General features: G+C 41.2%; 112 protein-coding genes, 1 pseudogene, 1 riboswitch and 4 other annotated features (1 of these 118 only partly in view). Of the genes and pseudogenes, 31 read left to right on the forward strand and 82 right to left on the reverse strand.

Features of this window, described 5'->3' with window-relative positions; all coding sequences use genetic code 11:
- Nucleotides 1-98: 98 nt before the first annotated feature.
- The 19 genes and pseudogenes from ACYP5M_RS11235 to ACYP5M_RS11325 all read right to left on the reverse strand — a co-directional run bounded on the left by ACYP5M_RS11235 (nt 99) and on the right by ACYP5M_RS11325 (nt 20,736).
- Nucleotides 99-863, reverse strand: a complete 765-nt coding sequence (locus tag ACYP5M_RS11235) for an ABC transporter ATP-binding protein (protein ID WP_434167635.1) — start codon at nt 861-863, stop codon at nt 99-101.
- Nucleotides 860-1,657, reverse strand: coding sequence for an ABC transporter ATP-binding protein (locus ACYP5M_RS11240; protein WP_434167636.1), 798 nt, complete (start codon nt 1,655-1,657; stop codon nt 860-862). Before ACYP5M_RS11240 ends, ACYP5M_RS11235 begins: the two co-directional genes overlap by 4 nt.
- Nucleotides 1,654-2,451 carry a nickel transporter permease gene (nikC, locus tag ACYP5M_RS11245; RefSeq protein WP_434169713.1) on the reverse strand — a complete coding sequence of 266 codons (798 nt, stop codon included), beginning with the start codon at nt 2,449-2,451 and terminating at the stop codon, nt 1,654-1,656. The genes ACYP5M_RS11240 and nikC overlap by 4 nt, the downstream gene beginning before the upstream one ends.
- A 32-nt stretch (nt 2,452-2,483) precedes the next feature.
- Nucleotides 2,484-3,437, reverse strand: a complete 954-nt coding sequence (nikB, locus tag ACYP5M_RS11250) for a nickel ABC transporter permease (protein ID WP_434167637.1) — start codon at nt 3,435-3,437, stop codon at nt 2,484-2,486.
- Nucleotides 3,438-4,964 (reverse strand): nickel ABC transporter substrate-binding protein, encoded by a 1,527-nt coding sequence (gene nikA, locus ACYP5M_RS11255; protein WP_434167638.1) that lies wholly within the window; start codon nt 4,962-4,964, stop codon nt 3,438-3,440. It lies immediately after the preceding gene.
- 587 nt (nt 4,965-5,551) lie between these two features.
- Nucleotides 5,552-5,998: an OsmC family protein gene (locus ACYP5M_RS11260; RefSeq protein WP_434167639.1), complete on the reverse strand. Its 447-nt coding sequence runs from the start codon at nt 5,996-5,998 to the stop codon at nt 5,552-5,554.
- A 29-nt stretch (nt 5,999-6,027) separates the two neighbouring features.
- Nucleotides 6,028-6,765 (reverse strand): amino acid ABC transporter ATP-binding protein, encoded by a 738-nt coding sequence (locus ACYP5M_RS11265; protein ID WP_452444520.1) that lies wholly within the window; start codon nt 6,763-6,765, stop codon nt 6,028-6,030.
- A 15-nt stretch (nt 6,766-6,780) separates the two neighbouring features.
- A complete protein-coding gene (locus tag ACYP5M_RS11270; protein WP_214770723.1) occupies nt 6,781-7,425 on the reverse strand; it encodes an amino acid ABC transporter permease in 645 nt (214 codons plus the stop codon).
- A 33-nt stretch (nt 7,426-7,458) separates the two neighbouring features.
- Complete coding sequence (locus tag ACYP5M_RS11275; RefSeq protein ID WP_459735048.1) at nt 7,459-8,289, reverse strand: transporter substrate-binding domain-containing protein; 831 nt, start codon at nt 8,287-8,289, stop codon at nt 7,459-7,461.
- 17 nt (nt 8,290-8,306) lie between these two features.
- The gene (locus ACYP5M_RS11280) at nt 8,307-8,669 is read right to left on the reverse strand and encodes a hypothetical protein (RefSeq protein ID WP_434167642.1); all 363 of its coding nucleotides are present in this window, start codon (nt 8,667-8,669) and stop codon (nt 8,307-8,309) included.
- 90 nt (nt 8,670-8,759) lie between these two features.
- Nucleotides 8,760-8,924 (reverse strand): annotated as a pseudogene (locus ACYP5M_RS11285) (TetR/AcrR family transcriptional regulator); the annotation flags it as partial.
- 221 nt (nt 8,925-9,145) lie between these two features.
- Complete coding sequence (locus ACYP5M_RS11290) at nt 9,146-10,291, reverse strand: mannitol-1-phosphate 5-dehydrogenase (RefSeq protein WP_434167643.1); 1,146 nt, start codon at nt 10,289-10,291, stop codon at nt 9,146-9,148.
- Between the two features lie 5 nt (nt 10,292-10,296).
- Nucleotides 10,297-12,387: a BglG family transcription antiterminator gene (locus ACYP5M_RS11295; RefSeq protein ID WP_452444518.1), complete on the reverse strand. Its 2,091-nt coding sequence runs from the start codon at nt 12,385-12,387 to the stop codon at nt 10,297-10,299.
- Between the two features lie 86 nt (nt 12,388-12,473).
- Nucleotides 12,474-14,417, reverse strand: coding sequence for a PTS mannitol transporter subunit IICBA (locus ACYP5M_RS11300; protein ID WP_434167645.1), 1,944 nt, complete (start codon nt 14,415-14,417; stop codon nt 12,474-12,476).
- A 200-nt stretch (nt 14,418-14,617) separates the two neighbouring features.
- A complete protein-coding gene (locus ACYP5M_RS11305) occupies nt 14,618-15,910 on the reverse strand; it encodes a CitMHS family transporter (RefSeq protein ID WP_063594521.1) in 1,293 nt (430 codons plus the stop codon).
- 351 nt (nt 15,911-16,261) lie between these two features.
- Nucleotides 16,262-16,951, reverse strand: coding sequence for a response regulator (locus ACYP5M_RS11310; protein ID WP_434167646.1), 690 nt, complete (start codon nt 16,949-16,951; stop codon nt 16,262-16,264).
- Nucleotides 16,945-18,549, reverse strand: a complete 1,605-nt coding sequence (locus ACYP5M_RS11315; protein ID WP_459735049.1) for an ATP-binding protein — start codon at nt 18,547-18,549, stop codon at nt 16,945-16,947. Before ACYP5M_RS11315 ends, ACYP5M_RS11310 begins: the two co-directional genes overlap by 7 nt.
- Nucleotides 18,550-19,026: 477 nt before the next feature.
- Nucleotides 19,027-19,410 carry a collagen-like protein gene (locus ACYP5M_RS11320; protein ID WP_434167648.1) on the reverse strand — a complete coding sequence of 128 codons (384 nt, stop codon included), beginning with the start codon at nt 19,408-19,410 and terminating at the stop codon, nt 19,027-19,029.
- A 399-nt stretch (nt 19,411-19,809) separates the two neighbouring features.
- The gene (locus tag ACYP5M_RS11325) at nt 19,810-20,736 is read right to left on the reverse strand and encodes a DNA-3-methyladenine glycosylase family protein (RefSeq protein WP_434167649.1); all 927 of its coding nucleotides are present in this window, start codon (nt 20,734-20,736) and stop codon (nt 19,810-19,812) included.
- 169 nt (nt 20,737-20,905) lie between these two features.
- On the opposite strand from ACYP5M_RS11325, the gene ACYP5M_RS11330 reads away from it, so the two are divergent.
- Complete coding sequence (locus tag ACYP5M_RS11330; RefSeq protein WP_397315445.1) at nt 20,906-21,508, forward strand: bifunctional transcriptional activator/DNA repair enzyme AdaA; 603 nt, start codon at nt 20,906-20,908, stop codon at nt 21,506-21,508.
- Nucleotides 21,498-22,022 (forward strand): methylated-DNA--[protein]-cysteine S-methyltransferase, encoded by a 525-nt coding sequence (locus tag ACYP5M_RS11335; RefSeq protein ID WP_101223110.1) that lies wholly within the window; start codon nt 21,498-21,500, stop codon nt 22,020-22,022. Before ACYP5M_RS11330 ends, ACYP5M_RS11335 begins: the two co-directional genes overlap by 11 nt.
- A 60-nt stretch (nt 22,023-22,082) precedes the next feature.
- Here ACYP5M_RS11335 and ACYP5M_RS11340 read toward each other — a convergent pair whose 3' ends face one another.
- From ACYP5M_RS11340 to ACYP5M_RS11350, 3 genes are all read right to left on the reverse strand, one after another.
- Nucleotides 22,083-22,526: a DUF2690 domain-containing protein gene (locus ACYP5M_RS11340; RefSeq protein ID WP_202190598.1), complete on the reverse strand. Its 444-nt coding sequence runs from the start codon at nt 22,524-22,526 to the stop codon at nt 22,083-22,085.
- 84 nt (nt 22,527-22,610) lie between these two features.
- Nucleotides 22,611-23,072 (reverse strand): YjfA family protein, encoded by a 462-nt coding sequence (locus tag ACYP5M_RS11345; protein WP_241589143.1) that lies wholly within the window; start codon nt 23,070-23,072, stop codon nt 22,611-22,613.
- A 573-nt stretch (nt 23,073-23,645) separates the two neighbouring features.
- On the reverse strand, nt 23,646-23,912 hold the full coding sequence (locus ACYP5M_RS11350; protein WP_230176643.1) for a transporter suffix domain-containing protein: 267 nt from the start codon (nt 23,910-23,912) through the stop codon (nt 23,646-23,648).
- 242 nt (nt 23,913-24,154) lie between these two features.
- Here ACYP5M_RS11350 and ACYP5M_RS11355 point away from each other — a divergent pair, with 242 nt between their 5' ends.
- Nucleotides 24,155-24,835, forward strand: a complete 681-nt coding sequence (locus ACYP5M_RS11355; protein WP_434167650.1) for a copper homeostasis protein CutC — start codon at nt 24,155-24,157, stop codon at nt 24,833-24,835.
- Between the two features lie 66 nt (nt 24,836-24,901).
- Here ACYP5M_RS11355 and ACYP5M_RS11360 read toward each other — a convergent pair whose 3' ends face one another.
- From ACYP5M_RS11360 to ACYP5M_RS11375, 4 genes are all read right to left on the reverse strand, one after another.
- Nucleotides 24,902-25,348: a UPF0715 family protein gene (locus ACYP5M_RS11360; protein ID WP_459735050.1), complete on the reverse strand. Its 447-nt coding sequence runs from the start codon at nt 25,346-25,348 to the stop codon at nt 24,902-24,904.
- Between the two features lie 251 nt (nt 25,349-25,599).
- Nucleotides 25,600-26,382, reverse strand: coding sequence for a putative protein N(5)-glutamine methyltransferase (locus ACYP5M_RS11365; RefSeq protein ID WP_434169714.1), 783 nt, complete (start codon nt 26,380-26,382; stop codon nt 25,600-25,602).
- 223 nt (nt 26,383-26,605) lie between these two features.
- Entirely contained in the window at nt 26,606-27,343 is a 738-nt protein-coding gene (locus ACYP5M_RS11370; protein ID WP_101223117.1) for a MerR family transcriptional regulator, read from the reverse strand.
- Between the two features lie 403 nt (nt 27,344-27,746).
- A complete protein-coding gene (locus ACYP5M_RS11375) occupies nt 27,747-28,595 on the reverse strand; it encodes a pentapeptide repeat-containing protein (protein ID WP_459735051.1) in 849 nt (282 codons plus the stop codon).
- A gap of 264 nt (nt 28,596-28,859) precedes the next feature.
- On the opposite strand from ACYP5M_RS11375, the gene yyaC reads away from it, so the two are divergent.
- The gene (gene yyaC, locus ACYP5M_RS11380; RefSeq protein WP_434167653.1) at nt 28,860-29,432 is read left to right on the forward strand and encodes a spore protease YyaC; all 573 of its coding nucleotides are present in this window, start codon (nt 28,860-28,862) and stop codon (nt 29,430-29,432) included.
- Nucleotides 29,433-29,602: 170 nt separating this feature from the next.
- On the opposite strand, the gene ACYP5M_RS11385 is transcribed toward yyaC, so the two are convergent.
- The 9 genes from ACYP5M_RS11385 to ACYP5M_RS11425 form a co-directional block, all read right to left on the reverse strand.
- Complete coding sequence (locus ACYP5M_RS11385) at nt 29,603-29,749, reverse strand: hypothetical protein (RefSeq protein ID WP_230176639.1); 147 nt, start codon at nt 29,747-29,749, stop codon at nt 29,603-29,605.
- Between the two features lie 57 nt (nt 29,750-29,806).
- Nucleotides 29,807-31,117 carry a CitMHS family transporter gene (locus tag ACYP5M_RS11390; protein ID WP_101223119.1) on the reverse strand — a complete coding sequence of 437 codons (1,311 nt, stop codon included), beginning with the start codon at nt 31,115-31,117 and terminating at the stop codon, nt 29,807-29,809.
- Between the two features lie 173 nt (nt 31,118-31,290).
- Nucleotides 31,291-31,995 carry a response regulator gene (locus tag ACYP5M_RS11395; protein WP_434167654.1) on the reverse strand — a complete coding sequence of 235 codons (705 nt, stop codon included), beginning with the start codon at nt 31,993-31,995 and terminating at the stop codon, nt 31,291-31,293.
- Between the two features lie 2 nt (nt 31,996-31,997).
- Nucleotides 31,998-33,602, reverse strand: a complete 1,605-nt coding sequence (locus ACYP5M_RS11400; RefSeq protein ID WP_459735052.1) for an ATP-binding protein — start codon at nt 33,600-33,602, stop codon at nt 31,998-32,000.
- Nucleotides 33,603-33,786: 184 nt separating this feature from the next.
- Complete coding sequence (locus ACYP5M_RS11405) at nt 33,787-34,245, reverse strand: VOC family protein (protein WP_260358449.1); 459 nt, start codon at nt 34,243-34,245, stop codon at nt 33,787-33,789.
- Nucleotides 34,246-34,420: 175 nt separating this feature from the next.
- On the reverse strand, nt 34,421-35,410 hold the full coding sequence (locus ACYP5M_RS11410; RefSeq protein WP_459735053.1) for an ABC transporter substrate-binding protein: 990 nt from the start codon (nt 35,408-35,410) through the stop codon (nt 34,421-34,423).
- Between the two features lie 28 nt (nt 35,411-35,438).
- Complete coding sequence (locus tag ACYP5M_RS11415; protein ID WP_434167658.1) at nt 35,439-36,206, reverse strand: heme ABC transporter ATP-binding protein; 768 nt, start codon at nt 36,204-36,206, stop codon at nt 35,439-35,441.
- A complete protein-coding gene (locus ACYP5M_RS11420; RefSeq protein ID WP_434169715.1) occupies nt 36,203-37,282 on the reverse strand; it encodes a FecCD family ABC transporter permease in 1,080 nt (359 codons plus the stop codon). The genes ACYP5M_RS11415 and ACYP5M_RS11420 overlap by 4 nt, the downstream gene beginning before the upstream one ends.
- Before the next feature lie 191 nt (nt 37,283-37,473).
- A riboswitch (cobalamin riboswitch) is annotated at nt 37,474-37,662 on the reverse strand.
- Nucleotides 37,663-37,799: 137 nt separating this feature from the next.
- Nucleotides 37,800-38,279 carry a GNAT family N-acetyltransferase gene (locus ACYP5M_RS11425; RefSeq protein ID WP_459735054.1) on the reverse strand — a complete coding sequence of 160 codons (480 nt, stop codon included), beginning with the start codon at nt 38,277-38,279 and terminating at the stop codon, nt 37,800-37,802.
- Nucleotides 38,280-38,562: 283 nt separating this feature from the next.
- On the opposite strand from ACYP5M_RS11425, the gene ACYP5M_RS11430 reads away from it, so the two are divergent.
- Complete coding sequence (locus ACYP5M_RS11430; RefSeq protein ID WP_048679479.1) at nt 38,563-39,951, forward strand: L-cystine transporter; 1,389 nt, start codon at nt 38,563-38,565, stop codon at nt 39,949-39,951.
- A gap of 52 nt (nt 39,952-40,003) precedes the next feature.
- On the opposite strand, the gene ACYP5M_RS11435 is transcribed toward ACYP5M_RS11430, so the two are convergent.
- The gene (locus ACYP5M_RS11435; RefSeq protein ID WP_434167661.1) at nt 40,004-40,660 is read right to left on the reverse strand and encodes a phosphatase PAP2 family protein; all 657 of its coding nucleotides are present in this window, start codon (nt 40,658-40,660) and stop codon (nt 40,004-40,006) included.
- 228 nt (nt 40,661-40,888) lie between these two features.
- The gene (locus ACYP5M_RS11440; protein WP_101223124.1) at nt 40,889-42,238 is read right to left on the reverse strand and encodes an amino acid permease; all 1,350 of its coding nucleotides are present in this window, start codon (nt 42,236-42,238) and stop codon (nt 40,889-40,891) included.
- A 59-nt stretch (nt 42,239-42,297) separates the two neighbouring features.
- Nucleotides 42,298-42,535 (reverse strand) — a binding site (T-box leader).
- Between the two features lie 385 nt (nt 42,536-42,920).
- On the opposite strand from ACYP5M_RS11440, the gene ACYP5M_RS11445 reads away from it, so the two are divergent.
- The gene (locus tag ACYP5M_RS11445; RefSeq protein ID WP_459735055.1) at nt 42,921-43,298 is read left to right on the forward strand and encodes a hypothetical protein; all 378 of its coding nucleotides are present in this window, start codon (nt 42,921-42,923) and stop codon (nt 43,296-43,298) included.
- 393 nt (nt 43,299-43,691) lie between these two features.
- Here ACYP5M_RS11445 and ACYP5M_RS11450 read toward each other — a convergent pair whose 3' ends face one another.
- Nucleotides 43,692-43,925 carry a hypothetical protein gene (locus ACYP5M_RS11450; protein WP_459735056.1) on the reverse strand — a complete coding sequence of 78 codons (234 nt, stop codon included), beginning with the start codon at nt 43,923-43,925 and terminating at the stop codon, nt 43,692-43,694.
- Between the two features lie 209 nt (nt 43,926-44,134).
- Between ACYP5M_RS11450 and ACYP5M_RS11455 the strand changes: the two genes are divergently transcribed.
- A complete protein-coding gene (locus ACYP5M_RS11455; protein WP_459735057.1) occupies nt 44,135-45,298 on the forward strand; it encodes an MFS transporter in 1,164 nt (387 codons plus the stop codon).
- 486 nt (nt 45,299-45,784) lie between these two features.
- Here the strand turns inward: ACYP5M_RS11455 and ACYP5M_RS11460 are convergent, their stop codons facing one another.
- The 6 genes from ACYP5M_RS11460 to ACYP5M_RS11485 form a co-directional block, all read right to left on the reverse strand.
- Nucleotides 45,785-46,426, reverse strand: coding sequence for a response regulator (locus ACYP5M_RS11460; protein WP_452444514.1), 642 nt, complete (start codon nt 46,424-46,426; stop codon nt 45,785-45,787).
- Nucleotides 46,419-47,465 (reverse strand): sensor histidine kinase, encoded by a 1,047-nt coding sequence (locus ACYP5M_RS11465; protein ID WP_434167664.1) that lies wholly within the window; start codon nt 47,463-47,465, stop codon nt 46,419-46,421. The genes ACYP5M_RS11460 and ACYP5M_RS11465 overlap by 8 nt, the downstream gene beginning before the upstream one ends.
- Entirely contained in the window at nt 47,462-48,208 is a 747-nt protein-coding gene (gene liaF / locus ACYP5M_RS11470) for a cell wall-active antibiotics response protein LiaF (protein ID WP_434167665.1), read from the reverse strand. Before liaF ends, ACYP5M_RS11465 begins: the two co-directional genes overlap by 4 nt.
- A 155-nt stretch (nt 48,209-48,363) precedes the next feature.
- Nucleotides 48,364-48,999, reverse strand: coding sequence for a PspA/IM30 family protein (locus ACYP5M_RS11475; RefSeq protein WP_434167666.1), 636 nt, complete (start codon nt 48,997-48,999; stop codon nt 48,364-48,366).
- 19 nt (nt 49,000-49,018) lie between these two features.
- On the reverse strand, nt 49,019-49,366 hold the full coding sequence (locus ACYP5M_RS11480) for a lmo0954 family membrane protein (RefSeq protein WP_101223131.1): 348 nt from the start codon (nt 49,364-49,366) through the stop codon (nt 49,019-49,021).
- 237 nt (nt 49,367-49,603) lie between these two features.
- Complete coding sequence (locus ACYP5M_RS11485) at nt 49,604-50,218, reverse strand: TetR/AcrR family transcriptional regulator (protein WP_434167667.1); 615 nt, start codon at nt 50,216-50,218, stop codon at nt 49,604-49,606.
- A 172-nt stretch (nt 50,219-50,390) separates the two neighbouring features.
- Here ACYP5M_RS11485 and kynU point away from each other — a divergent pair, with 172 nt between their 5' ends.
- The 5 genes from kynU (at nt 50,391) to ACYP5M_RS11510 (ending at nt 55,556) form a co-directional block, all read left to right on the forward strand.
- The gene (kynU, locus tag ACYP5M_RS11490) at nt 50,391-51,668 is read left to right on the forward strand and encodes a kynureninase (RefSeq protein ID WP_402939341.1); all 1,278 of its coding nucleotides are present in this window, start codon (nt 50,391-50,393) and stop codon (nt 51,666-51,668) included.
- Between the two features lie 89 nt (nt 51,669-51,757).
- Nucleotides 51,758-53,179 carry an amino acid permease gene (locus ACYP5M_RS11495; protein WP_434167668.1) on the forward strand — a complete coding sequence of 474 codons (1,422 nt, stop codon included), beginning with the start codon at nt 51,758-51,760 and terminating at the stop codon, nt 53,177-53,179.
- Between the two features lie 51 nt (nt 53,180-53,230).
- On the forward strand, nt 53,231-54,085 hold the full coding sequence (gene kynA, locus ACYP5M_RS11500; protein WP_459735058.1) for a tryptophan 2,3-dioxygenase: 855 nt from the start codon (nt 53,231-53,233) through the stop codon (nt 54,083-54,085).
- Between the two features lie 46 nt (nt 54,086-54,131).
- A complete protein-coding gene (gene kynB / locus ACYP5M_RS11505; RefSeq protein ID WP_434167669.1) occupies nt 54,132-54,758 on the forward strand; it encodes an arylformamidase in 627 nt (208 codons plus the stop codon).
- A 165-nt stretch (nt 54,759-54,923) separates the two neighbouring features.
- On the forward strand, nt 54,924-55,556 hold the full coding sequence (locus ACYP5M_RS11510) for a LysE family translocator (RefSeq protein WP_434167670.1): 633 nt from the start codon (nt 54,924-54,926) through the stop codon (nt 55,554-55,556).
- A 136-nt stretch (nt 55,557-55,692) separates the two neighbouring features.
- Here ACYP5M_RS11510 and ACYP5M_RS11515 read toward each other — a convergent pair whose 3' ends face one another.
- A complete protein-coding gene (locus ACYP5M_RS11515; protein WP_260358459.1) occupies nt 55,693-55,821 on the reverse strand; it encodes a hypothetical protein in 129 nt (42 codons plus the stop codon).
- Nucleotides 55,822-56,062: 241 nt separating this feature from the next.
- Here ACYP5M_RS11515 and ACYP5M_RS11520 point away from each other — a divergent pair, with 241 nt between their 5' ends.
- Nucleotides 56,063-56,704 carry a hypothetical protein gene (locus ACYP5M_RS11520; RefSeq protein ID WP_452444513.1) on the forward strand — a complete coding sequence of 214 codons (642 nt, stop codon included), beginning with the start codon at nt 56,063-56,065 and terminating at the stop codon, nt 56,702-56,704.
- Nucleotides 56,705-56,845: 141 nt separating this feature from the next.
- Nucleotides 56,846-57,190 (forward strand): hypothetical protein, encoded by a 345-nt coding sequence (locus ACYP5M_RS11525; RefSeq protein ID WP_452444512.1) that lies wholly within the window; start codon nt 56,846-56,848, stop codon nt 57,188-57,190.
- Between the two features lie 90 nt (nt 57,191-57,280).
- On the opposite strand, the gene ACYP5M_RS11530 is transcribed toward ACYP5M_RS11525, so the two are convergent.
- Nucleotides 57,281-58,132 (reverse strand): MBL fold metallo-hydrolase, encoded by an 852-nt coding sequence (locus tag ACYP5M_RS11530; protein ID WP_434167672.1) that lies wholly within the window; start codon nt 58,130-58,132, stop codon nt 57,281-57,283.
- A 133-nt stretch (nt 58,133-58,265) separates the two neighbouring features.
- Nucleotides 58,266-59,693 carry a phospholipase D-like domain-containing protein gene (locus tag ACYP5M_RS11535; RefSeq protein WP_459735059.1) on the reverse strand — a complete coding sequence of 476 codons (1,428 nt, stop codon included), beginning with the start codon at nt 59,691-59,693 and terminating at the stop codon, nt 58,266-58,268.
- Nucleotides 59,694-59,913: 220 nt separating this feature from the next.
- On the opposite strand from ACYP5M_RS11535, the gene ACYP5M_RS11540 reads away from it, so the two are divergent.
- The gene (locus ACYP5M_RS11540) at nt 59,914-60,360 is read left to right on the forward strand and encodes a hypothetical protein (protein ID WP_452444510.1); all 447 of its coding nucleotides are present in this window, start codon (nt 59,914-59,916) and stop codon (nt 60,358-60,360) included.
- 508 nt (nt 60,361-60,868) lie between these two features.
- Here ACYP5M_RS11540 and ACYP5M_RS11545 read toward each other — a convergent pair.
- From ACYP5M_RS11545 to ACYP5M_RS11565, 5 genes are all read right to left on the reverse strand, one after another.
- Complete coding sequence (locus tag ACYP5M_RS11545; RefSeq protein ID WP_452444509.1) at nt 60,869-61,429, reverse strand: peptidoglycan-binding domain-containing protein; 561 nt, start codon at nt 61,427-61,429, stop codon at nt 60,869-60,871.
- 271 nt (nt 61,430-61,700) lie between these two features.
- Nucleotides 61,701-63,212 carry a PH domain-containing protein gene (locus ACYP5M_RS11550; RefSeq protein WP_452444508.1) on the reverse strand — a complete coding sequence of 504 codons (1,512 nt, stop codon included), beginning with the start codon at nt 63,210-63,212 and terminating at the stop codon, nt 61,701-61,703.
- The gene (locus ACYP5M_RS11555; RefSeq protein WP_452444620.1) at nt 63,209-63,643 is read right to left on the reverse strand and encodes a PH domain-containing protein; all 435 of its coding nucleotides are present in this window, start codon (nt 63,641-63,643) and stop codon (nt 63,209-63,211) included. Before ACYP5M_RS11555 ends, ACYP5M_RS11550 begins: the two co-directional genes overlap by 4 nt.
- A 116-nt stretch (nt 63,644-63,759) precedes the next feature.
- Nucleotides 63,760-64,665: an ABC transporter ATP-binding protein gene (locus tag ACYP5M_RS11560; RefSeq protein WP_452444507.1), complete on the reverse strand. Its 906-nt coding sequence runs from the start codon at nt 64,663-64,665 to the stop codon at nt 63,760-63,762.
- Nucleotides 64,665-65,354 (reverse strand): ABC transporter permease, encoded by a 690-nt coding sequence (locus ACYP5M_RS11565; protein WP_452444506.1) that lies wholly within the window; start codon nt 65,352-65,354, stop codon nt 64,665-64,667. Before ACYP5M_RS11565 ends, ACYP5M_RS11560 begins: the two co-directional genes overlap by 1 nt.
- A 157-nt stretch (nt 65,355-65,511) precedes the next feature.
- Here ACYP5M_RS11565 and ACYP5M_RS11570 point away from each other — a divergent pair, with 157 nt between their 5' ends.
- From ACYP5M_RS11570 to ACYP5M_RS11580, 3 genes are all read left to right on the forward strand, one after another.
- Entirely contained in the window at nt 65,512-66,228 is a 717-nt protein-coding gene (locus ACYP5M_RS11570) for a response regulator transcription factor (RefSeq protein ID WP_452444505.1), read from the forward strand.
- Nucleotides 66,215-67,939 (forward strand): sensor histidine kinase, encoded by a 1,725-nt coding sequence (locus tag ACYP5M_RS11575; RefSeq protein ID WP_452444504.1) that lies wholly within the window; start codon nt 66,215-66,217, stop codon nt 67,937-67,939. Before ACYP5M_RS11570 ends, ACYP5M_RS11575 begins: the two co-directional genes overlap by 14 nt.
- Before the next feature lie 214 nt (nt 67,940-68,153).
- Complete coding sequence (locus tag ACYP5M_RS11580) at nt 68,154-68,288, forward strand: hypothetical protein (protein ID WP_452444503.1); 135 nt, start codon at nt 68,154-68,156, stop codon at nt 68,286-68,288.
- Between the two features lie 107 nt (nt 68,289-68,395).
- On the opposite strand, the gene ACYP5M_RS11585 is transcribed toward ACYP5M_RS11580, so the two are convergent.
- Nucleotides 68,396-68,566: a hypothetical protein gene (locus ACYP5M_RS11585; protein ID WP_225989034.1), complete on the reverse strand. Its 171-nt coding sequence runs from the start codon at nt 68,564-68,566 to the stop codon at nt 68,396-68,398.
- Nucleotides 68,567-68,852: 286 nt separating this feature from the next.
- On the opposite strand from ACYP5M_RS11585, the gene ACYP5M_RS11590 reads away from it, so the two are divergent.
- Together ACYP5M_RS11590 and ACYP5M_RS11595 are read left to right on the forward strand one after the other, a co-directional pair.
- The gene (locus ACYP5M_RS11590) at nt 68,853-69,626 is read left to right on the forward strand and encodes an alpha/beta fold hydrolase (protein WP_434167676.1); all 774 of its coding nucleotides are present in this window, start codon (nt 68,853-68,855) and stop codon (nt 69,624-69,626) included.
- 26 nt (nt 69,627-69,652) lie between these two features.
- Entirely contained in the window at nt 69,653-70,285 is a 633-nt protein-coding gene (locus ACYP5M_RS11595; protein ID WP_452444502.1) for a DUF2238 domain-containing protein, read from the forward strand.
- Between the two features lie 29 nt (nt 70,286-70,314).
- Here ACYP5M_RS11595 and ACYP5M_RS11600 read toward each other — a convergent pair whose 3' ends face one another.
- The 4 genes from ACYP5M_RS11600 to ACYP5M_RS11615 form a co-directional block, all read right to left on the reverse strand.
- Complete coding sequence (locus ACYP5M_RS11600) at nt 70,315-70,761, reverse strand: DinB family protein (RefSeq protein WP_459735060.1); 447 nt, start codon at nt 70,759-70,761, stop codon at nt 70,315-70,317.
- A gap of 443 nt (nt 70,762-71,204) precedes the next feature.
- Nucleotides 71,205-71,354: an FbpB family small basic protein gene (locus ACYP5M_RS11605; RefSeq protein ID WP_459735061.1), complete on the reverse strand. Its 150-nt coding sequence runs from the start codon at nt 71,352-71,354 to the stop codon at nt 71,205-71,207.
- Nucleotides 71,347-71,514, reverse strand: a complete 168-nt coding sequence (locus tag ACYP5M_RS11610) for a Fur-regulated basic protein FbpA (protein ID WP_084786080.1) — start codon at nt 71,512-71,514, stop codon at nt 71,347-71,349. Before ACYP5M_RS11610 ends, ACYP5M_RS11605 begins: the two co-directional genes overlap by 8 nt.
- The gene (locus ACYP5M_RS11615) at nt 71,435-72,046 is read right to left on the reverse strand and encodes a flavodoxin domain-containing protein (protein WP_459735062.1); all 612 of its coding nucleotides are present in this window, start codon (nt 72,044-72,046) and stop codon (nt 71,435-71,437) included. The genes ACYP5M_RS11610 and ACYP5M_RS11615 overlap by 80 nt, the downstream gene beginning before the upstream one ends.
- 292 nt (nt 72,047-72,338) lie before the next feature.
- On the opposite strand from ACYP5M_RS11615, the gene ACYP5M_RS11620 reads away from it, so the two are divergent.
- A complete protein-coding gene (locus tag ACYP5M_RS11620) occupies nt 72,339-72,974 on the forward strand; it encodes a hypothetical protein (RefSeq protein WP_459735063.1) in 636 nt (211 codons plus the stop codon).
- A 163-nt stretch (nt 72,975-73,137) separates the two neighbouring features.
- On the opposite strand, the gene ACYP5M_RS11625 is transcribed toward ACYP5M_RS11620, so the two are convergent.
- The 9 genes from ACYP5M_RS11625 to kdgD all read right to left on the reverse strand — a co-directional run bounded on the left by ACYP5M_RS11625 (nt 73,138) and on the right by kdgD (nt 84,189).
- Nucleotides 73,138-73,791: a DsbA family oxidoreductase gene (locus tag ACYP5M_RS11625; protein ID WP_459735064.1), complete on the reverse strand. Its 654-nt coding sequence runs from the start codon at nt 73,789-73,791 to the stop codon at nt 73,138-73,140.
- A gap of 242 nt (nt 73,792-74,033) precedes the next feature.
- A complete protein-coding gene (locus ACYP5M_RS11630) occupies nt 74,034-77,069 on the reverse strand; it encodes an efflux RND transporter permease subunit (RefSeq protein WP_459735065.1) in 3,036 nt (1,011 codons plus the stop codon).
- Between the two features lie 710 nt (nt 77,070-77,779).
- A complete protein-coding gene (locus ACYP5M_RS11635) occupies nt 77,780-78,478 on the reverse strand; it encodes a polysaccharide deacetylase family protein (RefSeq protein ID WP_459735066.1) in 699 nt (232 codons plus the stop codon).
- A gap of 90 nt (nt 78,479-78,568) precedes the next feature.
- Entirely contained in the window at nt 78,569-79,018 is a 450-nt protein-coding gene (locus ACYP5M_RS11640) for an ASCH domain-containing protein (RefSeq protein ID WP_459735067.1), read from the reverse strand.
- A gap of 112 nt (nt 79,019-79,130) precedes the next feature.
- Entirely contained in the window at nt 79,131-79,451 is a 321-nt protein-coding gene (locus tag ACYP5M_RS11645) for a hypothetical protein (RefSeq protein ID WP_101223154.1), read from the reverse strand.
- A 121-nt stretch (nt 79,452-79,572) separates the two neighbouring features.
- Complete coding sequence (locus tag ACYP5M_RS11650) at nt 79,573-80,025, reverse strand: GNAT family N-acetyltransferase (protein WP_101223155.1); 453 nt, start codon at nt 80,023-80,025, stop codon at nt 79,573-79,575.
- 152 nt (nt 80,026-80,177) lie between these two features.
- Nucleotides 80,178-81,713: a galactarate dehydratase gene (gene garD / locus ACYP5M_RS11655; protein WP_427571569.1), complete on the reverse strand. Its 1,536-nt coding sequence runs from the start codon at nt 81,711-81,713 to the stop codon at nt 80,178-80,180.
- A 61-nt stretch (nt 81,714-81,774) separates the two neighbouring features.
- Nucleotides 81,775-83,238 carry an alpha-ketoglutaric semialdehyde dehydrogenase GucD gene (gene gucD, locus ACYP5M_RS11660; RefSeq protein ID WP_101223157.1) on the reverse strand — a complete coding sequence of 488 codons (1,464 nt, stop codon included), beginning with the start codon at nt 83,236-83,238 and terminating at the stop codon, nt 81,775-81,777.
- Nucleotides 83,239-83,256: 18 nt separating this feature from the next.
- Nucleotides 83,257-84,189: a 5-dehydro-4-deoxyglucarate dehydratase gene (gene kdgD / locus ACYP5M_RS11665; protein ID WP_101223158.1), complete on the reverse strand. Its 933-nt coding sequence runs from the start codon at nt 84,187-84,189 to the stop codon at nt 83,257-83,259.
- A 319-nt stretch (nt 84,190-84,508) separates the two neighbouring features.
- Here kdgD and ACYP5M_RS11670 point away from each other — a divergent pair, with 319 nt between their 5' ends.
- The 3 genes from ACYP5M_RS11670 to ACYP5M_RS11680 all read left to right on the forward strand — a co-directional run bounded on the left by ACYP5M_RS11670 (nt 84,509) and on the right by ACYP5M_RS11680 (nt 88,123).
- The gene (locus ACYP5M_RS11670; RefSeq protein WP_101223159.1) at nt 84,509-85,870 is read left to right on the forward strand and encodes an MFS transporter; all 1,362 of its coding nucleotides are present in this window, start codon (nt 84,509-84,511) and stop codon (nt 85,868-85,870) included.
- 31 nt (nt 85,871-85,901) lie between these two features.
- Nucleotides 85,902-87,260 carry a glucarate dehydratase gene (gene gudD / locus ACYP5M_RS11675; RefSeq protein ID WP_452444497.1) on the forward strand — a complete coding sequence of 453 codons (1,359 nt, stop codon included), beginning with the start codon at nt 85,902-85,904 and terminating at the stop codon, nt 87,258-87,260.
- A gap of 161 nt (nt 87,261-87,421) precedes the next feature.
- On the forward strand, nt 87,422-88,123 hold the full coding sequence (locus ACYP5M_RS11680) for a FadR/GntR family transcriptional regulator (RefSeq protein WP_101223161.1): 702 nt from the start codon (nt 87,422-87,424) through the stop codon (nt 88,121-88,123).
- A gap of 392 nt (nt 88,124-88,515) precedes the next feature.
- Here ACYP5M_RS11680 and ACYP5M_RS11685 read toward each other — a convergent pair whose 3' ends face one another.
- A complete protein-coding gene (locus ACYP5M_RS11685; protein WP_434167687.1) occupies nt 88,516-89,274 on the reverse strand; it encodes an SDR family oxidoreductase in 759 nt (252 codons plus the stop codon).
- Between the two features lie 191 nt (nt 89,275-89,465).
- On the opposite strand from ACYP5M_RS11685, the gene ACYP5M_RS11690 reads away from it, so the two are divergent.
- The gene (locus ACYP5M_RS11690; RefSeq protein ID WP_434167688.1) at nt 89,466-90,074 is read left to right on the forward strand and encodes a TetR/AcrR family transcriptional regulator; all 609 of its coding nucleotides are present in this window, start codon (nt 89,466-89,468) and stop codon (nt 90,072-90,074) included.
- A 41-nt stretch (nt 90,075-90,115) separates the two neighbouring features.
- On the opposite strand, the gene ACYP5M_RS11695 is transcribed toward ACYP5M_RS11690, so the two are convergent.
- Both ACYP5M_RS11695 and ACYP5M_RS11700 read right to left on the reverse strand, forming a co-directional pair.
- Complete coding sequence (locus ACYP5M_RS11695) at nt 90,116-90,817, reverse strand: alpha/beta fold hydrolase (RefSeq protein WP_459735068.1); 702 nt, start codon at nt 90,815-90,817, stop codon at nt 90,116-90,118.
- A gap of 156 nt (nt 90,818-90,973) precedes the next feature.
- Nucleotides 90,974-91,876, reverse strand: a complete 903-nt coding sequence (locus ACYP5M_RS11700; protein ID WP_459735069.1) for a LysR family transcriptional regulator — start codon at nt 91,874-91,876, stop codon at nt 90,974-90,976.
- Nucleotides 91,877-91,996: 120 nt separating this feature from the next.
- Here ACYP5M_RS11700 and ACYP5M_RS11705 point away from each other — a divergent pair, with 120 nt between their 5' ends.
- Nucleotides 91,997-94,000: a YhgE/Pip family protein gene (locus tag ACYP5M_RS11705; RefSeq protein ID WP_459735070.1), complete on the forward strand. Its 2,004-nt coding sequence runs from the start codon at nt 91,997-91,999 to the stop codon at nt 93,998-94,000.
- Between the two features lie 548 nt (nt 94,001-94,548).
- On the opposite strand, the gene ACYP5M_RS11710 is transcribed toward ACYP5M_RS11705, so the two are convergent.
- Nucleotides 94,549-95,997 (reverse strand): DHA2 family efflux MFS transporter permease subunit, encoded by a 1,449-nt coding sequence (locus ACYP5M_RS11710; protein ID WP_452444619.1) that lies wholly within the window; start codon nt 95,995-95,997, stop codon nt 94,549-94,551.
- Nucleotides 95,998-96,254: 257 nt separating this feature from the next.
- Here ACYP5M_RS11710 and ACYP5M_RS11715 point away from each other — a divergent pair, with 257 nt between their 5' ends.
- On the forward strand, nt 96,255-97,151 hold the full coding sequence (locus ACYP5M_RS11715) for a TetR/AcrR family transcriptional regulator (protein ID WP_459735071.1): 897 nt from the start codon (nt 96,255-96,257) through the stop codon (nt 97,149-97,151).
- A gap of 144 nt (nt 97,152-97,295) precedes the next feature.
- Nucleotides 97,296-98,969, forward strand: coding sequence for a ribonuclease J (locus tag ACYP5M_RS11720; protein ID WP_434167692.1), 1,674 nt, complete (start codon nt 97,296-97,298; stop codon nt 98,967-98,969).
- A 57-nt stretch (nt 98,970-99,026) separates the two neighbouring features.
- Here ACYP5M_RS11720 and ACYP5M_RS11725 read toward each other — a convergent pair whose 3' ends face one another.
- The 4 genes from ACYP5M_RS11725 to asnA all read right to left on the reverse strand — a co-directional run bounded on the left by ACYP5M_RS11725 (nt 99,027) and on the right by asnA (nt 103,902).
- On the reverse strand, nt 99,027-100,364 hold the full coding sequence (locus ACYP5M_RS11725) for an amino acid permease (protein ID WP_434169718.1): 1,338 nt from the start codon (nt 100,362-100,364) through the stop codon (nt 99,027-99,029).
- A 191-nt stretch (nt 100,365-100,555) separates the two neighbouring features.
- Nucleotides 100,556-101,188 (reverse strand): LysE family transporter, encoded by a 633-nt coding sequence (locus ACYP5M_RS11730; RefSeq protein WP_434167693.1) that lies wholly within the window; start codon nt 101,186-101,188, stop codon nt 100,556-100,558.
- Nucleotides 101,189-101,340: 152 nt separating this feature from the next.
- On the reverse strand, nt 101,341-102,573 hold the full coding sequence (locus ACYP5M_RS11735) for an MFS transporter (RefSeq protein WP_230176604.1): 1,233 nt from the start codon (nt 102,571-102,573) through the stop codon (nt 101,341-101,343).
- 333 nt (nt 102,574-102,906) lie between these two features.
- Nucleotides 102,907-103,902, reverse strand: coding sequence for an aspartate--ammonia ligase (gene asnA, locus ACYP5M_RS11740; RefSeq protein ID WP_434169719.1), 996 nt, complete (start codon nt 103,900-103,902; stop codon nt 102,907-102,909).
- 268 nt (nt 103,903-104,170) lie between these two features.
- Between asnA and ACYP5M_RS11745 the strand changes: the two genes are divergently transcribed.
- On the forward strand, nt 104,171-104,797 hold the full coding sequence (locus ACYP5M_RS11745) for a LysE family transporter (RefSeq protein WP_434167694.1): 627 nt from the start codon (nt 104,171-104,173) through the stop codon (nt 104,795-104,797).
- A gap of 132 nt (nt 104,798-104,929) precedes the next feature.
- Complete coding sequence (locus tag ACYP5M_RS11750; protein WP_459735072.1) at nt 104,930-105,553, forward strand: hypothetical protein; 624 nt, start codon at nt 104,930-104,932, stop codon at nt 105,551-105,553.
- Nucleotides 105,554-105,641: 88 nt separating this feature from the next.
- Here ACYP5M_RS11750 and thrS read toward each other — a convergent pair whose 3' ends face one another.
- Nucleotides 105,642-107,549, reverse strand: coding sequence for a threonine--tRNA ligase (gene thrS, locus ACYP5M_RS11755; protein WP_459735137.1), 1,908 nt, complete (start codon nt 107,547-107,549; stop codon nt 105,642-105,644).
- A 60-nt stretch (nt 107,550-107,609) separates the two neighbouring features.
- Nucleotides 107,610-107,831, reverse strand: a binding site (T-box leader).
- Between the two features lie 31 nt (nt 107,832-107,862).
- Nucleotides 107,863-108,084, reverse strand: a binding site (T-box leader).
- Nucleotides 108,085-108,114: 30 nt separating this feature from the next.
- Nucleotides 108,115-108,335, reverse strand: a binding site (T-box leader).
- A gap of 122 nt (nt 108,336-108,457) precedes the next feature.
- Between thrS and ACYP5M_RS11760 the strand changes: the two genes are divergently transcribed.
- Nucleotides 108,458-108,733 (forward strand): hypothetical protein, encoded by a 276-nt coding sequence (locus ACYP5M_RS11760; RefSeq protein ID WP_452444491.1) that lies wholly within the window; start codon nt 108,458-108,460, stop codon nt 108,731-108,733.
- A 44-nt stretch (nt 108,734-108,777) separates the two neighbouring features.
- Here ACYP5M_RS11760 and ACYP5M_RS11765 read toward each other — a convergent pair whose 3' ends face one another.
- The 7 genes from ACYP5M_RS11765 to ACYP5M_RS11795 all read right to left on the reverse strand — a co-directional run.
- The gene (locus ACYP5M_RS11765) at nt 108,778-109,377 is read right to left on the reverse strand and encodes a DUF7010 family protein (RefSeq protein ID WP_452444490.1); all 600 of its coding nucleotides are present in this window, start codon (nt 109,375-109,377) and stop codon (nt 108,778-108,780) included.
- A 360-nt stretch (nt 109,378-109,737) separates the two neighbouring features.
- Nucleotides 109,738-111,201 (reverse strand): amino acid permease, encoded by a 1,464-nt coding sequence (locus tag ACYP5M_RS11770; protein WP_402939427.1) that lies wholly within the window; start codon nt 111,199-111,201, stop codon nt 109,738-109,740.
- Nucleotides 111,202-111,303: 102 nt separating this feature from the next.
- Nucleotides 111,304-112,629 (reverse strand): peptidase, encoded by a 1,326-nt coding sequence (locus ACYP5M_RS11775; protein ID WP_434167697.1) that lies wholly within the window; start codon nt 112,627-112,629, stop codon nt 111,304-111,306.
- 2 nt (nt 112,630-112,631) lie between these two features.
- Nucleotides 112,632-113,822, reverse strand: a complete 1,191-nt coding sequence (locus tag ACYP5M_RS11780) for a thiolase family protein (protein WP_434167698.1) — start codon at nt 113,820-113,822, stop codon at nt 112,632-112,634.
- 19 nt (nt 113,823-113,841) lie between these two features.
- The gene (locus ACYP5M_RS11785; protein WP_434167699.1) at nt 113,842-114,504 is read right to left on the reverse strand and encodes a 3-oxoacid CoA-transferase subunit B; all 663 of its coding nucleotides are present in this window, start codon (nt 114,502-114,504) and stop codon (nt 113,842-113,844) included.
- Nucleotides 114,489-115,187, reverse strand: a complete 699-nt coding sequence (locus tag ACYP5M_RS11790) for a CoA transferase subunit A (protein ID WP_434167700.1) — start codon at nt 115,185-115,187, stop codon at nt 114,489-114,491. Before ACYP5M_RS11790 ends, ACYP5M_RS11785 begins: the two co-directional genes overlap by 16 nt.
- 10 nt (nt 115,188-115,197) lie before the next feature.
- Nucleotides 115,198-115,343, reverse strand: partial view of an aspartate aminotransferase family protein gene (locus ACYP5M_RS11795; RefSeq protein WP_434167701.1) — the 3' portion only. Its footprint extends 1,222 nt past the window's final position; 146 of the gene's 1,368 nt are visible here — the last part of the coding sequence; its start codon lies beyond the right edge, outside the window; it ends in the stop codon at nt 115,198-115,200.

Consider the following 115,343-nt stretch of genomic DNA (forward strand, 5'->3'; position numbering starts at 1 on the left):
TCGTTCTCCCGACTTCCTCACATGCCACCTTACTTCCTCCTAAGTATCAAATTTAATCGAAATCATTACGATTTAAAACTCAATTAAACACAACTTCATTATTCAAACATCGAAATCAGTTCTTTTGTGTATGAATGGCGATCGCTGCAAAAAAGCTGTTCTTTTTCAAAAGAATCTACAATAACACCCCCTTTCATCACCATGATCCGTTGGCTCATCTCCTGTACAGCCGATAGATCATGGGAAATAAAAAGGTAAGAAATGTCCAAAGTCTCCCGCAGCCCGCCTAACAATTTCAGCACCGCCGCTTGAGACAGAACGTCCAGGCTTGAAGCCGGTTCATCCAATATAATGAGGGCCGGTTCAATGCTGATTGCGCGTGCAATGGTCACCCGCTGCTTTTGTCCGCCGCTTAGCTCATGCGGGTAACGTTCAGCAATACTCCTTGGAAGCTCCACAGTTTCCAGGAGCTGTTCGATAAAGTTCGCTTCACTTGTAAAAGTAAAATGTTTCAGATTTACCTGGCTGCCAAATTGAAGATATGGATCCATTAGTGAATCTTTTATCCTTAGTTTTGGATTCAAAGCCGATGCAGGATTCTGCAAAACAGCCTGGATGTTCTTACGATACGGTTTTAAACTGCGTTCGCTTTTGTTTTGCAGCGCCGTTCCTTCAAATAGGATGCTGCCCTGGTCAAAAGATTCAACCTGAAGGATGAGTCTTGCCAATGTGCTTTTTCCGCTCCCGCTCTCTCCCACTAATCCAAGGCATTCCTTCCTTTCGATGCTGAAATTCACGTTCCTTAGTATTTCCACTCCGTTATCATAGCTTTTATGGACATTGCGTACGTCTAATAAACTCATCCTGACACTCCTTCAAGCTTAAATGGAATTCTGCTCAATGATGGTGATGATTGAATCAGTTCATTCGTATAAGTGTGCCGTGGATGATTCAATACCTGATTTTTATCACCGGTCTCAATGATGGCCCCGTCTTTCATGACCGCAAGGCGATCCGCATACTTCCTGACATGACGTAAATCATGGGTAATGAACAAGATCGCACATCCGGTTTCTTTTTGGAGCCTTGATAACAGCTGTAAGACCATAAATGAAGATACACTGTCCAAGGCTGTGGTCGGTTCATCCGCTATCAATATATCCGGCTCAAGCAGCAGGGCTATTGAAATGGATACGCGTTGAAGCTGCCCGCCGCTTAATTGAAAAGGGTATCTGCTGTAGATATCTTCATTCAGGCCCACCGAAATGAGCGCCTTGACCGCTTGCTTGCGCCTCTCCTTTTTGGAAAGGTTCAAATGTGTTCGCTGATATTCGTCGAAATGTTTACCGATGGTAAGGAACGGTGTAAATGAACCCTGGTAATCTTGAAAAATATAAGCCAGGCGCTTTCCGCGAATCTTCCTGATTTCTGAGGAAGATAGCGTTAATAAATTCTTTTCCCCGTACCATATTTCTCCCTTCGCTTGGAGATTGGGTGCAAGCAGCTGACATATTGCCATGGCAGTCATGCTTTTGCCGCTCCCGCTTTGTCCGACAAGTGCGAACCATTCACCTTTCTGCACATCCAATGAAATATCCTTGACGATATGATTTTGCTTCCCCATGATATTTAGATGCCTCACGGATAAAATGCTCATGATTCCACCTCCTTTTTCACATCGAATGCATCGCGCAAATAATCACCGAGCATGTTGGATAGAAGGACGACAAATACGATGGCTAGCCCTGGGTAAATCATCAGCAACATATTGGATTGAAAGTATGGACGGGCATCATTCAGCATGGCTCCCCACTCAGGTGCCGGCGGCTGCGCACCGAGCCCGATATATGATAAGGAAGATATGAGCAAAATGATTTTTCCTAAATCGAGGCTAGAAAGGACAAGCACGTTCCCAATAAGGTGCGGAACTAGATGCTTCCGCATGATCCCAAATGAACTTAATCCATTGATTTTAGCAACTGTGACATAATCCTTCTGACGTTCGGTGATCACCGTACTTCGCACAAGCCGGGCATAATTCACCCATTTCACCAGAACGATCGCCAACAGGAGATTTTCGATTCCTGGTCCTAATAAACCACTAAGAACAATGGCAACGATTGTATCAGGGAAGGCGAGAAACGCGTCGGCAATGCGCATGAAGATCCGATCGATCAGCCCTCCTTTAAAACCGGCAATCACCCCGAACGGGACGCCGATGATAACTGCGGCAAACAAAGATAAAAGACCGTAGCCAACCGTCAATTGTGCCCCAAGCAGAAGACGCGTCAATAAATCACGCCCTAGATGATCCGTCCCTAACGGATGTTCCATGCTCGCCGGCCATAGCCTTTCTTCCAGATTGACCAGTGTCGGATCATGTTTCAGAATAAGAAAGGTGTAAGCCGTAACGGCAAGAACTGTCGCCATCACCGTAAATAGGACGGTCATTCTCCAGCGCCATTGGGATTTTTCTTTGATAACTAACTCCATTTTCCATGCTTCCTTTCCTTCAGTCTTAGCTCCGGATTTAAATAACGATAAGATAAATCCACGGCACTATTAACCATGAATACAATGATGGCCATGACCAGCAGGTACCCTTGGATGACTGGATAATCCCGCGACCGAATCGAGTCCACGACCATCTTACCTATCCCTGGATAGGCAAAAATCACTTCGATCACGACTACACCGCCAATCAGGCTGCCAAGGCTGACGCCGAATACGGTAATGACCGGGGGCAAGCTATAACGAAATGCATGGGCAAAGAATATCCGCGTCTCTGAAATCCCCCTTGATCGGGCTGCCCTGATGAAATCATGACTGAGGGAATCTATCAAACTCGAACGCAGCAAACGGACGTACACACTTGTGATGGCCAGCCCCAGCGTGACCGACGGCAGAATCAAAGAACGAAACCCGTCCCTGCCCATCGTTGGAAGGGCTCCCCATCGTACCGCAAATAAATCTATCAAGAGCAGCCCCAGCCAAAAGCTAGGAATGGCTGCCCCCAACAAAGAAACGGCACGGCTTATCTGATCAATCCAGCTTCCCCTGTACAAGGCAGCAAGCGAACCTAATGGAATGGCTATACCAAGCATGACAAGCAATGCGCCAATCGCCAGCTCAAGTGTTGCAGGCAGTCCGCTCATGATCATCTCCATCACAGGCTGATTCGTCAGATAGGAATGCCCGAAATCCAATTGGATAAAGTCCATAAACCAATCGCCATACTGCACTAACAGCGGATCATTGAACCCCAATTCTTCACGAAGCTCATTGACTTGCTCGTTTGTGATCGACACATCATCCACTTGAAGTATCGAGAGAACCGGGTCCCCTGGAGCAAGCCGAACAAAAAGGAAAGAGATGAATGTAATTACAAGGACAAATATCACGACCTCAATGAATCGCCGGACTAAGATGCGCAACATTCACTTCACATCCAGTTCATTCGTCAGCATGTAGTATTCGCTTCTCGAAGTGATCCAGTTTTCAACTTTATCGGCATCATAAGCAACAAGTGTATTCGGATGTAAAATGAATGAATTATACACCTGTTCATCCACATACATCGCAATCTCCTCAGCTAAATCCGAGCGCTTCTCCTGTCCGACCGTTACGTTTAGCTCATCAATCAGGGACGTCAGGCGATTATCATCGGCCCCACTGAAGTTCAAGGCTCCCTTTGGATGGTAAGTAGCATTTAAATAATAACCGGCATCCCCGCGCGGAGCCGTTAAATTGCTGTAGGTCGTTAAATCCCAATCGCGATTGGCAGCCATATACTCTTCAGGGATTTCTATTTGCTTGATTTTCACATCAATCCCCAACTGACCGGCATCCGATTGAAAAACTTGGGCAATTAACGGCAGGTCGGCACGTGAACTGTATGTAAGCAGTGTAAACGTTAACGGTTTACCGTCTTTTTGCATGACACCATCCACTTTCTTATATCCCGCCTGATCAAGAAACACCTTAGCGGCTTCCATTCCATTCTCTTTTTTCGGATAGTCCGGAGCAAAAGAGAATGTTGATGGAAATGGCCCCGTCGCCACTTCTGCATGACCATGTAAAATCGTTTCCGCAATGGATGAACGATCGATCAAGGCATCTATCGCCTTTCGGACGTGTATGTCCTGCAATGCTTTACGTTCCAAATTCATCGTCATTTGATGGACGCGGAAAGTGGATGTCGATTCAACCTTCACACCATCTATCGCCTTTAAATTTTCCAGGCTTTCCACTTCCGGACGGAAAACAATATCGGCGCCTCCCGATTCAAGGGCAAGAGACCGTGCATTGGCATCTTCATTAAACGAAAACCTGGCGCTCTCAAGCTTTGCGGCCCCATCCCAGTAAGACTCATAACGTATTAAATCAACAGCCGTACCTGGTATGAATTTCGAAACGGCAAATGGCCCTGTACCTATCGGCTTGTTTATATAGTCACTTTCCTTCACGTCAATAATCGATGTATTTGGATGAACCAATTCAGAAGGAAACTCAGGAAAAGGAACCTCCGTCTTAATCGTCAGCGCATTTCCGTCCGCTTCAATCGACTCAATGCGCAAGGCATTCTTGATCGACGGACTATCTTTCACCGCCCTCTCCAACGAAGCCTTCACCGCTTTGCCATCCATCGGCTTTCCATTCTGAAAAGTCACACCCTCCCTTAACTCGAAATTCCATAATTGACCGTCCTTGCTATCCCAGCTTTTCGCCAGCCAAGGTTCGATGGTCAGATCCTCATCATTGAGATGCACCAATGTCTCAGTGATCCCAGCCCTTAGTGACACATAACTAGTATCGACATTCGGATCAAGCGAGCTAGTCGCAAAATTAAAAAGCAAGTTCACTTCCTTCTCCCCTCCCACTTCATTCGCAGACTCGGTGGAACAAGCAGCCAAAAGTAAGAATGCTAAACAAACAATAAAAATTGATTTACATTTCCTGAACACGATATATTTCCTCCATTACCTCAACTATTTTGGCCGACACAAAATCGTATTGATTACGATTTAGAATGCAGCTTTACCATCATGACAAACGACGTAACACATCCCCGAATGCTTATCAGAAATCAAACTATGTAATCCTCCTCGAGAGTAAACATCCATTCACGAGTAAATGTGCTAAACTCACGAGTATTTGCTCCAAATTCTCGAGTATTTGCTCTAAACTCACGATGATTTGCTCCATATTCACGAGTTTTTGCTCTAAACCCTTGAGTAACAGCTCTAAATCTCTTGCAATATCACCAAATTATTAAAAAATGCACCAAATTCTCTATTTATTGCACGAATCCTCCTTTTTCAATTCATTCTTTCAGTGCTTTCCGTCTAATAAATCAAAATGATTACGATTTATACTTTAAAAAAATTTACATGTCACTCTTGTATTGGCTGTCTTTCATTATAAAACGTAATGATTACTATTTACAAGCATTTTTTAAATTTGCTAAAATTTATTCGTTCCCTTTTTTTCCTTAAAAACCACAAAAGCACAGTAGAGATTTCTCTACAGCGCTTTTGAAAGGTTAAAAATATTATTCTGCTTCGTTCTGACCAGTTACCACTTTCGTTTGCTCTTCTCCATTTAAAATAAGCCGGAATGAGATATTGGCTTTCAAGGAATCTGATACTGCACAGTATTTCTCTTTTCCTAGATCGATTGCTCTCCAGATTCGTTTACTGTCCACTTGTCCATCAATTATGAAAGTCACAACAATGGATGTGAATCCTTTTGGCAATTCTTCTTTTCTCGTACCATCTGTTTCAATTTCAAGCTTATCCACAGATGACAAATAAGGTTTCAGTATCATCGTGACATCTATTCCAATGCATCCAGCTAGGGAAGCTAAAAGCATTTCTGTTGGTGTACACCCTTTACCTTCGCCTCCATATGCAGGTGTTGCGTCCATATTGACTTCATAACCTGAATCTCCAACAGCTGTGAAAGCACGCTGGCCATTCCATTTTGTTACCACTCTCATGATAATTCCTCCCGCATTCCTTATATTATCTACATTTTCTTCAAAAATTTCTTGGCTCGATCAGTTTGTGGTTGTGAAAAGAATTCCTCTGGTGGACTTTCTTCAACGATGACACCATCTGACATGAAGACGATTCGATCAGCGACTTCCTGAGCAAATGTCATCTCATGAGTAACAATGGCCATGGTCATTCCATCATAAGCGAGTTCTTTAATTACAGCCAACACCTCATCTACCAACTCTGGATCTAATGCCGACGTTGGTTCATCGAACAATAAGATATCCGGCTCCATTGCAAGTGCTCTGGCAATCGCGACCCTTTGTTGCTGACCTCCAGATAATCGCGAAGGATACACATCTTTTTTATCAATCAAACCTACTCTTTTTAACAGCGTTTCCCCTTTTATCACTGCATCATTTTTCGACCACTTTTTCACAATTAACAGTGCTTCGATAACATTTTCCAATACCGTTTTATGCGGGTATAAATTAAATTGTTGAAAAACCATTCCCGTATGTAGACGGACCTTTTTAATTTGTTTATTGCGCACTTTATGACTTTTTTTCGCATCAACGATAATGTTGCTCACTTCAATAGTTCCACTCGTCAATTCTTCCAGTCCATTTATACATCGAAGCAATGTACTTTTACCTGAACCACTCGGCCCAAGAATCACAACAACTTCGCCGCTGTTCACTTGTAAATTAATATCTTTCAACACTTCTAAGGTTGAAAAACTCTTCGATAGGTTACTGATGTTTATCATTCTACCTCTCCATACTTAGTCATATATTGATAACCTTTTTTCAATTCTTTCCAATACAAAGGAAAATCCTGTACTCATGATCCAATACATTAGCGCAATCGCTAAATAAAATGGCATGTACACATAGTATTGGGCAATTAATAATTGAGCAGATCGCAATAATTCGGTAACCGTTATAACGGAGACAAGCGATGTTTCTTTCAACATCCCAATGAATGTATTGCCAGCTGGCGGGATGGCTACCCTAATCGCTTGCGGAAAAACAATTCTGCGCATCGTTTGATATGGTGTCATTCCAGATGCATATGCCGCTTCATATTGCCCTTTAGGGATGGATTGAATCGCCCCGCGCAATGTTTCAGAAAGGTAGGCCCCGATGCTGATACTTAACGCAATATAAGCCGCTGTTAGTGGTTGAAGATTAAAGCCGTAATCAGCCAGTCCATAATACACAATAATAATTTGGACCAAAGTGGGCGTACCTCTTATGATGGAAACATATGCACGAGCCATCCATCTAATAAATTTATTACCTTTTAATCTTGCTACCGCCACAATCACAGCAATAATCGATCCAAAAAACATTGAAATAATGGTGATAAGGAGCGTATAGTATGCTCCCTTCAATAAAAATGGCAGGTTAATCCAAATAACATCCATAACTTTGCTTGTATCCTTTCTACTACTATAGGTTTATTCTTGTGGCTCTTCCCCAAACCATTTCACAAAAATCTCTTTATATGTGCCGTCTTCTTTCATATCAGCTAGATGTTTGTTCAATTCTTTCAATAATGATTCATTGCCTTTACGAATCGCGATTCCTGCTTTATCAGATTTAACCGGATCACCAACAGCCTTGATCTTAAATCCATTACTCTCTACAACTGGTTTCAACGCATACATATTATTGATGGTTGCATCGATTCTTCCAGAGTCCAAATCCTTTAATGATGTAATCACGTCATCATATGTTTTAATCGTAAAGTCTCCCACTTCCGGAAGCAGCTCTGTACGAAGATATGTTTCATCATTAGTTCCTAGCCCCACTCCAATGTTCTTGCCTTTGAAATCTTTTACAGACTTAACCGTATTATTATCTTCTTGAACGATTACCTTCACATTGTTTGTGATATATGGTTCTGTAAAATCCATTTGTTTTTTGCGTTCATCAGTAATGGTCATTTGACTGATAACTGCATCAAATTTTTTAGTTTGTAATCCTGCTACCATACCTGAAAATTCTTGGGAAACAAATTCAACATCCACTCCAAGTCGTTTGGCCAATTCCTTCGCGATATCAGCATCAAATCCATCCATCTCTTTTTTTTCATTCAAGAAATTGTATGGCTGATATGTACCCATAAGCCCTACTTTAAGGGTTCCGCGATCTTTGATTTGTTGTAATAAATCTGCACTGCTTTCTTTATTTTCGCTTGCCTTATCGTCTTTCGTACCACATGCGCTTAATATCAAAGTAAATGCTACTAATAAAACTAATGTAATGTATGAATATTTTTTCCTCATAATAATCTGTCTCCTTTTTATGTTCCTAATAATCCAAAAAATTCGAATCTAACCATTTCTTTAGCCAGCTCAGCCGTTGTTCTGCTTCGGATATGCGAACCATCTGAGACCGGCCCGAATAACCACCTAGATAGGATTCCTTCAAATAAACTCATTAATAATGCAGCTTGTAAACCAGAATCCCTTTCCGGTAGAATGTTTAGCTCCATTGCTCTTTTAATATTATTCTCAAAAGCTTCTTCCACCTTCAATCGAGTATCAATGATCGCCTGTTTAAGTGACTCTTCACCATCAATTCCCTTGAATATCATCTCCATCATATATCGATTAGATTCCGAAAAATCAAACAACTCCACAAATAACTTTTCAGAGGAATTCAAAACATCCTGAACTGTTCCAGGAGATTTCCGATGTCCGTGTGCTACTACTTCCAGAAGTCCGATCCGCCCTTGTTGAATAATTTCTAAAGCAATAGCTTCTTTACTTTTAAAATGCCAATAAAAAGTACCCTGTGCAATGCCCGCCTCTCGAACGATGTCAGAAATCTTCGTTTTATGATAACCAAGAGACGCAAAAAGTTGTTGTGATATCTCTAATATTTGCTCTCTTCTATCCGGCTTTTCTTGAGTAGAAATTCTTTCTCACCTCCCGATTGATTAGTCAGTCAGTATTATCATATAAAATTCCTGCAATGTAGTCAATTATCTTTAGTGGTTTAGTTGGTATTGCATTTTTTCCTTCTGAGCATTGTAAACCGCATTCGATCACGATAGTAAGCACAATAAGCCCTTTTAACAATTTCCCTATGTTTAAAAGCTCCTGAAAATTCATTTCAGGAGCTTTTAACTTAAATTATTTATTTTTTCAACGCATTGTAATGATTGACAACCTCTTTTGTTATTTCACTGCTTTCGTCCAATCCACTAACTTCCTTAAGAACGGCAGCTACACCCTTTTCTTTGATCATTGCTTGGAGCTTAACTGCTTCTTCATCTTCGTTAAAATCAAAGAGTAAAGCGGCCGCTATCGCTTTCGCCAGATTAGTATAGGAAAGGCCGGCTTTCTTTGCTTCTACGGCAGGGCGCACGAGACGGTCGTTTGGCCCGAGTTTACGCAGCGGTGAACGTCCGACTCTATTCACCGAGTCATTCAGGTAGGAGTTTTTAAAACGATTAATGATTTTTTCGATATACTGCTGATGCTCACCTGCATCCAGACCGTATTGCTCTATTAAATAGGCGCCCGTTTCCCCTAGGGTTTTCTTGACTTGCTCCACAATGCCTTCGTCTTCCAACGACTGGTCAATCGTTGATTTTTCATTTTTGAGATAACCGAGGTAAGCAATGACGGCATGTCCTGTATTAACGGTAAACAGTTTTCTCTCAATGAATGGAGCGAGTTCTTTTACAATGGTCATCCCTTCAACGGCAGGAATGCTTTCCTTCGTTTCAACGACCCATTCATAATAAGGTTCCACCAAAACATCGAGTGATCCTTCGTTATTTTGGATAGGAACGATGCGATCGACTGCTGAGTTAAAGAAGTAGACTTTATCGGCTAGTTTTTCTTTTGTATCTTGATCCAAGTTTTCCAGAATGTATCCTTCTAAAAGGTCTGTTGCCGATATTTGGTTTTCACAAGCGATCACATATAGCTTTTCATCGGTTTCCTTCACCCTTGATGCTAATCCTTTTGCAATTAAAGGAGCGATATGAGGCAAAATATTGGGACCGATAGCAGTGGTGAGGTAGGTTGCTTCGGAAATTGCTTTAATGACTTCCTCTTCCTGCTTTAAACTGTTTAAACCCGATACATTTTTCACTGTGACGGATTCTTTTTGATCAGTGGCCAGTTTGACTTGATATTGCTTTTTATCATTTAACTGATCGATGATTTGATCAGCTATATCTACAAATGTCACATGATATCCAGATTGTGAAAAAAGTGCTCCGATAAATCCTCTTCCAATGTTTCCTGCACCGAAATGTACTGCTTGTTTCATTACAATCATCCCTTTATCAAGTTAGTATATAAATAATCCAAAAATATGGCTTCCAGCCTTCTTCTAATCATTCCTTCGTCCGAAGATGAAAAAATCATGATGGATTCATTGCTTTCAATTAAGCTTGAACTTATTAAGCTGACGATTTCCTGCTGCTTCACACTTAATTCTTCAGGTGCCAGCATCAGCAGTAAATTTTTCATATGGACGTCATTTCCGTCCATACCTTTGACCAGACGATATTCCTCCAGGTGGGCCACCTGGAATATCAGTTCTTTTACATTCTTATGTCTCGTATGGAAAAGGCCCATTCCAGTGCCCGGAATGCCTAAACCGCCCTTTTTTTCCCGTTCCTTCAAGGATCTGACCACACCATCCGCACCCAGCAGCAGTTCTTCCGTTTCAGCCATCCTCACCATTTCTTCAATGACTTCTGGATGTCCTTTCAGATGCGGCAGCCGATAAAACCGGAAATTATCCATGATCGACTCGATGCTCTGCTGGGCATCTTTCAATTCCTGCAGCACTTCTTTCAGTTCGCCATCCTCTTTTTTGGTCACGGTATCCTTATGGGCTGACTGAATGCCATAACGCTTATTCTTCGTGAAGTTTTCGATATTCTTCCTTAAATAATTCCTGATGTTCAAAATATTCTCTTCACTCAAAAGAGGGGATACAAGGATATAATCACTATCGATATACGGAAGCCGGACGGTAGAAATGATTACATCATAGTTTTTCAGGCTGTCCTGCTGCTGGATGTCTTTGATCGTCTTGATTTCAACAGTCTCGATTTCGATGATTTCCTTTTTGATCCGGCTTGCAAGCATCTTCGACGTACCAATACCTGTCGGGCAAACGATGAGAGCCCTTATGGATATTTCTTCCTCCCGGAGCACTAATGCAGATCCGAAATGAAGGACGATGAAGGCTATTTCATCTTCAGGAAATTCTTTTATTTCTTTAAATCCCTTTTCCAGACTGGTCTTCACTGCCAAAAAGAGAACCGGATACTTTCGCTTGATATCTTCGGTTAAGGGATTGTACAATCCCATTTCCTGTTTGATTCGGAAAAGCGATGGTTCCATATGGGCAAGGAGCCCCTGATACAATGGGAAATCCTTGGTCAAATCAATTTGCAGTTGTGCCGAAACATCTTTTATCAGGTTTCTTATCAGCTGGCCAAGCAATACACTGTCATATGGTACGGCATCCGCCGCATGAAGCTTGGAGCCTTTAAGGATGGCTGCTAGGTAGCTTATATCATCGATGGTAAAAGAAACTTCCAGCATGGTGCTGAGTTCCTTGCCTATTTTATTCATGAGATTATTCTCATCGGAAAGTTCGTTTATTTTCTTGAAGTCCTTCTCCAAAAAATATTGGCTTTCATTTCTTTGCAGGGTTACATAAATATGTACAATTAACCCTATATACCCGCTATCCGCCAAACGGGAATGGGCACTGTTAAAAGTGGAAAACAGCACCCCATCGATAGCCAGAAGATATTCGGGATCGAAATAGCCGAGGATTTTCGCTTCTGGAAATTTTCCTTCTTGCAGCAAAAATAAACTTTCAATCAGCTCTTCATTAAAGAAGTGCAAGAAATAGGCTGCCTGGGCTTTTCGTTTATTTTCTTCGGTGCCGGCAAGCTCTATTCCGACTCCCCTTTTTCTGGTAATCACGATATTAAAATTCTTTAACCATTCGGTCAGTTCGTCCAAATAGGTTGTAAGAGTCGTAATGCTTATACCGAGATCCCCCGCAAGAACTTGAGTTTTATATGATTCTTCCTGCAGTAAAGCTAAAAGAAGATGCAACTTTCTTTCTTGTGGCGTTTGATCGATCGGATGATTGCCCATCAGGTGCTGTACAAGCCGAAAGACTTGTTCATTCTTCCCGTCGATGGACAGTCCCTCATGTGTATTGCGTGTTAAATGCAACTCAAATGATTGCAGGATTTTTTCTATGGACTTCAGATCGCGTTGAACCGTCCGGACACTAACATTCAATTGTGTCGCAATGGATAAGGCTGTATGTTTTCCTGAAGTTTTTATGATCAATTCAATGATTGATTTTTCCCTTGAAGTAATATACATGCTACCAACTCATTTCAGGTGGAGTAACACGAGAAAATACTGAATAGAAAAGCGTAAATCGCTTTTCTATTCTTGGTTAAGAGTATTTAATTATTTTCTACATTTATAATATCCATCAATTCCCTGGCTGATGTGGCTTTAACCATCTTTTCAATATTCTCCATGTCAGAGCAGGTAACTGCAATGCCAGATAGAATTTCAAGATGTGTCCCGTCCTTGCCGGCAATGCCGAATATCAATCGTGCCTTTTGGCCGTCAAAGTCGACACCATCAGGAATTTGCAAAACGGTAAATCCAGATTTAAGGACATCTTTCTTAGCTTCCTCGGTTCCGTGCGGAATGGCTACATCATTCCCCATATAGGTTGAAGTCAATTCATCACGAGCAATCATTGCTTCAATATAGCTTTCCTTAACGTAACCTGCATTGACCAAAGCTCTTCCCGCAAAGCGGATCGCTTCTTCCTTATTGGCGAATTGTTGATTAAGGAAGACGTTTTCTTCACGAAGCAATTCATTACCTTCCTGCTCATCCTCGTCGATGCCAGGCTCGATTGAATGTTCACGAACACCGGGAACCTTCTCTTCAGCCTCTTCGACGATTTCATGCAGCTCATCGGTACCGTCATCCTGAAGCCTTGCAAGCAATGAATCGTATTCAGGGCTTGATAGGAAATTATCGACAGATACATGATAGGCATTCGGCACTTTATTCTGTGCCCTTGGAGTTAACTCTTCCTGTGTAATGACGATTTGTGCATCAGCAGGAATGTTTGAGATTGCCGTATTTGTAACAGTGATATTCAATCCGGCTTCCTTCACCTTCTTGCGAAGCAGCGAAGCCCCCATCGCACTTGATCCCATCCCGGCATCGCAGGCAAATATTATTTTGCTGACGTTTGTTGGCAACGTTCCCGGATCTGAAGCGAATACTTCGGCAACAGAGCTTTTCTTGCCTTTCATTTCTTGCATTTTTTTCGCGGCATCTTCAATATTCTCTTCAGATTGTTTTCCTGTTTTCAGGATGAATGCACCGACGATGAATGAAACAAGGGCGGCTACGATGACGCCTGCAAAGTTAGCAATATATGCACCCGCATTATGCGGAGTTACCGCTGTAATGGCAAGTATGCTGCCTGGAGATGCTGGAGCGAATAATCCTCCGCCTAGTAGGACCAATGTGAAAACTCCACTCATCCCTCCAAGAATGACGGCTAAGAATAACATCGGCTTCATTAGGATATAAGGGAAATAGATTTCATGGATACCGCCGAAGAAATGAATGATGGCAGCTCCTGGCGCCGATTTCTTCGCCGTTCCCTTTCCAAAAAAGCAATAAGCAAGCAGTACGCCGATTCCTGGTCCTGGATTCGATTCCAGAAGGAACAGGATGGAAGCCCCTGTTTGTTTAACTTGCTCCACACCAATTGGTGATAGTACACCATGATTGATGGCATTGTTCAAGAACAATACCTTGGCAGGCTCGATCAGGATACTTGTCAACGGAAGTAAACCTGTACCGACAAGCCAATCGACTCCTGCTACAAGCCAGCCTGTAAATACGTCCACAGCAGGCCCGATGGCCAAGAAGGATAGAATGGACAATAAGCCTCCAATAATCCCAGCTGAGAAATTATTAACAAGCATTTCAAAACCGGCTTTTACTTTCCCTTCAATCAATTGATCGAATTTCTTGATGACATAACCGCCGAACGGTCCCATTATCATGGCTCCAAGGAACATCGGGATGTCAGATCCGACGATGACGCCCATTGTCGCAATGGCACCGACTACGCCGCCGCGGTGGTCATGAATTAGCTTACCACCCGTATACCCAATTAAAAGCGGCAGTAAAAACGTAACCATCGGTGTAACCATTTTGGCAAGGCTTTCATTTGGCAGGAAACCAGATGGAATGAATAGGGCAGTGATTAGCCCCCATGCTATGAATGCTGATATATTCGGCATGACCATTGAACTTAGAAAGTTACCGAACTTTTGAACTGCAACTTTTATATTAAAGTGAGCCATTTTGCTCCCTTCCCTTCATATTAATATAGTTTCCTCTAATCTTAAGGTACGTACATTCCTCATTCAATAAAAGAAAAAGCTAACTTTGTCGCGAAAGAGAAGACAAACATAATGTATCTCACTTTTCCAGATTTATTCAGCGCTTGATACAGACAGAAAAGAGTCCCGTTCGCATCGTGACGAACGGGACTCTTAGAGCTTTATAGCGGGATGATTCCCAATAGGACACAAACCACTATCATGACAAGCGTCGAACCGCATGCCCATTTAAGGAACGTGCGCTGCAAGGCACCGAAATCTTCCCCTACCATTCCAACCAATAGATAGGTAGATGGAACAAGCGGGCTTAATAGATGGACGGGCAAACCTAATAGTGAAGCTCTGCCGATCAGGGCAGGGTCGATTCCATAAGCAGCTCCCGCTTTAGCAAGTAATGGGAGCACACCATAATAAAATGCGTCATTAGACATGAAGAACGTAAAAGGTGCTGAGATGATGGCTGTGATGACAGCAAAATGTGCGCCCATTTGATCTGGAATATGCTGAATCAAAGAGTTTGCCATGGCATCGACCATTTCCGTACCGGCAAGGATTCCAGTGAAGACACCTGCTGCAAAAATCATCGAAATTACAGATAAAGCATTGTCCGCATAGTTTGCCACACGCTCTTTCTGATCACTGAGTTTCGGATAATTAACCGTAATGGCAATTGCGAAACCTACCATGAACAGAACCGCTGAAGGCATAAGTTCCATAATCAACGCAACCAGCAGTGTAAGAGTCAATGCGTAATTGAATATTATCAATTTAGGACGCTTAAGATAAGCATCTTCCGTTGCAGCCGCGTGCTGTGCCACAGCATGATAATCGACTTCAATGATTCCAATTCTCTTTCTTTCTTTTTTACCCAGGCAATATGCCATGAAAAGGACGAATAGGACTCCGCCAATCATCGCAGGAATGACAGGGGTGAACACATCGGACATTTCAAGTTTTAAAGCGGTCATTACCCGTGCTGTAGGGCCTCCCCAAGGAAGAAGGTTCATGACTCCAGATGACGAAACAGCAATACCGGCCAATACTAGCGGTCTCATTCCAATCCGTTTATATAGCGGAAGCATGGCTGAAATCGTTATCATATATGTAGTCGTACCATCTCCATCCAAGGAAATCAGTAAGGCCAGGACTGCCGTGCCGATGGCAATTTTCACCGGATCGCCTTTTACAACCTTAAGAATCGTATTGATGATCGGGTCAAAAACCCCAGCATCAATCAAAATGCCAAAGAAAAGGATCGCAAATAAAATCATGATTCCCGTTGGCGCGACGTCTTTGATTCCTTCCAACGCCATCTCACCCATTTTACCACCAAACCCGCCAATAAGTGCAAAGGCACTTGGTACTGCAATCAAAGCTATCATGGCTGAAAGTCGCCCTGTCATAATTAAAATCATAAACACTAATATCATCAAGTATCCTAATAAAGCGAGCATATGATCACTCCTTAATTTCTAATTTTCTAATTTTCTAAATTGTATATGAAATCACTTTATCTGTAAGCGTTTTCAATTTATTGTGTTTTAAAACTATTAAATTAATTGTGTTCATTGTGTTCACGGAGGCGATTTTCCAGAGTGAACCAGACTCCATTCCCCGGGTTGAATGGCGGGTTCTTTAAGGAAAAGATACGATTATTAAGCAAACAGTGACTAAATCTTTATGCATTGCAGAGGATTTCTAAACTAACTCACATTGCTTTTTTTGAAATCTTTCAAACCATTTTAACCGTTGTACAGCATGCATAAAAAAACACCTCCAATCGTGAAGGTGTTCCACATTTAATTCTATTGAATTTTATAATATCTTCGTTCAGGTCTTCCCACTACCCCGTATACGACTTCCGCTTTACATTTCTTAACGGATATCAAGTATTCCAGATAACGTCTCGCGGTTGTCCTGGAAGCACCGATCTGACCGCTCACTTGCTCAGCCGACAAACCGATATCGCTTGCTTCGAGTACCTCGATCACTTTCGCCAAAGTAATTTCGTCGACCCCTTTCGGTAAGGACGGCCCATCATTCGTTTCCGAAACGGAAGATCCCTTTTTCAAAATGAGATCAACAAAATCCTGATCTATTTCTTGTTTGGATTTCATCAGATGGACTTTCTTCAGATACTCTTCGATAACTTGGTTGAAGCGATTCATTTCCACTGGTTTAATTAAATAATTCTCTACACCATAGTGAAGGGCCTTTTCAAGTTGTTCTTTATCCGTTGCCGCGGTAATCATGATAATATCCACATTCGGGAATTTTTTCCGTATGTCCGGAAGAAGGTCTGTACCAAGCTGATCTGGCATATAAACATCAAGCAAAAGCAGATCCGGACTTTTTTGTTCCAAGATACGAAGCGCTTTTTTGGCATTGACAGCTTTTCCGACCACTTCTATTTCATCAAAGTTTTTTAAGAATTTTTCATGGATATCCGCTACACGAAAATCATCTTCTGCGATGACTGCTCTTATCTTCAGCATCTTTTCCCTCCTCTCTGTTCTTTAGGAAGATACACTGTGAATATGGTGTTTCCATCCTCGCTTTGAACTTCGATAATGCCGCCCAGCTCTTTTACGACATGATCAGCATTCGAAAGTCCATAACCACTCGGACTTCCGCTGTTTTTCGAAGTGAAACCCCGATCGAAAATATGGGCGATCGCATCCTCAGATATTCCTTTTCCGTTATCACTCACTTCAAATACCATATCATTTCCGATATCTGTGGCGAAAAATTTCACGTGCGGCTCTTCCATGCTTGAAACCGCTTCAAGTGCATTATCGATAATGTTGCCTAGAATTAATGTTAGTTGTGACAATTTTATATGATCCGGCAGTTTCTCTAGGTAACTTTGTGCGTCTATTTCAAAGATGATCTTCTTCTCCGATGCTTTCCCTATCTTACCAAGTAACAGGGCTTGTACTTTTGTATCCTTTATCTGTTCGAACACGACACGGTTCAGGGAATGCAATTCGGATGTTTCGCTTTGAATCATTTCTATCGCTTCATCGTATTCTCCTAATTGTATCAATCCTGAAAGGACGTATAGTTTATTGGTAAATTCATGGGTTTGTGCCCTCAAATCCTCTGAATGCATCTTCACTTCAGATAATGTGTTGACCATTTCCTCAATTTCCGTTCGATCACGGAACGAAGCGACAACACCGCTTACCCCTTCACTATCGAAGATTGGCGTGCAATTAACGATAACGGATTTGTCTTTCCATGAAATCTCCTTATCCACTTGCGGTTCACCGGACTTCAGCACTTCGAATAAATATTTCGAAGGAAATAGGCCATCCACGTTATCCACGTTCAAATGGCGAACTGACTCTTTAATATCCAGCAATTTTTTCGCCGGCTGATTCATCGAGGTAATCGACCCATTTTGGTCAATGGCCAGAATACCTTCTTTCACCGAATGCAGCACTGCATTTTTTTCTTTATATAAATTGGCGATTTCAAATGGTTCCAGCCCCAATGTATCTTTACGTATGCTCCTTGCCAGCATATAACTGCCAATGATCGATATCATGATGGCCACTAAAGATACAATCATCTCTTTGGACAAATCCTTGAAAATTTGGGCGCGGACATCGTCCACTAAAAAACCGACGGAGACGATTCCAATTATTTTTCCAGCCTCATTGAATACCGGTGACTTCCCCCGAATGGAAAGTCCGAGTGATCCTGCCGCCTCGGAGACATAATATTCGCCTTCCCGAATGGCCCTGCTATTATCCCCGCCTTCCATCCGCTTCCCAATTTCAGAAGCCAGCGGATGGGAATAGCGAATTCCCTCTGCATTCCCTACAACGATGAACTCAGCCCCTGTTTCCCTGCGGATCCTTTCGACAATCGGCTGGATTATGCCAGCGGGATCGTCAGTTTCAAAGGCATCTGTAACGGTAGGCATGAAGCTAACCGTCTTTGAAAGCTCCAACGCCAATTGACCTTTATCCTTCGCTATTTGCCTTCCTTCCATATAGGAAAAAGAAGTAGTCAATAAGATAATCAAAAAAAGGCTCAACGATAAGACTAACCCGAGAATCTTGGTTTCCAGCGATACTTTCCTCATTTTCAACAGCATCCTCTATTTTCATTTTCATTCACTAAATTTTATAGGAGCATAATGATTTTACCATTTCTATTAAATATTGAACATTGTTGGCCTTTTATTTCGCCACATTGAAAAACGCAAGGACTTAAGCAACAAAAAAGGGAGTGCGAAATGAAATTCTTGAATCCTTTTCAAATGATAACGTTTCCACCTGAGGTACTATCGGTTTATTTCTCAGTGTCCTATTTAAAAAAGATGGTCACACCGATCATGATGTGGGGATCAAGGCGCAGTTGCTTTACACATTTATCTCCTTTCCCTAGTCGGAATGTTGACCGCTTTAGGGGGTCGATCAACGATAGGCATTTCCTTTAATGATGTTTTTCTTTGGGTAGTACTGCTTCTATATTGCTGCCATACCTTTTCGTACTGGAGGAAAGCAAAACAAGCTGAAACATAAAATGCTCAAAGGAAACATCTCCTTTGAGCATTTTTTCAAAAACAACTAAATGAATTGATTTGTCTTGTATCGATGCCAAAAATCGTCCAGAACCTGCCATTCCACCTGAAGCCGGCAACAGAACGCGGACCGACGAAGATGGGGTAATACCAGAAACGCGCACCATTGTTTAGCCATATAAAAGTATTCCTGAAAAGGCAAAATGAAATCGCACCTGGATCTACGGCAAATGTTGAAGCCGATTGCTGTTGGGGGATAAACGCTGGCGGGGGAGCTGTTGGTGCTTGCGAACCCGGCGGTGGTCCTGGCTGCCCTGGAAATTGAGGTAAACCAGGTATGCCCGGAAAGCCGGATAGACCGGGAAACTGCCGTTCAAGATAAGCTTGATCTTCATAATGATACGTTGGGTACATATACATGGTCATTCACCTCTATAAGATTGAATGTAATAAGTTATGATATATGAACTCAACGTGTTTGGGCAGGAAATGCTTTAACTTAGAAAATGGAGATATATCAACGAATTCTATAGTTTTATCGACGAATTCTATAGTTTTATCTCCGAAATTGGAGTTATATCGACGATACTTACAGTTTCATCTCCGAAATTAGAGATATATCGACGAAATCTACAGTTTTTTCTCCGAATACAGGGATATATCGACGAATTCTACAGTTTTATCTCCGAAATAGAAATATATCGACGAATTCTATAGTTTTATCTCCGAAAATGGAGATATATCGGCGAAATTTATTGTTTTATCTCCGAATATGGAGTTTTATCGACGTTACTTGCAGGTTTATCTCCGAAGCGGTATTCAGTATAGCAATCTCCATAAATAGAAGGTCGCGTAGGATTCCCAATCGGCCCACGCTTCCGAAAGTTTCAGGATTTCCGTTTTCGTTGGTTTTGCTTCCGTTTGCATGACCAGTTTCATGGAATTATGCAGCCCGACATCATCGATGGGAAAGGCTGCTGGAAAACGCAAACAGCGCATCAAGACATAGTTCGCTGTCCACGGGCCGATTCCCCGTATATTGGTCAGCATTTTTTCAGCCTCTTTTACATTCCTTGCATTCAACAGCTTTTCTTTAGTAAGTTCCCCTTCTGCAATCAGTTGAGCAACACCTATTAAATATTCACACTTCTTTACCGTCATCCTCATATCGACAAAATCTTCGACCGTCAATTTCGCAATCACATCTGGCGTCGGAAACAGCCAATATTGCTTTCCATCGAATTCAACAAAATCACCAAATCCCTCCACAAGCCTACGCTTCAAGGTATAGGCATAGGTCAAGTTAATTTGCTGACCAAGTATTCCCCAGGCAATCGCTTCAAATAAATCGGGGATGCCCATATTTCTCAAACCGAAGAATTGGCTTGCCGGCTTTTGCAATATAGGGTCATTTTGGGCCAATTCATAAAAAGGAAGCAGATTTGTCTCAAGATCGAACCAGTGACGAACGTATTGGGAAACAGCATCCTTTACCTGATTATCCATCGGTGCAGTTCGCCCTGGAAACCGAACGGTCAGCTCCGTTTCATTCATCGCACTGATTTCTATTAAAAGAGTCTCGTTTTCGGCAACAAGTGCTCGATAAATTTTTTGATTAACAATATCGAACAGACATTCATTGGAGGATCGTGATAAGTATTTAAGATTTTCCGAAAAACTGAACTCCTTTGGTGCACGAATTCTCAATTCAGTCTTGACTTCAACATTTGATAATTTCTCTTTCATTCCGCTCCTCCTTTAGCTTTATTCTAATGAAAAGTAAGTACGTTATCTCGCTCCTTCCTTCATCCAACTCCCTTATTTTAACAGACCAATAGTGTTCTTTTCTAACTCGAACAATTACGTTATCTTGCTTTTATATTATCAAAATGGTTGTATATCAACCCTTTCTTGTATACTAAATGAAGAGGTGAATGCAGTGAATCTTTTCCCGAATGAATATTGGAAAGCTATTATAGATTGTGATGCCGCATATGATGATCATTTTTTATACGGAGTAATTACGACAGGCATCTTTTGCAGGCCCTCCTGTAAATCCAGGGTGCCGAATAAGGAAAACGTGAAGATTTTCAAAAATGCCATGATGGCTTTGGAAGAAGATTTCCGGCCTTGTAAACGATGTAAACCGGAAGGAATGAATTTGCCGACGGAAGAATGGGTTGAACAAATAACCGAATGGATCGACACCCATTACAGCGAACCCCTCACTTTGAACAAATTGGCGGATATTTCTCACGGCAGCCCCTATCATTTACAACGTTCATTCAAGCGCGTGAAGGGGATATCGCCCACTGAATACATTCAACGGCTTCGCCTTGAAAAAGCAACGAGGCTGCTGGAAAACTCCGAACAGCCGATAACCGAAATAGGCTTGGCTGTGGGGTTCTCTAGTACACCCTATTTCTTGACGCTGTTCAAAAGAAAAATGGGGAATACCCCTTCAGAATATCGGAATGCTTATCTCAAAGCTTTGGAGCGTGAAGAAAATGAAGAATGATAAAGAACAAACCATTGACTGGGCCATATTGCATTATGATAAGTGGCAATTATATGTGGCCAAGACGGAAAAAGGGCTTTGCTATGTAGGCTCTCCGGATCAAACGTATGAAGAACTTAAGTCTTGGCTACAAAAACGCTTTCCAATGGCGAGCCTTGTTGAAAATGAGAAAGCATTAAATCCCTATCTAAAAGAACTACAAGAATATTTCGAAGGAACCAGGAAGACTTTCTCTCTTCCCGCAGATGTAAAAGGCACGCCCTTTCAACAAGAAATTTGGGCAGCGCTGAATCAAATACCCTATGGAAAAACCTGTTCCTATTCCGATATTGCCCAAATCATCCAAAGACCTGCAGCTGTTCGGGCGGTTGGTACCGCCATTGGTGCCAATCCTATTCTAATCACAGTGCCCTGTCACCGGGTTATCGGAAAAAACGGGGCCATTACCGGTTACCGGGGAGGCACGGAGATGAAAAAATATCTACTTCAATTGGAAGCAGAAATGAAAGCGTGATTACAATCTGACGGCAAAAAAAGCATCCGACCATAAGGATGCTTTTTTTGCCTTTGTTTTTCAGTACCAAATGGTCACCGCTTTTTTATATGCATCACTATTAGGTATCGCATGTATCCCTTGGGCCTGTGCCTTTCGCGGATCATAATCATATACCATTGGTGTATAGCACGAGGTCTGCCCGATATTCACAACACCATTGCCCCCAGAACTGGCGCATGTATAGGCCTTACCATCAGTACTTCGGACGATCCTGGCATCCGCTTCATGGTTGTATACAGCGGGCCGTGTTACGGTCACTTTTGCCCATGCGGTTTTGCAGACAGTGCTGAATTTCAATTCTACGTACGAATTGGAATCGATCCATTTTTTATCCTTCGTTACCGCCGAACTTGCACAACTATTATAGTAAGGACTTTTTCCATCATAGGTGTGTGTTTCGGCCAGTGCTTGATTTTTTCCAAAACCAAAGTCGACAAGAAACATCGACAGTGTCATCACCATGGATAAACCTATCATTTTAAGCTTTTTATTCAATACATTCATCCTTTCTTTGCAAAAATATAGATGAAGGTTTTTCCTTTTTCATTAATACCAATCGGTTTCACCTGCTGTATATGGCCAAAAAGCGACCGCTTTTGCTTTTCGCGGATCTAAATCATATACCATTGGTGTATAGCATGACGTTTGACCTTTATTTATTTCACCATTTCCTCCAGGAGATGCACAGCTAAATTGTTTATTATCAGTATTTCGGACAACCAATGCCGTTGCTTCCCCGTCTGTTTTAGCTGGTCGGCTTAGAGTGATCTTCGCCCATGCGGTTTTACAGACAGTGCTGAACTTCAACTCCAAATTGGCAGAACCGCCATTGGCATAAATTTTCACTGACTTCTTAGTGACAGCGCTATTCGCACAACTATTATAGTAAGGACTTTTTCCATCATAGGTGTGTGTTTCTGCTGAAGCTTTGCTTGCAAAAGAATCAAGGGAGCCAAAAAGTACTAAAGAAGCTACAAAAAATGAAATGCATAAAACCATTTTTTTCATTATTTCACTCATCCCCTTAACAAAATTTATACACTGTTCATCTTACAATTTTGTAATATTCTTACAAGTGATAAATTCCCTAGTTCATGAAAAACAACATCCCCGCCTTAAAGTTGCAGCCTGCCATCACTATTACAGTCTTGTATGTCTCGCTTTATCAACTGAATCAGCACAGAGACAAAGTCATTATCCCTATGAGCAATTCAGGACAAATAAGGTAACAACTAAGGACATATGCGTATCGAGCTGAGACAAAACGAGCCAATAGGCTGCCGTTGATTGGTAAGGATACAGGTCGATGTACTTAATGTTTTTTTCAAGAAAAAAGAAAAACTCCAACAAAACTCGAATCGTTTTGTCGGAGCTTTATTTTCAATTAACGAGGTTTTCTCTGATCAATCTAATGGTGCTTTCATAATAGTAATCCAATCTCGTTTCCCTACTTGCGAACCAGCAGGCCAATATCCCAATCTATGTACTTCCTCACGCCGGTTTGAATGCGATTGGAATCGAAAACTTTCAACAACTCAGTTTCCATTGGGCTTCACTCCCGGCCCTTTTTAAAAAACAGCTTCATCCTTTTTCTTTTCTCCAATTTTTCGGGTTTAAATAACCTTTATATTTAGCAGCCACTTCTTTCCCGACCAAAAGTGCTCCTGCCCAAAACATGACCTCCGCAAAGACGATTGCACCTGTTATGACCCCCGCTTTAACCGCAGTCGAAAATGGGGTAAAAGGAGCTACGACAGGAATGATCCAAGTGAGAAGGGAAATGATCAGGAACCCCATCCCTACTTTGTAAAACCTCGATTTCTTTATTTCCTTACTTTCTTTATCCAATTAAATAACCTCCGTCATGATGATTTTCATTTAATTACACTGCCGAACATTTCACTTTCAAATATACCATTGAATATATTCTTTTTTTATACGTTTGAAAGTTCATTTCGTTTCATAAATAGCGAAATAAAGATATTCCATTTGAGGAAAGCTAGGGAAAACTATCTATTAATGAATTGACTTTACTATTCTTAATGGATTTAATAATCTTATAACACTTGCATGAAGGAAAGGAAAATCCAATGTACATTGAATTCATTGCCACAACGATAGAGGATGCCATTATTATCGAAGAATCGGGCGCAGACCGAATCGAGCTTGTCAGTTCTTTAGCCGAGGGGGGATTAACTCCCAGCCACGCCCTGATAGAAGCTGTCGTCAATTCAGTAAAGATACCAGTCAACGTGATGGTAAGGCCTCATAGCCAGTCGTTTAGTTATACGAAAAATGATTTGGAAATAATGAAAAAAGATATCGAAATCATTCGATCACTGGGAGCCAACGGGGTTGTATTGGGTGCATTAAATGAAAATAATGAAATCAATCGACCATATCTCGAAGAATTATTGACGGTATGTGAAGGTTTGGAGATTACATTCCACCGAGCCATCGATGAAACAAACGACCCGGTCATTTCAGCTGAAATGCTAGCACAATATCCAGAAATCACAACGATATTGACCTCAGGAGGTAATGGGGATCTCCCCAGCCGCATGAAAACGATTCAACAAATGAAAAGAGTCAGCGGCGACATAGCCATACTGGTTGGAAGCGGCTTAAATAAGGATAATATCCTTTCTATCCATTCCGAACTGCATACCGGTCACTATCATTTCGGTACGGCTGTTCGAAAAAATAACAGTATCATTGAAGGAGTTACATTAGAAAAAGCAAAAGAAATCGTAAACTTGCTAAAGAAATAATGTCGAAAAGGGATCATTTAACTGGTCCCTTTTGTTTGTCAAAAGGGGCTCTATCAAAATTTTAAATCAATGTTGATGAAACGGAAGGTGCGAGACTCCTGTGGGAAAGCGCCTCCAGGGGAGACCGCAGGCGCAAAGGCGCCGAGGAAGCTCCCGGACCGCCCACGGAAAGCGAGTGCCTGGAGGCAACGTTTGAATTTGTCTACAATCTGAAGTTCCCATTTCAAGATACAGGGCTCTTTTTTTGTAAAAAGACCGAGTCCCAAAACCAAAAAACAGTGACGCAGAAAGGCGTATTGCATAGTAATTTCTTGTAGTTAAAACATCCATACTGAAGTCAAAATTAAGCACCGCACTATAAATGAATACAGCCAGCAAAGAGAAAAAAATATAAAAACTAAAATAAATTAAACTGAATTTTTTAGGATGTTTATTGAAAAGGACCTGTACCGGAACAGCAAATAATAAATAAGGGATAACAACATAAAAAGAAAACACGATAATGCCAAGCACCCCCTAGGTACCGAAGCTAAATATAACCAACATCGTGGAAATCGACAAACAGGAAAAGACTAGACTAAAAAAATAATAAGGAATCACATCGCTTAGCTCCGATACCTTTTGACTCATTTTCCAAAGTTCCATTTTAACCAGCACCTCAAGATGACTTGGATTTTTTTATTGCTCGATTGCCTCATTTTGTTGCAAAAATTTGATTTTTGAAGGTCACGTTTTTTTCCCTAGTCTTAACTTAACAAGTGCCCTCAAACATTTCTTTTGAGTGCGGGCCTGGTTCCAATTACGACAGTGGCGTCCAGTTCTTCACACTTTACCATCTGTGGCATCATCCCGTATCCAGCAAAGATTTCAACGGTCTGCATCGCTTGCCGCTCACTCGTCTCGACTAACAAATGGGAACCCGGTGCCAACCAAACTGTTGCCGAGGCCGCCACCCTTCGCTGGACATCAAGCCCGTCCGCCCCTCCGTCTAATGCCACCCTCGCCTCATGCATGCGCGCTTCATGGGGTAATAGACCGATTCCCTCAGTGGGGACGTATGGTGCGTTTGCGACCAGGACGTCAACACGTCCCCGTAAATTTGCTGGAAGCGGTTCATAGAGGTCCCCTTCGTAAACCTGACCATTGATTGAAGTGACGTTACGACGCGCGCACCGCACCGCGGCTGGGTCAATGTCGACTGCGTACAACTCGATACCTTCGAGAACATCGCCAACCGCGGAGCCAACCGCGCCCGTGCCGCAGCACAAGTCCACTACGACTGCTCCTGGCATAGCGAGTGCTGTCACTTGGCGGACCAAAAACTCGGTCCGTCGGCGGGGTACGAAAACTCCGAGATGAACCTCTATCCGGATACCGCAGAATTCCGCCCAACCGATGACGTGTTCAAGGGGCAAACCCGCTATCCGTCTATCCACCATCCCAGCCAGTTCGGCCGTTGTCCCTGCCGCGTTGATAAGCAAACGGGCCTCTTCCTCCGCGAAAACACAACCTGCGGCCCTAAGTTTAGTGACGATACTTGTATAAATGGTATCTCCATTAAAAACAGCAACTTTACTTCCATCAACATCATTGATTTTCCCGAGGTTAAAGGAATCATTCCTAAATTCCATAAGTTTCCCCCTGTTCTCTTAAATTCTAAATATTCCCATAATCACAGTATACAGCTTCTTAAACTGACCGTCCCCTTAGTACCAAAATAAAAAGGTTGCCGCAGCAACCTTCCATCATGAAATCTCTCAAACTTGAGTTTTAATTTTTGTTAGCGTCAGCAAAGTGCCCCATCGCATCACACATGAATTTTGCCAACCCTTCACCATATTGGTCGATATTTTTGGTGAAGCGTTGATCGTCCACGTACATTTGACCTAATCCTTTGAAAGCATCCAGCGAGTATGTGCCGAAGTTATTGTTCAAACAATCATACCATTCTTTAATTGCCTCTTGTGCCTCCTCCGACTTTGGCGAGCCATTTCGGATTGACGCAAGTTTTAAATAGATTGCTGATACAACTTTCTGTGCATCTTTGGACATGCCCGCCACTTTAGCCTTCGACTCATCGACAGCTTTATCCCCCCAAAGCTTGCGAGCTTCTTCTTCATATGGATTCTGACTGAAGTCAAACCCTTCAAATTTTTCTTTATTCGTCATTTGAATTTCCCCTTTCATATGTCTAATCGATTTTTCGACCGTCTTAATTAATTTATCGAGCTGACTGCGTTTCTCCAGCAACATTTTTTGATGTTGCTTTAACGCATCTTGTTTATCAAACGAAGAGCTGCTAATCATTTGTTTTATTTCCTTTAATGGCATGCCAAGTTCCCTGAAAAACAGGATTTGCTGCAACATTTCAAGATTATCATTCGAATAAAGGCGATAACCTGCATCGGTTATTTCCTCTGGCGATAATAACCCGATTTCATCATAATAATGCAGCGTCCGCACACTAATGCCAACCAAATCGGCTAACTCCTTCACTTTCATTGCCACTGCTCTTTACCTCCTTTCGATATCATTAACAGTAAGGTATTACGCAACGTCAGAGTCAAATGGAAAAATGAAAATTTCCCTCCCAAATTTAAAAGACGATCCTTCCTAATGAAGAATCGCATGTTAGCAGGGTTCACTCTTTGTAAAAGCTTCGGATTAAAGCAAATCTAATTTACTTGACCGCTATTGATGTTCATACACTATGTAGTAAATTTCCCATTACTCGTGAATTTCCGCCTTTTACTCGTGAATCTGGCGCTTTTGCTCGTGAGTTTCGTGCTTTTACTCGTGAATTTAGTGCTTTTACTCATAAGTTTCCGCTTTTTACTCGTGAATTAAACAATCTCATTATTCGTTAAGCGTTTGCTCTACATGAAATCTCGCTCCAATCTTGGCTAAACTTCTATCTCCAATGATTGGGAATGCTTAATGAAGGTGGTAATTTTGTCTTTGTGTCTCCTTTAGCCGAGTTAATCTGTGCTTGTGTGATAAAGAAGCTTCCGGTGAGATCGGCACCTCTTAAATCAGCGTCCCTAAAGTCTGCACCAATAAGATCCGTCACTCGCATGTCGGCTTCTCTGAGGTCAGATGCAATAAGCAAAGCTCCTCTTAAGTTCGCTCCCCTAAGGTCAGCTCCTCTCAACTTTGCACCGATCAGGTCACTTCCCCTACCTATTTTGTTCGACTTTTTTTTATTTTTCTTAAATGAAACCTTTGCACGTACCAGTTCACTTGTGCGCAGAAGTAAATCATTAACGATCGCTCTATGAGCTGGCACATTCAGGTCCATGATAGACTTTGGACTTTGTTGAGTGAGATATTCCATGTCTTCAAAAGCGGTCTGCAATTCTCGGTGAAGAGGTTGCGCATCTTCTAAATTCAGTGCTTCATTTAAGTAGCAAAGCATTTCATGAAGTTGTTGCATAATAGGAAATACATCGAACATTTCCTTTGCTGACTCTGGGTTGTTCCCCCAATCGTTTCCATCATAGGTGAGTTGAGATACCTTTTGACCGGCACCGAAACATTCATATACCGTGCAGCCTTTATACCCTTTAGCTCTGAGATTTTCATGGATGCCGCAACGATAATCTGATTGCAGGTTTGAACATGGTGTACCTCCCTCTTTATCAAATGCAAAATCAGCAGATTTTGCATAAGGCAAAGCCACACAGCACAAACCAAAACAATTCTCACAGTCTGCACGTAATTGATTAAGGATACTATCGTTATTCGTTAATTGATTAAACATTCTTACACTTCCTTCTATAAAACACTGGCTCTGCCTTTCTATAATCAAAAGTTTCATACAGTATATTTTTTTGTTTTCATTTTATCAAAAAAACCAATTTATCTATATATTAACAAAATACAAATAAACAAGAAATGATATTCCACTTGATACGGCGGCTGAAATTGATCATTAGAGGGAAGCAAGTGATTTCCATAATATTTTGAAGAATAATTAATCATGTTATAATTTATTCAAGATCACGGTACTCTAGGGGGTGTAGGCATGTATCCTTTTGATGGCAGGAAAAAAAGGGAGACAAAAATAGAAATGCAGCGTTGCAGCTATACTTTGGATACAAATACAGAAGGAGAAATAGACGAAATGTCTTTTCAAATCGCAAGAATTCTTCGGCCAATGTCCAAAGATATCATCTTTTTATGTATTGGATCAGATCGTTCCACAGGAGATTCATTCGGGCCTTTAGTAGGGACGATGCTTAGAGAAAACCAAGTCCCCTATCATGTCTTCGGAACACTCGCAGATCCTGTTCACGCCCATAATTTGAAAAGTGTTTTGAAAGAAATAAAAAAGCAATTTGTAAATCCCTTTATTTTTGGTATCGATGCTTGTTTGGGTGGTTATCATCAAATCGGTTCTATATTTCTGACAAAAGGTCCTTTTACCCCTGGTGAAGCGATGAATAAATCCTTACCTGAATTGGGTGATTATCACCTAAAAGCCGTCGTAAATTATTTAGATCCCCTTTTGCCCCGACAATCTTTAAATGATACGAGACTGCATACTGTAATGAATCTGGCGAAGATTACCACAAGAATCATTGTTAAAAGCGTCTAGGGCAACAGAAAAACCCCAATAAAGCCTTAGCTTTTCGGGGTAAACAATGAAATGCATAATCTTGAAGGACACTCCCATGATTTGTGTTTTAAACATACATATTTTGTAAAGTTCCACTTTTCTTTTGCAATAACCTTTTTTTTAAAACACCCTACTATTCATTGCTATCATTATGCTAAACATGGGTCATTAAAGTAAATAACTTCTGATAGAACCTTATTGCCCCGAATATTACAGAAAACTTCCCTTGCTGCTTGTTCTGTTTCAAATTCATACATTACAATACCTCTGCTTTTATAGAGTGTGATGATCCACATTGAAAATCCTCCAATTTTAAAATATCCTTCTGCAAGATAGAGTAACCATTCCTTTTACTAAATGACTCCCAAGATTATCGCGGCTATTGTCATAACAGTGACAGTCCCTAATGCCCATTTCACAGCAAACCGCTGTAGATCCCCGAAGTCAGTGCCAACTAAACCTATTAGCAAATGTGCTGCGGCCACCAAAGGACTCAATACGTGTATCGGCTGCCCTATTAATGAAGCACGCCCTATTTCTGCCGCGCTAATTCCATAAGCATCAGCGGCTTGTGCGATAATAGGAAGTACGCCAAAATAGAATGCATTATTTGACATAAAGAAAGTAAAAGGGGCACTGGCATACGCAACAATAACCGGTAAAAATGGTCCGAAAGATTCCGGGATTAATGAGACCAACGTAATGGCCATTGCATCAATCATTTTCGTTCCAGACATGATGCCGGTAAAAATCCCGGCTGCAATGACAATTGAAACGACGGCCAATGCATTTTTCGAATGAACGGCGATTCGATCCTGCTGATCTTTCAAATCAGGATAATTGACCAATAACGCAACGGCGAACGCAATCATGAATAAAATGGTCAAAGACATAAAATCAATGATTAATGATGCCATGAGCACAATCGTTAAAATGAAGTTGAACCAGACCAATTTCGGTCTGCGATAATCACGGGAGACCGTAGTTGCCGCTAACTCGGAATTGGCCTCCGAATTCATTTCATTAGTGTGATTATGCTGGATCTCCACTACGCCCAATCTCTTTCGTTCCCCTTTTCCCAATATAAAAGCCACGACAAGAACCCAAATTAGGCCAAACCCCATGACAGGAATCATCGGCAAGAACAATTCCGATGCGTCAAGGTTCAACGAGGCCATCGCCATAGCGGAAGCTCCCCCCCACGGTGTCATATTCATCACACCCATAGATAACATGGCTACAGTGGCTAATATTATTTTGTTCATGCCCAGACGCTTATAAAGGGGTAAAAGTGCTGAGACAGTAATTATGTAAGTAGTTGTCCCGTCCCCATCTAATGCGACGGTCATTGAGAGAATAGCGGTTCCTAAAACTATTTTTAATGGATCTCCTTTTACTATTTTCAATATTTTAGAAATAAGAGGATCAAATAAACCGGAATCTATCATTATTCCAAAATATAAAATCGCAAACAATATCATTATGGCTGTTGAAGCTATACCTTCAACACCATCCTGCATCATGGGACCCAGCTCTGTAAAAAATCCTCCAATCACTCCAAATATGATTGGAACGAGCATAATGGCCACTAGTGCCGATAGTCGCTTCGACATAATTAAATACATGAATACTGCAATCATGGAAAATCCTAAAATGGATAACATCTTCAAGCCCCCTTCTGTTTATCACCATCTCATTTTGACAGCGCTTTCTTTAGAGACTATCATCCATTATGCCTTATTCACATATAAAGAAAGTAAAAAGAGTTTTTTTCATTTTTTTCACGCCTAAAAAAGAAAAAATCCCATTGATGAAAACGAATTTCATCAACTGGGATTTACATGTGTTTTATTTTATATTTTCTTTCAGGCCTTCCTACACCACCATACAAAACCTCAACTTCCATTTCATTACAAGAAACTAAATACTCCAGGTATCTTCGCATGGTTGAATAACTAATTCCAACGAGTTGACCTAGTTCATCAGCGTTTAAACTGCCATTGACGTTTTGAATCTTGCTTCTGACCATTTTCAAGGTATGTTTGTCAATTCCCTTGGGAAGAGAATTTATTTGGACATCATTTGCTGTATTTGAATTACTTATGGTCCGAAAAAGAGTATCCACTTTATCTTGATTTACTAAATTGCCATTATGCAGCTGCCGTCTCGTCAGGTCGTATTGGTTGAGCGTCGCAAGAAGCTTATCGATAATGATCGGTTTTATAAGGTAACCAAAAGCCCCTCCCCTAATCGCTTCACTGACTGTTTCGGTATCATTCGCGGCGGTGATCAGAATTACATCAATCCCCCGGTATTCCCTCCTAATTTCCCGAAGAAGGTCAATTCCATTCATATCAGGTAAAAAGATATCCAATAAAATTAAGTCCGGTTGTGCGGCATGCAGTATATTCAGCGCTTGCTTGCCTGTGCTAGCTGTAGCTATGACAGTGAATTGATCTAGTTGATTCGTAAATTGTTTATATATATTCACTGCATTCTCATCATCTTCAACAATGACGACTGTAATCGGTCCTTTAGACATTCTCACGCCTCCTTTTCTGCTTTTATATCCTTCGGGAAGACGACTGTAAATCTTGCTCCCCCCAAATAACTGCGATCAATATAAATTTCGCCGCTTAAAAGACCAATGGAGTTTTTTACAATGGCCAAGCCGATCCCATGATTTTCCCCATTTTTAGTCGTATAACCATCTGTAAAAATAATATCTTCCATTGCATGAGGGATACCTGGACCGTTATCCTCGATATCAAATATGATTTCGTTTCCTAAATCCGTAAACGAAACTTTGACCTTTCCCTCACTTTTGTTCTTTTGCCGCGCTGCCTCCATCGCATTATCGATGACATTACCAATAACGGAAACCAAGTGATGGGAATCCTCAGGTTTTAATGTACTGTTTAAATTGCTTTCCTGTTCTATTTCTAAAATAACCTGCAATTCTTTTGAACGGTTTATCTTTCCAAGTAAACAGGCGGCGATTAAAGGGTCTTTAACCGATGACATAAGAAACGAAATGATATCTTGCCTCTCCCTCACTTCAGAAGAGATGATGTTCATTGCCCTATCATACTGTTTTAAACTAAGTAATCCATAAATGGTATTTAATTTATTTAAAAACTCATGATTTTGTGCCCGCATATTTTCTGAAAAGGCCTTGATTTCTGAAAATTCATTAGTTAATTGTTCAATTTCTGATACTGTTCTTATTGTTAAAACGATACCCCTGACGTCATTATGATTTAGGATTGGGGATAAATCCAAAATGTATAGCTGTTGGCCTAAAAGTAACTTACGATTGAACTGCCCCTCTTTTGTGCTGATTACCATTTTGATGAGTTTTTCTAAATGCCCATTTACAACTCTCTTTCCCACCATAAGCTGATGATCATGAAACAATTCACGTGCTCTTTTATTCATGGAAGTAACCTGTTTTTCAATGTTAATCGTAACGGTAGCATATCGGATGGCATCAAGTGTCGCTTCCCTTTCCTGAAAAAGAAAAGAAATTTCCTCAGGCTCCAGACCTAAAATAAGCTTTTTTAAGCGTCGCGCTATAAATATTGCCCATAAGATTCCTACACTGATCGGGATAAGTGACAAATGAATAATCTTCATTTTATAATTGGATATTTGATCTTGAACATTCTCTACCAAAAATCCTACAGATGAAACACCGATAACTTCCCCTTTATCATTCCAGATAGGAGCCTTAGCTTTAATCGCTGGCCCCGATATCCCATTTCCTTGATAAATAATAGATTTGTGTTCATTTAGTACTGCATCATTACTAGTAGCCGTAGGCTTCCCAATATATTCTGGATTAGGATGAGAGTATCGAAGTCCTTTATGGTCTGCAATGGTTACATAATCTGCACCTGTTGTTTGACGAATCATTTCTGATACGGGTTGAATCACCTCTGAGGGCTGTTCATCGTTAAATCCCTGGATGATCGTTGGATTTTGAGCTGCTAATTTGGCCACCGTCATTGCTTGCTTACCCATATGGTTTTCGACGATGTCTTCCAGCAGTGTAGAGAATAGGATGCTCACAAGTAAGGTACTGATAAAAACAACGAATATGATAAGTAATGTCATTTGAGTTAATAGGTTCACTCTAATTTTAAACATCCACATGCCAAGCCTTTCCGTATTTATTGCTCATACTCGTATAGTATATTTCTCAACTTCCAAACAAAACAATGATTTGTTTCTTATCAAATGGACTTGAATAAAATTTGCAAAATCCTAAGTAACAAAACAGTTTAGTTATATTATGGTTGTGACTAGGAGGGAAATTTTCCCTTTACAAAGTTCACCTGGTTAATAGTTCTTCCCATTCTTCAAGTGATAGTTTTTCGGTAATATGCTTATATGAATCAGGGACTTTTATCGAACACATAAGTTCCAGACTATTTCCATCGGGATCATTGAAATAGACGGAAGCATTTCCTTGGTTCGGACGCACAAAAGGTTCAATGGTTGTCCTTTTTCCAAAAGGGACGACTTCAATTTGCAAGGATTTGAGCCAAGTTAATGCATTTTTCATATTATCATAAGTTACCCGAAAGGCGATATGCCTCAGTGAAGGGTGGTATGGAGTTTGATATTCCTTCCCTTCCCATAAGCCGACCCAGCTTTTGTTTTCCTCGATCCAAAAGAAGGCAGTATCTTCATCCCTCCAAGCTAGTTTCAAGCCTATTTTCTTATAAAAATCCATAGAGATCTCCAGGTTCTTGACTGGTAAATGGGCTTCATATAAACCTTCTATCATATTAGATTCTCCTTCTCCTATAACTTTCATTTTTACGAATTATGATCTGCCAAACAAAATAATTCAAGAAACCGATCCTATTATCCTTCTAATTGGATATAGTAAAACCCGAACAAGGACACGTCTCATTCGTGTCAATTATTCGGGTCATTTGTTCAGCATCCGCTTGGTCGGTTCAAAACTTCTCGGGATAGAGTCCTTCCGCTACTGTCCGTAAGGCTAGTGGTGCACGAATCCCTTCCGCGCCCGCTGAAAGAGGAAGCACGATGATTGCTTTATTTCGAATGGCCGGTACATCCGCCAGTTCACTTTTATTTAATAAGAATGCTTCTTTTTGCTTTATGGGGATATCTCCGTAATCAATGATGGCAATGACATCCGGATTCCGATCGACGACTTCTTCCCAACTGACCTCAGGCCACCCCCCTTCCGTATCACCAAAAATGTTCTGGCCGCCAGCCATGGAAATGATTCCTGTCATGTAATTATTTTTCGCTGCCGTTCTCGGTACTTCTTCACCGCTGTCATATACGAAAACGTTTTTGGGCTTGCCTGCACTTTCGATTTTTGCTGTAGTTTCTTTTATTTCCCGTTGCATCTCTTTGATGACTTCCGCTGCTTTTTCTTCTACATGAAAGATGCGTCCAATATTCTCAATATCTTTATACACATCTTCTATTGTCGGTGTTGACATATTGGAAGACTCTTGGATATATGTATTGATTCCGGCTTCTTTTAGCTCTTGGACGGTTCCTAACGTTTGTTCCGTAAAGGCGCTTTTCCAGCCTGCATATGCAAAATCCGGCTCAGCTTCAAAGAAAACTTCTTTTGATGGGTATTCCTTGGAAAGCACAGGCACTGTTTCATAGGCATCTTTATACTTTGGCAAAATTTCGTCATCCAAATAAGCCGTACCTGCCATTGAATCCTGCAACCCCAATGCAAGCATGATTTCCGTCGCATGCTGGTTTAGCGAAACCGCACGTTTTGGTGCCTCTGCATAGGTGAATTCATGATCCAGATTAGTGATGACCACTTTTTCTTTTCCACCTTTTTCGCTCTGTTTGCCTCCGTCCTTTGAAGCTTCCTCGGAGTTATTGCAAGCGCCCAATATCATCATTGCCAATAAACTGATGCTTAACAAAATCTTTCGGTAAACAGTCATATACTTTCCCCTCATATCCATTGTTTTTTTATATATGTGCTAAAAAGGTGATATGCGTCTTTTGCGTGATGGGGTGTATGCCGATTTCCGTTTCCACCCCGAACACCTTCCTTATCATTTTTGTCGTCAATACAGCTTCTGGTGTTCCGGATGTGATCACTTTGCCATTTTGGATGACATATATATGATCACAATACATGGCTGCCAAGTTTATATCATGCAGAGCCGTCAAGACGGTAACGTCCAGCTTTTTTACAAGGTCCAGCAATTGGAGCTGATGCCTGATGTCTAAATGATTCGTTGGTTCATCCAGGATGATGATATTCGCTTCCTGGGCAAGGGCACGGGCTATGAGGACACGTTGTTTCTCACCACCTGATAAGCTCATGAAACTCCTGTCTTCAAATCCACTCATTTCAACGCGAGCTAATGCTTGATTGACGATTCCTCTATCTTTCTCCGTATCTCCCTGAAATAACCGCTTATGAGGATGCCGTCCCATCCAAACCATCTCTTGTACACTAAAGTCGAAGGTCAGGGATGTTTCCTGACTGACAACCGCCATTTCCCTGGCTGTTTGTTTCTGTGAAAGCCGGTAAAGGTCACGGCCGTCCAGGTGAACAGCTCCCGTATGAGGCTTCAAGATCCGAGAAGCATTTTTTAATAAAGTGGATTTCCCACTCCCATTCGGACCGATCAGCCCAACGAACTGCCCAGTTTTTATTTGCAGTGATATATCCTCAATGATAGGAGTGTCCAGAATTGAATAGGATACTTCTTCAATAGCTAATCTCACTTGCCCCCACCTCCAAATGAATATGAACTTCGCCGCAAAAGCCAAATGAAGAATGGTCCTCCGCAAAGTGCGGTGACAACGCCAATCGGAAGTTCTTGAGGTGCCAGGACCAGCCGGGCACAAACATCTGACCAAATGACGAGGATCATGCCAATCAATATGCTGCATGAAAGAACACGTTTATGGTCTGTCCCGACCAATAGCCGGGCTAAATGCGGTACGACCAGACCGATGAACCCAATCGAACCGCTTACAGCCACAACTGTTCCCGTAACAAGGGATGTAATGATGATCAGAACTTTACGGAAGGCTTCCATATTGACTCCGAGCGTCGCGGCTACTTCTTCGCCCATCAATAAGATATTGAGGGAGCGGGATTGTACGATAAGGAACAAGGAAACCACAAGCACCACAACCGCTGGAATCGGTATGTATTCCCATTTTGCCCCCGCTAAGCTGCCCATCATCCAAAACATCGCTTCACGGATGCCGGAATCTTTTGGTGCAAGAGTGACAATGAAATTAGTGACGGCAGACATGATCATCGAAATGGCTACACCCGCCAATAACAGCCTTGTCGTTTGAATTCTCCCTCCCACTTGAGCCAATAAATACACGGAAAGCATCGCAGCCATGGCCCCCAGGAAGGCACCGAATGATAACGCATATTGACCGAATATAGGAAGCGCCCCAAAAAGAATGACAAGGGTTGCAGCAACAGAGGAACCAGATGAAATGCCCAGAATATACGGATCTGCAAGTGAATTGCGCACCAAGGCCTGGATGACGACACCCACTACGGATAATCCCGCACCTACCACCGCACCGAGCAATACACGGGGCAGGCGGATATCCCAAATGATCCGCTCTTGTGCGATACTCCAATTCACCTCCAGAAAACCACCGATAAAAGGCAGATGCCCTAAGGCGATCTTCCAAACCGTTATTGCTGACATCTTAACTGGCCCAAGGGTAACAGCGAATGTAACTGATAATAAAAGGATGCACAGCAAGAAAAATAGCAGAAAACGAAACCTGCGCTTGGCATTTCTCTCAAAATGAGGTTCTTCAAGCACATCCCCTCTCTCTTTCAATGAGCTTCTAATCAATGACTCTTCCAATGATGAAATCCTCCTTCAAAAAAAACACAAAAAAACCCCAATCCTTTTAACAAAGAATGGAGTTACGAGTATAGGCCAAAAAATACGGAAGGACCTAAGTCCGCCTTTTCTTACTCTCGAACACCTCTCCTCTCAGCGAAGGAAAAATTGGTGATGCTCACTAGGTAGGTCTCCTGGCTTCCATATCAACATTTCCTTTCGTCTTCCCTGACTGACGGTCAAGTGACATCCTGAAAGAAAACTCCTTGGTTACAGTGGCGCGACCACTCGGGATTTGCACCCGATTCCCTGTTACCCTTTGTTCACACAAAGGCACCCAGCGGCAAATATATGAACTTCGCAAAATTTTCCAAACAATTAAATACAACGTTAGTATAGTATACTCCCAATCTTTTCACAATTAAAAAAATGGGATGCGGTCTATTATATAGAAGAAAATGGATTTAAAGGTTCTTTCTATAATGGTAGAATGTTAGCTTTGACCCGTATCCACACTAAACTCCTCATCAATCGAAATCCGTTCAAAACCGTTTTTCACTAAAACCTTTTGGGAAGCGATATTGTCGCTTGTAGTTTTGGCATGTATTTGAGTCACATTCAATTCCGGCGCCAGATTAACCAAAAGCTTTAGAGCTTCATTCGCAAACCCTTTTTGCGTAAACGCTTCACCGATTCTATAACCGACATGAGCCGTACCATTAACGGGGTCGATATCCACAAGATTAATCCTGCCGACGATTATGCCTGAACCATCCTTAATCAAATAACAAGAAGAGATAGCATCTTCTTGTTCTTTTAATAATTCCTTATGCCTGATTCCAAACGATCCAAAGCTATAATAATCATCTCCCCGGCCTGGGACCGTTTGCTCGAAAAACCTTCTATTATTGCATTCAAATGCAAATAACGCTTGTGCATCCCGTTCATTAAGCCTGTCAATGTATATATCCATTATTCTTCCACCCTTTCAAAAAAACGCTCCTAATCTATCATTCAAGAAAACAAAGGGCTTATCCTTCCTGATAAATAGATAGATGAAGATTTGTACCCTGGCTTGATCCAGCTTCCCTTTATTGTTCCCTCAAATCCAGTTCCTGAATAAAGATAAATACATGAATTACTACAAAAGTCAAAAATAAATTATTTTTTTCTGGTAAAAAATCAGCGGATGATGTATCATAGGCTTCAGATATTCATTATTCTCATTTGGTTAATCGGAATTAGGAGGAATATATATGATTGGTTATGTGTTTTTAAATCTTGCCATAATGCTCGTTCTTTTAGGCGTTTTATTTTACATGAATAAGAAGCATATTTCCTTTACAAAAAGGGTCTTTACTGGACTTGGTTTAGGAATTGTATTCGGACTTCTTTTGCAGTATTTCTATGAACCTCAGTCAGATGCGATCGTTAAATCGGTCGATTGGTTTAACATTGTAGGTTCCGGCTATGTCAAGTTCCTGCAAATGATCGTCATGCCGCTTGTCTTCATTTCAATCTTATCCGCATTCACAAGATTGAAACTGACTAGCAATATTGGAAAGATCAGTGTCCTGATCATCGGAATCCTGCTTGGAACGACTGCGATTGCAGCTGCTGTCGGGATCACCTCGGCAACTGTATTCAATTTGGAAGCCGTTCAAATTGAGCAAGGGGAAGCGGAGTTAAGCCGCGGGGATCAAATATCGGAAACATACGGTACGATTCAGGATAAAACGATGCCGCAGCAAATTCTTGAATTGATTCCGTCCAATCCGTTCCTTGATTTAACGGGTGCACGTCCGACATCAACCATTTCCGTTGTAATTTTTGCTGCATTTCTTGGGATTGCCTATTTAGGAGTCAAAAGGAAACAGCCTGAACATGCTGAATTTTTTGCTAAAATAGTAGATACATTGCACAGCATCATCATGCGCGTAGTAACATTGATCCTGCGTTTAACACCTTACGGGATCTTGGCGATCATGACGAAGACGGTAGCTACGAGCGATTTGGATGCCATCCTGAAATTAGGAAAATTCGTAGGTGCCTCTTATGTCGCCCTGATTGTCATGTTCCTTATCCATTTGCTATTGCTGATGCTTGCAGGATTGAATCCAATCGTATATTTGAGAAAAGCTTTCCCGGTATTATCGTTTGCCTTCACTTCAAGAACAAGTGCTGGCGCTCTGCCATTGAACATCCAAACACAGAAACAACTAGGGGTGTCCGAAGGTATTGCCAACTTTGCCGGATCCTTCGGCTTGTCGATCGGTCAAAACGGCTGTGCCGGAATCTATCCGGCCATGTTAGCGGTCATGATCGCTCCAACGGTTGGGATCAACCCGCTAGATCCTTCCTTTATAGCCATGTTGATTGCCATCGTAGCCATTAGTTCTTTCGGGGTTGCAGGTGTAGGCGGAGGCGCAACATTCGCTGCCATCCTTGTATTATCTGCAATGAACCTGCCAATCGCCTTGGCCGGCCTGTTGATTTCCGTCGAGCCATTGATCGATATGGGGAGAACGGCTGTGAATGTCAGCGGAAGCATGACTTCCGGTATTCTGACTAGTAAAATAACGGGCGACCTGGATAAGGAACAGTTCAGTGAAGAATCATCTTTGAAAATCGAAGCTGAAATGTAAAATAAAAAAGCATCGGACTTCCATTGGAGGTTCGATGCTTTTTTACATATGGTTACTTTTTAATTTGCCTCGCTGTGTAATGATTGGCCTGAATAGCCGATAGTGCTTGGAACATATACTGGACAGCTGCATATACCCCGCATGCAAGGAGTATTCCAGCGAGTACATCCAATACAGCATGCTGTTTCGTAAATAGCGTCGAGAGGATGATCAGTGTTCCGAATGCAGTGACACTGGCATACTCCCATTTGTGCTCTTCTTTCCGCTTATGGGCAACGATCATCATGATGAATGTAGTCAGTACATGTATGCTAGGAAGACAGTTGACAGGTTGATCATGACTATAGACGAATCGCATTAAATGGGCAAATATATCGTTACCCACCACTTCCGGACGCGGAACTGTCGTTTGCCAAAGGCAATATACAAGAAAACAGAAAAGTTTCCCCGATATCAAACTGCCTAATCCTACGAAATAGTGCTTTCGGTCAACAAAACAGTAGTAAATCAGCAATCCATAAATATACGGATACCAAAGTAAATAAGGAACGACAAATTCTTTAATAAAGGGAATCTCCCCATCTATTATAGTCGTAACATCGACAGCATGACCTGAAGATTGATTGATGATTGAATAGATGGAACTAGTAATCACCAAAAGTATTAAATAATATAACGGGTGAAAGGATAGTAAGGAATTATTTTTCATAGCTCGCTCCGACTTTCAATATATTGGTTTTTTTCCAAAGATTATTATACAACATTTTTCACTAGATTAACTCTTTAATTGCTAAAGTTAATGATTCCCATGAACTAGTAAAATGGATATCTCTTACTTTTCATCAGACCATGAATACATAACGAAAGCCATGGCATATACCACGGCTTGAAACGGAAACTTATATGCGGGAAGGCAAAAGTGATCACTCCGCCTTCTCTAGATTTTGTTATGGCGTTTTTTCCATACATACGTTAAGGAAATGAAGATGTAGATGCAAAGTGTAATGATTGTAACGACTATGGATGTCGTGAAAATGATTCCGATCAGGATCGTTATTAAAGCGATGATCGCAGCCCAGGTCGTATACGGGAACCATTTTACCGAATAGGCACTTGTTTTTCCTGACTGTTGTTTACGTGATTTCAAATGGGCGAAAGCAATGATCAACCAGATGAATAATACGGTATATCCAAGCGAACCCATTAAGAAATCGAAGGTCTTGCTTCCAGCAAATAAGGAAATCAGTACACCGCCATATAAAGCGGAAGTACACATTAATATTGCGGGAACAGGTACTTTCTTCTTGGATAAACGGGAAAAGATTTTCGGAACGCGACCATCCACGGCTTGTGTATACAGAACGCGGGATGATCCATACAACCCGGAGTTCATCGATGAAATGATCGCTAATAGAACAACGGCGTTCATGATATGGTCGGCACCAGGAATACCGATCATTTGAAAGACCATTACAAACGGACTTTCCTTCACTCCGTTTACTTCGTTCCAAGGAATTAAGCTAACGATGATGAAAAAAGGAATGATATAGAAAGAAATGATCCTGACCAATGTACTGCGAACGGCCTTTGGAACCACTTTTTCAGGATTTTTCGTTTCAGCTAATGTGACCCCGATGATTTCCGTACCGCCATATGAATAGATTACCACCAGCATCGCAGTGATCAAACCTGTCGATCCATTCGGAAAGAAACCTCCATGCTCGGTCAAGTTAGAAAAACCGACGGCTGTATGATCACCAAAAGTAACGAGCAGCAACAATAATCCAGCCATGATGAACACAATGATGACGGTAATCTTAATTAAAGCAAGCCAGTACTCCGTTTCAGCAAAAACCTTTACCGACAGTAAGTTAACCGCAGTAACTAAAACCGAAACAGCTAATGCCAATATCCAGATTGGATATCCAGGCAGCCAATATTGAATGAAAATTGCCGCAACCACTGATTCGGCCGCGATATTCAATACCCACATTTTCCAATAAATCCAATCCAGGAAATAGGCAGGATACTTTCCTAAAATCGATTGGACCAAATCCCTGAATGTTCGTGCACCGCTATTGCGGACCGCCATTTCAGCTAAACCTTGCATGATGAATAATAGGATGATGCCTCCTATCAAGTACGCAATGATTACGGAAGGACCTGCCATATCAATGGCTGAACTGCTTCCTTTAAATAAACCTGCCCCGATGGCACCTCCTAATGCCATCATCGTTATATGCCTTGAAGTCATTGTCCTCTGTAAATTCCGTTTGTCCGTTTCCATATCCTTACCTCCCCAAAATCAAAAAAAGCATATCGTCTCTTCCTTCATAATCAAATGAAGAAAGAGACGATATGCCTTAAGCTTACCGCGGTACCACTCTTATTGGCTCTCTTTTAGAACCCTGCTTTAAAAACCTTGTAACGAAGGTCAATCGTTAAAACAAAAGAATGGAATAATTCCTATCTTTCGCTTTACCACTCCCAGGCAAGTTCAAAGTATCATTGGACTGCGTTGCACCAACCCGCAGCTCTCTTTACCGAATAATGAGCTTTTACTACTCCTGATCATTGCGTTTCAAAAATTATATCTGAATATTTTTAATAATATCCAATACTATACGGACTCAAGGTAAATTTGTCAATAACTTTCTTAGGATAATATTTTCAAAGAAATAAATTAGGGGAGATCAACTTGAGCCAGCTATTACGATCTTGTGAAGACGAGTGGTTCTATTTCCGTTTCTTGGCAAACGCAGGCGATAAGACTGGTTGCTACAGCAGCTTATCTGTTAGAAATGTATCATGAGGTCACCTCCTTCCCCGTCTATAATTAGATGGAAAAGCAAAACCGTGACCTTCTTCCCGCACTCGGTTTCCTCTATATTTTTCCATATATTCAATGTTATAGTATTTATATAGGAAATAACTCTAACGAATAACTCACTATCTGTTTGGAGGACATAATGAAAAAAACCTTAATTATTATAATTTTTTTATTATCTGTTTTGGTTGGGTGTAGTAACGGTGATAAATACATGAATCTTTCTGGGGAGAGCGATCATTGGAAAGGAGAGTATGTTGCAACCGCTACTGAAGATTCGGAAAATGGAACCTATACTTTTAAATATAAAGATGTAGCCAGCGATGTATTTTTCAAGACTATGGAGATTTCAATTAATGATGGAGAAACTAAGCAAAATGAAACAAACCATGAAGGACCAACCATTGAAATATCGACTGCATGTAGCGGGTGTTCAGTTACTAATGAAAGTATTCCTATAAATGTAACAATCAAATGGGATGGTAATACAGAAGTCTTTACTTTAGAGCAAAGCAAATAAAAAGAGGGCGTATTTTGCCCTCTAGCCCAAATTAATTTCCTTTGTTTACGAGTGCAGCTAACATCTGAACTAGATCCCGAAATAAGTAGCCAACGTATAAGCAATGACGAAAAGGCTTACCGCAATAACAACTAAAGACATCACTCTATTAGCTCAAATTTCTCTGGGTCAATTTTAACAAATTCATTTTTATATAATTATAGGATAAATACCCTCTAATATCCTAACTAACAAAATGGAACCGATAAATCCGGAATGACGGCGGCTTTTAAAGGTCTTTTTCATCAATAATTCCGGCTGGAAAAAATCCACAATTAACACAGCTCCTGTTTTGCCTAATCAAATCAATATTTTCAAATAAGCTTCTTGATTTTCCTAGACTCTCCTAACCTTTTAAAACTCCATCCCTAACCAGGATGCAGCCACCATCAGAACCCCAACGACAATCACAATAACCGGTCCTACAACAATTAATCCAAATAGCAGTGAGCCTACTGCGTCCAGGAAGATTCGAAATGGTCCTGCTTTTTCCTTTTTATTCTTTTGCTGCGTTAATAAGTCTTCCAGATGACCGACTTTTTGCTTCAATTCCTGCAACTCTTGAATTACTTTTGTGTCCTGGTCCATGAATTACCACCCTCCCCAATTAACAATAAGTGTTAATTCTATCATTTACATCCATTTTTTAAAAATAAAATTTAACCTCGAAACCAACTCTATCATTCTATTTTCATCCATAAAATTTAAACTTTTTTTTCAAATTCTGTCATCAATGATACAATAACATGGTCTGAAATCAATCCATTCTATAGAACACGTGAGGTATCATATTTTTTATGAAAGCAATACGATTATTAAAGAGTTTTAACTTTTTATATTTTGGACTGCTTGCCATTTTCATTCCGTTTCTCCCAGTCTATCTGGCTGATCAAGGTTTGCGTCCAGCCCAAATCGGATTCATCGTCGGTACAGGAGGTTTTGTCACCCTCATCACCCAGCCTTTATGGGGAATGATCAGCGACAAAACAAGGACAATACGAAAAGTCCTGTTGTTACTCATCTTTTTCTCGAGCGTAATTGGTTATTTCCTCTATGATTCAAGCAGTTATCTTCAGCTCATCCTGTTTGCCATGCTGCTATATTTCTTTTTGATGCCGATCGATCCCCTGACGGAAAGCCTCAATTTTACGATGGCAGAGAAATCCGGGATCAGCTACGGCTCCATCCGGACATATGGTGCATTGGGTTATGCGGTCATATCGTTGATCACCGGCTATGTTATGTCATATTTCGGAGCGAACAGCCTTGCGTTCCTTTTTGCAGGAATAGGTTTGATCAGCTTCATTGTCAGCTGGATGATGCCTGATGCTCCCGTTTCAGGGAAACCTGTCACCTTAAGCAGCCTTAAGCATTTTTTCAGTAATAAAGAGACGCTTCTCTTTCTGTTATTGGTCTTTATCTGTGCTGTTCCAGCAAGGATGAACGATACCTTCCTTGGAGTATATATCCGGGAACTTGGAGGAAGTGCCAAGCTTGTAGGCTTGACCTGGTTCTTGGCGGCGGGAAGTGAAATCGTTGTATTCGCCCTAAGCTTTTGGTGGCTGCGCAAAGGTAAGGAAATCATCATCATTTCGTTTGCAGCAGCGTTTTTCTTTATCCGTTATTTCGTCTCTGCGTGGATTACCGATCCACAGCTATTAGCTTATTTGCAAGTCATGCAGCTATTGACTTTCCCGATTTTCTACTCGGCGGCCATCCAATATCTTTACCGTATCGTTCCGGTGGAATGGCGTGCCACAGGCCAGACCGTACTGGCGCTGCTATTCTTCGGGGTTTCGGGAATCATTGCTTCTTATATAGGCGGAGCCATATATGGAGCATATGGAGGGAAGACCCTTTACCTGTTCATCTCCTCTATCTCCTTTATAGGAATGGTATTCGCTTTGGTTCTTTATCGGATATACGGAACGAGGCTCGATACCGCAGAGGAAGCTGTATAATCTAAAAAACGGTATAAAAAAGAGCATGTTTTGATTAAAACATGCTCTTTTTACATTCCGTTAGCGAAATAAAGGGGCAACCGTCAACATTAACACAGAGGAGCAAAGCAGTATAGTAGTTGTCCTGTTTGAGAGTTTTACTTGTTTGCCATTTTTATAGAAACCTGAAAATTGAAGCCGGTTTTTATAGAGTACATAAAGTAATGGAAAAATTGCCATACCAACGATCCATCCGCCCGTGGTATTCTCTACGGTTATTCCAAAAATCGCATAGATTGAATTAATGATGAGCCCCATTATCATTCCAATAACGAAAATAATGGTGATTATACGAAATAATTCTAAAATCACTCTTAACATCATTTCACCTACTTTTTTCCTGTAATCCGTAAAAAAGGCTGCAATCAGCAACCTTGAATGAACTTTACAGGATGGGATATTTCCCTAAATATAACAAACTTTCCTCTATTGGTAAATAGACGCTCTTTACTCTTCCTCTTGAACGAGCGAATGCTTAAATGCGTAAATCACTGCTTGCGTGCGGTCCTGTACCGCAAGCTTGCTTAATATATTGCTGACATGCACTTTGACTGTTTTCAGGGCTATGTATAGTTCATCGGCAATTTCCTGATTCGTTTTCCCTTGAGTCATAAGCAATAAAATTTCCATTTCACGGTTTGTCAATTGATCATGAAGCTGGGTGATTTTAGGGCGACGCAGCTTTTCCATCATTTTTCCCGTCACTTCAGGTTCAAGTACGCTTTGACCTTGGAAAGTGGAACGGACGGCTCTCGCAATCTCGCTGGCCTTTGATGTTTTCAACATATAGCTCGTCGCTCCGGCTTCCAATGCCGGGTACACTTTTTCATCATCCAGGAAGCTTGTCACAATGATGATCTTTGCTTCAGGCCATTTTTCGATAATTCGTTTCGTCGCTTCTATGCCGTCCATTTCCGGCATCACCAAATCCATCAAAATGATATCCGGACGCAATTCCATTGCCAGTTCGACAGCTTTCAAGCCATTGTCCGCTTCCCCGATCACTTCGATATCCGATTGTGCGGATAAATAAGCCGATACCCCTATCCTTACCATTTCATGGTCATCGACAAATAATACTTTAATCATCATGATCACCTCCAGCATTTAATAATGGGATTTTCACTTCAAGTTTCGTTCCTTTATTCGGAACGCTTACAAGTTGCATCGTTCCGCCTAATTCAACAGCCCGTTCATGCATGTTTTGCAGACCATATGATCCCGTTTTCGACTCCTCGACGTTAAAACCGATGCCGTCATCCGTTATTCGTAAAATGACCATTCCATCACGAACGATCAATAGCACTTCAAGCGAATTGGCTTTTGCATGTCTCAGTGTATTGGAAATCGATTCTTGTAAAATCCGAAACAGATGGTCCTCAATCCCCTTATCCAAAGTGACAGGCTCCATCTTCCAATTTATATCCATCGTCACTTTTTGGGCCAATTCCAAAAGAAGCTCCTTCATTCCTTCATGTAAAGATTTTCCCTTTAATGCAACAGGTCTCAAATGAAGCAATAGCGCCCTCATCTCAAGCTGGGATTGATGGATCATTTCTTCCACTACCTTGAATTGTTTCATTTCCGTTTTTTCCATATCGGATTGTGATTCAGTGATGGCCGACATGAACATTGAAGCTGCAAACAATTGCTGACTCACCGAATCATGCAGCTCCCGCGCCAAACGGTTTCGTTCCTGGGAAACGATTTCCTGGATTTGTTTCTCCTGATCAATGGCCTTTTCATTCGCCATTTTTTGCGATAATTTTGTCTGCTCATTGATTTGCTTATGGATCAGTTGCATCCGTTCCGCCATTTTAGCGATTTCTTGGACCGGATACCCCTCCTGTTGCGATGGCAGACGGCCCTGTTCAAGTAAATGCAGCCCTTCATCCACCCTTTCGAGCTGCCTCTTCCAAAACATTCCCGAAACAACTCCATAAATCAGCCCTACCGTCATGACCAGGCTTGGCAGGAATATGACGAAGGGTAACCCCATGACCATTTTCTCCCATAATAAGTTCCAGTCGGATAAAGGAAAAATGAAGAAAACCGCCGCCGGCAAGGCAAGGGAAAGAACAAAAGCAACACCAAGGGCAGTCAATATCTGCCGTGTCAGTATGCTCATATCCGCTTCACCTCTAAATCCCCAACTAAGATTGAAGTGATGATATGAACCTTGTGATCCGTTTCATTGAACCCTTCCGTTTGGTAGGAATAAATTTGATTAAAGACCCTGGATTCAGGCTTATTCTCAAAGATCCGCGCTCTGCCTGCAATGACAGAATGATGGACCCTGATTTCGATTCCATACGGTACAAAAACAGTGATATTGCCAATGATATTCCTGATGGAAATGACAGCGTCGCCCTTCGGTAAAATCGTTTTGCTTAAATCGATAACCGTATCACCGACACCGCCCTGAACATTCACGGAATTCCATTCATATACATGTTCGGCCGTTTGTTGATGACCGAACAATTTATTTTTAAATAGATAATCGGTTTTCAGCAGTGGCTCCTTATTGATCCGTTCTTCGTCCGAATCATCATTGGTTATAATGGGACTGACCCAATCAGGATTCTTTTTGGACTGATAATATAAAAGCAATAGATAAATAAGGATCGCCATTAGGAAAAATCTAAAAACGAACATATTCAAGACGGTGATGATAAGGGAAATCAGCCCTATAAAAAATAGAATTTTCCCGATTGTCCGTTTTGTGAATTTCCTGCCTAAATAGATACATCCTATTGAAAAAGCGATGGAAAAAAGGAGACCTCCACCCGTAAATGAAATCTCTAAAAAAAGCAGGACGACTCCGATGAGAAGTATCCATCCCATATAGTCCGTCTTCATCTTGTTCAACATCGGTTCGCCTCCCCTGTATATGATCATGATATTCTTAAAAGGCACAGGAACCCGTGCCTTTTAAGAATACCATGAAATTATCATTTTCTGACAGCCTGTTTTCCCCGACCTCCATTCCAAAAGGCCAGGGGATTACAGAGATGCCTTACAAACCTTTACGCTTCTTTCTGTTCCAATTCTTTTTCAAGCTGGACAATCCTGGCATCGATCGTATGCCGATTATAATCTGTATGGACCTGGTGCTCGATGCGATCGATATAATGCTCCATTTCTTCAAACATCGCTACCGGTTTGGCTTCGGAATTGCCTCCGTCCAATACCCGATTGATCCGGTTGTTTGCCCGGGCAATATTTTCCCTGCCCATCAGTTCCAACCGCTTTAGATGCATATCCTTCAGCTTATGCTTCATTTCTTCATATTTCCGCTCCAGTTCAGCTAACTGAACCTCTGCACTTTTATGCGCCTCTTTCAAACTTAGCGCCCGACCTTCATAGTGCAGGCTTTCCTTTACAGCAAATTCCATTAGATCGGTTTCTCCTGACTGCTTAGCAATCTCAGCCTGATGCTTACGTTTTTCAGCTAGATTTTGCGCTTGATTATATTCACGCGTAAACTCTTCTTTCAAAAGATATTGACGTTCAAGCAGCTTACCGACCTTATCTGTCTCCTGCTCACATTGGCGCAAATATTGATTTAACATTCCAATCGGATTTTTTTGCTCCTTCTTATCCAACAAGTCATGAAAATCCGCTGAAATCGTTTGTTTCATTCTTGAAAATAAATTACCCATTTCAATTCCGTCCCTTCTATTAGTTCTTATTCAACTCTTTCCACTCTCTTTCAAAATTTGAGAACGGGTCATTTTCTTTCGATGATTCACTTTCATCATTTTCATTCCATTTTTTATAAACCAGGTAAAGAACATAAGCCGCCACCAGTCCCAATATTGCCGGGATATGGGAAATAGAAACGATCAGCACGATAATGGAGACTGATCCCCACGCAATCTTCGCCCCTGTCGATTCGGACTTCATGAACTGCTTGAACCCAAAGTATAGGATCGCCAAGCAAATCGCCAGGCTGATCAGTGGACCAACGTTCGCCAGTAACAGGAAAAGTGCGATCAGTCCTACAATAAATAAACCAAATTTCTTCATTGTTTTCGTCCTCCTTTCTATGTTTATATCTTATCTACTTTTACAAGTTCGTATAATGAGCCTTAGCTATATTTTCTAGTAAGACTTAAGGCGTAGACGCTGTAAGTCCGATGCTAATGACGGCGTTTATTAGTGTGTTTGGGCGGCTTACTCGTGAATTCTGCGGGTTTACTCGTGAGTTTTGAAATAAAAAAAATCTTCCGATAAAACCGGAAGATTGGTGTACTGTCATTATCATTACAAATACAAGCCTTCGACGTAAACTGAGGTGATGGTTTGAGCAATTTCTTCGACAGTGCTTTGGTGTTCGTTTCGGACAATTTCCCACAGATACATTTCATTTGTGAAAAACCACCCTCTTGCCACAAGCTCATGGTTTAGTTCAGGCCTTGCCAGACCATTTTGCTGTGCATAGGCGACGTCCTTTGAAATTCGCTGAATGAACTTCATGCGAATCGCTTTCCATTTATCTGAAATAATGGTTGATATCCCAATGGCCTGTTCGAAAACTTGCATCATGTTGCGTTCAGCTTCTGCCATTTTCAAAAATGAATTAGCTTGTCTGTTTATGATATGTTTTGCTTCGTCTTTTGATTTTGGAAAGAAAGAGGTCTCGGCAATTTCATAGAATTGCTCCATTACATTCTCCATTAATACAATTAACAGATCCTCTTTCCCTTTAAAATGAACATAGGCCGTTCCGTATCCGATGTTTGCCCTTTTGATCATTTGGGAAATAAGCGCAGCTTGATAACCTTCTTCAAGAAATATTTCCTTTGCAGCTTCCAATAACTTTTGTCGTGTCATGATCGAGCGTAAATGCCGTTTATCCCCTACTTTGCCATTCTCCATGCTTATTCCTCCCCTTATCTTCTAGCATAAAGGATTTCCATAAAATAAAAAACATTTGTTGGAAAGTTCGATTCAATGTTTATAATTTTCTGAATTAACTTATTGACACCATGTCATATTCTTTGGTACGATTCTCCTAGAATTATTAATATACTAATATAGGAGGATGATTATGGTTTCTGAATATACATTGGATCACGCTAAACAAATGGATGAGAATGATACGCTTAAAGGTTTTCGAGAAGAGTTTTATTTAAAGCCGGATTCCATCTATATGGATGGAAACTCATTGGGGCTTCTTTCGAAAAGGGCTGAACGCACTCTTCTGGAGTCTTTGGAAGATTGGAAAGAGCATGGGATCGATGGATGGACGCAAGGGAATCACCCATGGTTTTTCATGGCTGAGAAATTGGGCGCGAAGATGTCCCAATTGGTCGGAGCTTCTCCCGAGGAAGTTATTGTAACCGGCTCCACAACCGTGAATCTGCATCAGCTTGTAGCTACTTTTTATAAGCCTGAAGGAATGCGCACAAAAATTTTGGCAGATGAATTAACCTTTCCGACTGATATTTATGCTCTTCAAAGTCAGCTGCGTACACATGGATACGATCCGGAAACCGATCTCATCCGCGTCAAAAGCCGCGATGGCAGATTTCTTGAAGAAGATGACATTATCCAAGCAATGACCGATGACATCGCTTTAATCATCTTACCAACGGTCCTTTATCGCAGCGGTCAAATATTGGATATGAAACGATTGACTGATGAGGCTCATAAAAGAGGAATTGTAATCGGATTTGACGGATGCCATTCCATCGGTGCCATCCCGCATTCATTCAGCGAATGGGATGTGGATTTTGCGTATTGGTGCAATTATAAACATTTAAATGGCGGTCCTGGCGGTGTTGGCGGTTTATATGTAAATCGAAAACATTTTGGAACGATGCCTGGATTGGCTGGATGGTTCGGCTCCAAAAAAGATAAACAATTCGATATGGAACATACCTTAACACCAGCTGAATCAGCAGGAGCGTATCAAATTGGCACGCCCCATGTGTTAAGTTGTGCGCCTTTAATTGGGTCTTTGGACATTTTTATAGAAGCGGGAATTGAGAATATTCGCGAAAAATCCCTGAAAATCAATCAATATTTAATGGATTTAGTCGAATTCGAATTGGAAGACATGGGATTTTTCATTGGAACTCCTAGTGAAGACATACGCCGCGGAGGTCATGTAAGCCTCGAGCATAAAGAAGCTGCACGGATATGCAAGGCATTGAAAGAGAACGGTGTCATTCCAGATTTCCGGGCACCTAACATCATTCGTCTCGCTCCGGTTGCACTATATACTTCCTACGCAGAAGTTTGGGAAGTTGTACAAATACTCAAGAAAATCATGTCAGAAAAACAATATGAAAAATTCAAGAATGAGCGTGAAGTGGTCGCATAACATGGAATTCCGCCAAATGGGGCTCATCCCTCAAATGGTTAGTTAATTATGGCAGGCTGAAATCTTTTTTTAAAAAAAGGGGATGAACTATGGAGAACAAAAATACTCAATTGAACTTTAAAGATGAGCCAGAAAAAGGATTAAAGCGAGAGCTGAAAACAAGTCAGCTTTCCATGATCGCGATGGGCTGTGCCATCGGGACGGGGCTATTTCTTGGCAGCGGACTTGCGATTCAAGCGGCAGGGCCAAGTGTATTGCTCAGTTATGCTCTTGGGGCGTTCATTGTCTTACTATTGATGGGCTGTTTAGCCGAAATGACGGTTGCCCATCCTACTTCCGGATCTTTTGGGGCCATTGCGGAAAAGTACATGACTCCAATGGCAGGCTATCTTGTCCGCTATTCCTATTGGATTGGCAATGTTTTGGCTGTTGGGGTTGAAGTAAGTGCAGTCAGCGTATATATGAATTATTGGTTTCCGACCGTGCCGGGAATCGTATGGATTTTGTTGTTTGCAGGTGTCCTGATTTATGTAAATGCTACCAGCGTGAATACATTCGCGACATTTGAGTATTGGTTCTCCTTTATTAAAATAAGTGCCATTGTTGGTTTTATCCTTCTTGGAGCCTATGTACTATTCGGTTCATCCGAACAGCCGCATATAGGACCGGAAAACTTCGTGAATGAAGGCGGTTTTTTCCCATTTGGTTTGAAGGGGATGTGGATAGCCGTATTTATTTCTTTATTCAGCTTTCTGGGAACTGAATTGATAGCGGTTACATCTGGGGAAGCAAAAGATCCGGATGCAGCTGTCCCTAAAGCATTAAAAGCGACCGTGTTCCGTTTATCCACTTTCTATGTGCTGACAATCGGCATCATGCTGATGATCGTTCCTTGGAAAACGGCAGGGATCGAGGTAAGCCCATTCGTAAAAGTGATGGAAATCTTGAACATTCCAGGTGCATCCGGGATCATGAACTTTATTATTCTAACGGCTGCCATATCTGCCATGAACGCTCAGCTCTATGCTTCAACACGGATGATGTTTTCATTGGCACGTGGAAAACATGCACCTAGCTTTTTAGGAAAGTTAAACAAAAGTGGTGTACCTACAAAAGCCCTTGCTGTCTCTTCAACGGGGATTTTCATCGCTGCAGGCGTTCATGCGTTACTTCCTGGTTCATCCTATGCTTTCATGATGGGGATTTCCATGTTCGGTGCCATGTTCACATGGCTCATGATCTTCATTTCCCATTTGTTTTTTAGAGTGAAATGGGAGAAAACAGGCGGACGCAAGTTACCGGTAAGGATGATCGGTTTTCCCTATTTAACGATACTGGGAGCCGTTCTTCTATTCAGTTTGATGATTACGTCATGGTTTACGGATTTCAAAATCATGCTTCAATTCGGGATTCCTTGGTTACTATTTTTAGCTGTTGCTTATTTTATTTCAAAAAGAAGAAATAATAACCATAATGTAATGGAAGAATCTCTGGAAAAGAAGATAGAATAGAATGACGAAATAAATAGTTTTTTGCATATGGAAAAGTGAGGAGATTGCGGAATGAAAAATGTGGATAACAATGAAAAAACAATAACGGGTCTAGAGAAAGAAATTCAAACCGACTTTCAAAAATCGATGTCTTACGGAGATTATCTCCACCTTGATAAGATTTTAACCAGTCAACATAGATGTTCCGATCATCATGATGAAATGCTATTTATCATTATCCACCAAGCGAGTGAGCTATGGATGAAGCTCATTTTACATGAGTTGACAGCAGCGACTGAGTCTATCCGCCAAAACAAGTTGGAACCTTCGTTTAAAATGCTGTCTCGCGTTTCAAGGATCCAGCAGCAATTGATTCAGTCATGGAATGTCCTTTCAACCTTAACTCCGGCTGAATACATGGAGTTCAGGGATAAACTGGGACAATCTTCCGGATTCCAATCTTATCAGAATCGTTTGATTGAATTTGCATTAGGAAACAAAAATGTCCATACGCTATCAGTTTATCAGCACATAACAGAGTTATACGAGCAAATGCAGCAGGCCCTTCATGAGCCAAGTATTTATGACGCGGCGATTAATGCTCTTGTAGCCCGCGGATTACCTATTGATCAAGGAGCCATCAGCAGGGATTGGTCACAAAGATATGAACCAAATGCCAGTGTAGAAGAGGCATGGCTGACAGTTTATCGCGATGTTGAGCAATATTGGGACTTATATGAGCTGGGCGAAAAGTTAGTGGACATTGGCCACCAACAGCAATTATGGCGTTTTAATCATATGACCACAGTGGAAAGGATTATTGGTAATAAGCAAGGTACTGGCGGATCATCAGGTGTAACGTATTTAAAAAGAGCACTTGATCAACACTTTTTCCCAGAACTATGGAGTTTAAGAACGAAGCTATGATGAAATAAGCAGCAAAGAAACAGCCAGCAGAGATGGAGGTAGATGCATGGGGACATGGATTGATATTTCACAACGTCTGGATGATAACGTTGCAGTTTGGCCTGGAGATACACCTTTCTCTTATAAAGTAAATTGGAGTAAAGAAGAAAGTGGATCTGTCAATGTTGGTCAAATCAATATGAGTATCCATACCGGTACCCATATTGATGCACCTTTTCATTTTGATGACGATGGAAAAAGAGTGATTGATTTGGATCTCGACTTATATATGGGAAATGCCCGAGTTATCCATTTACCAAACAAGACAAGCATCGGAGTCGATGAATTATCCAGTATAGATCTAACTGGCGTTACCCGTCTGTTAATACGGACGGATGCATGGCAGGATCGAAGTGTGTTTCCACAAACGATTCCTCCTATCCAGCCAGAATTAGCGGCATATCTTTCAGAAATGGGCGTCCGTCTTATTGGTCTTGATTTACCATCAGTAGATCCACTGGATAGTAAAGAACTGTCTGCCCACCATGAACTTGCCGGTCATGGAATTCACATTTTGGAAGGACTTGTATTAGACGATATAGGACCGGGTAATTATGAGCTGGCAGCCCTCCCTCTTCCTTTAGTTGAAGCAGATGGAAGTCCGGTACGTGCTGTGTTGAAAAAGTTACCCTAACAAAATTTTTCTAAAAAGCGAGCCAGATCAAAAAATGATTTGGCTTGTTTTTTTATTTCCTCCCTTTCTATTGAGGTAACCATTAACTATCAAATTTATCTCCCTAAACCAAGTGTATTTATGTTATAATTTTCAGAATTCATCACTAAGAGTGGAGGTCCGAATATGGAAAACTTTTATTTGTTCATCATCATGTGCATTCTTCTCATCATCTTACCCGGTCCAGATACAGCAATAGCCACAAGGAACACCGTTACCGTGGGGACGTCGGGAGGTTTTAAAACGATGTTCGGCACGTGCTGTGCCCTGCTTATTCATACATCAGCTGCCGTGTTAGGACTTTCGGCAATCATTGTGAAATCCGCTTTACTATTTTCCATCTTCAAATATGTCGGTGCCGTTTACTTAGTATATCTAGGCTTCAAGACCCTATGGGGATTAAGGAATAAACAAGTGGCCGCAGCGGCGGAAACATCAGTCAAAAGTAAGTACGAAAACCAGTCTTGCTTTAAGCAAGGCTTCCTTACCAATCTGCTGAACCCTAAAGTGGCCGTCTTCTTTTTAACGTTCCTGCCTCAGTTCGTGAACCCGGGAAATGATACGTTTTTACCGTTCCTGATCATGGGCATGACGTACACCGTTTTAACTGCGTTGTGGTTTGTATTTTATATCTATCTGCTGAACCAGATCAGTGCTTTCATGAAAAAGCCTAGAACCCAAGCGATTTTCGAGGGTATAACCGGGACGGTCTTGATTGGTTTCGGGTTAAAGCTAGCTCTGGAAAAAGCTCATAATTAATCTGAACTGCACCCTAATTGTTAGAAACACCTAACAATCAGAGGTGCAGTTTTTTGGAGAAACAGGGATTAAGGTACTTGCTGAGTTAGTGTCACAATAAATGAAACGATAATGTTTTCAAAAGAGAATCATATGTTCACTTCACTATTTTTCCCCCGTCACCGAACAACAGAATGTACAGTTTACCAGTTTTCCAATCTTCGCTTGCAGGGATTAAAAACAATGCACAAATACTTACTAAAGATAATCTTAGTAAAAGTTTCATTTCCATCCCCCTATTATTGTTTTTCTGCAATTTACCATAAACTACCACAAATAACGCTTTTGAACACAGTATATACGATACAAATATTATGAACTCCCCTAAGGGAGCCTTACATGCTTCTGAAAATTGGATTTTTTTAAATTCTTTGGTCATTCAACTTTTTGTTTAGGGTTGTCCAAACATCTTGAGGAATTTCTGCATTTATTATCATGTGGCAATTATAAAAAAAAGGATGAACGCTGTGTCAAAGAAAAAAGATGAGAAAACCAGTAAGAATAACAATGGTCAGAGTACTCGGTATACGACCGATGTTTGTGTTTTCATTTTAGGTAACGCTGCTGAAGTGAGAGAAGAAGATATAAGAACACAATTTAAATACGCCAGTGACATATGGGGAATTGATTTTCGGCCTAATATTTGTGATTTAAGAACTAAAGAAGGAGCACGGAAGTGTGGTTTGAAAACTGATGCCACTATAGCAAGGATCTCCGTACCTTTGCAGATGAGACAACGGGAGGAAGTTTTTAGAGCCTTAAGAAAAGGTAATCGTGGCCGTCAAACTGGACTTGCTGTGTTTTACATTAATGCACAAGACCTTAAAGATGGAAAGGCTATTGGTAACGTCAGCTGGGATAATAAAGGAACACTGGGTAATATCGTCATGACATATGATACATTCCAACAAAAAAATATGGATATCTTGGCTCATGAATTCGGACATGCCTTGTTAGTCAATGCACGTCATTTAAATGATAAAAACAACATTATGTATCCCTCAGGGACAGTAATCGTACCACCAATCTCACAAAGACAACTAAGGGCTATGACTACCTCCAAGCAAAGAGCAAAAGCCTATAAAAGACCTTATGTTTACAGAATTTGAAGCCCTATAGAAATGATGAATCCTCCCTCGTGATACATGTACAAGCTATATAAAAGTTATATTAAACGGGACCAGAAATAAGGCTATAAATGTTACAATATAAAACACATATTTTGTTATTTTTATACAGGGAGAATAGAAATGAAAACTATTGAAGTTAGGAAAACAAAGGATATCGGCTTAGGTTCCCTTTCTTTTGCACTGTGTTTAATCGGAATATTGTTTACCTTTCAATTTGGCGATAAACCTTGCATAGGAGATGATATTTTAATTAATATCGGACTAAGCGCATGGTCAAATGGAGATTCAGGTATTCATTATACAATGTTCTATTCGGCTATATTTTTCATCCCTTCCTTTATCATTGGTCATATTTATCCCGATAATAGAGGAGCAAAAGCAGGGAAAATCATATCAGGTTTCCTATCAATTCTTATTGTTTCAGTATTATTAACTATTATTATCGATTTGGTGTGGGGACCTTGAATGAGCCTTTGAGAACTAAGGCCAAATTAAAGGGTATGAGCAGCCCAGTATTACCGACCTCATACCCCAAGCCACCCCTATGGTCTTCAATCACTCAAAGTAACCATTCACGAAAAATCCAATTGTTTCACGTTCGTCCTCAGTTAGATCCCGCTTTAGTTCTTTAGCCAGTTCCTGCTCCATTAAAGCTCGGTTTCCCCGGTGTTCGACCACCGCTCTGGCACATTCTTTCATTAGCTTAAGCTCCGCCTCCATTTCCAGTCTCGTGCAAGGCTTATCATGATGGGAGAGTATGTAGGTTTCGGCATCATAGGCTTCAATTTTCTTAATGAGCAGCGAAGCCTGTTCAGCCGTATAATTCCATTTTTCAGCATAAAGATTGGCATAAAGGCAGTCTCCCAGAAATAATGTTTTTTCCTCCCGTACATAGATGATGCAGGAATCTTTGGCATGATCGCCCCCAACATGCTCAATGACACAGGTTATATTGCCGAGATCGATCGTCATCGTTCTTTCAAAGATGATATCGGGCAGAGGAAAGGAAATCTCTCTATTCGTCCCATGCTCCAATTTGATTGCATCGGCGCAAAAGGTAATCTCCGTCCCTTCTTCGACCCGTTGATCAAGGGCTTGATCTTCCCATGAAAGCTGCTGCATATCTTTAATGTTGGTGTATGTTTTTTCCTGACAAATCACTGGAATCCCGATATTCTCCAGTCCGAAAACATGGTCCCAGTGTGAATGGGTAAGAACGAGGAAATTCCCGCTAATATCATTCCGAAGCAATTCGTCCTTAAAGAGCTGTGCATGCCTGACTGAGTTACCGGCATCGATGATAAGCGTTTTCTTGTTTCCCGTCACGGCGGCAAGTACCGGGCGATCCGTTTCCTGAACTGGCGTCAGGTAGGCAATATGTTTCGATAGGTGCTGTAATGTTTGCATGTTTCTGTTCTCCTTACGATTGTTGTGATTAGCTTGCTCAAGTATAGCAAATTCCACATGTATTCATAACATAATCTCCGCTAAAGGCAAAAAAGACAACAATCTCCGTGATTGCTGTCCTTTTCGTCATCATTCAAATGAACCTATTCCAATATACCGTAACTTTCGAGAGGGCATTTAAAAAGGTGGATTTAACAAAAGACTCTTCCTTTTTCTGATCTTCAGGTGGTTCTATATATTTTTTATTGTCCGCAATGAGTGTACTATTTGAGATTTTCGACTCGATGGCTCCTGTCAACTGCGCTGCAAATGCTTCACTATCGATGACCACCATCGATTCTGTATTCAAAAAGGCAGATCGAGAATCCAAGTTGTAGGAACCCACTGCACTTAATCGTTGATCATAGACAACCGATTTACCATGCAAAGAATAAGGCTTTGAATATTCATAAAGCCTTGCCCCCGTCTCAACGATACTATCCCTAAGCTCCAAGTATCCGGAAAAAGCGATCACATTCGGGGTTGATGCCGTCGAGTTGGTTAGTATCGTCCAATCAGCCTTTGAATTCATCTTCTTCGGTACATATTCCTTCAAGGCATCCGCAGGAACAATATAGGGACTTTGGATAAATACCGATTGATTGGCATTCGCCGCAATATCCAATAGAGATCTCCACACAAAAGGGTATTTGTTAAACCGTTCGATTGGATTATGAATGAAGGACACTTTTTTAGTAGGTGTTGTAGCCTTGCTCCAATCGACGGCTGGATTAACGAAATCGGCTTCAGTTTGCAAAGCTATGCTGTATTTATTCGCCAATGCATCTCTTTCACTTTTCCCTTTTTCCATTTGCCTTTTCGAGAGGTCCGAAAAAACATCGCTCGTATACGGATGATTCCATAATTGATTCAAATAGTCCTTCATTTCAACGATTACACTATCTTTCTCCTCTTTAGCATTGAAAATGAGTACATCCCTGTCATAGACAAAGTTCCTCGGCGGCTTGCTTGCTAAGTACTTATCTGCAATATTTCTCCCGCCGATGATGCCTAACTTTCCATCTACAGTGATGATCTTGTCATGAAGGCGATTATGCCAGGTCCACGGCTTAAATGGCTTAAAGGTTTCGTAATATCTTAATTCAATGTTTTCATGCGAGGCCAATGCATAACGGGCACTGCTTAATTGACCTCTGAGTCCATGAGATATTCCATCCAGAAGGATTCGGACTTTGACACCTCGGTCAGCCGCATCAATCAAGGCTCCAAGAAAAAGCTCTGTTGATTTGCCTTTTCCAAAAGCATAGTAGGCAATATCGATTGAATGCTGGGCTTCCTGGATCATACGCATTCGGGCTAGTCCCGACTCATAACCGTCTTCGAGAAGCAGGACACGATCCACGGTGGCTTCCTTCTCTCCCATATATGCACTTACCTGTTTAATCGGCCTATTTTCTTCTTTTTCTGCTTTGGGGAAAAGAACAACAGCCGTCACCACTACATAAAGGACATATAATAGAAGAACAAGCAAAAATCCTTTAATTGCCGTTTTTACAGACATTGAGCACTCCCCCCTTTAAGCGATATTTTATTACTATTCGTAATATGCAAAGACTCTATTCAAAATCTGCAGGCTTGATAAATCTGACTACTATCGAGCGATGCCATTTACCCATCTGCTTGATCCTGGGTGGAACTTGGAACATTTATTTTCCTTTTAAATGTGACAAAGTGGTGAACATGAAAGCAGTTGCATAATATGATATAGAAGGAGGGATTTCATGCTTAAACAACCTGATAGAATAAGTATCTTCAATTATTGTTTTGCATTAGGGGTATCTGAAGTTTTCTTTTTATCCAGCTTTTATCTTTCCATTCTTGACGTTTCATTATTTACAATCGCTTTACCATTTTCCGCTTTATTTCTAATGTTCTCCTTGTACCTATTCCTTCGAACGCACAAAGCAGTAAAGACCTTACCCAACCAAGATGAAAAAAGAAGGGAAATTCATGCCTTCTATCATCAATCTTTCGGGATTTTCACGATCATTTTTTTCACTTTACTTTTTGTTGCTTTAGCCTATATTCCTTTGCTGGACAACGGAGGGCATTTCTATCTTCTTTATTGTTTACCGATGGCCTTGCTTTGTATGATTCCTTCAATTGTTTCTTATAAAGGAATGAAATTATTCAAACTGGATTCCGGCAAGGATCTAACGAAAGTCTAATTGATTTTACCAAAGACTTCGTTAAGCAATATCTCACCCATGTTTTTTAGTTGAATGTATAGGCAAAATGAGGATATAATATTGATAACTAATAAATAAAAAAAGACACTGGTTTAACCAGCGTCTTAATGAACAGCAAACTGCATAAAGAGCAGCGGCTTTCTGTGGTAAGTCAGTTGCTACTCGATCATGAAAGTAACCCTTTTCCTACATACATCTGGCCGGATGGTATGGAGGGGGTTACTTTTTTAATGTAACCGCGATTACTGCGACGATTAAAGAGGCGAATGAAATCATTAGCATCAGTCCGTCCATAATAGAAATCACCAGCGACACCCCCTTTCTGAAAAGGAGTGACCGCTGCCCACTATACCAAATTGCTGTCCATTTACTATTATATCTATATTTACTTGTTATTTATAGCCAAAAATAGATGTATTTAGTCTACTTTAATATCCATAAAAAAAATCCCACTTAAAGTGAGAACATTTTTTGCATATATATCCCTTTATTGTTCGACTACACGGCCATCTTTATAAATGTAAAACCACCCAATCGTTCCTGTGCCGCCTTGATCGATCCAATCTTTATTAGCTGCTTTATAATTGTAATATGATTTTCCTTTGCCATCTTTCAGCAATCTGCCATCACCGCTGAATACGATGTTGTTACCCAGCTTCTTCTTACCTAACGCGATCGCGTCTTTCTCCGTGAACTGTCTTCTTTCCACCTTATTTTCATCTAAAGCAGCCCATGTCTTCGGTCCGACGATACCATCCGAACTCAAGTTATGATCCACTTGAAACTCCCTTACCACATTTTGTGTTTGGGTACCGAAAATCCCATCAACACCTACATTATATTTAACATCTTTAAGGCTTTGCTGTAAGTCTCTTACATAACTCGAACGTGAGCCTTTCCTGAGGGTCGGGCGTGTTTCCGCCTTCGTTTCGATTTTCTGGATTTCACTGCCCTTTGATGCTGCGTGGGTAATTGAAGTAACCGTTCCTAGAGGGGCCAACATCAAGGCAACTGTTGGAATCATGACCAATAATTTTTTCTTCAACACATATAACCTCCATTCAAATGATCACTCCTGCAGGTTTCTGTCACTTCCCTTGGAGCCCATTCATTATAACGCAAGGAGTTATTTTATTGGTGTTTTATTACTTTAATTATAAAAAATGGTAAATATTATCCACAGGAAATATATTGCCGAAAAGGAATCCCATTATTGACAATGCACCGTTCTCATACAGGCTTTATTATATATATTGACAGTAATCATGATCTGATCGAACACTTACCCTGATATTGATCCTATTTTTATGTTATACCCTTCATTCAACTTTGATTTCATTTCTACGATTCATATACCATTTGTAAAACGAATCAGCCATCTCAAAAGACACATGGTCAATACCAGCATGATGCACCGGTTTAGCCCGGTTGATTGTCCCAATGGAGGCAAGGCCGAGCATTTTTTGAATGATATTTCGGGTTACGTTCACTTCAATGATCTTATCTCGTTTTGACACGAATAAAGATGTGGTGAGACTCCCGGTTTTGAATTGAATGAAGTCATTGTTCAAAATGTAGAAGGTATTGAAGAAATCTAATAACCTTGAAACAACAATAATAATTATTAGGATAGCAGAAAGAATCCACCAAGCTTCCTCCACTTCCAGAACAGTTGGCTTGAAATAAAATAAGAGAATTGTTGCTATGATCCAGAACCAGCTTGGCCACAGTATGCGCACCCAAAAGGATTTTATCGGAAGGGGAGTCATCTTCTGTGATATTTCATAAAATGGCAATATTTCCGAGACTATTTCATATGCCCGTTTAACAGGTAGATAGGGATAGAGTGAGTTGATTTCAAGCAAATCTTCGTCAGAACTCAAACCACCTGCACTTGTCAGTTTCACTTCGGCAAGTCCGAGCAACCGTTTCATGAAGGACTGTTTAATTTCAATTGCCTGCACTTTTTCTTTGGCTATAGAAAAGGCAGTTTCATCGATTAGACCTTTCGTAATGTAAATTCGATCATAGTCTGAGGAAATTTGATAATTCCCATATTTAAAAAAAGTCCTCACTATTCCGAACGTTATAGAAGCAATGACGAAAACAATGATGATGATCGTCATCATCCACCAAGAGCCTATTAGCTTTTCAAAAATCCCCACTGCTTTATTTTCCACATGAAAGATATCATTGATTTTGAAATAAAAAGAACTAATAAAAGGAATAAGGACCAAAAAACTAAGAGATGTAAAAGACGCTTTTATAATATCCTTTTTTGTCGGCTTATAATGATTGGTCCGATTTGAGATTCTTTTTTTAACTTCCTCTTCAACAGAAGGAATATCTTTATATTCGCTAGCATGAATGGTGGCCAATTCTTCCTGAACATTACTTTTCATATGCATTTCCATTCGATTTGCTTCCTTTTGAGAAATGACTTCGAATCTAACAGCAGCATCCTCACCTGCTATACCTGTTTCAAAATTAACGGAAGTCACTTTAAAAATCCGATGGAATAAAGACGTATGACGGTTGACGTTTTGAATTTTAGAAAAAGCAATGGTTCGTTCAGACCTGCTGAAAATTCCTTTGTATAGATGAAAGGAACGATAATCAAGTTCGTATTTATGGGTGACCCATTTTAAAATGATTGAAAAAAGTGTTAATCCGAAAACTATAAAAAAAACAACCCTGCCATATGTGATGAAGGTGGATTCAGAACCAGCTTTGATCACAAAGAAATAAATGACAAAGAAAATGGAATTCCTGACTAATTTACAGAAATTAAAAAGCATAAGAAGTGGATTGTATCGTTTTGCTGTCGTCATTGCACCACTTCCTTAATTTTTGCATATTGAGCAATCTGATTCCTTAACTTGATAGCAACCTCTTTTGGTAGAGCTGGTATCGAGTGAGCGGAACCCATCGTTTCAATTGAAACTGAACAGAGTCCGTATTTTCTAAGTAATGGTCCTTGTTTGGTTGCAACCGATTGAATTTTTGTTATTGGGACAATTTCATGCACTTCATTTAGTACACCTGATTTCAATTGTAAAAACTCTTCATCTACATCAAAGCGCCAGTTTTTATAAAGGAGAAAAGGGCTGATCAATGACCAGACTGCACCTAGCACAGAGATATCTGTAATCCCAATCAGAATCCAACCGATCCACTCTTTCCAAGAAAAACGATAATCTAGGTAAAGTAAGAATCCTAGAATGATGAATGCGATTAGATTCGTAATCGTTTCACTTAACATCCACACTTTTATCGCATCCTTGGATAATCTTTTTTGAGGTAAGCTCATTATAGAATTAATAAAATCACCGCCTGTATTTTAAATCAATGTGCTTTATAAACTTATATTCATTTAGCCTATTCGGCCAAAAAGATTTCTTCTAGTGATGGTTCTTTTACATTTACACGTAAGACATCAACCTTACACTGATTGAAAGCTCGGATCATATCAGCAATTTTTTTCTCATCATCAATATTGATAGTCACGTAAGGATCTTTCATTTCCAGTTCTGTACCTACTGACTCCAGCCACTGATGTAATTTTACTTGTTCCGATTTCGGCACCGAAGAATGCTTAAGCTTGACCCTTATCGTCGACCTATATAAGTTCCTAAGTTCTTCCATTGTGCCAATATTAACAATCTGACCTTCTTTCATAATCGCAATTCGGGTGCATATTTTCTCTACTTCATAAAGATTGTGGGATGTCATGAAAATGGTCGCCCCTCTTTTTTGCAAATCCTTGATCAGCTTTTGAATATGGATTGCGGATTCCGCATCCAAACCTGAAGTTGGTTCATCAAGAAAGATTAGCTCAGGTTCATGGATGATGGCTTGTGCAATTCCAAGCTTCTTTTTCATACCGAATGAAAATTTAGCGGCTTTTTTATGAGCATGAGATTCAAGACCAACTAACTGCAGGACTTCAATACACCTATCTTTTCCTGCTGGATTTCCTGAAAGAGCTGATAAAAACTTCAAATGCTCCACCGCCGTTAACGAGCCATATAATGTCGAGTAATCTGGCATTACCCCAATCCTCTTCTTTACCTGATCATTTGAACCTTTTACACCTAGAAGCGAGTAAGTTCCAGAGTTGGGTTGAATAATGCCGGTTAACATATTGATGAAGGTTGATTTACCAGCTCCGTTACGACCTAGAAAACCAAAGATTTCTCCTTTTTCCACGATAAGATCAATTCCTTTTACGATTGGTACCGCTCCATACGATTTCTTTAACTGCGTTGTTTCTATGGCGTTCATCAGCATTCCCTCCTTTTGAAAATCAGATTGGCGATAACGAGCATGATACCTGCTAATATAACAATCACCAAAAAGGTATAGTCTTCCCTAATCAGATAATAATAGGGGGTTATGAATTTCATCCAACTCACCCATACATTCGACGTAAAAGAAACCCATAATCCAATAATAGGAAAAGCTAACCCAACCATGATCCCAAGGAACATGGTAAATCCAGGCTTAGGAATGAGAACGGACAGTAAGATTGTTAAGCCTATTTGGTAGGTTAATAAACTCATTGTCTGAGTAAAGATAAAAACATCAATCTTCTGGGAAAAGACGCTGGTAAGCAAAAAGGAGGTCGTTAGGCAAATAAGCCAAAATAGCCAAATACCTAAAAACTTCCCCAGTATAATAGAGGTTCTTGACGTTCTTGTCACTAAAAATCTGATAGTGCGTTCGTGTGTTTCTCTGTTTAGGCTATCGTGTGAAAGGCCCATAACAAATAATTGTCCAAAAAATAATATAAGGATCAAAAGACCAACTGTGTGTATATTTTCAGCTTCCCTCGCTGTAAGTTCAATCCCAGACGTTAATAAATCGGAAAACTTGGCTGAATAATAGGAGGTAGCTAATAACATCATTACAATAATAATTGATTTAATTCCTTTAAATAAGCTGATAAATTCTCTTTTTCCAATAATATACATACTAAGTCTCTTCCTTCCTGTTCATCACTTAAGCACTATTATAGGTGTTCTTTCTTAAGCTACCAGAAACTCCACCTTAATTTTTCCTTAATTATTAAATAATTGGTAAACGAATGATATGATAATTTATATATCATAATAGAATGGGAGTATCCATATGCAAGAGACACAAATATTAATTGTAGATGATGAAAGTGCAATACTACATATGTTAACAACGATTCTAAAAAGAGAAGAATTCAAATATATAGATACAGCATATACTGCTGCGGATGCTTTGACCTTATGTCAAACAAAAAGATATGACTTGATCCTTTTGGATGTTATGCTCCCAGATCGTAGCGGTTTTGAAATTTGTCCGCTCATTAGAGAAACCACCGATGCCCCCATTTTCTTTCTTACGGCACGTTCAACAGATTTGGATAAACTTTCTGGATTTGCATTAGGCGCAGACGATTATATTACAAAACCCTTTAATCCACTTGAGGTTGTCGCAAGGGTAAAAGCACATTTACGGCGTCATTCAGGAAAGGTTTCACACACTTCCCAAACGTTTTACCAATACGGACAAATCCAAGTAAACACTCTATCTGGAGAAGTATCCGTGAATGGCAGGACAGTAGAATTGCCTGCACAGGTTTACCTGCTACTGCTATTCTTCTGTAAATATCCAAATCAGCTTTTTAGTAAAAGTCAGCTTTATGAAAAAGTGTGGGGCGAAGAATTTTTAGGTGAGGATAATACCGTTATGGTCCATATTAGTAAACTTCGGGAAAAGATTGAGGACACCCCAAGTAAACCACGTCATCTTATTACAGTAAGAGGACTTGGCTATAAATTTATTTCTGATGGTAGTAAACATGAACATTCATAAACGCTTCATTGTTCAGTTTTTTATACAATTAATTCTTGTTTTCATCATATTTTTCTTTATTCTATTGTCCATTTGGGCGATCATTGGCTTTTCCATCATGAATGACGAGGTTACAGAAGATTTATCTAAGGCAGATAGCACTTTCTTTTCTGATAGGATTACGATACAAGGTAAAAAAGTGGCATTCGATGACGAATTAAAACAGCTGGCAAAGAATCAGAATGGCTGGCTCCTAGTCCTGACAACAAACGGCGATGTCATTGGAGATTACAATACTTCGGAAAATGTACCTTCACATTTTAATGAGAGCGAACTTGCCGGTTTAATGCTGCAAAATAACTCTGACCCTGTGGAATACTTCCATTGGAAATTAGATGAAGCGTATCCGCAGCCACAATTGCTTATATTCGGTAGAAAAAATTCTGAGACTAGTCTGTTAAAAGAGGTTAAGACAAGTGTCGATTGGAAAAATCATCATCTTAATCTTTCCGCTACTACTCTTAAGCAAATAGATGAGGAAGAGGGATGGGTTCAATTAATCAATTCGACCGGGAAGGTATTGGATGGCTATGGTACCGATAAGGAAGGGATCTCATACACGAATCAGGACCTTAAAACCTTATCAGAGAGTGCACAAGATTCAGTTGATGCTTTCTTTGATACAGAGACAGAACAGACTATCATTGTGGGTATAAACCATTCAGGTTCGACCTCTCTAGAAGAAAACTTGTTCAAAAGGATCAGTAAAAGTGTTTTAACCATTTTTATAGTGTTATTTCTTCTGTTGTTAACAGGAACTTTCTGGTATGCACGTAAATTCGGGGTTCCTTTGATTACGATGATGAAATGGATTCAAAATCTTGGAAGTGGTTTATATGAACAGCCACTCGATCTCCATCAGCACCCTATCATGTTAAATAAAAAAGGAAAGCTAAAAAGGAAATATCGGTTATATAAGGAATTGATTACAACCCTTGAACAGTTAACCGAGACCCTGCATCAAAACGAAACCCAACGGAGGAAAATGACTCAAACTAGAGATGAATGGATAAGCGGTCTTTCGCATGATTTAAAAACGCCTCTTGCTTCCATATCAGGTTATGCTCAAATGCTTGAATCTGAAAATTACTCGTGGACAGAAAGAGAGACAAGAGAATTCGCTTTAATCATTGCCGAAAAGTCAGGATATATGATGGAATTACTTGAAGATCTAACATTAACATACCGTTTAAGAAATCAAGCTCTGCCCATTGTAAAAGAAGAAGTAGATATCATAGAATTCATACGCAGAACCATTATCCATTTCATAAATGATCCAACTAACAGCTACATGAAATTCGTCTTCCAGCCGAAAAACGAAACAGCTATAGCATCTATCGATACCAAATGGTTTCAACGGATTATTGATAACCTAATTGCGAATGCTATCCAATATAATCCTTCTGGTACTACGATTATAGTATCTATTTCGCCTATTGAGCAGCACCTTCTGATTATTACGATTGAAGATGATGGTATAGGTATGGACAATGAAACTCTAGATAAGCTCTTCCAGCGCTATTACCGGGGTACCAATACAAGTGATTCCGGTCGTGGAACTGGTCTTGGGATGGCCATAACGAAACAATTAGTTCACCTTCATGGAGGATCCATTAATGTAAAAAGTTCACCGCAAAAAGGCACAACCGTTCGTATCATTCTCCCAGCCTAAATTTGATGAAAAATAGGATAGCCAGAAATTCATAAGGGTACATTTGAATCATAGTTAAAGTTCAATCAGATTGGGTAACGTCAGGGTTTCGAAATGTTGGCGTATCGCAAATACTTTAGAATTACATATGTTGTTCGTAGGCAGGAAGAAAACACTTGAATAAAAACAAAATGGGGCTCTACCTAAAATTTAAAATAAGACTAGATTATCCTTCATGTTTTTTACTGTAATCCTTATTGGATTGAAGAAATTTGCGACACTCCTGCCGAATTACTGGCTATTTGAGACCGCAGCTGCTTGCTTTGATGCTGCTTTGCAGACAGTCGGCGGAAAGGGAGTGGATTTCTGAAATCGACTGGAACGTTTTTAAGAAAAATACTGCAGACAAACTCGCTTTTCTTCGAGTTTGTCTACAGTCTGAACAAAATCATCCCCTAAAGGGGATGATTTTCTTTTTTATTGATTTTCTGGCTGTTGTTGATTCTGCCCTGGCATCCCTGTTCCCATTCCCATCAAATTAGTGGCAAGCGGCACCATATTTTTCATTTTCCCGCCATTTCCACTCAACATTTGATAAGTGGCGATACCCACTCCGACCGAAGCGACTACTGGTAAAATTTTATCCATGTTTGCTCTCATTTACATCACCTTATTTTATATATTTTGTTCATTTCCTGAACTCTTATATCTTGTTCAAAAAAAAACCAAAAATTCAGATTGTATGTTACCAAAACAATTAGTAATAAAAATACGTTTTAAAGGGAAAATTCTTTCAAGAGGGATATTAGCACTCTTTAAATGAAGATATTTATTTTCATGTCGATAAAATCCAAACGCTTATCTTAAATTGTTTTTTAAATAGTATAGCCATTCAATGATTGAAAATGATTTAAGATTATTGAGGTGAATTTTCATGCCCATGTTAGATGTGGACGGTAATAGCTTGTATTATTCTGTTAAGGGAAAAGGGGTTCCTATTGTTTTTATTCATCCTCCTGTACTGACTAGTGTGAATTTCCAATACCAAATGGAGGAATTATCCGAAGAATTCAAAGTTATAACCTTTGATATTAGGGGACACGGTAGAAGTCAGTATTCAAGACTGCCAGTAACTTATCCCCGGATCATAGAAGATATCAAACATCTGTTGGATCATTTGAAAATTAAAAAAGCAATCATTTGCGGATACTCGACCGGAGGATCTATCGTATTGGAATATTTGCTGAGTTGTGCCGATAGGGCTCTAGGAGGCATTGTTATAGGTGGAATGTCTGAAGTGAGGGATAAATATTTAAAGCAAAAGATTTCTCTAGGAATATCACTTGCCAAGAAAGATGCAGTTCCAATACTTGCGCTTTCCATTTCATGGAACAATTCAAATACCGAAAAGTTGTTCAACAAAATGTTTAATGAAGCCCTAAAAGGAGATGCCAGAAATATCGAGCAGTATTACCATTATAGTTTGCATTATAACTGTACCCATCAGCTTGAGAAAATCAACCTGCCCATTTTATTGATCTATGGTAAAAAAGATAAACCATTGTATTATTACGCTAATTTATTGCATGAAAAATTGCCATGCACGGAATTAAAATTCATTGATCATGCAAAGCATCAGATCCCTACAAAAGCGGCTAATGATTTAAATGAAAGTATAAAGCGTTTTATCCATACACAAACTGTTTGATTCTATCAACTGATAAATTTAATGGAGTGAAAAAATTGGGAAGAGATAAAAGTACACTGATTCATTTATTATTACTATTGCTAGTCACTGCCGTTTTTATTTGGTCAGTCATTAAGCCTGAAGGATACTTGATATGGACAATGGAAGTACTTCCTGCCGTTGTGTTTCTGATCTATGTACTTGCTACATATAATAAATTCCGCCTCACTACATTATCCTATTTCGTTATTGCCGTTCTTTCAATCACCATGTTCATCGGTGCCCATTATACGTACTCAAAAGTCCCCCTGTTTAATTGGCTAAAAGATCATTACGATTTAAACCGGAACCATTATGATCGGTTCGGGCATTTCCTAAAAGGTTTATTTGCGATTGTGATTAGAGAAATACTAATACGTAAAACCCCTCTAACAAAAGGACCGTGGTTATTTGCTGTTACATTAAGTTTTGCGCTTGCCATCGGAGCACTATATGAAATCATAGAATGGATAGCTGCCATCATTTCAAAAGGCGGAAAAGCTTCAAAAGAATTTTTAGGAACACAAGGTGATATTTGGGACGCACAATGGGATATGTCATTAACTTTAATCGCCTCTATCCTTGTATTGTTCACCTTGTCCAAACTTCATGACAAGCTGTTACGAAAAGTGAAAAATTGAAAAAAATAGTGACCTATAGATCACTATTTTCAAATTAGGATTTGATTGTTAATATGATGTTCCATATGTTCTAGATAATCTTTTATTAGCCACTCCAATGATTTTAGTTGATTATTTCCTATATCACAAAGATTAGATAATCTATCAATTGGTGTATTCGTTATTATATGTATGATTTGCTTATTTAAAGAACAAAAAAGGTTAACGATCTCATCCAATGGTCGCTCTTGATAATTCTGAACCAATACCCATTGGTCTTGATTATATGGTTGTATAACATATGGCTGTTCTTCGTACTGAATCTTGATAAACCTATTCATATTGTTCAATGCAGAATCGCATAGATGTCCTAAAATCTCTTTTTTGGACCATTTGTGTGGCATTGGTCGATGATTTAATTCTATTTCTGTCCTCCGGTTGAACTCTTCAGGTATAAAACCTATCCAATGATTGATTCCATTTATTACATTTTTCAATTTGCACTCCCCCTAAGTTTTACCTAAAGGATTTTTATTCGGCAACCAACCGGAAAATACCTTCTTCTTCAACTAACTGCACGGTTTGTTGAATATGCAAACCAACAGCATTCAATAACAGACCCAAAAGAAAAAACCGAAATCAAAAATGGATTTCGGTTCAGGCTTCAGGCAAACTTGAAGAAAAGTCAGTTTGCCTAAAGTTTTAAAAAACTTCCAGTTGATTTCAGAAATCCGCTCCCTTTCCGCCGACTGTCTGCCAAGCCTCCTCGACGCAAGCGTCTCCGGGGTCTCGGCTAGCCAGTTTTTCGTCAGGAGTGTCGCATATTTCTTCAATCTAGTAGGGGTTTCATAAAAGACCCACAGGTGCAAAAAGCTCCGAGGGCGGGACCACCCGTGGAAAGCGAGTGCCAAGTTTCAATCAACGTTCAAATTTTAACCAGTCATGATTGTACTTGCTTACCGCCCTTTTTTTCCTTGATGGCTTTTTGATCGATCTTTGTATAGATGCGTTCCACTTCAATTTTGTCATGCAATAGAAGTTCGCGGTTTTCTTTTAGAAGTTCAGTATATGATTTCCTTCTCCTAGACATTTTTTAATTCACCTCTCAAGTGATTGAATTCCTTCTGTAAAACTACTATCGGAAGCTCGTAAAGTTGTTTATTATATTTTTTAAAAATCCCGAATTTCAGAAGTTCTTGTATAAGTTCCTCTTTTTTTGCTTCTCCCTTTGTACTTAATTGGGTAATCATCAAGGACCCTCCTTAACAAAAATACAGACTTTTGGTATTTGGGGCTGCCTAGCATCCGATCCCACATGAAGAATCTCCACTTCTTCCTATTGCTTCCCCATATAAGGGCATGCTCTGCAAAGTCTTCGCATTTGCTTATTTGTTCGTATGTACTGCTTTCATGGTGTATTTTCAACACTTGATCATATACATCAAATCCAAATTGCTTCATTTTATTGGAAAGGATATCTATCCCGGCGCAGGGTTTCGAATGGGTCAGGTCGCCGGCACCAAAGAATGCAACTTTCACTCCAGTAAAGTCCGCTTGATCAATTTCTTCATAAAACTCGTTTGCTTCATACGGTAACTCTTCTAGATTCCATGTATATAAACCGATAAAGGCCAAATCAAAATCCTTTAAAGCATCAACTTCAACAGTATCCAATCTTTCCATATATACTTCACAGCCGACAGCCTTCATTCTGTTCTTTATGTTTATAGCCATTTTCTCGGTATTACCGGATAAACTGACATAACCAATGAATACCTTCATCTATATCACCTTCCTAATTGAGAATTAATTTCATTACACATCTCACTATAAATGAAAATGATTCTCATTGTCAATTATTTACCTCCGGTAATTATATTAAACAGTCCGTTCCTCATCTTAAAAATAATATAAATGTCCTAAAAAACAAGTTAAAAACCAAAATATTTAGGTAAAAAAGCCTATTTTTCACAAACAACCATGATACACTATGTAATAATTTAACTTATTCAGCCATTGCAAATGGTTATAGTTATTTTGAGGTTAAATAAAAAAAACACTAGGTGGGCTACTAATGGAATGGTTGAAACCTTATGAAGCTAATAATCAGTTCGAAGACAATACAGACAGTTTTTCAGATTTCAAGATCAGGGAATTTACCCCTAATTCAAAATTCGAAAAAAAATATTCACTATTAACTCAATTCTTTTTACTGTTGGGTTGCCAAGATGAAAATAGTGTTACTTCGTTATTTGTCGATAGAATTGATAATCAAGTCATCGAAGAAATTATTATGCATTTTGACAACACCAAGATTGTATTAGAAAACGAAGTACCATCAGAAATAATGTTAAATAAGCCGAATCAAGAATCTCTCTCCTTGATCAGGTCGAGTCACATAAATCCAATAATAAAAAATCTATATGGGACAATTAGCAAATCACAATATGAATGGAAACCACAAAAATCATACAAGATAATACCTGAATTTATAGAGAAATACGAAGATATGGAGTTCGATAAGGTGTTAGCTTATTTAAAAAACACATCAAAGGGGCCAATAATCTCGCTCTCCTTATACAATTGGACTTTAAAAGATTGTTTAAAAGATACTTTTGCCATTAGGTATTTCTCGCATAAATGTAAAAATGCTTATTTATGGGTCGATAATTCTAATATTGTTACTACAATTCAACTAGAATTACATTAAAATACCCCTTTTATATTAAACAGTAAAAAAAAAGGCTTTATTGTTTGATAAAAGGGGTTATTCTGTAATATTTAAGTACTCTAAAGATTAATCAAGCCTATTTTAAGGAGGGGCGTGAAATGACATTACAGTAGTAAATCCGTATTTGCCTGACAGTAAAACGTTATTGGCAATTCCCCTTACCATCACATTGCAAGCCATCAAATTCATTCCGTTTATTTTTTGCTTCTACCTTCTCAATGACTTGCGCCAGCCTTTCCTTGCTGGCTAGTCCTTGAATAACTTCATCACCAATAATAAACGTCGGGACAGCCCTTATATCTGCTTCTTCATAGGCATGTTTGAGTGCTTGTTGGTGCACTACGCGATACTTCCGTGACACTAGCGCTTCTCTAAAGTCTTCTACAGGAAGCTCAACTTCACCCGCTAATTTTGTCAATACTTCAATATCTTCAATATTTTGTTCCTCTTGAAAAAACGCGGTAAATACTCTGTTGTGGAATTCGTTCCCTTTTCCGTGCTCCTTTGCAAAATGGCAGCCCTCGAATGCCAAATGTGTATATGGATGCGGGGAGACACGGGGTAAACGCATATCAACCCCTAGCTTTTTCGCAGCAGGCAGAATGTAAGAGTCCCATGAATTCAACTTATCGGGTTCCTTCCATGGATCGATTTTGGCATGTGGACTCGGACGCAATTCAAATGGCATCCATTCCACTTCTACATCCTTATCCTTCACGATTTCGTCCAAAGGACCTTTACCTAAAAAACAAAATGGGCAAATAAAATCAGAATACGCTTTAATTTTCACTGTCATAATATATTCCCTCACTTTTCATTATCAGCTCAACTTGTAACCGTAATAGTTACAATACAAAGCAAAAAAAATATTAATATAAGAACATGGCATTCAGTAGTCGATAGCTTTCGGCAATTGTTTTACCACCTGCTGTAATCATTTTAGTTACAGGTTAGAGGAAAGTCAACCATTATTTTAAAAGAAAAAAAGTTTGTAAAGAAAATGTTGCTTTTCTCTACAAACTTTTTTATTAAGCTTACCTACATCTCGATTTGTTCGTTAACGGGTTCTTTCTTTTTCCTTCTCTGTTTTTTCGATTTTTTATAGTATAGTAATTCGTATATACATGGAATGACGATAAGTGTGAGCAGTGTAGACACAGCTAGCCCGCCAATGACAACGATCGCTAAACTTTGTGAAACCAAGCTTCCTGTTTCCGCTTTTTTATATAAAAGCGGCAGCATGGCACAAATTGTTGCTACAGCCGTCATTATGATCGGACGGAATCTTGTAGCCGTCGCTTCGACGATCGCATCACGGATGATCATTTTTTCTTCGTTTTGTTTGACTCGATCCAGAAGCACAATCGCGTTTGTCACAACAATTCCTATTAACATGAGAGCACCCAGCAGTGCTGTAATGTCAACTGGGATTCGACTGATAACCAATCCTAATACCGCTCCAATGGCAGCGAATGGCAAGGAAAATAGAATGGCGATCGGTGCTTTGATTGATTTAAATGTTATTACCATGATTAAAAAGACGATGCCGATCGATATTAACATCGTAAGGAATAAATCGGAAAAATCATCTGTCTGCTGAGCACTGGCCCCGCCGACTAAAATCTCTACATCATTCGGAATATCAAGTCCTTTGTTCTCTTTATCTCCAAATATCTCAAGATTTATTTTGCTTGCAATATCGGAAAGCTTAGTCGGATCGACCGTTGCCGTTAATTGAAGATACGTTTCTCCATCTTTATGGAACTGCGTTGTTGCACTCTCTTCACTATTTAAAGATGCAACCTTAGACACCGGAGCTAGACCGCCGTCTGTCATGATCGGGATACTTTTTAAATCCTCTGGTTTTTTAGGATCCAAGATGGGTTCAAGGACGACAGGTGTCTGCTTATCCTGCAAGGTTATATTGCCAATAGGAGTTTTATTAAGCATGATACCTAATTGTTGACCGATTTGTTCTGTATTGCCTTTAGCCGGATCTACCTTGAATGAATAAATCGTTTTCTTTTCGTCTTGGTTTGTTGTAACCTCTTCGATTCCTTTAATATCCTGAATACTTTCTTTGACCTTATTGGCCGTCAGTTCCAAATCTTCAACATTACTGCCGATCACATCTATCGTAATGTTCGTCTTTGATGCCCCCATCATAAATGAAGAGGCTTGCGCCGTAAGCTTCGCATCAGGATAGTTTTCTTGTTCCTTTTCCATTTTCTCCAGGATTGAATCTACATTTGCTTTATCCTTCACGAGGATGCCGAAAGTTGCTTCTGTAGGTGATGTGACTGCTCCATATTGGGCCGTCTCGGCTGAGTTTCCTAATTGCATGAAAATATTATCCACTTCACTCATATCCTGCATCGTTTCTTCGAGTTCAATCGCTTTTTCCTTTACTTTCTCATATGGCTGTTCATTTGGATAAGTTAATGTCACGGAGACATAGTCTGCTGAAGAATTATCAATCGCCCCTTTTGGCATGGCAAAATATGTACCAATGGAACCGACAAACAACAGCATCGCAATAATCAGGACTACCCATTTATGATTTAATGACCAAGTAACCAGTTTGGTAAAACGCTTGGCCGGTCGATGTTTTGGCAGCTCCGTCCTTTTCAGCAATCCTGCGCTCATTAACGGAACAACCGTCAATGCCACAATTAAAGAAGCCAGCAAAGAATAAGTTACCGTCAAGGCGAAAGGAAGAAGAAACTCTTGAAGCCCTCCATTCAATAAAGCAACTGGCAAGAAAACGGCTACAGTAGTAAGGGTTGAAGCTGTTATCGCCACTCCCACCTCTTTCGTTGCATCCATCACCAATTCCTTTGAAACCTTCTCCTGCTGCATTTTCCGGAAAATATTTTCAATAACAACTATACTATCGTCCACCAAGCGCCCTATCGCTACAGCGACACCGCCCAGCGTCAAAATATTCAGCGTCACTCCCGACAATGACAGCAAAAATAACGTAAATCCAAGAGATAGCGGTATGGATACGATTGTAATGAATGTAGATCTTACATTCCGTAAAAAGACCATGATTACAATCGTAGCGAATAACGCACCTAGCAGAACTTCTTTTACCATCGTCTGAACGGAAGTCTCCACCATATCAGCTGTAGATAAATAAATGGTCGATTTCTGGTCGCTATACTTTTCATTAATTTCTTTTGCTACTTTTTCAACCTCTTTACTGATTGTGACCGCATTTGATTGACTGTCCTTGATAATGCTTAAATCAATGCTTTCCTTTCCATTAAAACGACTGATGAGGTTGCCATCCTTCGCTTCTTCAACTTTTGCTATCTCTCCAAGTGCGACATTCGGAGTGACCTTTAACGCTTCTAATTTTTCAATACTTGTTAAATCACCGATAACCTTGATGTTACTTGCCTTCCCATCAATCACTTTTTCGCCTACGGCCAGAGCTGCATTCTGACCGTTAAGGACGCTCATGACATCTTGAATGGAGACTTTCTTTTTAGCCAATTCTTCATTATCCACTTTGACTGAAAGAACGGATTGCGAAATTCCAAATGTCTGTACATCCGAAACCCCTTTAATATCTTTATACAGAGGCTCTAATTCTTTCTTGGTAAAGTCTATATTTTCAGCTGTTAATCCATCCTTAAAAGTAACAGCTACAAATGAGATGGGAATCATTGATGTATTTAACTGTGTAACAGTTGGCTTTGCCATGCTTTGTGGCAGCGCTACACTGCCAAGAGCCTCTTGAACATCAAGTTTCGCTTGTTTCATATCCGATCCGGCTTCAAAGAATAGATCTACTTTTGAAAATCCATCTCCAGTGGTGGAGTATATTGAACTCTTTCCTTTAACTCCCGTAACTGCTCTTTCAATTGGATCTGTAACTTGTGCTTCCATCGTTTTCGAATCAGTGCCCTGACCCATTGTGATAATCGTAACTTGAGGATTATCGGCAGATGGTAAAAATTCCATCGGCAGTTTAAAATAACTGACAACTCCTATCAACAAAATAAATATGGTTACCAATGAAACGGCAGCCTTGTTCTTAAACGCCCACTTAGTAAAAAACTCCACGTACATATCACCCCTGATTATAATTTATAAGAAAATAATCCCATTTCAAATATTACCATATATTACTAATGTAGTAGTGTTAATTTTTTATTGATTTTTATATTTTTTTATGTATCTCTATACATAGAAACAAAAAAAGGCTGCGCAGCAGCCTCAGTTTGTAGACAAAAGGGGTTCTATCTAAATTTAAAAACCAAGTTGGTTGGAACGTAAGGAACGAGACTCCTGCGGGAAAAGCGCGTCCAGGAGACTCCCGGACCGCCCGCGGAAAGCGAGTGCCTGGAGAGGAAAGCAACGTTCAAATTGTACAAATCCTTAAAACCAGTAGACAGACTCGATTATTTATATCCTTTGAAAAAAAGCATAACGATAGCAAAAACCATTACCCCGATAAGCAATAACGGGCCGATGCCCGAGCTATACACGAAGTATACCGTGATGTGGCGAAAAATGAGCACCACAAGAAATAGGAATAACAGGATACATAAAATCATGATCAGAGCGGTGTTTTTATTCCGATACAAGTAACCAGCCCCATTTTAATAGCTTTATTTCCACTAAGGAAAAATTCATGCGAATGCATGCCCTAACAACGACCTTCCATTAAGAAACAATATGCAGCCCATGTTTTGTACTATTCTGTATATCAAATAAAAAAGGGCTGCCGCAGCAACCCGATTCTTCGAAAATCGTCTGGACGAAAAATGAAACTACATTTCATGAAGTTCATTGACCGTTACAAACCTATACCCTTCGTTCGTTAACTCTTGTAAGATCCCTTCAATCGCTTGAAGTTCTTTACCCGTATCATCGTACATCGGATGCATCAGGATGATCGAACCTGGTTTTATATTTTCCTTCACATACTTCACTTTGTCAGAAGCTGAAGTGTAATAGCTATCTGGTTCCAGATTCCAAGTAATGGTCTCTCTATCATTTTTATTTAAATAATAAGGCAAACCTAAGATTTTTTTCCCGTTTGGCGGCCGGACATCAATTTCACCCTTATATCCGGAGTTTTGAATTAATGTATCCGTTTTCTCGATTTCGGCCTTGATATAAGAGGGCGATTTAAAAACCATTCGCCTGTGGGAATACGTGTGATTGCCAATCTGATGTCCTGCTTCCGCTATTTTACCCGCTTCCTCTGGATACTTTTCGATTTCGTTACCAATCAGGAAGAATGTAGCCTTTACATCGTATTTATCCAATAACGGAAGGATTTGATTTACATTGTTCGATGGGCCATCATCAAAAGTCAAAGCGACCACTTTTTCATTCGTCTCGACATTATCCGTTAATCCATCGAATAACTGATATGTTCTTGAATTCATTAATTTATACGTACCAAACAATAGCAGGAAAACAACCAGGATTCCCAATCCAATGAATATCAGTTTCTTTTTCATGCAAATACCTATCTTTCTATAAGTTTTTTAATCCAATGACCTATTATAGCAAATCACTGAAAGAAAGCACTTATTGCTAGCCGTCTACAATCACTTTACATGAATCAATTCAAAACGCTCACACACTAGCAGCATATCTACTTGAAAGGTGTGTCCGATTCTGTCCAGTTCTTCTTTAAAAAATTTTTCATGTGCGTCCCACCAGTATGTATATGTTCGATCGCCTTCCCCTTCTGCAATTGCAAACTCTTCGCTCACTTCATTCATGGGCAATACTTCGACTTTCACTGTTTGGATGATGGCTAAGGGCTCATCCTCACCGCTTAAAATTATGCTGTAATCACCCACGGATGGTAATGGTTCATTTTCTTCTTCATAAAAAACATACCCAGAGCATGTAGCCGTTTTTATCCCGTCCATCACTAATCGAGCCAATTGATCGGGATCGGCCCCGAATTGCCACGCACTGACTGACTGGGGTTTTTCTTCTTCTTTCCCTTGCCAAAATTCATTCCAATATAACTCCGCTTTGACATTCATTCTATGATTCTCCATTCTATTTTTCAGCTCCCCTGAGCATCACGAAAGGTTCAATTGGTTCAACTCCAAACTATCTTCAAGCAAAACTCATTAAACTCTATCACTGCAACTGCTAATTTGATCTACGTGGCCATTCTATTTCACCAGTTAACAGCAAAGTGATGACGATAACCCAAAATATAAAGAAAGATGAGGAAAAAACCAAAGAAACGATAGAAATCACTTTTTTCTCCGTTTTCTTCAAAATTCCCATGACAGATAGGACGATACCGGTAATCGTAAGGAAAAATGTGATATAATCACCCGTCAGGCTCCCGAAATTTGCGATTCTGATAGGTGTAATAAAAACAGTAAAAAAGCAAACGATTCCAATGATGAATGAAGTAAAACTGATTACACCATACCTCTTCTGAATACATGCTTCGTTTTCCATCGAGCTCACCCTTTCATAAGTTTTTAAATCCTATACATCTATTAATATCTCACGAATAATTTTAACATATAATACCAGACAAGTTGTTGTGCACAAAAAAAGGGGACAAAAGACCGTGAATTTAAAGCTTCATTTTCATGCCTTCATGAGTGGCTTTAAATCCTAAACGTTCATAAAAACGCAACGTTTCTTCCCGCTTTTTATCGGTCGTCAGCTGAATGATATGGCAGCCCCGCTTCCTTGCACGGTCAATCGCATATTGAATCAACTTGCTTCCAATACCTTTCCCTCGTTCTGTAGATGCCGTCCGAACCCCTTCGATCGTAGCTCTCCAACCGCCTTGATGGGTAATGTAAGGAGTGAACGTGATTTGCTGTACCCCAACGATTTCCTCACCAAGACATGCTACGATCAATTCATTATTTCCATCTGCATCAATGGATTCAAATGCTTTTATATAGCTTTCAGGAAGGGGATTTTCATAGCGCTCCCTTTCCTTCCCCAAAACATCATCCGCAAGCATCTGTACTATTTCACTTAAATCTTTTGCCGTCGCATTCCTGAATGTGACCATGCTTTCCCTCCTGATATGTACTTCAGTATCTCGTCATGATGAAAACCAAACGTTCATTAATAACTTCTGCTAATAGTCCAGCGGTCCTCTTTTCTGGAAGAAAAAAGGACGGACCTCCTCTATTAAAAGGAAGTCCGTCCAGTAAATCATTATTAAGTAATTGGCGCAGGATTGAACAGTGCCAAATCATTATGCAGGCCCCAATGCTCTGCCCAGGTTTTCTTTTTACCGCTGGCCACTTCCAAAATAAGGTGAAATATTTCCCATCCAACATCCTCAATCGTTGCTTCACCAGTAGCTATAGTTCCAGCATTTATATCGATCAGATCTTTCCATTGCTCTGTCAATGTATTTCGTGTAGATACTTTGATGACGGAAGCCATTGCGAGATTATAAGGTGTGCCTCTACCAGTTGAAAAAACTTGAAGGTGCATACCAGAAGCGAGCTGCAGTGTTCCGCAAACAAAGTCACTAGCTGGTGTAGCTGCAAAAATCAGCCCTTTTTCCGTTGCTTTTTCACCTGGAGCCAATACGCCTGAAATGGGGCTGCCTCCGGATTTGGCAATGGAGCCTAATGATTTTTCCACTACATTGGCCAATCCGCCTTTTTTGTTTCCAGGCGACGGATTGGCACTTCGATCAGCATCACCTAAAGCAAGGTAGTTATCATACCAATCCATTTCCTTTATTAAGGCTCTTCCTACTTCTTCATTCACCGCTCGAGGCGTCAATAGATGAATCGCATCCCGTACTTCTGTGACTTCAGAGAATAGAACGGTTGCTCCTGCTCTAACTAACAGATCTGTAGCATATCCTACTGCAGGGTTAGCTGTCACACCAGAGAAGGCATCACTTCCTCCGCACTGCGTACCGATGACTAATTCGGAAACCGGAAATGTCTCCCGCTGCCTGCGGTTCAACTTGATTAAACGTTCCTCGGCCATTTCCATAATGGATTGGACCATTCCCGCAAATCCCTGCTGATCCTGAAGTGAAATGATATCTGAATCATCCCCGCTTGGATTTATTCTCATTGGAGAAAGTTTTTCACACCCTAATCCAACTACCAAGGCTTCCCCGCCGAAATTTGGGTGTTTCGCAAGGTTCTGTATCGTGCGAATGGGAATAACCGCTTCCGGTGCATTGATAGCGACTCCGCACCCATAGTTGTGATTTATGGCGAAAACATCATCAACATTGGGATACTTCGGGAGTAGCTCTTTTTTTATCCGGTTCACGACAAAATCCAGAACGCCAACAACACATTGAACGCTAGTTGTAATGCCTAATATATTCTTGGTTCCAACACTGCCATCTTCATTGCGGAATCCTTGAAATGTATACCCTTCAAGTGGGGGTAAAGTTTTCGGTATATCATTTGCTACCGGTAATGCCTTTAAATCTGGAGAAGCCGGCAGTATCACCAACGACTCGTCAATCCAACTGCCCTTACTGATTGATTCAGCCGCATAACCGATAACTTCCCCATAGCGTATGATGGCTTCATTCTCGACTATATCCGTCAAAGCCACTTTGTGACCTTGTGGTACTCTTTCTTTCAATTCAAGCCCACAAGAGAAAACGGTTCCTTGATCCAAGCCCCCCGTATTAACCACGATGGCGACATTATCAATCTTATTTACCTTAATATAAAGCGGAACCTCCGTCAGTTGCGTTTTTGTATCCACTTTACCACTCCTTCATTCTAAAAAAGCAAACAGTCATCACTAAAGATACACGAGAGGGTTATTATTTTACAAACACCGTTTTAATGGATGTAAAAAACTCTTTTGCTGCTTCTCCTTGTTCCCTGGAGTGGGAGCTGGAGTTTTTCATGCCGCCAAATGGCGCCTGCAATTCAACGCCTGCGCTCTCAGCGTTGACCCTGATCAATCCCGCTTCCATATCGTTAACAAATGAAAGCAAATGTTTGATATTCGCTGTGAAAATCGAAGCACTAAGGCCGTATTCCACGCTGTTCGCAAGTTGCAGGGCCTCTTCAACTGAATCAGCTTTCAATAAAGCAATTACCGGACCAAAAATTTCTTCCTGTACAATCGTCATATCTGACGTGCAGTTATCAAAAATAGTAGGCTCTACATAAAAGCCATTTGCCTGAGGGCCTTCTTCAGCACGCTTCCCGCCAATTAGAAGTTCAGCGCCTTCTTCCACTCCTTTTTTAATATAGGAAAGAACCGTATTCAATTGATTTTCGCTAGCACATGGACCCATCCATGTTCCGCTGTCCAATCCATCCCCGATGGAAATGCCTTTCGTTTCTTTCACCAGCAGCTGCTTGAACTCTTCATAAACTTCAGCTGCAACGATGACACGGCTTGTCGCGGTACATTTTTGCCCCGTTGAACGGAACGCACCTGTAATGACGGCTTCTACAGCCAGATTAAGATCCGCATCCGCTGCAACGATGACCGGGTTTTTCCCGCCCATTTCAAGCTGGTATTTCGCTCCGCGTGCTAACGCCGCTTGTCCAATCCTTTTTCCAACGCCGTTTGAGCCGGTAAAGGTAATGCCGTTTACATCTTCGTGATCAGCGATGCCCTGCCCGATGACACTGCCCGGTCCTGTGACCATATTGATTACACCCGCCGGTAAACCGGCTTCTTCAAAACACTCCATGATCTTCGCACAGGTGATGGCCGTCTCGGTGGCTGGCTTGACCACAATCGTATTCCCATATACGAGAGCAGGAGCCATCTTCCAAATTGGGATGGCGATTGGGAAATTCCAAGGTGTTATGACGCCCACAACGCCAAGCGGGACTCGCGTCGTGAACATAAGCGCTGAACTGTCGGTGGATGGAATGACATCCCCCACTTTACGCATTCCTTCTCCTGCATAGTATTTCAGGATCGCAATGCCACGTGCCGTTTCCCCTTTTGTTTCAGCAAAGGTCTTTCCCATTTCCCGTGTTGCACATTCTGCGATTTCATCAATCCGCTTTTCAAGAATTTGCGCTGCTTTATATAGATACTCCCCGCGCTCTGAACCAGCTAGTTTGCGCCATTTTTCTTTCGCCTTTTTCGCAGCTTCCACAGCCAGGTTCAAGTCATCCTTGGTAGATTTTTGTACATATCCGACAATTGCCTGTTTATCTGCCGGGTTTAAACTTTTTTCAACTTCATTTGAAATAGAAGCAACCCATTCACCGTTAATATAGTTAAGATACGTTTTTGTTTGAACTGTAGTTATCATATATAATCCCCACCCTTATTAGATTGATTGAATTGGTGTTTCTTTTGGAAAACGATTTAAAGCATTCTCTAATATCGTTTGCATTTCTGCATAATGTTCTTTTTCCACCGGAAGAATTGGTAATCTGACTGTTTGCCCAACCGGCATTCCCATAATCTCCATACCTGCTTTAATGAGCGAAACGGCATATCCCTTTCTCTGACGGCGAATATTGTTGATTGGCATGATGACCTGTTGGTAAATTTCATTGACCGTTTCCTGATCTCCGCTCAAAATGCCATTATAGAATTTTCGTGAGATATGCGGGATGTAATTGGATATCGCCGATGAATATGAGTCAAAGCCAAGTGGAACGTAGGCCGACATGGTAACTTCCGCAAGCGGCATTCCGTTCAGCCAGCCGAAACGTTTTCCGAAGGTTTGTGTAAGGAGTCCATTCAACTCCATATTGCCCAGGCCGTCTTTGACGCCGACCACCTGCGGGACCTCAGCAAGCGCTTCCAAAGTTGAAAGTGAAAATGAAACATTATCACGCTGATATACTATGGAATTTAAGTCTGTACTTTCTGCGATGGTTTTGAAATAAGCAGCCAGACCTGCCTGTTCTCCAGTAACGAGATATGGAGGTAATATTAAATAACCGTCTGCCCCTCTATCCGCTGATATTCTGGCAAGTTCGAGGGAAGTTTGAATATTCCCGCCTACCCCTGTGTATACAGGTACTTTTCCAGCCGTGACGGATACGGCTACCTCTACCATCGCTTCATATTCCTCTTTACTTAACGAAGGATATTCCGCTGCTGCACATGCCACGAAAATAGCCTCGAGTCCCTCATCTAATAAAAATTGGATATTTTGGGCGAGTGCTTGTTCATCAAGCTTATTACTCGTTGTGAATGGTGCCACGGGAAATCCGAGTATTCCTTTAGGTGCCTTGCGAGTCTTATTCATTATTTATTCCCCCTTGTGTATTATTGTTTTATTGTAAGACAAATAGACCTTCTGGTCAATCGTATTTTTTTTATTTTCTGAAAAAACTAGCATTACCTTAAACCTCAATAATTTCACTTCTACTATATACAAAAAAACACGATAATTAAGGAGCTAAAAAGAAAAATAATTTACGAAAAAAAGCCATTGACAAACAATTTTATTTGTCTTACCATTGGACAAAACTAAATATTAAGAATTTTCACGAAGGAGGAAACAGTTAACATTGTAAGCGGTATCAAATGAAAATATAATTAAATACGATTAAGGAAGTGAGTATATGAACGCTGAAGAAAAAGTTTTTCAACCATCTCCTAAACTACCAAGTGCCCAGAAAAAAACACGCACACGATGGTTCATTGTCTTTATGCTCTTTTTGGTCACTGCTCTGAATTATGCGGATCGTGCGACGCTATCAATTGCGGGTACGGACATGTCTGGTCAGCTTGGTCTCGATTCAGTCATGATGGGCTACGTTTTCTCCGCTTTCGCTTGGTCTTATGTAGCAGGACAAATTCCAGGCGGATGGCTTTTAGACCGTTTTGGCTCAAAAAAGGTTTACTTTTGGAGTATCACGTTATGGTCTGCCTTTACGCTTTTACAAGGGTTTCTAGGTTTTTTCGGTTCTGCCGGAACAGCTGTCATCGTATTGTTCGGCCTGCGTTTTTTAGTTGGATTGGCAGAAGCGCCTTCCTTCCCGGCCAACAGCCGCATCGTCGCTACATGGTTCCCAAGCCATGAACGCGGAACCGCGGCTGCCACTTTCAATTCCGCCCAGTATTTTGCAACCGTTCTCTTTGCACCGATCATGGGTTACATTACGTATAAATTTGGTTGGGAATATGTCTTCTTCTTTATGGGTGCTTTAGGAATCATCGTTGCTTTCATCTGGCTGAAAACGATTTATGGCCCGAAAGAACATCCTCGTATCAACAAAGCTGAGCTTGAATATATCGAAGCTGGCGGCGCTTTGATCAATATGGATCAAACCAGTGCAAATAAGGAAGAAAAGAAAGGCGTCAACTGGAATCATATTAAGCAGCTTTTATCAAACCGCATGCTGTTAGGTGTTTATCTAGGACAATATTGCATTACGACGTTAACGTACTTTTTCCTGACATGGTTTCCTGTGTACCTTGTACAAGAAAGAGGCATGACCATTCTTGAAGTTGGATTCGTCGCTTCCCTTCCCGCCATTTGTGGATTTTTTGGCGGTATTCTCGGAGGTACATTCTCGGATTTCTTGTTACGGAAGGGATTCTCATTGACTGTCGCCCGAAAAATGCCAATTGTTGTTGGGATGATTCTATCGATGAGCTTGGTAGCAGCAAACTATGTAGATACGGAATGGGTTGTCATTTTCGTTATGGCCCTTGCGTTTTTCGGTAAAGGATTTGGGGCATTAGGCTGGGCGGTTGTGGCCGATACCTCACCAAAAGAAATGTCCGGTGTCAGCGGCGGGCTTTTCAACACATTCGGTAACATTGCCGGCATTACAACACCGATCATCATCGGATATATCATTGCCACGACAGGGTCGTTCAATGGGGCGCTAGTTTTCGTATGTGCCAATGCTCTTGTCGCTATTTTAAGTTACTTATTCCTGGTTGGTGAAATTAAACGTGTAGAGTTAAAATCATAATCAACTAATTATTCTAGTAGGGGGAAAAATTATGAACAATCAATTGCTTAAGGATAATGTAAAAATCGGCACACCGGTAATTTCTGAAATGAGCGTTATTCCAGTTGCGGGCCATGACGGCATGCTGCTGAACTTAAGTGGTGCCCATGCTCCATATTTCACCCGGAACATTGTCATTCTAAAAGACAATGCGGGTAATACAGGTGTAGGTGAAGTTCCTGGGGGCGAAAAAATCCGCCAAACTCTAGAAGATGCCAAACAATTGGTTGTCGGCCAGTCCATTGGGACCTACAACAACATTCTGAATACCATCCGTAAGCAGTTTGGGGACCGCGATGCTGGAGGGCGCGGCCTTCAGACGTTCGATCTCCGTATTGCCATTCATGCCGTAACAGCATTGGAAGCGGCACTTCTTGATTTAGTTGGCCAATATTTAGGTGTTCCTGTCGCAGCCCTTCTCGGTGAAGGACAGCAGCGTGATAAGGTGGAAATGCTGGGCTACTTATTTTATGTAGGTAACCGCAATAAAACAGATCTTGGTTATTTAAGCGAACCGGAAGCGGAAAATGACTGGCTTCGCCTCCGTCATGAGGAAGCGCTGACACCCGAATCGATTGTCCGCTTGGCAGAAGCCGCCCACTCTCGCTATGGATTCAATGATTTTAAATTGAAAGGCGGGGTTTTACGCGGGGAGGAAGAAATCGAAGCGGTGACGGCACTTGCGGAACGCTTCCCTGAAGCCAGGATCACGCTTGATCCAAATGGCGGCTGGCTGCTTGAGGATGCGATTAAACTTTGCAGGGATCAGCATCATGTTTTAGCTTATGCGGAAGATCCATGCGGAGCGGAAAATGGTTTTTCCGCCCGGGAAATCATGACGGAATTCAGGCGTGCAACGGGCCTTCCAACCGCTACGAACATGATTGCAACGGACTGGAGGCAAATGGGGCACTCCATTCAACTTCAATCCGTGGACATCCCTCTTGCCGATCCGCATTTTTGGACGATGCAGGGCTCCGTCCGTGTCGCTCAAATGTGCAACGACTGGGGATTGACATGGGGATCACACTCGAATAATCACTTTGACATTTCACTTGCCATGTTTACACACGTTGCAGCAGCCGCACCAGGAAAAATCACTGCAATCGATACCCACTGGATTTGGCAGGATGGGCAGCGTTTGACGAAAGAACCTTTTAAAATTGTCGGCGGTATGGTCGATGTCCCTTCAAAACCTGGACTTGGAATTGAAGTGGATATGGATCAAATCGAGAAGGCACACCAGCTTTATAAACAAAAAGGACTTGGTGCCCGTGATGATTCAATGGCGATGCAATACCTGGTTTCCGGATGGAAGTTCAATCCAAAATCTCCTTGCCTTGTGAGATGATTTTTTTCCTACATTGCGTGCGTCTCTCTCTTTAGAGAGGCGCATTTTACTTTTTTTGGACGTAGGTCTTCTCATACTCACATGCAAATAAGTGTATTATATTATATAATTAGTCTTACAGTAGGAATACATATAGGATTTAACAGAAAAGGGGTTACACAATGGAAGAATCGTCAAAGAAATTAGGCGTACAATCGGTACATCGCAACACTCTTTCACAACAAGTCGTTGATCAAATTGTGCATCTGCTCGTCAGCGGACAAATGAAAGCGGGCGACAAACTGCCTCCTGAAATGGAACTTATGAAAGAACTTGAAGTAAGCAGGCCTGTTTTACGTGAGGCGCTCAGTGCACTTGATACACTAGGTGTCATTACTCGAAAAACACGTGAAGGAACCTTTTTTAACGATAAAATCGGTACACATCCATTCTCTGTCATGCTGGCGCTGGCTACAGATAATTTACCAGCGATCATCGAAGCGCGAATGGCTTTGGAGTTAGGATTAGTAACGATGGCTGCCGAGAAGATCACAGACGAACAACTGGAGAAACTGCAAGTTACGATTGAGACGATTGCCAATAGTGAAGACAACGATTATGGAGAGGCCGATAAAGAATTCCACAAGATCATAGCTTTAAGTGCAAACAATCCCATTATTGAAGGCATGATCGATTCTTTATTGATTACACATAATAAAATTAATAGCCTGATTCAATTCAGAGAACGGGAACTGACTGTAAAGTATCATAAAGCCATCTATGCGGCACTTGCAGCACATGATCCGCATGAAGCATTTAGCCAAATGTACAAACACCTTGATTACGTCCGTCAGAAAGTCCTTCAATATTCTCACGCCAATTAATATATCGTTTGAGAGGTATCGCAGCAAACAGATGGATCACTCAGTGATCCAATTTCATAGGGAAAGTGGATTTTTTCTGGGAACCTATTTTGCTTCCAAGATTTCAGAGTTCAACTTATCTTTTAAATCCAATTGATAGCATAATTCTTTTTGAGAGAAAAACTGGATAGTAGTTCGAACTATCCAGCCCCCACTTATCCACTTTCGATTGAAATGACAATGTCAGGACTACCGAATGAAGTAGAAACTTCCTCTAACAAATTGTCTGGCTAACCAAATTCCCCCTACAATGCTCCTGCCTATGCTCCACTCAAAAAAATGCATCCCTGCTAACTAGCAGGAATGCATATATCAGTCACTAAGTTCTTGACCATTCTTTTTAATTTACGGGCTTAATATGCACTCCAACCAGCATCTGCGGTGATGACAGTACCATTAACAAAACTGGAATCGTCTGAAGCAAGGAATAATGCCACTTTAGCGATTTCCTCAGGTTTACCATTGCGTGGATTGATAGCCATACCCAATTGTTGGCGAGAGAAGCCAAACTCATTGATATTCGTCATGCTGGAACCAATATTGGTTTCAACTCCGCCTGGTGCTATTGCATTGCAGCGAATCCCTTTATTGGCATACATAAAGCCCGTGTTTTTTGTGAATCCAACGACTGCGTGCTTAGAGGCAGTGTATGCTGCACCTGCTCGAGCACCGTACAAACCGCCAGCAGAAGCAATATTGATGATGACCCCTTTTTGTTTTTCTAAAAAGATCGGCAACACCTTTCTAGTCGAACGCATGACGCTAGTCGTGTTAATGGCAAAAATCCGATCCCATCTAGAGTCTTCAATGTCTCCAGCCGGTTCCATGCCATCCATGATACCCGCGTTATTCACCAAAATATCCACCGTACCGTAAGTACTGACCGTGGTATCGATCAAATGTTGAATATCTTCCTCCACCGCCACGTTCGTTTTAATGGCAAAGGCTATTCCGCCATTCGCTTTTATTTCTTCTACCGTTTCGTTCGCACCATCAAGATTTAAATCCGATACGACGACTTTCGCACCTTCTCTAGCATAATCTATAGCAATTTGTTTTCCCATGCCTGATGCTGCACCTGTCACTACTGCAACTTTGTCTTGTAATTTCATTATGAACTCCCCCATTCATTCTAGTGAAGTGATACTTATTGTACAGATGTTCATTAACTACCTTCCTTTATAGTATAATTAGTTTCAGTAGGCTTATACAATCAGCAAATGATGACCTCGATGTTGAACAATGAACAGAAAGTGGTCATTATGTTCATTAAAAGCACAATAACGGGCAAAGGGTGGAGAAAATGACTGATAATAACACTGGGATTGATAGAAGGATTAGGAAGTCCAAAATGGCTTTGAAAGAATCCCTCATATCATTAATGCAAAATAAGGATTTCAGGGATATATCGATTACTGACATTGTAGAACTCGCCGACCTTAATCGGGGTACATTTTATAAACACTATCAGTACAAAGAGGAACTGCTTGAAGAGGTCATGGAAGATGTCATTGCGGATTTGATCATATCTTACCGGGAACCTTATAAGAACGTTGATACTTTCACCATCAATGAACTAACCGCTTCAGTCATCAAAATATTTGAACATGTAGCTAACTATGCAAACATTTATACCCTTATCCTAAAGACGAATGCATGGCCTACATTACTGGAAAGGATTTGTAATGAGTTAAAGAAACTTCCATTGGAGGACCTGGAAGATTACCGGCCGAACCCTAAGATCAATATAGAACTTGCCTCCAGCTACCAAGCGTATGCGATATTAGGCATGATCATCGAATGGGTCAACACTGGCTTTAAATATAGCGCTGGCTATATGGCTGAACAGTTGCTTGAAATCCTGAATAATAAATCGGTAAATTCCGTCTTTAAAATAAACCATACATTTTAAGCAGGAATAAGAGGGCTGCATCGGCAACCCTCTTAAGCCTATTAAAACGCCTGTCCTTTGGAAAGAAACCTTGTTACGGCAGCCAAGAAAGCTGGTAAATTATCTTCATGGACAAAGTGTCCGGCATCCTCTATCGTCACCAATTCGCAATTCGGAATAAGCTCGGAAACCTCCTGCAATTTGTTTTGGGGAATATGGCTCGACCCGCCCCCTATAACAAGCGTCGGCATCATAATATCGGTAAGGCGCGCCCACCATTTGGGATCGGGTTCATTAAGCTGCTGTAGAATCGAAGGCACTACCTGCCAATCAAACGGCAGTGGGACAGCTGGTTTGGAAGGAACCTCCATTGGCTTATCCGAAAAAGGAGGAGGCGTGTCTTCGACAATCAACCTATCTATCCTCGAAGGATAAGTTTGCGAGAACAGATAGGAAACTGTTCCCCCCATGGAATGCCCCATTAGCGAAAACCTTCCCAAATTAAGCGCATCCGCAAAATGAAGCAAATCATCGCACATCAATTCAAAAGTGTATGTATTAGTTCTCGCACTCCCACCGTGGCCCCGTTGATCTAAGGCTAAAACACGATAATTTTCTCCTAATGCGGCAGCCGCTTGATCCCATGAATCTGCACTTTTCCCCAGCGCGTGAAGAACAACAAGCGGCGGTGCAGAAACATCCCCGCTCTCCCGATATTGAACCGTGAGGCCATTAAACTCAATTTGATTAACCCGTATTTCCATCTCCATTCATCTCCTAGGATCGGATTCGTCATTTTGAACCCGATATATTTAATAAAAACCTCCTAGAATACTATGTTCTCTATAATTAAATTATACTTTTTATGCCTTCACCCATTTATTCGCCCTAACCGGCGATTTATTCGACCTTTACCACATTTATTTATCCTTTAGCCTAGCGGAATTGACGGCAGCGAAGTAATCCATGACAAATAACCGAAATTGCTTGGCTACTGAGGTGAAGTAGCGTTTTTCTGACCAGCCAAGCCCTATTGTTCTTTGACAAACAGGTTCTGTTATTCGAATTTTATGGGATAATGATCCGGTTTGTTGAAGCCATGTCAATTCGGATACGAAGGCGATCCCCAACCCTTTCCTGACAAGGTCCGAGATGACAGCTGGTTCATCTCCTTCGAAGGCGATGTGCTGGACGAATCCCGCTTCGAGGCAAAATTGGTCGGTTAGGCTGCGGAACCCGAAGCCTGTATTCATACTGATGAACGGTTCATCTTTCACTTCTTTGAGTGTTATGCTTTCCCTGCCAGCCAGCCGGTGATTGGGAGGCACGATCAAGTATATTTCTTCGGTGATCAGCGGTTCCCACCTTAAGTCTGGTCCTTCGATCGGAACGGACGATATGCAATAATCGATTTCTCCTTCAATTAAAAGCTGCTTCATTGATGATATGGATTTTAGGAATTGTTGAAAACGGACATCCGGGTACTGAGATAAAAATGCACCCAATAAATCAGGCAGGACCCTGGGAATGGTAACGGCCAAAGTGATGTTCTTTTGGTCTTGATCTGCTAATTCCACTATTTCGCGCCTTCCTTCATTCAGTTCCGCAAAAGCGCGTTCGACCCGGTTCAAGAATATTCGGCCGGCTGCATTGAGCTTGATTTTCCGGTGTTCCCTATCGAAAAGTGCGACACCCAAATCCTCTTCAAGCCGGGATATGGTTTTACTGAGGGATGGCTGAGCTATTTGAAGTTGTTCCGCAGCCTTCGTCATATGTTCCAGTCGTGCTACGGTTTGAAAGTACTGCAGCTGTAATATTTCCATTTTCCCACTCTTTTCGCATAGATTTAAATCTATTATTACATAAACAATTATGTATTATACAGTATCTAAAAAAGCCATTATCATGAAATAATCTCTTATTTAGAAAGGGCAGGCTCAATAATGAAAGGTTTACAACTTGTATTGCAAGATATTAAAGCAATGTGGAAACATAAACACGGGAGAATCGCCTTGATTTTCCTTTTGGTCGTTCCATTGATTTACTCTGGTTTCTTCTTGGCTGGCTATTGGAATCCTTATGGACAGTTGGATCAGCTCCCTGTAGCAGTGGTCAATCTCGATAATGGTTCGGAAATGGATGATAAGCCAGTCCAAGCTGGAGATGATTTCGTTAAAGAATTAAAAAAGCAAAAAGAATTGGACTTTCACTTTGTCACGGCAAAGAAGGCTAATACAGGTCTTGAAGAAGGTACCTATTATATGGTTGTCACGATTCCGGAGGATTTTTCGGAAAATGTCACGACTTTAATGGATGAAAAACCGGAAAGAGCTAAACTTTTGTATACTGTCAATCCAGGTAAAAACTTCGTTGCCTCACAAATCAGCTCAACTGCTGTTGAAAAGATGACTGCAAAAATCAACGCAAGCATTACGAAAGTCTATTCTGAAGGCATCCTATCAAAATTTCAGGAGGTTTCTAAAGGCTTGGCGAATGCCGGGGATGGAGCAGAAGAGCTTCAACAAGGAACGGCGGAAGCGAAAAGCGGCAGTGAAAAATTGGATGATGGCATTCAGGATTTAAATGATGGCGCCCAGAAACTGCAAACAGGAAGCACCAAGCTCTTGGATGGACAAGAAGCCTTAGCTGATGGTGCGAAAGGATTAACATCAGGTTCGCGGAACTTGTATTCCGGAATGAAGCAGCTATCGGATGGACATCACTCATTGGAAAGTGGGATGAATGAAGTAAGACAGGGTGTTGAGGACTGGTCAGCCGGAAATAAAAAATTGATGCAAGGGCAAGAACAGGCTGCCGATACAGCGAATACTCTTAAGAAACAATTGGATGCCTATACGAAAAGTCATCCTGATGCAATAAAGGATCAAGACTTCAAGCAGATCATTGCCCTATCAGAAGGTTTATCCAAAACAGCCGCCACTTTAAATGCCGGTCAAAGGCAATTGGGAGAAGGTGCTGAAAAAGTGGCTGATGGACAAGAGACCATTCAAACCGGGATGAATGCCTTTGGTGATAAAATGGCACAAGCTACCTCAGGTGCCAAGCAATTAAACGAGGGATCTCTAGAATTCGCGAATGGTTTCTCTAATTGGACAAATGGTTTCTCCACTTTAAATGCCGGAATCGTTTCGCTAGCTGGCGGAAGCAGCCAGCTAGCCAGTGGATCGACGGAACTACAAGAAGGACTGGCTTCGCTGGAAACGGGCTCAAGCAAGTTATCCTCCAAGCTTAATGAAGCTGCCGATAAAACGGCTAGTCTTCAGTACGACGATTCGACCACTTCAATGTTCTCTGAACCCGTGCAATTGGTCCAATCCAATTTATCCGAAGTTCCTAACTATGGAACCGGAATTGCCCCTTATTTTCTGTCTTTGGCCTTTTATGTAGGCGGCATCATGGCTTCCAATATCTTGCCGCTTGGCCGCAGGCAGAATCTTAGGGTTACCGGAACCGTTCATTTCACGAATAAATTAATGCTCGTATATGTAATCGGCTTGATTCAGGCAGTTCTAGTGGATGCAGTGGTCCTGCTTGGATTCCATTTACATGTAGCAAGTGTCCCTGTATTCATTCTATCTAGCATCATCGTTTCATTTACCTTCATGACGTTCATTCTTATGCTGGTGACCGTATTCGGAGTGGTCGGAAAATTCGCGGCCGTGACCCTTCTCGTGTTCCAATTGGCTACATGCGGAGGAACATTCCCAGGCGAACTGGGCATGTCGCTATTGACGAAAATCGGTCAATTTTTACCTATGGCCCATTCACTAAAGGAACTTCAAGAGGTCATCTCCTTAGGCGGCTGGGAAAACTTGCAGGTGCAGATGTGGATCCTACTTGCCTATCTAGTTTCTGCCGCGATCATTGGCTGGATAGCTAGTCATATCCAGCATGCAAAAGTAACTTCAGAGGAAGTGACATCTTGATGTAAAAAAAGCGCAGTGCAAATGGCACTGCGCCTTTTTTGTATAAAAGTGAAATCACCGGGTAAAACATATTTGATTCATGGGTCGATTTAAATAGGGATAGGTCGAATATTTCCAACGTGGGTCGAATTTAATCGGCGGTAGGTCGAATTACTCCAGCGGGGGTCGAATTAAATCGGTGGTAGGTCGAATTAACCCCAGCAGGGGTCGAATTTGGTAGGTCGAATTATTCCAGCGGGGGACAAATTTAATCGGCGGTAGGTCGAATTACTCCAGCGGGGGTCGAATTAAATCGGTGGTAGGTCGAATTATTCCAACGTGGGTCGCATTTAATCGGTGGTAGGTCGAATTAACCCCAGCGGGGGTCGAATTAAATCGGTGGTAGGTCGAATTACTCCAGCGAGGGTCGAATTACTACATCGTAGATCGAATAATTCGCTGTAGCCTGAATTAATTCCGCTGTAAATCAAACTAGAGGGCTGATGTTATTAAAAAAAGCCCCATGCTGCCTGACGATTCAGGCGGCATAGGGCCTTATATTGTTTCATTTAAGCGGTTTGATCTTTTTTCATAGCTGGTTTTTCTTCAGCTGGCCATGCACGCTTAATGAATAATGCCAGAATCAGCGCCACACCGGCAATGAAGGTAGATACAAAGAAGGAGAAGTTAATTCCATCCAGCATTGCCTGCATCCCGATTTGGGCTTTCATTTGGCCCATCATCTCAGCGGTGGGCTGGCTTGTTAATTTGCTCATCGCTTTCGTCATTAAATCTTCGGCAGTAGAAGCTGCACGGTTAGACATGACCGTAACGAGCAATGCCGTACCGATCGCACCGGAAATTTGGTTCAGTGTGTTATTCATGGCTGTACCGTGCGGGTTCATGCGGGCTGGCAGCGAGTTCAAACCATTTGTCATGATCGGCATCATGGACATTGACATCCCGAAGGAACGAACGGAAAACAGGATTACAATTTCTGTATACGTAGTTTCCATTGATAATTTACTTAGCAAATACGTAGTTACCACGGTGATAAGCAATCCGATTGAAGCAAGGATGCGGGCACCGAACTTATCGAAAAGCTTACCGGTAACCGGTGACATGAGGGCCATTAATAACGCACCTGGAAGCATCAGTAATCCAGAATCGAATGGTGAAATGCCACGTACTGTTTGTGTGTACATCGGAATTAAGATCATCCCCGAGAACATCGCCATGTTCAGTACGATTGAGATCGTTGCGGATAAAGCGAACATCGGGTGCTTGAAGATCTTGAACTCAAGCATTGGTGTTTCCATTTTAAGCTGGCGTGTTATGAAAAGGGTCAGGGAGATGGCACCGACAATCAGTGTGCCGTATACCTCAAGGCTATCCCAACCTTTGCTGCCTGCCGAACTGAATCCGTAAAGCAAACCGCCAAAGCCTAAGCTTGAAAGGATGACCGATATTTTATCAATTGAGATATTGACTTTTTCCTTGTGGTCTTTAAGTTTAAAGAAGCCGAAAATAAGCACTAGTAAAGCTAGCGGAGTAATGAAATGGAATAGCATTCTCCAATCATAATGTTCGATGATCCAGCCTGAAAGCGTCGGCCCGATTGCAGGGGCAAACATCATGACCAAACCGAATAGTCCCATTGCCGAGCCCCGTTTTTCAACAGGGAAAGAAGTTAAAAGTACGTTCATTAATAATGGCATCATGATTGCCGAACCGGCAGCCTGAACCATACGTGCGCTCAATAATAGCGGGAATACATGCGCTACACCTGCCACGATTGTCCCGATTGAGAATAGGAGCATGGCTGTCAGGAACAGATTACGTACCGAATATTTTCTTATTAAGAAGGCAGTTGTCGGAATCATGATTCCGTTCACGAGCATGTAGCCAGTTGTCAGCCATTGAACTGTGGAAGTCTCTATTCCCAGGTCTATTTGAATTGATGGCAGTGCAATATTTAAAAGGGTTGAATTCAGTATCGATATGAAAGCCCCGACCATCAATATGGCCAAAATGCCATACGAACCCTTTTTCTCATTTATTTGTGCAGTACTCACTTTTTATCTATTCCTCCATTCAAACTATTGGTTCATTTAATTAGACGAGCGGTATATTCCAATCTCACAAAATCAATAATATACCCCTAGTTCAATTTTTGCAATAGAAATTTACTGGTTTAAATAAGGGTTTGTGCTGTCATGAAAAATAGAGTACGATTAAATTTATACAAGCAGTATAATGAAAATTAGGTGATATGATGAATAATCGAAGGCAGAATGTCATCGATACGGCTCATAAGCTTTTTATTGACAAAGGCTACCAAGCGACGTCCATCCAGGACATTCTAGACGGCAGCGGTATATCAAAAGGTACATTTTATAATTATTTCCCTTCGAAGGGTGAATTATTTATAGCCATTTTCCGTTCCTTTTATACAAAGATTCGCCATGAACGGGAAAAACTGTTGATTGGTCAAGATTCCGCCGATATTGAAATTTTCATCCGGCAGCTAGAACTGCAATTAATGGTGAACAAGCAAAGCAAATTGCTCATCCTGATCGAAGAAGTCCGTGTTTCCAACGATGAAGAATTAAAACAATTCATCAATAAAACGCTATTGTTGAGCTTACGCTGGATGTATAACCGTTTTATCGATATCTTCGGGGAAAGCAAAAAACCCTATCTTTTAGATAGCGTCATTATCTTTCATTCGATGATGACCCACATGAATCATTTTAGTTATCGTGCTAATCCCGCCGGTACACCGGACATACAAATTATCCGCTATTGCATGAACCGCATTGTCCATTTAGTCAATGAAGTGGCTGAAAGCGGGGAACAGATCATTGATCCGGAACTAATGGACACATGGTTTCCAAACTTTACAAACCACCTTGAACCTTGCCATAATGATTTGCTTCATTCCACCACGGAATTGAAAAAAGCGATAAACAAAGCTTTTCCTTACGATGAAAATCGAACAAGAGCCATTGAATTGGTCGACTTCATCCAAGATGAGCTAATGCAGTCTGACAAACCGCGAGAATTCTTGATAGAAAGTTTGCTGGCCACTTTGAAGACTAGATATGCTTCTCAGGTCCAAGCATACATTGATTCTTTTGAAGAAAGCATCAACTCTTGCTTGAGCCGTTGAAGATTGAAGACACACGCACCTACCGAAATCGGCAGGTGTTTTTTTACGGCTTCTTGCATTGCCCCGATTTTATAAAAAGAGTGGTTTTATAAAAGGTGCCTAAGGAAACACTATCCTTATCATAATAAAGGGAGGTCTACCCACTTGAGTGTGAAAGAGAATGCTTTGTCCATACTGGCTCTGGGCGGAGTGAATGAAATCGGTAAAAACATGTATGTGGTTCAATATGCAAACGATATCGTCATTATTGACTGTGGTGCCAAGTTTCCTGATGAAAGTTTATTAGGAGTCGATTTAATCATTCCTGATATTTCCTTTCTCCAGGAGAATAAGGAGAAGATCCGGGCTTTGATTGTTACTCATGGGCATGAAGATCATATTGGCGGTATCCCCTATTTCTTAAAAAAATTGAATGTACCCATTTATGCCACACGTTTAACACTAGGTTTGATTGAATTGAAATTAAAAGAACATAACCTTTTGGGTGATACGGAGTTAATCCAGATCGACTCGGATTCAAGATTGGAATTTGGAGAGATGGTTCTCGACTTTTTCAAAACGAATCATAGTATACCCGATTGCCTTGGTGTCACCATGCGAACGCCAGAAGGCACGGTCGTTCATACAGGGGACTTTAAGTTTGACTTGACTCCCATGAATGATCAGTATCCCGATATTCATAAAATGGCCAAGATCGGGAGTGAAGGTGTTTTGGTTTTATTATCGGAAAGCACGAACGCTGAACGTCCCGGCTCCAGTCCCTCGGAGCATCTCGTTGGCAGCCATATCGAAGAGGCCTTCATGCAGGCAAAACAGAAAGTCTTTCTTTCGACCTTCGCTTCAAATGTAAATCGAGTTCAACAAGTTGTGAACGCTGCACAGAAGACAAACCGGAAACTTGCCCTGATTGGACGTAGCATGGTGAACGTCGTATCCGTTGCCATTGAACGCGGCTACCTCGAGGTACCTGATGGGATGCTTATCCAACCACATGAAGTCGATAATTATGCTCCTGAAAGGATCGCGGTTTTATGTACAGGAAGTCAAGGAGAGCCGTTTGCTGCCCTTTCCCGCCTTTCCAGTTCAAATTATCGGGATATGAGTATACTGCCTGATGATACAGTGATTCTTGCCTCCACTCCAATACCCGGAAATGAACGGGATGTTTCACGAATCATCGACAACCTATTTCAACTTGGTGCCAAAGTCATTTACGGTTCTGGGACTGTAACAGGCATGCATGTATCCGGACATGCCTATCAGGAAGAGTTGAAGCTCATGCTTACCCTTATGAAACCGAAGTATTTCATTCCAATTCACGGTGAATATCGGATGTTGCACCAACATCGATTACTGGCTGAGTCTGTCGGGGTAGAGAAGGGCAATACTTTCATTATCAGTAATGGCGATGTGGTGGATATTGAAAACTCCGTTGCCCGTCAAACGAGAAAGGTGGCTGCCGGCAATACCTTTGTTGACGGTGTCGGCGTTGGTGATGTTGGAGAAATCGTTCTGCGGGACCGTAAGCAGCTTTCCGAAGATGGCATGCTCGTAATCGTCATAACATTAAGCAAGTCGGAACGAAAAATAGTATCAGGACCCGATACAATTTCCCGTGGATTTGTATATGTTCAAAATTCCGAGGACCTCCTTAAACATGTGAATCGTCTTGTCACGAAAACGGTCAACGACTTACAAAGTGAAAAGATATACCGTTGGAACATCATCAAACAAACCATAAAGAAGGAATTGGGGCACTATCTCTTTACTCAAACTAAGAAAAAGCCAATGATCCTTCCGATCATCATTGAAATTTAGCACCAAATCGAAAGCACACCAAAAGGAACTAGACTTCGTTAGTCGAGTTCCTTTTTTTCAATCAAGTTCTGATTTACTGGCTTTTGCGGCCATCGCCTTGTTCTTATTCCAAACCTTGAATTTCATGAAAACGGCGGCAAGACCGATGATCACGATGAATAAAAGGCTGATGAAAAAACCTGGACGTATTTCTTTTTCAAGCAGAGTGCCACTGACCGCCGCTAAAATTAAAAGAAGTCCGAAAACGGCCGTGATCTTACTCCAAATCTTATTTTCCAAGATTTTAAATGAAGAAAGAATGATGAATGCCCAGTTATACAAAAGTAATATTCCAGCAGATGTTGTGATGTATTCATAAATCTTGCCTGGCAGGAGCAATGCAGTGATGATTGACCCTAAAAGTCCTAAGGCTCCAAGACCAAGTGAAGGCAGTGGAAGGTCCTTGAATTTCTTAATCTTTTGCATGAATAATGAGGGTGCGTTCCCGTCATTGGAGAGTGTTACCAAAAGATTGGTTACACCAAAAAGTGAAGCGGTCATCGTCGAGAAACCAGCTATTATAATTGCACCATTAAATACGTGCGGGAAAAATGTCAGATGATAGCTGTCCAATGCCGAAACGAATGGACTTTCTTTTTCACTGAATGCCCCTAACGATATCATGGTTACGGCTAACCCCAATGAAACCACATATATGATGGTTAGAACCAAGAGCATGATCGTCCCTGCCTTTGGCGCATCTTCTTTCTTTTTAAGCTGCATCGCCATCAGTCCAATGACCTCAATGCCGCCAAACGCATAAAAAGCATAGATTAGTGATGTCCAAAACCCTTTTAACCCTTTTGGGAATAATTCATTGAACTTATTCGGAAAGGATGGCGGTTTCCCTCCATCAAGACCAAACCAGCCGAAAACGGCACATATTGCTATAATGATAAACATTACGATTGCTGCTGTCTTAATTACCGCAAGGATGTTTTCCACCCTGTCGAACCCTTTTGTTCCCAACAATACCACCACGATTGAAACAATTGCGAATCCGGATGCAAATAGCCACAGCGGTACTTTCGGGAACCAAAATTGAGATAATAGCGAAAGCGCAGTAAGCTGGCTTCCCATGATTAATATATTGGAGGACCAATAATTCCAGCCACAGCTAAAGCCAGCCCATCGTCCAAATGCTTTATTGGCATAATAACAAAAAGAACCCTCTTGAGGATCGGCCGCAGTCATCTTGGCAAGCAGATTATAAACGATGTAGGTACCTAGTGCAGCCAATACAAATGAAAATACAATGGATGGCCCCGTCGTTTTAATCCCTATAGTCGATCCAAGGAAATACCCTGTCCCGATCGTACAGCCTACACCGACCAATGATAGCTGCCACCATTTCATATCGCCTTGTTGTTCACCCGATGCATTAGAATCTTGGACAGCCTTCCCTTTCGCTGAACTGCAATTGGCTTTTGTCGTCATGACATTACCTCCTCTTCCATCATTCATAGTGTTGATATTGCCACAATGAATTATGCAAGGAAGAAGTTTTCAAATACCCTACCTTATGTAATAAACTAAAGCATTGTGCTTTATGATATGATGGCAGAAATACCTTGATATGCAAAATAAACCCCAAAGCCTACCAATGATAATCCAGAGATGATCGAAATGGCCATTAAGCTTTTTTCATTTAAGAACCTGCGAAATCCATTCGTTAATGCCGCTACAAAAAAATCCCAACAGGTAAGCCCGAGGAAGATCATCCCGCTATAAATGAAAAGTTGGGATGTCCCATAACTTGAAGCTGTTTTAGCTAAAACAGATCCATATATCCCCAACCAAAATAAAATGGATAATGGACTGGTCACAGACATGATGAACCCTGTCAAAAAACAGGAAATTAAAGAATCTTTATTCCTATATTCATTTAATAATATCGTATTGACTCGTAAAACACTTTCGACCCCAGAATAAATAAGCACGAATCCCCCAAAAAGCCATAGAAAAATCTGGACAATCGGAATTTCTAAAAACCTTACCATACCTATATACACTAAAATCATGAACAAGGCATCTGCAATCATCGACCCTGCCCCAACGATCCAGGCATGCCAAAACCCGTTCTTGATTCCTTTATCGATACGAGCAGAGTTCACCGGACCGATCGGTGCTGCAAGGGTAAGTCCCAAGAAAAAGTAACTCAGCAGTAAATGTACACTCAAAAAGCATCACTCCTTCGAGCTAGTTCATGACTTGTACATTTTATGTGACAACCCTTAGCCTATAACCACTTGCCAAAAAAAATTTCCCGATTTACAAACAAAAAAAGCCGTGGGAAAGCCCGGCTTTTTCGGAGAACTTCCATAAAAACCTATTAGGCAGCAGCTTCTTTTTTGTCTGAACTAATGAATTTCATAACAATCAAAACGATGCCTATACCAATGATCCCTGAAATGATATAGGTCAAATTGATATGATTTTTCATGACAAGGGACATGACCGGAGGGCCTGCCGCAACACCAATGAACCTTGATGACATATAGAAGGAAGTTATCGTACCCCGCTGTTCCTTTTTTATATTTTGAGTGATGATTGCGTCGAGTGTCGGCAATAACGCACCAATCGCTATGCCCACCAAACTCGTTACGAGTAATAAAAGGAAAACCTTGTTTTTTGTAAAACCGACAAATACAAGGCTGATTGAAAGAACAGCTATACTGATCATGATGATTTTTTTCATGATTGGTAATTCACCCTTGATTTTTTTCCCGGCAACATAAGAAGATACACAAAGGAAAAACAGCGGGATCGCTATTACTAAACCTTTTTTAACTCCATGCAAATCATGGATTTTTTCCAGATTATCAGACAAAAAGAAAAGAACACCAAACAAAACCAACATGACAAATACACCAATCAGGAAAACTGTATATAACCATTTCCCTTCCTGCTTGAATATTTTTTTCGTATCATGCCAGAATTCTTTGAATTTCTTCGGATCATCCTTCTCCTTTGGTACCTTTATAAAGAAAAAGACCAAGACAATAGATATTAAACTGAAGAATGAAATTGAGAAGAATGGTAAAAACCAGATAAATGCAGCAAACAGGGAACCCAGTATTGGACTCAGTACTTTCCCAAATGTATTCGAGGTTTCTATGATTCCTAAACAAGAACTGGTTTTTTCATCATCATCCTTGTATAGATCCCCCACCAGAGGCAAAATGATGGGCGAGGCCCCAGACGCCCCAATCCCTTGCAATACCCTCCCAATGATGATCCATGTGTATGGATTCTCCATTTTCCATGATGCATAACCTGCGATCAAGCCGCCGATAAGGGCTAGGATCAAGCTTGGCAGAATCACCATTTTCCGTCCAAATCTATCTGATAAATAACCCGCTATAGGAATTAAAAAAATGGATGCTACGGAATAGCTTGTTATAACCATACTGGATTGAAATGAAGATATTCCCACCTTTTCCTCGAAAATGGGCAAAACCGGGATAAGCATTGAATTTCCAAGTGTCATTACCAATGGAATCGATGCCATACTGATCAGGCACCATACGCTTACATCTTTATTTTGCTTCTCATGACCCTCCATACTTACACTCCTCATCCATTATAAAAGCAACTTATTGCATAAAAGGTAACATTGTGAAACTAATTTGTTTTGCATCATTATTAGATGTCTTCAATTATTATGTTATAGCGCAGAAAGATTTATTCAGTAGCGCTTTACCCAAAATTACCCCTATTACCTTTAAAACAAAAAAACCATTCTGTTTAAGAATGGGTCAGACTGTTGACAACTCGATATTAATTTAGATTGCCTACATTTTAGAGAGTGTAAAATATCAACGTGATTTCAATTGGAGCCCCTTTTGTCTACAAACTCAACCCATTCTGTTTAATAATGGGTTTCCTCCTTTCGTCTTTATAAAAGAATAATATTCCTTTTTTCACAATCCTTTAATATTTGGTCATTCCATACCGAAACCTGAACCTCGCCAATATGTGCTTTCTTCAGCAGAAACATGCATAATCTGGATTGCCCTATTCCTCCACCTATTGAATACGGAAGCTTTCCTTCCAATACGGCCTTATGATAATCGAGCACCTTACGATTTTCGTTTTTGGATAATCTTAATTGTTTTAACAGTGACTTTTCATCTACTCGAATTCCCATTGAAGAAACTTCAAAAGCACATTCCAAGAGTGGATTCCATAAAACGATATCTCCATTTAGGTCCCAATCATCATAATCCGGTGAACGTCCATCATGCTTTTCCCCCGATTGTAACTCTCCGCCAATTTTCATGATGAAAATTGCACCATATTTATTCGCTGCCACATTCTCCCTTTCCTTCAAAGTCAGATTCGGGTATAAATCCTCCAACTCCTGGGTCGTAATGAAGTGAATGTCATCAGGTAACACAGGCTTAAGCAGATGATGGAATTCAAACATATAACATTCGGTCGATTTAATGGCTCTATATATTTTTTTTACTTCAGATTTTAATGTATCTACGTTACGCTGTTCCTTCGTTATGACTTTCTCCCAGTCCCATTGATCCACAAATAAAGAGTGTAAATGATCCAGTTTTTCATCACGTCTTATCGCATTCATATTTGTGTAAATGCCTTCATCACACGCCAAACCATACCTAGATAGAGTGATTCTTTTCCACTTCGCCAAAGATTGAACCACTTCGATTTGTTTATTCTTAATATCCAGAGCTTCAAAGGTAAGAATCCGATCCACACCATTTAAATTGTCATTTATGCCATTACCTTCATTTAAAATGATAGGTGCTGATACTTTTATCAGGTTTAACGCATTTGAAATTCCTTCTTCAAAATGATTCTTAATTTCATTTATTGCAATATCCGTATGCATGATATCAAGAATTGTTTTGTATTTATTCGGCATCGATAATTCAGGCATAATTATCCTCCAATTCCGCTTTGAATAGCGCATGCATTAAAATTGGCGTCTTTCCATTTGACTAAATTACATTATGAAGGAGTTTTCTGTGTTGTTACAAAAACACCATGTCACGACTAGGTACATCCATAAGCAGCAAACCGGACAATGATTCACCATATCCACTCAAAAAAAGGGTCAAAAATGTGGTACAAGTCTAATTATCTGAATACATTCAAATAAGTGAAGATGTAACAAACGATGAGGTGATGAATTGGGTGTTTTTTTCAGCTATGTATTATTAGGCTTATCACTGGCGGCTCCTATCGGTCCCATAAATGCTGCTCAATTGGACCAAGGAATCAAGAAGGGTTTTTGGCATGCCTGGGTTTTTGGCTGGGGTGCCATTTTAGCTGATTTTGTATTTATAGCCCTCGTCTTTTTCGGTGTCGTCCACTTTTTGGACAACTCCTTCATGAAGACATTTTTATGGCTGTTTGGATTTTTCGTCCTGACCTATACCGGAATCGAAAGTCTGTTAAGTGCAGGTAAGATTGAAGTGAATGCACGAAAAGCGAAAGATTCCCTTATTTCTTCATTCCTGACAGGATTCATCATGTCCCTTTCGAATCCTTTATCCATTTTGTTTTGGCTTGGAATTTACGGATCCATTCTGGCAAACTCCGCTTCAAAATATGATATGGATCAATTGCTTTTATACAGTTCAGGGATCCTTGTCGGCCTCTTAACCTGGGATTTCGCAATGGCCATCATCGCCAGCACCTTCAGACGCATTTTATCCAACCCCATTCTAATGGGCATCTCGATCATTTCAGGAATATCCCTTATAGGGATTGGCATTTACTTTGCCATCCAAGCAGCCAAGGCTTTATTTACATAAAGAGTTTACTCTTACATTCATTAAATATATAAAATAGGCAACCCATTTTAATGTCCATCTTTGTCCATGTCGGACACTTATCCCTCTTTGTTCATAGCTTGAAAGGGTAAACACAAAGGGAGGATTTCTTAAATGTATAATAATTATTACCCTTATAATGTTCCATATTATAATGATCCATATTATTATGATAATTCTTATGCCAATTTGCCTTATTATGATTACAGAATGCCAGTACAAACACTGGTTCCATTAGCTACTATTCAGAGTCATTTAAACGCAGGCCGACAAGGTCATTGTTTCAGAGGTTTTTGGGGTAACACCGAGCACACCTTTATTTTGATGGGGTTCAATGCTGCTACTGGTATGGTACAGATACTCGAGGGTGGCATCCCGAATGAGATTCATCATACAGATATAGTCGGATTACAATATCTAGGATTAACTTGCCCTGTCGGTGGCGGCGGTCAAGGCGGCGGTCAGGGCGGCGGTCAGGGCGGCGGTCAAGGCGGCGGACAAGGCGGCGGACAAGGTGGCGGACAAGGCGGCGGACAAGGCGGCGGACAAGGTGGCGGTCAAGGCGGCGGACAAGGCGGCGGACAAGGTGGCGGTCAAGGCGGCGGACAAGGTGGCGGTCAAGGCGGACCGGGCGGTAACTGTTTCAGCAGTTCGTTCAGGGCGTTGGCTGGGTATGGATTTGTAGATAGAAAAAAGACAGCCGAAATATTCCGGCTGTCTTTTTTTATCCAAACCTAATCCAATGGGCATTTACTCGTGAGTTCCGCGTATTTACTCGTGAATTTCGCACATTTACTCGTGAGTTCCGGATTAAGCTGCTTTTTTGTTAGTTGCCGCGTTCTTTTATTTGCTGTACCATTTTCTTAATGAACACTTCTATTGCGACATTTTCAAATTCTTGTTCCCCGTATTTCCGGACATTCACTTCATTTTCTTTCTCTTCTTTATCTCCAAGAACCAGCATATATGGGATTTTCCCCATCTGTGCTTCCCTGACTTTATACCCCAGCTTTTCATTCCGATCATCGATTTTCACTCTTATGCCTTTATTCTTCAGTTCTTTTTGAACCTTTAAACAATAGTTCAAATGAACCTGTGAGACAGGGATGATCTGTACTTGCACCGGAGCGAGCCATACGGGAAATGCACCGGCAAAATGTTCTATCAGAATTCCAAAAAAACGATCGATCGATCCATAAATGGCACGATGAATGACGACCGGACGGACTTTTTCATTATTTTCATCAATGTAAGTCAGATCAAATTTATCGGGCATTTGAAAATCAAGCTGGATTGTAGCACATTGATGGCTTCTTTTTAATGCATCTTTAATATGAAAATCAATTTTCGGTCCATAAAATGCCCCGTCCCCTTCATTTACTTGATAATGTATCCCGATGCTTTCCAGAACATTTTTCAAGGCTGTTTCAGAAGCTTCCCAAAGGGAGTCATCGCCCATTGAATCCTCTGGACGAGTCGAGAGCTCCACGGAATACTCGAATCCAAAAGTGCGATACACTTTATCAATCAGATGAAACACTTGTTTAATTTCACTTTCGATTTGATCCTTCCGAACATAAATGTGGGCATCATCCTGGCAAAATGTACGGACACGCAGCATCCCGTTCAATGCACCGCTATATTCATGACGGTGGACTTGACCGAATTCGGCCATCCGGATGGGTAAATCCCTGTAAGAATAAAGACTGTTTTTGAATATAAGCATATGACCCGGACAGTTCATTGGCTTCATCGCGAATTTTGTTTGATCCACCTCAGTGAAGTACATATTCTCATGGTAATGATCCCAGTGACCCGATTGTTCCCATAACCGCTGGTTCATCATGAAAGGAGTGCGAACTTCGTCGTAGTCAGCTTCAGTTTGAAGCTCCCGTGAGAACTTCTCCAATTCATTTCTAACAATTTGTCCTTTCGGTAAATAAAACGGCATTCCAGGGGCTTCCTCCGAAAACATGAATAACTCCAACTGCTTCCCTAATTTACGGTGATCGCGTTTAGCCGCTTCTTCCAGAAATTCAAAATGCTCCTGTAAATCTTTTTTCTTTTGGAAAGCCACGCCATACACCCTTTGAAGCACTTCATTTTGATTGTCTCCCCGCCAATAGGCACCAGATACACGAGTCAATTTGAACGATTTTACAAATGAAGTGGATGGAAGGTGCGGCCCTCTGCAAAGATCGACGAATTCCCCTTGTTGATAAAGCGTTAATTTTTCACCATTAGGGATGTTCTTTGCTATATCCAACTTGAATGACTCCCCTCTGCCCACGAATAACTTTACAGCTTCATCATAAGTAGCTTCGATCCTTTTAATTTCCAGATTTTCACTTATGATATGCTCCATCTCTTTTTCAATGGCTTGTAGATCTTCTGAACTCAAAGGATGGTCTAACTTAAAATCATAGTAAAAACCATCTTCCACGACTGGCCCCATCCCTAATTCCACATTTCGGTATAGCCTTTTCACAGCCTGCGCCAAAACATGCGCCGATGTATGTCGTAAAACTTCTAATCCTTCATCCGAATCCAGAGTCAAGATCGACAGTTCGGCATCCTTATTCAACTTGAAACTTAGGTCAACCAGTTGCTTATTCAGTATTCCTGCTACTGCCTTTTTCCTTAAACTTGAGCTGATGGACCCTGCTACACTTTCCACTGTCATCCCTTGCGGATATTCCTTTTGCTGCCCATCCGGGAATTGAACTTTAATCATTTTTTCACCCATCACATAAACACCCCTTTTTTAGTAATAAAAAAACGCACTCATCCCTATGCAAGGGACGAGTGCGTTTACCCGTGGTTCCACCCAATTTCCCATAAGCAAGAAACACTCATGGCTCTGGAGCTTGTAACGCAGCTTAGACGATATCAGTTACTCTTGTTCACCGATATAGCTCAAAGGCGGTAAATCAGTTTCCTAAGCCAGGAAGTTCGCAGCTGCCCTTCCCTCTCTGCAGACCGTAAAAATGATTATTGTCCTTATCATGGCAATATTTTTATATATAAAAAAACGCACTCATCCCTATGCAAGGGACGAGTGCGTTTACCCGTGGTTCCACCCAATTTCCCATAAGCAAAAAACACTCATGGCTCTGGAGCTTGTAACGCAGCTTAGACGATATCGGTTACTCTTGTTCACCGATATAGCTCAAAGGCGGTAAATCAGTTTCCTAAGCCAGGAAGTTCGCAGCTGCCCTCCCCTCTCTGCAGACCGTAAAAATGATTATTGTCCTTATCATGGCAAAAATTATAATAATAAAAAACGCACCCATCCCTAAGTAAGGGACGAGTGCGTTACCCGTGATTCCACCCAATTTCCCATAAGCAAAAAACACTCATGGCTCTGGAGCTTGTAACGCAGCTTAGACGATATCAGTTACTCTTGTTCACCGATATAACTCAAAGGCGGTAAATCAGTTTCCTAAGCCAGGAAGTTCGCAGCTGCCCTTCCCTCTCTGCAGACCGTAAAAATGATTCATGTCCTTATCAATGCTTCTAAAAATGTAAATGGATTTTTATATTGTTATATATATTACAATATATTCCCATAAGTGACAACCTCAAATTTATTAATTTCATTACAAACACTAAATTGGTATAATTAGTAAAAAAGGAGTCTCTATGAAAAGTTTAAGCAATTGGTCTATCGTATTTGCAGTGATTGGTACACTATCATTTTGCTGTTCCCTTGCTTTAGCAAAAGCTTCCGAGCTGCTTATGATTTCAGGATTCGGTGCGTTGCTTATTGGTATGTTTTGCAGTTTCGGGGCCATGTTTATCAATGAAAAAGGAAAGTCGAAGTTTTTGGCCGTGGCTGCATTCTTTCTTTTAAGTTTCATTCTCGTTTGGAATGAGCCATTTCAAATTGTCAGGCTCTTGACCTGGATGAAAAATTAATCGAAATGAAAAACCCGTTCTTCATGACGGGTTTTTTGATGAGTTCAATCTTCATCGGCTATCATTCGACTTGAATTCTTTATTCCAAGCCATAGCGTAAGTCCAGTGGTCCAGAGAATTAGCGTACATCCGAAGCCGAGCAATGATAACGGTGCAAGGATTTGATGCTCCCCAAACATGACGGTGTCTGGCACAATAAGCAATGTGATAAGCGCCAATAAACAGAGAAGCACTCCTGTTGCATAGTAAACCTTGATTTGGAAAAGTGACGCCAAAGGTAAAAAATGAATCCCAACAATAATGGCGATGACGCCTGGTATAAGATCGTTCTGATCTATCAAGTTACAGATGGCAATGGCAATCCCGATCAGCAAACCTTCGGCAATGAAGACCATATTAAACAAAAATCCGATACGCTTCAGACGCCTAGCCCCATTTTCTGAAACTTGATTGGACATTTTTTGTGATGCATGAATTAATGATATGCCTCCGATAACCATTATGATTCCGACCAATATGGCTGCGAGTTCCACGTAGGGAAACCCCCACCCCTGCAATCCCATTACACCGGTACCTGCCCATAGTGTACCGAAGAACGCCATGAAAATGACTCCAATTCCAGAACCGCGAAACGCCTCTTTCATCATCAGTTTCCTTTCATCCACAGTAATATCGTACATAGAATAATAGTATTGCGCACCCTCCCCGATTATTCAGCTGCAATAAAATGATTTTATTAAAAAAATTACCATATCGCGAACTTTAATAGATAATTTCCGCTTTCGGAGATATAACTGGATTTTCGGAGATATATTCCTATTTTCGGAGATATAACTGGATTTTCGAAGATATATTCCTATTTTCGGAGATATACCTGGATTTTCGGAGATATTTTCCGTTTTTCGCAGATATAACCGGATTTTTGCAGATATACATGGATTTCGATACAAATCCCCATAAAAAACCTGAGTCCCCAAAGGGGTCTCAGGTTTTTTCCATTGGTATCAAGCCACATCTGATTTATCGAATTGACAATCTTTTAATGATATTAATTTGGTCTTGTGATAAAACTTGTATCCTAACCAGACTACCAGGAATATCGGCAATCCGATATAGGAGACAGCGACGCCATACCAGTCGATGCTGCCGCTTAGGAATGCTTCATAATTCTGTCCTGCAATGACGAGCATGCACAGGGCGAATGAAAGAATCGGACCGAATGGAAACCATTTTGCTTTATATTTCAATTCGTTTAGGTCACCACCTTGTGCAACATAGGCACGTCTAAAGCGATAATGGCTTATGGCGATTCCAATCCAGGCGATGAAGCCAGTCAGCCCGGATGCATTCAATAGCCATGTAAATACATGGTCCCCGAAAATGGAGGTCAAGAAGGCGAGTCCTCCAATTAAGGACGTGATGATCAAAGCATTCATCGGGATTCCCCTGCGGTTGACTTTGGCCAGGAATTTGGGAGCTTGTTTATCTTTTGCCATCGACCATAACATCCGCGTTGATGCATATAGCCCCGAGTTCCCTGCAGATAGTAAGGAGGTTAACACGACAGCATTCATGACTGATGCCGCAAATGCCAGTCCTGCCCGTTCAAAGACTAGTGTGAAAGGGCTTACAGAAATGTTTTCGACATCTCCGTTCAACAAACTTGGACTCGTATAAGGTATTAAGAGACCGAGTATCAGGATGGCCCCGATGTAAAATAAGAGGATGCGCCAAAATACTTGGCGGATCGCATTCGGAACATTTTTTTCGGGTTCTTCACTTTCTCCGGCAGCAATACCAACCAGTTCTGTGCCTTGAAAAGAAAATCCCGCGATTAGAAAGATTGAGATGATCGATAAAAATCCTCCCTTGAATGGTGCCTCATCCATGGTGAAGTTTTCAAATCCGATCACCTTTCCGCCAAAAACCCCCAATATGGTCAATAAACCAATAATGATAAAGCAAATGATGGCGACGACTTTTATTAGTGCAAACCAATATTCAGATTCACCATAGCTTTTAATGGATAGGGCGTTGAGGGTGAAGACGATTCCAAGAAACAATGCGCTCCATATAAGGCTGGGTACATCAGGGAGCCAAAATTTCATGATGATGGCTGCTGCAGCTATTTCCACAGCAAGGGTTACTGCCCAGTTAAACCAATAATTCCAGCCAAGTGCAAAGCCGAATGCGGGATCAACAAAGCGTGTGGCGTAGGTGGAAAATGATCCCGACACAGGCATATATGTCGCCATTTCCCCTAAGCTCGTCATCAGGAAATAAACCATGATTCCAATGCAGGCATATGCAGCGAGGGCACCACCGGGCCCTGCACTCTGGATGGTTGCCCCGCTTGCCAGGAATAATCCGGTTCCTATTGAACCGCCGATGGCAATCATGGTCATATGCCTTGCTTTCAGTTGCCTTTTAACTGTCGGTTCTTGATTATCAATGAGATTCATGTCCATATGGTTCCTACCTCATTTTCTTTTAAAGTTAAAAGTTCAAGAAATAGTAAAAAGTTTTTTTAATAACCGCTTTTCGCTTTACTTGCTGGGATACTATCCAGTTTAATTGCCATTGCCTGGTATCGTCTCCCTATTCCCGGACTGGGTGACCCCATCCTGCTCAGTCTCCATTCCACACCATTGAATTAGAGTAAGCGCAATGATTTCGGCTGTGGAGAACACGTTGTCGAGCAGGATATATTCATTTGGATAGTGGGCAACCTCGGTTACTCCTGGTCCGAAAACGATTGCTGGCGTTTCACCGACATGTGTCAGCAATCCCCCGTCCGTTCCCCAAGGGGAGGCTTCAATGACCGGGTCCTGTCCGGCAACCTGCCGATATTGATGAACAAGTGCATTCATCAGTTCATGCTCTACATCAATTGACCCTGGAACCCAGCGTGCCCCGAACCATTCCAATACGGGCGGATTTTGATTGAACCATTGGTCCGCTTCCCCCAGCTGCAATAACCAGGCAGCCATTTCGTCTTTCGCCTGCTCCATCGTTTCCTCCGGCGCAACGCCCATCCTTCCTTCAATTTTCACAAGGTCGGGAACGGATGACGGCCAATTACCGCCTTCAATGACACCTAGATTGATTGGAATCGGAATGGGCGTGTTCTGATAAAGCGGATCACTGATACGTGCATTTCGCTTTTCTTCCAAGGCACGAATATGATTGATGACGGTCATGCTTTTTTCAATCGCACTAACGCCTTCATACCTTGTTCCGCCATGGGCTGACCGTCCTTTAACATGGATTCGGAACCACATCGAACCCTGCTGTTTCGGGAAGATTCTCATATTCGTCGGTTCAGGGATCAGGGCGGCATCGGCTTTATATCCTCTCAGGACTGCCGCTAATGTTCCGGCCCCGCCGCTTTCTTCTTCAATCACACTTTGAAAAATGACATCTCCCTTTAATTGGATGCCATTTTCCTTCAATGCCTGCATCGCCAGGATCAGCGATACATTTCCACCCTTCATATCGGTTACGCCGCGTCCAAACATCCTTCCATTCTTGATCGCTCCGCTATATGGGTCGTCGTCCCACTGATCCCGGTCTCCGTCCGGAACCACATCGATGTGTCCGTTCAAGATGATGGAACGTCCGCCTCCAGTCCCTTTCATGATACCTACCACATTGGGGCTGTTGGAAAATTCACTGCGCGGAGAATAAAAATAAGAATGCTTTTTCAGCTCGCCGCCGTCAGGTTCCCAACTATCGATTTGCAAACCCATTTCCTGCAGCTTTTGGGCGACGATGGCCTGTGCTCCCGCTTCATTTCCTTGCGTACTCGGGGCTTGTACCATTTTTTGCAATAGGTTCGTTCCTTCTTCCCGATGATCCTTGATCCATTGGTTTATCCGTTTTTTTATATCCGGCACGTTTATCCTCCTTCATTACACATATTCTCATAGATTACTGAAAGTCCCATTCCGCCTGCCATACACAACGTTACCATTCCGTACTTAACTTGTGAACGCAACATTTCATGCATCAGTGTGACTGTCAATTTTGCACCTGTTGCTCCTACAGGGTGACCAAGTGCAATTGCCCCCCCATTGACATTGACAATATCCGGATTCAAATCTAACTCCTTGATCACTGCAAGTGCTTGGGCAGCAAAGGCTTCATTAAGTTCAATCAGTCCGATATCCCCTAACGATAGACCTGCTTTTTCCAATGCCTTTCGAGTAGCGGGTACTGGTCCAATCCCCATAACTCCAGGTTCAACTCCTGCACTGGCAAAAGCCTTTATTTTCAAGAGCGGTTTTAATCCCTTTTCTTCTGCTTGCTGCTTGGACATTAAAAGTACAGCTGCAGCCCCATCATTCATAGGACAGGCATTTCCTGCCGTAATGGTTCCTTCATTTTTGAATACTGCCTGAAGACTGGCTAGTTGATCTAGATGAATGTCCTCGCGTACCCCTTCGTCATGGTTGAAGATTTGAAGTCCTTTTCGACCCTTGATTTTAAGCGAAATAATTTCTCTATTAAAGCGACCCTCTTCTATAGCTTTCCAAGCCTTCTTGTGGCTTTGATAAGCAAATTTATCCTGTTCTTCACGACGGATACCATATTTTTCAGCCAATCGCTCGGCAGTGATTCCCATATGATCATTTTCCAAGGAACATATTAATCCATCTGCCAGCAGAGCATCCTCCATCGTTAAGTTTCCAAATTTACCGCCCCATCTATTTTTCACTATATAAGGCACATTGCTCATGCTCTCCACTCCGCCGGCAATAATGACGTCTTCTTGACCAGCAGCGATAGTTAAAGCGGCGTTGGTAATGGCCTTTAAACCTGATCCACATGCTTTGATTACAACGTGTCCTGGGACATTGTGTGGGAAACATGCCAGCTGCGACGAAATTCGTGCCGAGTTAAGTCCGCCTCCGTGGACATAGCCGTGTCCGAAAATCACTTCATTGACTTTTTCTTTACCCAAACCGGAATTCTCCATTAAACCTTCCAATACTTGACGGCCCAATTCGGTAGCTTTAACATTCCTGAGTGATTTTCCAAAGGATCCAACTGCAGTTCGCGCCCCAGCAACGATGACAACCTCATTCAAGCTTTTTTCCTCCTCTTACCTATTCAATGGTGTTAACGGCAGCATGGATTTTCAATGTTGCCTCTGTATTCCTTATCACATCATCCACGGTATATGGCGTCATGACTTCCTTCAGCACCAATCCTTCCGATGTAACTTCCATGACTGCCATTTCCGTAATGATTAAATCCACACTCTGCTTTGCCGTCAATGGAAGCGTACATGTCTTCAAGATCTTCGATTCACCCTGCTTATTCACGTGATTCATCAGGACGATCACCTTTTTGGCTTTCTGGGCCAGCTCCATTGCCCCGCCCATCCCCGGCACCCGCTTTCCTGGGACGATCCAATTCGCCAAATCCCCTTTTTCACTGACTTCCAGGGCTCCAAGTATGGTGATGTCGATGTATCCTTTCCTGATCATTCCAAATGCCGTTGCACTGTCAAAGTAAGAAGCTCCCGGTACAGTGGTGATCGGGAAACCTCCCGCATTACAGAGGGCAGGATCCTCTTTCCCGGGATCAGGACTTGGACCGGTACCGAGAACTCCATTTTCCGCATGGAACAGCACAGAGATATCTTGAGGAATATGATCTGCCACCAAGGTAGGGATGCCGATGCCTAAATTGACGATCAGTCCATCATGGATTTCCTTGGCGGCGCGTTTCGCGATGCGATTTCGTACATCTACTGCCATGCCCATTTCCAATTCACCCCTTTTGTCGGAATCACCATATCTACATAAATGCCTGGTGTGGCAATACATTCCGGATCCAATTCGCCTGCAGGAACGATTTCGTCCACTTCAGCAATCGTGAAGGCTCCAGCCATCGCGACCAGCGGATTGAAATTACATGCAGTCTTGTCGTACACTAAATTCCCAAGTGAGTCGGCCTTTTTGGCATGGACGATGCTGACCTCAGCCGTCAAAGCGGTTTCCACCAAATATTCTTTTCCTTCTATCACAATCTTGTCCTTGCCTTCTTCGGCTATCGTACCAATCCCGACATCGACAAAAATCCCGCCTAAGCCTACACCGCCGGCACGAATCCGTTCGGCTAATGTACCCTGCGGTGAAAATTCGACTTGCAGCTTTCCTTCAGTCATGAGCTTGCCGGCATTAGGATTGGATCCGATATGCGAGGCAATCACTTTCTTTGCCCTTTCAGCAGTCACAAGCCGGCCAATGCCGATATCAGGGAATCCAGTATCATTGCCAATCAAGGTCAATTCCTTAACGCCCTTGTCAAGGATACCCTGTACAAGCGTCGGAGGAGTCCCCACTCCTCCAAATCCGCCATACATGAGTGTGCATCCATCGGAAATATGCTCCAGCGCTTCTTCCATGGTCACAATTTTGTTTTTCTTCGTAATGACCTGCTTCATACCGTTCCTCCTAAATAGCCTGCATGTCTTCAATCAAACCTTCCGCGTGCAATTCTTGCTGCAACTCTTCGAGGGAAGCTTCCAGTATCTTGACGAGGCGATCGATTTCTTCATTCGTAATGATTAATGGCGGAGATATGATAACCGCATCACCAG

The organism is Peribacillus sp. N1 (assembly GCF_054600815.1).

Coding starts and splice junctions, on each gene's coding strand:
- ACYP5M_RS11290 (WP_434167643.1), bottom strand. CDS start 10,291: ATGAAACAAGCAGTACATTTCGGTGCAGGAAACATTGGAAGAGGATTT.
- ACYP5M_RS11425 (WP_459735054.1), bottom strand. CDS start 38,279: ATGGATATATACATTGACAGGCTTAATGAACGGGATGCACAAGCGTTA.
- ACYP5M_RS11275 (WP_459735048.1), bottom strand. CDS start 8,289: ATGAGGAAAAAATATTCATACATTACATTAGTTTTATTAGTAGCATTT.
- ACYP5M_RS11375 (WP_459735051.1), bottom strand. CDS start 28,595: ATGTTTAATCAATTAACGAATAACGATAGTATCCTTAATCAATTACGT.
- gudD (WP_452444497.1), top strand. CDS start 85,902: ATGAACAATCAATTGCTTAAGGATAATGTAAAAATCGGCACACCGGTA.
- ACYP5M_RS11450 (WP_459735056.1), bottom strand. CDS start 43,925: ATGGACCAGGACACAAAAGTAATTCAAGAGTTGCAGGAATTGAAGCAA.
- ACYP5M_RS11560 (WP_452444507.1), bottom strand. CDS start 64,665: ATGAACGCCATAGAAACAACGCAGTTAAAGAAATCGTATGGAGCGGTA.
- ACYP5M_RS11585 (WP_225989034.1), bottom strand. CDS start 68,566: ATGGATAAAATTTTACCAGTAGTCGCTTCGGTCGGAGTGGGTATCGCC.
- ACYP5M_RS11570 (WP_452444505.1), top strand. CDS start 65,512: ATGCAAGAGACACAAATATTAATTGTAGATGATGAAAGTGCAATACTA.
- ACYP5M_RS11555 (WP_452444620.1), bottom strand. CDS start 63,643: ATGTTAAGTGAAACGATTACGAATCTAATCGCATTCATCATTCTAGGA.
- kdgD (WP_101223158.1), bottom strand. CDS start 84,189: ATGAATAAGACTCGCAAGGCACCTAAAGGAATACTCGGATTTCCCGTG.
- ACYP5M_RS11460 (WP_452444514.1), bottom strand. CDS start 46,426: ATGATTAAAGTATTATTTGTCGATGACCATGAAATGGTAAGGATAGGG.
- ACYP5M_RS11695 (WP_459735068.1), bottom strand. CDS start 90,817: ATGGAAATACGGGTTAATCAAATTGAGTTTAATGGCCTCACGGTTCAA.
- ACYP5M_RS11580 (WP_452444503.1), top strand. CDS start 68,154: ATGTTTTTTACTGTAATCCTTATTGGATTGAAGAAATTTGCGACACTC.
- liaF (WP_434167665.1), bottom strand. CDS start 48,208: ATGTTGAACAAGATGAAGACGGACTATATGGGATGGATACTTCTCATC.
- ACYP5M_RS11325 (WP_434167649.1), bottom strand. CDS start 20,736: ATGAAAGAGAAATTATCAAATGTTGAAGTCAAGACTGAATTGAGAATT.
- ACYP5M_RS11355 (WP_434167650.1), top strand. CDS start 24,155: ATGTACATTGAATTCATTGCCACAACGATAGAGGATGCCATTATTATC.
- ACYP5M_RS11785 (WP_434167699.1), bottom strand. CDS start 114,504: ATGGGCATGGCAGTAGATGTACGAAATCGCATCGCGAAACGCGCCGCC.
- ACYP5M_RS11635 (WP_459735066.1), bottom strand. CDS start 78,478: ATGAAAAAGAAACTGATATTCATTGGATTGGGAATCCTGGTTGTTTTC.
- ACYP5M_RS11710 (WP_452444619.1), bottom strand. CDS start 95,997: ATGGTCGGGGCTTTCATATCGATACTGAATTCAACCCTTTTAAATATT.
- ACYP5M_RS11650 (WP_101223155.1), bottom strand. CDS start 80,025: ATGGTCACATTCAGGAATGCGACGGCAAAAGATTTAAGTGAAATAGTA.
- ACYP5M_RS11345 (WP_241589143.1), bottom strand. CDS start 23,072: ATGAAAAAAATGGTTTTATGCATTTCATTTTTTGTAGCTTCTTTAGTA.
- ACYP5M_RS11615 (WP_459735062.1), bottom strand. CDS start 72,046: ATGAAGGTATTCATTGGTTATGTCAGTTTATCCGGTAATACCGAGAAA.
- ACYP5M_RS11405 (WP_260358449.1), bottom strand. CDS start 34,245: ATGATAGAAGGTTTATATGAAGCCCATTTACCAGTCAAGAACCTGGAG.
- ACYP5M_RS11340 (WP_202190598.1), bottom strand. CDS start 22,526: ATGGTGATGACACTGTCGATGTTTCTTGTCGACTTTGGTTTTGGAAAA.
- ACYP5M_RS11265 (WP_452444520.1), bottom strand. CDS start 6,765: ATGATAAACATCAGTAACCTATCGAAGAGTTTTTCAACCTTAGAAGTG.
- ACYP5M_RS11705 (WP_459735070.1), top strand. CDS start 91,997: ATGAAAGGTTTACAACTTGTATTGCAAGATATTAAAGCAATGTGGAAA.
- ACYP5M_RS11735 (WP_230176604.1), bottom strand. CDS start 102,573: ATGGAGGGTCATGAGAAGCAAAATAAAGATGTAAGCGTATGGTGCCTG.
- ACYP5M_RS11750 (WP_459735072.1), top strand. CDS start 104,930: ATGTATAATAATTATTACCCTTATAATGTTCCATATTATAATGATCCA.
- ACYP5M_RS11495 (WP_434167668.1), top strand. CDS start 51,758: ATGGAGAACAAAAATACTCAATTGAACTTTAAAGATGAGCCAGAAAAA.
- ACYP5M_RS11765 (WP_452444490.1), bottom strand. CDS start 109,377: ATGAAAGAGGCGTTTCGCGGTTCTGGAATTGGAGTCATTTTCATGGCG.
- ACYP5M_RS11515 (WP_260358459.1), bottom strand. CDS start 55,821: ATGAAACTTTTACTAAGATTATCTTTAGTAAGTATTTGTGCATTGTTT.
- kynU (WP_402939341.1), top strand. CDS start 50,391: ATGGTTTCTGAATATACATTGGATCACGCTAAACAAATGGATGAGAAT.
- ACYP5M_RS11315 (WP_459735049.1), bottom strand. CDS start 18,549: ATGAGGAAAGTATCGCTGGAAACCAAGATTCTCGGGTTAGTCTTATCG.
- ACYP5M_RS11625 (WP_459735064.1), bottom strand. CDS start 73,791: ATGACAGTGAAAATTAAAGCGTATTCTGATTTTATTTGCCCATTTTGT.
- ACYP5M_RS11645 (WP_101223154.1), bottom strand. CDS start 79,451: ATGGAAAACGAAGCATGTATTCAGAAGAGGTATGGTGTAATCAGTTTT.
- thrS (WP_459735137.1), bottom strand. CDS start 107,549: ATGATTAAAGTTCAATTCCCGGATGGGCAGCAAAAGGAATATCCGCAA.
- ACYP5M_RS11410 (WP_459735053.1), bottom strand. CDS start 35,410: ATGACTGTTTACCGAAAGATTTTGTTAAGCATCAGTTTATTGGCAATG.
- ACYP5M_RS11300 (WP_434167645.1), bottom strand. CDS start 14,417: ATGGCTCACTTTAATATAAAAGTTGCAGTTCAAAAGTTCGGTAACTTT.
- ACYP5M_RS11605 (WP_459735061.1), bottom strand. CDS start 71,354: ATGTCTAGGAGAAGGAAATCATATACTGAACTTCTAAAAGAAAACCGC.
- ACYP5M_RS11435 (WP_434167661.1), bottom strand. CDS start 40,660: ATGAAAAATAATTCCTTACTATCCTTTCACCCGTTATATTATTTAATA.
- ACYP5M_RS11270 (WP_214770723.1), bottom strand. CDS start 7,425: ATGGATGTTATTTGGATTAACCTGCCATTTTTATTGAAGGGAGCATAC.
- ACYP5M_RS11565 (WP_452444506.1), bottom strand. CDS start 65,354: ATGTATATTATTGGAAAAAGAGAATTTATCAGCTTATTTAAAGGAATT.
- ACYP5M_RS11575 (WP_452444504.1), top strand. CDS start 66,215: ATGAACATTCATAAACGCTTCATTGTTCAGTTTTTTATACAATTAATT.
- yyaC (WP_434167653.1), top strand. CDS start 28,860: ATGTATCCTTTTGATGGCAGGAAAAAAAGGGAGACAAAAATAGAAATG.
- ACYP5M_RS11670 (WP_101223159.1), top strand. CDS start 84,509: ATGAACGCTGAAGAAAAAGTTTTTCAACCATCTCCTAAACTACCAAGT.
- ACYP5M_RS11295 (WP_452444518.1), bottom strand. CDS start 12,387: ATGTATATTACTTCAAGGGAAAAATCAATCATTGAATTGATCATAAAA.
- ACYP5M_RS11770 (WP_402939427.1), bottom strand. CDS start 111,201: ATGGACATGAATCTCATTGATAATCAAGAACCGACAGTTAAAAGGCAA.
- ACYP5M_RS11445 (WP_459735055.1), top strand. CDS start 42,921: ATGAAAAAAACCTTAATTATTATAATTTTTTTATTATCTGTTTTGGTT.
- ACYP5M_RS11725 (WP_434169718.1), bottom strand. CDS start 100,364: ATGAAATGGTGGCAGCTATCATTGGTCGGTGTAGGCTGTACGATCGGG.
- ACYP5M_RS11530 (WP_434167672.1), bottom strand. CDS start 58,132: ATGCAAACATTACAGCACCTATCGAAACATATTGCCTACCTGACGCCA.
- ACYP5M_RS11440 (WP_101223124.1), bottom strand. CDS start 42,238: ATGGAAACGGACAAACGGAATTTACAGAGGACAATGACTTCAAGGCAT.
- ACYP5M_RS11455 (WP_459735057.1), top strand. CDS start 44,135: ATGAAAGCAATACGATTATTAAAGAGTTTTAACTTTTTATATTTTGGA.
- ACYP5M_RS11480 (WP_101223131.1), bottom strand. CDS start 49,366: ATGAAGAAATTTGGTTTATTTATTGTAGGACTGATCGCACTTTTCCTG.
- ACYP5M_RS11540 (WP_452444510.1), top strand. CDS start 59,914: ATGCTTAAACAACCTGATAGAATAAGTATCTTCAATTATTGTTTTGCA.
- ACYP5M_RS11305 (WP_063594521.1), bottom strand. CDS start 15,910: ATGCTCGCTTTATTAGGATACTTGATGATATTAGTGTTTATGATTTTA.
- ACYP5M_RS11535 (WP_459735059.1), bottom strand. CDS start 59,693: ATGTCTGTAAAAACGGCAATTAAAGGATTTTTGCTTGTTCTTCTATTA.
- ACYP5M_RS11430 (WP_048679479.1), top strand. CDS start 38,563: ATGATTGGTTATGTGTTTTTAAATCTTGCCATAATGCTCGTTCTTTTA.
- kynB (WP_434167669.1), top strand. CDS start 54,132: ATGGGGACATGGATTGATATTTCACAACGTCTGGATGATAACGTTGCA.
- ACYP5M_RS11610 (WP_084786080.1), bottom strand. CDS start 71,514: ATGATTACCCAATTAAGTACAAAGGGAGAAGCAAAAAAAGAGGAACTT.
- ACYP5M_RS11620 (WP_459735063.1), top strand. CDS start 72,339: ATGGAATGGTTGAAACCTTATGAAGCTAATAATCAGTTCGAAGACAAT.
- ACYP5M_RS11680 (WP_101223161.1), top strand. CDS start 87,422: ATGGAAGAATCGTCAAAGAAATTAGGCGTACAATCGGTACATCGCAAC.
- ACYP5M_RS11590 (WP_434167676.1), top strand. CDS start 68,853: ATGCCCATGTTAGATGTGGACGGTAATAGCTTGTATTATTCTGTTAAG.
- ACYP5M_RS11390 (WP_101223119.1), bottom strand. CDS start 31,117: ATGTTATCCATTTTAGGATTTTCCATGATTGCAGTATTCATGTATTTA.
- ACYP5M_RS11310 (WP_434167646.1), bottom strand. CDS start 16,951: ATGCTGAAGATAAGAGCAGTCATCGCAGAAGATGATTTTCGTGTAGCG.
- ACYP5M_RS11715 (WP_459735071.1), top strand. CDS start 96,255: ATGAATAATCGAAGGCAGAATGTCATCGATACGGCTCATAAGCTTTTT.
- gucD (WP_101223157.1), bottom strand. CDS start 83,238: ATGATAACTACAGTTCAAACAAAAACGTATCTTAACTATATTAACGGT.
- ACYP5M_RS11510 (WP_434167670.1), top strand. CDS start 54,924: ATGGAAAACTTTTATTTGTTCATCATCATGTGCATTCTTCTCATCATC.
- ACYP5M_RS11240 (WP_434167636.1), bottom strand. CDS start 1,657: ATGAGCATTTTATCCGTGAGGCATCTAAATATCATGGGGAAGCAAAAT.
- kynA (WP_459735058.1), top strand. CDS start 53,231: ATGAAAAATGTGGATAACAATGAAAAAACAATAACGGGTCTAGAGAAA.
- ACYP5M_RS11335 (WP_101223110.1), top strand. CDS start 21,498: ATGAAGAATGATAAAGAACAAACCATTGACTGGGCCATATTGCATTAT.
- ACYP5M_RS11475 (WP_434167666.1), bottom strand. CDS start 48,999: ATGGGTAATTTATTTTCAAGAATGAAACAAACGATTTCAGCGGATTTT.
- ACYP5M_RS11235 (WP_434167635.1), bottom strand. CDS start 863: ATGAGTTTATTAGACGTACGCAATGTCCATAAAAGCTATGATAACGGA.
- ACYP5M_RS11685 (WP_434167687.1), bottom strand. CDS start 89,274: ATGAAATTACAAGACAAAGTTGCAGTAGTGACAGGTGCAGCATCAGGC.
- ACYP5M_RS11550 (WP_452444508.1), bottom strand. CDS start 63,212: ATGACGACAGCAAAACGATACAATCCACTTCTTATGCTTTTTAATTTC.
- ACYP5M_RS11760 (WP_452444491.1), top strand. CDS start 108,458: ATGAAAAGTTTAAGCAATTGGTCTATCGTATTTGCAGTGATTGGTACA.
- ACYP5M_RS11260 (WP_434167639.1), bottom strand. CDS start 5,998: ATGAGAGTGGTAACAAAATGGAATGGCCAGCGTGCTTTCACAGCTGTT.
- nikB (WP_434167637.1), bottom strand. CDS start 3,437: ATGTTGCGCATCTTAGTCCGGCGATTCATTGAGGTCGTGATATTTGTC.
- ACYP5M_RS11385 (WP_230176639.1), bottom strand. CDS start 29,749: ATGTGGATCATCACACTCTATAAAAGCAGAGGTATTGTAATGTATGAA.
- nikC (WP_434169713.1), bottom strand. CDS start 2,451: ATGACCGTCCTATTTACGGTGATGGCGACAGTTCTTGCCGTTACGGCT.
- ACYP5M_RS11485 (WP_434167667.1), bottom strand. CDS start 50,218: ATGGAGAATGGCAAAGTAGGGGATAAACGGCATTTACGCTCGATCATG.
- asnA (WP_434169719.1), bottom strand. CDS start 103,902: ATGCCGAATAAATACAAAACAATTCTTGATATCATGCATACGGATATT.
- ACYP5M_RS11690 (WP_434167688.1), top strand. CDS start 89,466: ATGACTGATAATAACACTGGGATTGATAGAAGGATTAGGAAGTCCAAA.
- ACYP5M_RS11395 (WP_434167654.1), bottom strand. CDS start 31,995: ATGTCTAAAGGACCGATTACAGTCGTCATTGTTGAAGATGATGAGAAT.
- ACYP5M_RS11525 (WP_452444512.1), top strand. CDS start 56,846: ATGAAAACTATTGAAGTTAGGAAAACAAAGGATATCGGCTTAGGTTCC.
- ACYP5M_RS11465 (WP_434167664.1), bottom strand. CDS start 47,465: ATGAGCATACTGACACGGCAGATATTGACTGCCCTTGGTGTTGCTTTT.
- ACYP5M_RS11400 (WP_459735052.1), bottom strand. CDS start 33,602: ATGTTTAAAATTAGAGTGAACCTATTAACTCAAATGACATTACTTATC.
- ACYP5M_RS11640 (WP_459735067.1), bottom strand. CDS start 79,018: ATGAATGTCAAAGCGGAGTTATATTGGAATGAATTTTGGCAAGGGAAA.
- ACYP5M_RS11320 (WP_434167648.1), bottom strand. CDS start 19,410: ATGTATATGTACCCAACGTATCATTATGAAGATCAAGCTTATCTTGAA.
- ACYP5M_RS11700 (WP_459735069.1), bottom strand. CDS start 91,876: ATGGAAATATTACAGCTGCAGTACTTTCAAACCGTAGCACGACTGGAA.
- ACYP5M_RS11790 (WP_434167700.1), bottom strand. CDS start 115,187: ATGAAGCAGGTCATTACGAAGAAAAACAAAATTGTGACCATGGAAGAA.